At 70.2% G+C, this 110,657-nt stretch carries 108 protein-coding genes, 2 tRNA genes, 1 pseudogene and 1 riboswitch (1 of these 112 running past the window's edge); of the genes and pseudogenes, 65 read left to right on the top strand and 46 right to left on the bottom strand.

Annotated features, from left to right (window positions below; genetic code table 11):
- The 4 genes from ACFY0T_RS40425 to ACFY0T_RS40410 form a co-directional block, all read left to right on the top strand.
- Nucleotides 1-556, top strand: the 3' end of a protein-coding gene (locus ACFY0T_RS40425; RefSeq protein WP_388882979.1) for a UPF0182 family protein. Its footprint begins 2,363 nt before the window's first position; the window shows 556 of its 2,919 coding nt (coding positions 2,364-2,919); its start codon lies beyond the left edge, outside the window; the stop codon is at nt 554-556.
- A gap of 43 nt (nt 557-599) precedes the next feature.
- Nucleotides 600-673 (top strand) — tRNA-Met (locus tag ACFY0T_RS40420).
- Between the two features lie 229 nt (nt 674-902).
- Entirely contained in the window at nt 903-2,762 is a 1,860-nt protein-coding gene (locus ACFY0T_RS40415; RefSeq protein WP_388882867.1) for a sel1 repeat family protein, read from the top strand.
- A 236-nt stretch (nt 2,763-2,998) separates the two neighbouring features.
- Nucleotides 2,999-3,072, top strand: a tRNA-Met gene (locus tag ACFY0T_RS40410).
- Between the two features lie 132 nt (nt 3,073-3,204).
- On the opposite strand, the gene ACFY0T_RS40405 is transcribed toward ACFY0T_RS40410, so the two are convergent.
- Complete coding sequence (locus ACFY0T_RS40405) at nt 3,205-3,621, bottom strand: Fur family transcriptional regulator (protein WP_388882864.1); 417 nt, start codon at nt 3,619-3,621, stop codon at nt 3,205-3,207.
- 126 nt (nt 3,622-3,747) lie between these two features.
- Between ACFY0T_RS40405 and ACFY0T_RS40400 the strand changes: the two genes are divergently transcribed.
- Complete coding sequence (locus tag ACFY0T_RS40400; RefSeq protein ID WP_388882976.1) at nt 3,748-5,217, top strand: catalase; 1,470 nt, start codon at nt 3,748-3,750, stop codon at nt 5,215-5,217.
- A 68-nt stretch (nt 5,218-5,285) separates the two neighbouring features.
- Here ACFY0T_RS40400 and ACFY0T_RS40395 read toward each other — a convergent pair whose 3' ends face one another.
- From ACFY0T_RS40395 to ACFY0T_RS40385, 3 genes are all read right to left on the bottom strand, one after another.
- Nucleotides 5,286-5,678: a cyclic nucleotide-binding/CBS domain-containing protein gene (locus tag ACFY0T_RS40395; RefSeq protein WP_388882861.1), complete on the bottom strand. Its 393-nt coding sequence runs from the start codon at nt 5,676-5,678 to the stop codon at nt 5,286-5,288.
- Between the two features lie 357 nt (nt 5,679-6,035).
- Nucleotides 6,036-6,833 carry a hypothetical protein gene (locus ACFY0T_RS40390; RefSeq protein ID WP_388882858.1) on the bottom strand — a complete coding sequence of 266 codons (798 nt, stop codon included), beginning with the start codon at nt 6,831-6,833 and terminating at the stop codon, nt 6,036-6,038.
- Between the two features lie 255 nt (nt 6,834-7,088).
- On the bottom strand, nt 7,089-7,526 hold the full coding sequence (locus tag ACFY0T_RS40385) for an NUDIX hydrolase (protein WP_388882856.1): 438 nt from the start codon (nt 7,524-7,526) through the stop codon (nt 7,089-7,091).
- Between the two features lie 58 nt (nt 7,527-7,584).
- Between ACFY0T_RS40385 and ACFY0T_RS40380 the strand changes: the two genes are divergently transcribed.
- The 14 genes from ACFY0T_RS40380 (at nt 7,585) to ACFY0T_RS40315 (ending at nt 19,244) form a co-directional block, all read left to right on the top strand.
- Nucleotides 7,585-8,364, top strand: a complete 780-nt coding sequence (locus tag ACFY0T_RS40380) for a GntR family transcriptional regulator (RefSeq protein WP_388882853.1) — start codon at nt 7,585-7,587, stop codon at nt 8,362-8,364.
- A 488-nt stretch (nt 8,365-8,852) separates the two neighbouring features.
- Nucleotides 8,853-9,122 (top strand): DUF6284 family protein, encoded by a 270-nt coding sequence (locus ACFY0T_RS40375; RefSeq protein WP_388882851.1) that lies wholly within the window; start codon nt 8,853-8,855, stop codon nt 9,120-9,122.
- Nucleotides 9,119-9,979, top strand: a complete 861-nt coding sequence (locus tag ACFY0T_RS40370) for a protein spdB (protein WP_388882848.1) — start codon at nt 9,119-9,121, stop codon at nt 9,977-9,979. The genes ACFY0T_RS40375 and ACFY0T_RS40370 overlap by 4 nt, the downstream gene beginning before the upstream one ends.
- The gene (locus tag ACFY0T_RS40365) at nt 9,979-10,317 is read left to right on the top strand and encodes an RRQRL motif-containing zinc-binding protein (protein ID WP_388882973.1); all 339 of its coding nucleotides are present in this window, start codon (nt 9,979-9,981) and stop codon (nt 10,315-10,317) included. The genes ACFY0T_RS40370 and ACFY0T_RS40365 overlap by 1 nt, the downstream gene beginning before the upstream one ends.
- Nucleotides 10,318-10,346: 29 nt before the next feature.
- Complete coding sequence (locus ACFY0T_RS40360) at nt 10,347-10,565, top strand: hypothetical protein (RefSeq protein WP_388882846.1); 219 nt, start codon at nt 10,347-10,349, stop codon at nt 10,563-10,565.
- 15 nt (nt 10,566-10,580) lie between these two features.
- Nucleotides 10,581-10,898, top strand: a complete 318-nt coding sequence (locus ACFY0T_RS40355) for a hypothetical protein (RefSeq protein ID WP_388882843.1) — start codon at nt 10,581-10,583, stop codon at nt 10,896-10,898.
- Between the two features lie 2 nt (nt 10,899-10,900).
- Nucleotides 10,901-11,200, top strand: coding sequence for a hypothetical protein (locus tag ACFY0T_RS40350; protein ID WP_388882840.1), 300 nt, complete (start codon nt 10,901-10,903; stop codon nt 11,198-11,200).
- Between the two features lie 93 nt (nt 11,201-11,293).
- Complete coding sequence (locus ACFY0T_RS40345; protein WP_388882838.1) at nt 11,294-13,417, top strand: FtsK/SpoIIIE domain-containing protein; 2,124 nt, start codon at nt 11,294-11,296, stop codon at nt 13,415-13,417.
- A gap of 207 nt (nt 13,418-13,624) precedes the next feature.
- Complete coding sequence (locus tag ACFY0T_RS40340; RefSeq protein ID WP_388882835.1) at nt 13,625-14,089, top strand: hypothetical protein; 465 nt, start codon at nt 13,625-13,627, stop codon at nt 14,087-14,089.
- 86 nt (nt 14,090-14,175) lie between these two features.
- Entirely contained in the window at nt 14,176-14,928 is a 753-nt protein-coding gene (locus ACFY0T_RS40335) for a DNA methylase (protein WP_388882832.1), read from the top strand.
- A 5-nt stretch (nt 14,929-14,933) separates the two neighbouring features.
- Nucleotides 14,934-15,767, top strand: a complete 834-nt coding sequence (locus ACFY0T_RS40330) for a bifunctional DNA primase/polymerase (RefSeq protein WP_388882970.1) — start codon at nt 14,934-14,936, stop codon at nt 15,765-15,767.
- 2 nt (nt 15,768-15,769) lie between these two features.
- On the top strand, nt 15,770-17,245 hold the full coding sequence (locus ACFY0T_RS40325) for an ATP-binding protein (RefSeq protein ID WP_388882967.1): 1,476 nt from the start codon (nt 15,770-15,772) through the stop codon (nt 17,243-17,245).
- Between the two features lie 441 nt (nt 17,246-17,686).
- Nucleotides 17,687-17,929: a helix-turn-helix domain-containing protein gene (locus ACFY0T_RS40320; RefSeq protein WP_352045963.1), complete on the top strand. Its 243-nt coding sequence runs from the start codon at nt 17,687-17,689 to the stop codon at nt 17,927-17,929.
- Between the two features lie 79 nt (nt 17,930-18,008).
- Nucleotides 18,009-19,244 (top strand): tyrosine-type recombinase/integrase, encoded by a 1,236-nt coding sequence (locus ACFY0T_RS40315; protein ID WP_388882829.1) that lies wholly within the window; start codon nt 18,009-18,011, stop codon nt 19,242-19,244.
- A gap of 37 nt (nt 19,245-19,281) precedes the next feature.
- Here ACFY0T_RS40315 and hisN read toward each other — a convergent pair whose 3' ends face one another.
- Complete coding sequence (hisN, locus tag ACFY0T_RS40310; RefSeq protein ID WP_388882826.1) at nt 19,282-20,082, bottom strand: histidinol-phosphatase; 801 nt, start codon at nt 20,080-20,082, stop codon at nt 19,282-19,284.
- A 490-nt stretch (nt 20,083-20,572) separates the two neighbouring features.
- On the opposite strand from hisN, the gene ACFY0T_RS40305 reads away from it, so the two are divergent.
- Nucleotides 20,573-21,184 carry a TetR/AcrR family transcriptional regulator gene (locus tag ACFY0T_RS40305; protein WP_388882823.1) on the top strand — a complete coding sequence of 204 codons (612 nt, stop codon included), beginning with the start codon at nt 20,573-20,575 and terminating at the stop codon, nt 21,182-21,184.
- Between the two features lie 12 nt (nt 21,185-21,196).
- On the opposite strand, the gene ACFY0T_RS40300 is transcribed toward ACFY0T_RS40305, so the two are convergent.
- The 4 genes from ACFY0T_RS40300 to ACFY0T_RS40285 form a co-directional block, all read right to left on the bottom strand.
- A complete protein-coding gene (locus tag ACFY0T_RS40300) occupies nt 21,197-21,520 on the bottom strand; it encodes a DMT family transporter (RefSeq protein WP_388882820.1) in 324 nt (107 codons plus the stop codon).
- A gap of 112 nt (nt 21,521-21,632) precedes the next feature.
- Entirely contained in the window at nt 21,633-22,643 is a 1,011-nt protein-coding gene (rsgA, locus tag ACFY0T_RS40295) for a ribosome small subunit-dependent GTPase A (RefSeq protein ID WP_388882817.1), read from the bottom strand.
- A gap of 16 nt (nt 22,644-22,659) precedes the next feature.
- Nucleotides 22,660-24,000 carry a 3-phosphoshikimate 1-carboxyvinyltransferase gene (gene aroA, locus ACFY0T_RS40290; RefSeq protein ID WP_388882814.1) on the bottom strand — a complete coding sequence of 447 codons (1,341 nt, stop codon included), beginning with the start codon at nt 23,998-24,000 and terminating at the stop codon, nt 22,660-22,662.
- Nucleotides 24,001-24,141: 141 nt separating this feature from the next.
- A complete protein-coding gene (locus tag ACFY0T_RS40285) occupies nt 24,142-24,864 on the bottom strand; it encodes a M50 family metallopeptidase (protein WP_388882811.1) in 723 nt (240 codons plus the stop codon).
- A 50-nt stretch (nt 24,865-24,914) separates the two neighbouring features.
- Between ACFY0T_RS40285 and ACFY0T_RS40280 the strand changes: the two genes are divergently transcribed.
- The 10 genes from ACFY0T_RS40280 to ACFY0T_RS40235 all read left to right on the top strand — a co-directional run bounded on the left by ACFY0T_RS40280 (nt 24,915) and on the right by ACFY0T_RS40235 (nt 35,393).
- Nucleotides 24,915-25,754, top strand: a complete 840-nt coding sequence (locus ACFY0T_RS40280; protein ID WP_388882808.1) for an SOS response-associated peptidase — start codon at nt 24,915-24,917, stop codon at nt 25,752-25,754.
- A gap of 225 nt (nt 25,755-25,979) precedes the next feature.
- Nucleotides 25,980-26,612, top strand: coding sequence for an alpha/beta family hydrolase (locus ACFY0T_RS40275; RefSeq protein ID WP_388882805.1), 633 nt, complete (start codon nt 25,980-25,982; stop codon nt 26,610-26,612).
- A gap of 255 nt (nt 26,613-26,867) precedes the next feature.
- The gene (gene sigR / locus ACFY0T_RS40270) at nt 26,868-27,551 is read left to right on the top strand and encodes an RNA polymerase sigma factor SigR (RefSeq protein ID WP_189189352.1); all 684 of its coding nucleotides are present in this window, start codon (nt 26,868-26,870) and stop codon (nt 27,549-27,551) included.
- Complete coding sequence (gene rsrA, locus ACFY0T_RS40265; protein WP_369249077.1) at nt 27,548-27,850, top strand: mycothiol system anti-sigma-R factor; 303 nt, start codon at nt 27,548-27,550, stop codon at nt 27,848-27,850. Before sigR ends, rsrA begins: the two co-directional genes overlap by 4 nt.
- Before the next feature lie 139 nt (nt 27,851-27,989).
- Nucleotides 27,990-29,381, top strand: coding sequence for an HD-GYP domain-containing protein (locus tag ACFY0T_RS40260; RefSeq protein ID WP_388882801.1), 1,392 nt, complete (start codon nt 27,990-27,992; stop codon nt 29,379-29,381).
- On the top strand, nt 29,378-30,664 hold the full coding sequence (locus ACFY0T_RS40255) for an HD-GYP domain-containing protein (RefSeq protein ID WP_388882798.1): 1,287 nt from the start codon (nt 29,378-29,380) through the stop codon (nt 30,662-30,664). The genes ACFY0T_RS40260 and ACFY0T_RS40255 overlap by 4 nt, the downstream gene beginning before the upstream one ends.
- A gap of 205 nt (nt 30,665-30,869) precedes the next feature.
- Entirely contained in the window at nt 30,870-31,850 is a 981-nt protein-coding gene (locus ACFY0T_RS40250) for a tetratricopeptide repeat protein (protein ID WP_388882795.1), read from the top strand.
- Between the two features lie 111 nt (nt 31,851-31,961).
- Nucleotides 31,962-32,612 (top strand): peptide deformylase, encoded by a 651-nt coding sequence (gene def / locus ACFY0T_RS40245; RefSeq protein ID WP_388882792.1) that lies wholly within the window; start codon nt 31,962-31,964, stop codon nt 32,610-32,612.
- Between the two features lie 319 nt (nt 32,613-32,931).
- Entirely contained in the window at nt 32,932-34,017 is a 1,086-nt protein-coding gene (gene cyc1 / locus ACFY0T_RS40240) for an epi-isozizaene synthase (protein WP_388882789.1), read from the top strand.
- On the top strand, nt 34,014-35,393 hold the full coding sequence (locus ACFY0T_RS40235; RefSeq protein WP_388882786.1) for a cytochrome P450: 1,380 nt from the start codon (nt 34,014-34,016) through the stop codon (nt 35,391-35,393). The genes cyc1 and ACFY0T_RS40235 overlap by 4 nt, the downstream gene beginning before the upstream one ends.
- A gap of 69 nt (nt 35,394-35,462) precedes the next feature.
- Here the strand turns inward: ACFY0T_RS40235 and ACFY0T_RS40230 are convergent, their stop codons facing one another.
- Entirely contained in the window at nt 35,463-36,428 is a 966-nt protein-coding gene (locus tag ACFY0T_RS40230) for a GlxA family transcriptional regulator (protein ID WP_388882783.1), read from the bottom strand.
- A 94-nt stretch (nt 36,429-36,522) separates the two neighbouring features.
- Here ACFY0T_RS40230 and ACFY0T_RS40225 point away from each other — a divergent pair, with 94 nt between their 5' ends.
- The gene (locus ACFY0T_RS40225) at nt 36,523-36,726 is read left to right on the top strand and encodes a hypothetical protein (RefSeq protein WP_388882780.1); all 204 of its coding nucleotides are present in this window, start codon (nt 36,523-36,525) and stop codon (nt 36,724-36,726) included.
- On the opposite strand, the gene ACFY0T_RS40220 is transcribed toward ACFY0T_RS40225, so the two are convergent.
- The 10 genes from ACFY0T_RS40220 to ACFY0T_RS40175 all read right to left on the bottom strand — a co-directional run bounded on the left by ACFY0T_RS40220 (nt 36,687) and on the right by ACFY0T_RS40175 (nt 49,753).
- Nucleotides 36,687-37,160, bottom strand: a complete 474-nt coding sequence (locus ACFY0T_RS40220) for a hypothetical protein (protein ID WP_388882777.1) — start codon at nt 37,158-37,160, stop codon at nt 36,687-36,689. The two genes, ACFY0T_RS40225 and ACFY0T_RS40220, sit on opposite strands and share 40 nt — an antisense overlap.
- A gap of 101 nt (nt 37,161-37,261) precedes the next feature.
- Nucleotides 37,262-39,328, bottom strand: a complete 2,067-nt coding sequence (locus ACFY0T_RS40215; protein WP_388882774.1) for a putative Ig domain-containing protein — start codon at nt 39,326-39,328, stop codon at nt 37,262-37,264.
- A 381-nt stretch (nt 39,329-39,709) separates the two neighbouring features.
- Entirely contained in the window at nt 39,710-40,666 is a 957-nt protein-coding gene (locus tag ACFY0T_RS40210; protein WP_388882964.1) for a ribonucleotide-diphosphate reductase subunit beta, read from the bottom strand.
- 122 nt (nt 40,667-40,788) lie between these two features.
- Nucleotides 40,789-43,164, bottom strand: coding sequence for a ribonucleoside-diphosphate reductase subunit alpha (locus tag ACFY0T_RS40205; RefSeq protein ID WP_388882771.1), 2,376 nt, complete (start codon nt 43,162-43,164; stop codon nt 40,789-40,791).
- 105 nt (nt 43,165-43,269) lie between these two features.
- Nucleotides 43,270-43,442, bottom strand: a riboswitch (cobalamin riboswitch).
- A gap of 65 nt (nt 43,443-43,507) precedes the next feature.
- Nucleotides 43,508-44,026: a GNAT family N-acetyltransferase gene (locus ACFY0T_RS40200; RefSeq protein WP_388882768.1), complete on the bottom strand. Its 519-nt coding sequence runs from the start codon at nt 44,024-44,026 to the stop codon at nt 43,508-43,510.
- Between the two features lie 374 nt (nt 44,027-44,400).
- Entirely contained in the window at nt 44,401-46,011 is a 1,611-nt protein-coding gene (mctP, locus tag ACFY0T_RS40195) for a monocarboxylate uptake permease MctP (RefSeq protein WP_388882765.1), read from the bottom strand.
- Nucleotides 46,008-46,271, bottom strand: a complete 264-nt coding sequence (locus ACFY0T_RS40190; RefSeq protein WP_388882762.1) for a DUF3311 domain-containing protein — start codon at nt 46,269-46,271, stop codon at nt 46,008-46,010. Before ACFY0T_RS40190 ends, mctP begins: the two co-directional genes overlap by 4 nt.
- A 108-nt stretch (nt 46,272-46,379) precedes the next feature.
- Nucleotides 46,380-46,592, bottom strand: a complete 213-nt coding sequence (locus ACFY0T_RS40185) for a YbdD/YjiX family protein (RefSeq protein WP_388882759.1) — start codon at nt 46,590-46,592, stop codon at nt 46,380-46,382.
- Nucleotides 46,564-48,732, bottom strand: a complete 2,169-nt coding sequence (locus ACFY0T_RS40180; RefSeq protein WP_388882756.1) for a carbon starvation CstA family protein — start codon at nt 48,730-48,732, stop codon at nt 46,564-46,566. Before ACFY0T_RS40180 ends, ACFY0T_RS40185 begins: the two co-directional genes overlap by 29 nt.
- A 256-nt stretch (nt 48,733-48,988) precedes the next feature.
- Entirely contained in the window at nt 48,989-49,753 is a 765-nt protein-coding gene (locus tag ACFY0T_RS40175; RefSeq protein WP_388882753.1) for a GntR family transcriptional regulator, read from the bottom strand.
- Between the two features lie 415 nt (nt 49,754-50,168).
- Between ACFY0T_RS40175 and ACFY0T_RS40170 the strand changes: the two genes are divergently transcribed.
- The 4 genes from ACFY0T_RS40170 to ACFY0T_RS40155 all read left to right on the top strand — a co-directional run bounded on the left by ACFY0T_RS40170 (nt 50,169) and on the right by ACFY0T_RS40155 (nt 55,055).
- A complete protein-coding gene (locus ACFY0T_RS40170) occupies nt 50,169-51,452 on the top strand; it encodes an extracellular solute-binding protein (RefSeq protein WP_388882750.1) in 1,284 nt (427 codons plus the stop codon).
- Nucleotides 51,453-51,618: 166 nt separating this feature from the next.
- A complete protein-coding gene (locus ACFY0T_RS40165) occupies nt 51,619-52,605 on the top strand; it encodes a carbohydrate ABC transporter permease (RefSeq protein WP_388882747.1) in 987 nt (328 codons plus the stop codon).
- Complete coding sequence (locus ACFY0T_RS40160) at nt 52,602-53,444, top strand: carbohydrate ABC transporter permease (protein ID WP_388882744.1); 843 nt, start codon at nt 52,602-52,604, stop codon at nt 53,442-53,444. Before ACFY0T_RS40165 ends, ACFY0T_RS40160 begins: the two co-directional genes overlap by 4 nt.
- Before the next feature lie 9 nt (nt 53,445-53,453).
- Complete coding sequence (locus tag ACFY0T_RS40155; RefSeq protein ID WP_388882741.1) at nt 53,454-55,055, top strand: glycoside hydrolase family 3 protein; 1,602 nt, start codon at nt 53,454-53,456, stop codon at nt 55,053-55,055.
- A gap of 243 nt (nt 55,056-55,298) precedes the next feature.
- Here ACFY0T_RS40155 and nagB read toward each other — a convergent pair whose 3' ends face one another.
- Nucleotides 55,299-56,084: a glucosamine-6-phosphate deaminase gene (gene nagB / locus ACFY0T_RS40150; protein WP_388882738.1), complete on the bottom strand. Its 786-nt coding sequence runs from the start codon at nt 56,082-56,084 to the stop codon at nt 55,299-55,301.
- A gap of 380 nt (nt 56,085-56,464) precedes the next feature.
- Here nagB and ACFY0T_RS40145 point away from each other — a divergent pair, with 380 nt between their 5' ends.
- The gene (locus ACFY0T_RS40145; RefSeq protein ID WP_388882961.1) at nt 56,465-57,487 is read left to right on the top strand and encodes an SIS domain-containing protein; all 1,023 of its coding nucleotides are present in this window, start codon (nt 56,465-56,467) and stop codon (nt 57,485-57,487) included.
- 22 nt (nt 57,488-57,509) lie between these two features.
- Here the strand turns inward: ACFY0T_RS40145 and ACFY0T_RS40140 are convergent, their stop codons facing one another.
- A complete protein-coding gene (locus ACFY0T_RS40140; protein ID WP_388882735.1) occupies nt 57,510-58,262 on the bottom strand; it encodes an SDR family oxidoreductase in 753 nt (250 codons plus the stop codon).
- A 96-nt stretch (nt 58,263-58,358) separates the two neighbouring features.
- Between ACFY0T_RS40140 and ACFY0T_RS40135 the strand changes: the two genes are divergently transcribed.
- Together ACFY0T_RS40135 and ACFY0T_RS40130 are read left to right on the top strand one after the other, a co-directional pair.
- A complete protein-coding gene (locus ACFY0T_RS40135) occupies nt 58,359-59,036 on the top strand; it encodes a TetR/AcrR family transcriptional regulator (protein ID WP_388882732.1) in 678 nt (225 codons plus the stop codon).
- Between the two features lie 476 nt (nt 59,037-59,512).
- Nucleotides 59,513-60,979 carry a sensor histidine kinase gene (locus tag ACFY0T_RS40130; RefSeq protein ID WP_388882958.1) on the top strand — a complete coding sequence of 489 codons (1,467 nt, stop codon included), beginning with the start codon at nt 59,513-59,515 and terminating at the stop codon, nt 60,977-60,979.
- A gap of 180 nt (nt 60,980-61,159) precedes the next feature.
- Here the strand turns inward: ACFY0T_RS40130 and ACFY0T_RS40125 are convergent, their stop codons facing one another.
- Nucleotides 61,160-61,417 carry a WhiB family transcriptional regulator gene (locus ACFY0T_RS40125; protein WP_006380970.1) on the bottom strand — a complete coding sequence of 86 codons (258 nt, stop codon included), beginning with the start codon at nt 61,415-61,417 and terminating at the stop codon, nt 61,160-61,162.
- 318 nt (nt 61,418-61,735) lie between these two features.
- On the bottom strand, nt 61,736-62,704 hold the full coding sequence (locus tag ACFY0T_RS40120) for a diacylglycerol/lipid kinase family protein (protein WP_388882729.1): 969 nt from the start codon (nt 62,702-62,704) through the stop codon (nt 61,736-61,738).
- 142 nt (nt 62,705-62,846) lie between these two features.
- Between ACFY0T_RS40120 and ACFY0T_RS40115 the strand changes: the two genes are divergently transcribed.
- Nucleotides 62,847-63,299 carry a hypothetical protein gene (locus ACFY0T_RS40115; protein WP_388882726.1) on the top strand — a complete coding sequence of 151 codons (453 nt, stop codon included), beginning with the start codon at nt 62,847-62,849 and terminating at the stop codon, nt 63,297-63,299.
- 6 nt (nt 63,300-63,305) lie between these two features.
- Here ACFY0T_RS40115 and ACFY0T_RS40110 read toward each other — a convergent pair whose 3' ends face one another.
- The 3 genes from ACFY0T_RS40110 to ACFY0T_RS40100 form a co-directional block, all read right to left on the bottom strand.
- Nucleotides 63,306-64,442: an RNA polymerase sigma factor SigF gene (locus ACFY0T_RS40110; protein ID WP_388882723.1), complete on the bottom strand. Its 1,137-nt coding sequence runs from the start codon at nt 64,440-64,442 to the stop codon at nt 63,306-63,308.
- Nucleotides 64,439-64,852 carry an anti-sigma regulatory factor gene (locus ACFY0T_RS40105; RefSeq protein ID WP_054228129.1) on the bottom strand — a complete coding sequence of 138 codons (414 nt, stop codon included), beginning with the start codon at nt 64,850-64,852 and terminating at the stop codon, nt 64,439-64,441. Before ACFY0T_RS40105 ends, ACFY0T_RS40110 begins: the two co-directional genes overlap by 4 nt.
- Nucleotides 64,853-65,164: 312 nt before the next feature.
- Nucleotides 65,165-65,425, bottom strand: a complete 261-nt coding sequence (locus ACFY0T_RS40100; protein ID WP_388882720.1) for a UBP-type zinc finger domain-containing protein — start codon at nt 65,423-65,425, stop codon at nt 65,165-65,167.
- 61 nt (nt 65,426-65,486) lie between these two features.
- Between ACFY0T_RS40100 and ACFY0T_RS40095 the strand changes: the two genes are divergently transcribed.
- On the top strand, nt 65,487-67,082 hold the full coding sequence (locus ACFY0T_RS40095; RefSeq protein ID WP_388882717.1) for a Na+/H+ antiporter: 1,596 nt from the start codon (nt 65,487-65,489) through the stop codon (nt 67,080-67,082).
- Nucleotides 67,083-67,232: 150 nt separating this feature from the next.
- Here the strand turns inward: ACFY0T_RS40095 and ACFY0T_RS40090 are convergent, their stop codons facing one another.
- The 3 genes from ACFY0T_RS40090 to ACFY0T_RS40080 all read right to left on the bottom strand — a co-directional run bounded on the left by ACFY0T_RS40090 (nt 67,233) and on the right by ACFY0T_RS40080 (nt 69,241).
- Complete coding sequence (locus ACFY0T_RS40090) at nt 67,233-68,210, bottom strand: 1-aminocyclopropane-1-carboxylate deaminase/D-cysteine desulfhydrase (RefSeq protein ID WP_388882714.1); 978 nt, start codon at nt 68,208-68,210, stop codon at nt 67,233-67,235.
- Between the two features lie 71 nt (nt 68,211-68,281).
- The gene (locus ACFY0T_RS40085) at nt 68,282-68,872 is read right to left on the bottom strand and encodes an N-acetylmuramoyl-L-alanine amidase (protein WP_388882711.1); all 591 of its coding nucleotides are present in this window, start codon (nt 68,870-68,872) and stop codon (nt 68,282-68,284) included.
- A gap of 135 nt (nt 68,873-69,007) precedes the next feature.
- Nucleotides 69,008-69,241 (bottom strand): hypothetical protein, encoded by a 234-nt coding sequence (locus ACFY0T_RS40080; RefSeq protein WP_388882707.1) that lies wholly within the window; start codon nt 69,239-69,241, stop codon nt 69,008-69,010.
- 187 nt (nt 69,242-69,428) lie between these two features.
- Between ACFY0T_RS40080 and ACFY0T_RS40075 the strand changes: the two genes are divergently transcribed.
- The 3 genes from ACFY0T_RS40075 (at nt 69,429) to ACFY0T_RS40065 (ending at nt 73,015) form a co-directional block, all read left to right on the top strand.
- Nucleotides 69,429-70,835: a family 2B encapsulin nanocompartment shell protein gene (locus ACFY0T_RS40075; protein ID WP_388882704.1), complete on the top strand. Its 1,407-nt coding sequence runs from the start codon at nt 69,429-69,431 to the stop codon at nt 70,833-70,835.
- Between the two features lie 187 nt (nt 70,836-71,022).
- Nucleotides 71,023-72,132, top strand: a complete 1,110-nt coding sequence (locus tag ACFY0T_RS40070) for a family 2 encapsulin nanocompartment cargo protein polyprenyl transferase (protein WP_388882701.1) — start codon at nt 71,023-71,025, stop codon at nt 72,130-72,132.
- Between the two features lie 280 nt (nt 72,133-72,412).
- Complete coding sequence (locus ACFY0T_RS40065) at nt 72,413-73,015, top strand: GNAT family N-acetyltransferase (protein ID WP_388882698.1); 603 nt, start codon at nt 72,413-72,415, stop codon at nt 73,013-73,015.
- Here ACFY0T_RS40065 and ACFY0T_RS40060 read toward each other — a convergent pair.
- Entirely contained in the window at nt 73,012-73,602 is a 591-nt protein-coding gene (locus ACFY0T_RS40060) for a TetR/AcrR family transcriptional regulator (protein WP_388882696.1), read from the bottom strand. The two genes, ACFY0T_RS40065 and ACFY0T_RS40060, sit on opposite strands and share 4 nt — an antisense overlap.
- Before the next feature lie 149 nt (nt 73,603-73,751).
- Between ACFY0T_RS40060 and ACFY0T_RS40055 the strand changes: the two genes are divergently transcribed.
- From ACFY0T_RS40055 to ACFY0T_RS40040, 4 genes are all read left to right on the top strand, one after another.
- Nucleotides 73,752-74,342, top strand: coding sequence for a dihydrofolate reductase family protein (locus tag ACFY0T_RS40055; protein ID WP_388882693.1), 591 nt, complete (start codon nt 73,752-73,754; stop codon nt 74,340-74,342).
- A gap of 300 nt (nt 74,343-74,642) precedes the next feature.
- Entirely contained in the window at nt 74,643-74,849 is a 207-nt protein-coding gene (locus ACFY0T_RS40050) for a hypothetical protein (RefSeq protein ID WP_388882690.1), read from the top strand.
- Nucleotides 74,850-74,946: 97 nt separating this feature from the next.
- Nucleotides 74,947-75,360: a YciI family protein gene (locus ACFY0T_RS40045; protein ID WP_388882688.1), complete on the top strand. Its 414-nt coding sequence runs from the start codon at nt 74,947-74,949 to the stop codon at nt 75,358-75,360.
- Between the two features lie 5 nt (nt 75,361-75,365).
- Nucleotides 75,366-76,598, top strand: a complete 1,233-nt coding sequence (locus tag ACFY0T_RS40040) for an RNA polymerase sigma factor (RefSeq protein WP_388882685.1) — start codon at nt 75,366-75,368, stop codon at nt 76,596-76,598.
- A gap of 94 nt (nt 76,599-76,692) precedes the next feature.
- On the opposite strand, the gene ACFY0T_RS40035 is transcribed toward ACFY0T_RS40040, so the two are convergent.
- From ACFY0T_RS40035 to ACFY0T_RS40020, 4 genes are all read right to left on the bottom strand, one after another.
- Complete coding sequence (locus ACFY0T_RS40035; protein WP_388882682.1) at nt 76,693-77,448, bottom strand: VOC family protein; 756 nt, start codon at nt 77,446-77,448, stop codon at nt 76,693-76,695.
- Between the two features lie 22 nt (nt 77,449-77,470).
- Nucleotides 77,471-78,325, bottom strand: a complete 855-nt coding sequence (locus ACFY0T_RS40030) for a hypothetical protein (RefSeq protein ID WP_388882679.1) — start codon at nt 78,323-78,325, stop codon at nt 77,471-77,473.
- Between the two features lie 76 nt (nt 78,326-78,401).
- Nucleotides 78,402-78,818, bottom strand: a complete 417-nt coding sequence (locus tag ACFY0T_RS40025) for a VOC family protein (RefSeq protein ID WP_388882676.1) — start codon at nt 78,816-78,818, stop codon at nt 78,402-78,404.
- A gap of 10 nt (nt 78,819-78,828) precedes the next feature.
- On the bottom strand, nt 78,829-79,254 hold the full coding sequence (locus ACFY0T_RS40020) for a helix-turn-helix transcriptional regulator (RefSeq protein WP_388882672.1): 426 nt from the start codon (nt 79,252-79,254) through the stop codon (nt 78,829-78,831).
- Between the two features lie 101 nt (nt 79,255-79,355).
- Here ACFY0T_RS40020 and ACFY0T_RS40015 point away from each other — a divergent pair, with 101 nt between their 5' ends.
- Nucleotides 79,356-82,508, top strand: a complete 3,153-nt coding sequence (locus ACFY0T_RS40015; RefSeq protein WP_388882669.1) for an ATP-binding protein — start codon at nt 79,356-79,358, stop codon at nt 82,506-82,508.
- Nucleotides 82,509-82,712: 204 nt separating this feature from the next.
- Here the strand turns inward: ACFY0T_RS40015 and ACFY0T_RS40010 are convergent, their stop codons facing one another.
- Together ACFY0T_RS40010 and ACFY0T_RS40005 are read right to left on the bottom strand one after the other, a co-directional pair.
- Nucleotides 82,713-83,492, bottom strand: coding sequence for an ABC transporter permease (locus ACFY0T_RS40010; RefSeq protein WP_388882666.1), 780 nt, complete (start codon nt 83,490-83,492; stop codon nt 82,713-82,715).
- Nucleotides 83,489-84,607, bottom strand: coding sequence for an ATP-binding cassette domain-containing protein (locus ACFY0T_RS40005; RefSeq protein WP_388882663.1), 1,119 nt, complete (start codon nt 84,605-84,607; stop codon nt 83,489-83,491). Before ACFY0T_RS40005 ends, ACFY0T_RS40010 begins: the two co-directional genes overlap by 4 nt.
- 234 nt (nt 84,608-84,841) lie before the next feature.
- Here ACFY0T_RS40005 and ACFY0T_RS40000 point away from each other — a divergent pair.
- Nucleotides 84,842-85,153: pseudogene (locus ACFY0T_RS40000) on the top strand (hypothetical protein); the annotation flags it as partial.
- A gap of 36 nt (nt 85,154-85,189) precedes the next feature.
- Here ACFY0T_RS40000 and ACFY0T_RS39995 read toward each other — a convergent pair.
- On the bottom strand, nt 85,190-85,450 hold the full coding sequence (locus ACFY0T_RS39995) for a hypothetical protein (RefSeq protein ID WP_388882660.1): 261 nt from the start codon (nt 85,448-85,450) through the stop codon (nt 85,190-85,192).
- Between the two features lie 50 nt (nt 85,451-85,500).
- On the opposite strand from ACFY0T_RS39995, the gene ACFY0T_RS39990 reads away from it, so the two are divergent.
- Nucleotides 85,501-86,319 (top strand): class I SAM-dependent methyltransferase, encoded by an 819-nt coding sequence (locus tag ACFY0T_RS39990; protein WP_388882657.1) that lies wholly within the window; start codon nt 85,501-85,503, stop codon nt 86,317-86,319.
- Nucleotides 86,320-86,427: 108 nt separating this feature from the next.
- On the opposite strand, the gene sodN is transcribed toward ACFY0T_RS39990, so the two are convergent.
- Nucleotides 86,428-86,823: a superoxide dismutase, Ni gene (gene sodN, locus ACFY0T_RS39985; protein WP_023546844.1), complete on the bottom strand. Its 396-nt coding sequence runs from the start codon at nt 86,821-86,823 to the stop codon at nt 86,428-86,430.
- A gap of 145 nt (nt 86,824-86,968) precedes the next feature.
- On the opposite strand from sodN, the gene sodX reads away from it, so the two are divergent.
- Nucleotides 86,969-87,403, top strand: coding sequence for a nickel-type superoxide dismutase maturation protease (gene sodX, locus ACFY0T_RS39980; RefSeq protein ID WP_388882955.1), 435 nt, complete (start codon nt 86,969-86,971; stop codon nt 87,401-87,403).
- Here the strand turns inward: sodX and ACFY0T_RS39975 are convergent.
- The gene (locus ACFY0T_RS39975) at nt 87,307-87,936 is read right to left on the bottom strand and encodes a CGNR zinc finger domain-containing protein (protein ID WP_388882654.1); all 630 of its coding nucleotides are present in this window, start codon (nt 87,934-87,936) and stop codon (nt 87,307-87,309) included. The two genes, sodX and ACFY0T_RS39975, sit on opposite strands and share 97 nt — an antisense overlap.
- A gap of 103 nt (nt 87,937-88,039) precedes the next feature.
- On the opposite strand from ACFY0T_RS39975, the gene ACFY0T_RS39970 reads away from it, so the two are divergent.
- A complete protein-coding gene (locus ACFY0T_RS39970; protein WP_388882651.1) occupies nt 88,040-88,798 on the top strand; it encodes a class I SAM-dependent methyltransferase in 759 nt (252 codons plus the stop codon).
- A 157-nt stretch (nt 88,799-88,955) separates the two neighbouring features.
- On the opposite strand, the gene ACFY0T_RS39965 is transcribed toward ACFY0T_RS39970, so the two are convergent.
- From ACFY0T_RS39965 to ACFY0T_RS39955, 3 genes are read right to left on the bottom strand one after another with little or no spacing between them, the layout of a single operon-like run.
- Nucleotides 88,956-89,717, bottom strand: a complete 762-nt coding sequence (locus ACFY0T_RS39965) for an amino acid ABC transporter ATP-binding protein (RefSeq protein ID WP_388882648.1) — start codon at nt 89,715-89,717, stop codon at nt 88,956-88,958.
- Nucleotides 89,717-90,679 (bottom strand): amino acid ABC transporter permease, encoded by a 963-nt coding sequence (locus ACFY0T_RS39960; protein ID WP_388882645.1) that lies wholly within the window; start codon nt 90,677-90,679, stop codon nt 89,717-89,719. The genes ACFY0T_RS39965 and ACFY0T_RS39960 overlap by 1 nt, the downstream gene beginning before the upstream one ends.
- 28 nt (nt 90,680-90,707) lie before the next feature.
- Nucleotides 90,708-91,670 (bottom strand): ABC transporter substrate-binding protein, encoded by a 963-nt coding sequence (locus tag ACFY0T_RS39955; RefSeq protein ID WP_388882642.1) that lies wholly within the window; start codon nt 91,668-91,670, stop codon nt 90,708-90,710.
- A gap of 541 nt (nt 91,671-92,211) precedes the next feature.
- Here ACFY0T_RS39955 and ACFY0T_RS39950 point away from each other — a divergent pair.
- The 4 genes from ACFY0T_RS39950 to ACFY0T_RS39935 all read left to right on the top strand — a co-directional run bounded on the left by ACFY0T_RS39950 (nt 92,212) and on the right by ACFY0T_RS39935 (nt 95,575).
- Nucleotides 92,212-93,435 (top strand): NADP-dependent malic enzyme, encoded by a 1,224-nt coding sequence (locus ACFY0T_RS39950; RefSeq protein ID WP_388882639.1) that lies wholly within the window; start codon nt 92,212-92,214, stop codon nt 93,433-93,435.
- A 256-nt stretch (nt 93,436-93,691) separates the two neighbouring features.
- Nucleotides 93,692-94,657, top strand: coding sequence for a zinc-binding dehydrogenase (locus ACFY0T_RS39945; protein WP_388882636.1), 966 nt, complete (start codon nt 93,692-93,694; stop codon nt 94,655-94,657).
- Between the two features lie 130 nt (nt 94,658-94,787).
- Nucleotides 94,788-94,997, top strand: coding sequence for a helix-turn-helix domain-containing protein (locus ACFY0T_RS39940; protein ID WP_121405930.1), 210 nt, complete (start codon nt 94,788-94,790; stop codon nt 94,995-94,997).
- Complete coding sequence (locus ACFY0T_RS39935) at nt 94,997-95,575, top strand: Clp protease N-terminal domain-containing protein (protein ID WP_388882633.1); 579 nt, start codon at nt 94,997-94,999, stop codon at nt 95,573-95,575. The genes ACFY0T_RS39940 and ACFY0T_RS39935 overlap by 1 nt, the downstream gene beginning before the upstream one ends.
- A 179-nt stretch (nt 95,576-95,754) precedes the next feature.
- Here ACFY0T_RS39935 and ACFY0T_RS39930 read toward each other — a convergent pair whose 3' ends face one another.
- Nucleotides 95,755-96,846: a helix-turn-helix transcriptional regulator gene (locus ACFY0T_RS39930; protein ID WP_388882630.1), complete on the bottom strand. Its 1,092-nt coding sequence runs from the start codon at nt 96,844-96,846 to the stop codon at nt 95,755-95,757.
- A gap of 1 nt (nt 96,847) precedes the next feature.
- Nucleotides 96,848-97,834, bottom strand: a complete 987-nt coding sequence (locus ACFY0T_RS39925) for a DUF4097 family beta strand repeat-containing protein (RefSeq protein ID WP_388882628.1) — start codon at nt 97,832-97,834, stop codon at nt 96,848-96,850.
- Between the two features lie 164 nt (nt 97,835-97,998).
- Between ACFY0T_RS39925 and ACFY0T_RS39920 the strand changes: the two genes are divergently transcribed.
- The gene (locus tag ACFY0T_RS39920) at nt 97,999-98,826 is read left to right on the top strand and encodes a hypothetical protein (RefSeq protein ID WP_388882625.1); all 828 of its coding nucleotides are present in this window, start codon (nt 97,999-98,001) and stop codon (nt 98,824-98,826) included.
- A 140-nt stretch (nt 98,827-98,966) separates the two neighbouring features.
- Here the strand turns inward: ACFY0T_RS39920 and ACFY0T_RS39915 are convergent, their stop codons facing one another.
- Nucleotides 98,967-99,149 carry a DUF6104 family protein gene (locus ACFY0T_RS39915; protein ID WP_005312030.1) on the bottom strand — a complete coding sequence of 61 codons (183 nt, stop codon included), beginning with the start codon at nt 99,147-99,149 and terminating at the stop codon, nt 98,967-98,969.
- 154 nt (nt 99,150-99,303) lie between these two features.
- Between ACFY0T_RS39915 and ACFY0T_RS39910 the strand changes: the two genes are divergently transcribed.
- From ACFY0T_RS39910 to ACFY0T_RS39875, 8 genes are all read left to right on the top strand, one after another.
- The gene (locus ACFY0T_RS39910) at nt 99,304-99,801 is read left to right on the top strand and encodes a CU044_2847 family protein (RefSeq protein WP_388882622.1); all 498 of its coding nucleotides are present in this window, start codon (nt 99,304-99,306) and stop codon (nt 99,799-99,801) included.
- A gap of 68 nt (nt 99,802-99,869) precedes the next feature.
- Entirely contained in the window at nt 99,870-101,918 is a 2,049-nt protein-coding gene (locus tag ACFY0T_RS39905) for a trypsin-like peptidase domain-containing protein (RefSeq protein WP_388882619.1), read from the top strand.
- 159 nt (nt 101,919-102,077) lie between these two features.
- The gene (locus ACFY0T_RS39900; protein WP_388882616.1) at nt 102,078-103,106 is read left to right on the top strand and encodes an AAA family ATPase; all 1,029 of its coding nucleotides are present in this window, start codon (nt 102,078-102,080) and stop codon (nt 103,104-103,106) included.
- Between the two features lie 214 nt (nt 103,107-103,320).
- Nucleotides 103,321-106,611, top strand: a complete 3,291-nt coding sequence (locus ACFY0T_RS39895) for an SAV_2336 N-terminal domain-related protein (protein ID WP_388882613.1) — start codon at nt 103,321-103,323, stop codon at nt 106,609-106,611.
- 53 nt (nt 106,612-106,664) lie between these two features.
- The gene (gene fxsA, locus ACFY0T_RS39890; protein ID WP_388882610.1) at nt 106,665-106,853 is read left to right on the top strand and encodes an FxSxx-COOH cyclophane-containing RiPP peptide; all 189 of its coding nucleotides are present in this window, start codon (nt 106,665-106,667) and stop codon (nt 106,851-106,853) included.
- 209 nt (nt 106,854-107,062) lie between these two features.
- Complete coding sequence (locus ACFY0T_RS39885; RefSeq protein WP_388882952.1) at nt 107,063-108,253, top strand: FxsB family cyclophane-forming radical SAM/SPASM peptide maturase; 1,191 nt, start codon at nt 107,063-107,065, stop codon at nt 108,251-108,253.
- Nucleotides 108,250-109,851: an aKG-HExxH-type peptide beta-hydroxylase gene (locus tag ACFY0T_RS39880; protein ID WP_388882607.1), complete on the top strand. Its 1,602-nt coding sequence runs from the start codon at nt 108,250-108,252 to the stop codon at nt 109,849-109,851. The genes ACFY0T_RS39885 and ACFY0T_RS39880 overlap by 4 nt, the downstream gene beginning before the upstream one ends.
- Before the next feature lie 225 nt (nt 109,852-110,076).
- Nucleotides 110,077-110,657: toll/interleukin-1 receptor domain-containing protein (locus ACFY0T_RS39875; RefSeq protein WP_388882604.1), on the top strand; the 581-nt coding region annotated here is incomplete at its 3' end.

The raw sequence follows: 110,657 nt of genomic DNA, 5'->3' as shown, positions 1-110,657 counted from the left end.
CAAGACCATCGACGGACCGAAACGGGTGGCCAGCCAGTTCAACTCCGAGCCGTCCATCGCCGAGTCCATCAGCCTGCTCGAGCGTGGCGACTCCAAGGTCGAGTACGGCAACCTGCTGACGGTTCCGCTCGACGGCGGACTGCTCTACGTGGAGCCTGTCTACGTACGCGGTGGTGACCTCAAGTATCCGCTGCTGCGCAGGGTGTTGGTGACCTACGGAGGCAGTACCGCCTTCGAGCCCACGCTCGACAAGGCGCTCAACAAGGTCTTCGGAGTGGACGGTTCGACCACACCACCATCCGACGAAGGGACCACGAAACCGCCCACGTCGAGCAACCCAACGGTCCAGGAGGCGCTCAACGACGCCCAGAAGGCCTTCGATCAGGGTCAGGAAGCCTTGAAGAAGGGCGACTGGAAGGCGTACGGCGAGGCGCAGAAGAGTCTTGAGGATGCGCTGAAGCGGGCCGAGGACGCGCAGGCCCAGGCCGACAAGACCAGCGGCGGCAGCAGCAAGAACGGTGACAAGAGCAGCGACAAGAGCTCCGGCAGCGGCTGATCAGGAGCCCATCCCGCGCCGTGGTACGGTTGCAACACAACGGCGCGGGGTGGAGCAGCTCGGTAGCTCGCTGGGCTCATAACCCAGAGGTCGCAGGTTCAAATCCTGTCCCCGCTACTGAAGTCGAAGGCCCGGATCCTGATCATGGATCCGGGCCTTCGACGTGTGCCACGCCACGCCGGGCCGCCCGTGGTGACCTGGCGACTTGTGCGAAGTGCTGCCGCATGCGGGGGGAGTTGGGAAAACTGTGTTTGACTTGTCTCTCTGTGGGCATGTCGACAAAACGCTGAAGTGACCTCACTGGCTGCGGTATACCAGGTGTACCCAGGTTGCAGGTGGTGCGACGATGGACGTTATGGGGGACAAGGCAACTCTGTTGGATACAGGGCGGTTTGCGCAGCCTGCCGACTTTGTGCAGCCTGCGGAATTCACGCAGCCTTCCGACCGGGACGAAACCGGCGAGGCTGTCGAGGAAGCGCGCCAGCGGCTGGCCGCCGAAGCCGGCGACATCGAGGCGATGAGCGTCCTCGGAGCCATGCTGCTGCGCCGCGGTGACCTCGACGGAGCCGAGCCGCAGCTGCGCGCCGCCACCGCCGCCGGTGACCGCGCCGCCGCCAACAACCTGGGTGTCCTCCTGCACCAGCGCGGGTACGCCGACGAGGCCGCCGGATGGTGGCGGATCGCCGCCGTCGCGGGCTCTGCCGCCGCCGCGCACGCGCTCGGGCGGTACCACCGCGAGCACGGCGACGAGCCCGCCGCCGAGTACTGGCTGCGCCAGTCCGCCGAGCAGGGGCACGCCCTCGGCGCGTACGCGCTCGCCGATCTGCTGGAGCACCGCAGTGACGTCGGCGCCGAGCAGTGGATGCGGGCCGCCGCCGAGCGCGGGCACCGCGAGGCCGCCTACCGGTTGGCGCGGACGCTTGATCGCAAGGCCGCGGACGCGGGCGAGGCTGGTGCTGACAACGGTGTCATCGGTGTCCTGGGCGCGGCCGGTGAAGAGGCCGAGCAGTGGTACCGGCAGGCCGCCGCGCGCGGGCACCGGCGGGCCGCGCTGCATCTCGGGGCGATCCTGGAGAAGCGGGGCGACCTCAAGGAGGCCGGGCGCTGGTATCTGACGTCCGCCAAGGACGGCGAGGCACGGGCCGCTTGCGCGCTCGGGTTCCTGCTGCGGGACGCGGGGGACACGGAGAGCGCCGCCGTCTGGTGGCTGCGCGCCGCGCAGGACGGCGACGGGAACGCCGCGAACGCCCTCGGCGCGCTGCACGCCGAGCGCGGTGAGACGCAGACCGCCGAGCGGTGGTACCGGGCCGCGATGGACGCGGGCGATGTGAACGGGGCGTACAACCTCGGGCTGCTCTGCGCCGAGCAGGGGCGGACCGCGCAGGCCGAGCAGTGGTACCGGCGGGCCGCGTACGCCGGTCATCGCGAGGCCGCGAATGCCTTGGCGATCCTGTTGCTGCAGGTCGGCGACGCGGCAGGGGCCCAGCCGTGGTTCTCCAAGGCCGCGGAGGCCGGGAGTGTGGACGCCGCGTTCAATCTCGGGATTCTGCACGCCGGGCGGGGGACCGAGGACGACGACGCGGCCGCGCTGCGCTGGTACGAGCGTGCCGCCGCCGCCGGGCACACCGAGGCGGCGCTTCAGGTGGCCATCGCGCGGCTGCGGGAGGGCGACGAGCGGGCGGCTGAGCGGCATCTGCGGAGTGCGGCCGGGGGCGGTAGCGCGGAGGCCGCGTATCGGCTTGCCGCCGTGCTCGACGCGCGTCGGCCGCCGGCGCCCGCTCATGAGCTGGGGGAGCCCGCGCAGGAGAAGAGCGAGTGCGAGGAGTGGTACGAGCGGGCGGCGTCTCAGGGGCATCGGCGGGCGCAGGTGCGGGTCGGGATGCTGGCCGCCGCGCGGGGCGATGTGGTGGAGGCGGCTCGGTGGTACCGGGAGGCTGCCGAGGCCGGGTCTCGGAACGGGGCGTTCAATCTTGGGCTGCTGCTGGCCCGGGAGGGGAGCGAGCCGGAGGCTGCGCTGTGGTGGACCCGGGCGGCGGATGCGGGGCATGGACGGGCGGCGCTTCGGCTGGCGCTTGTCTATGCGCGTCGGGGGGAGTTGGCGGAGGGGCAGCGGTGGGCTGACCGGGCCGTTTCTCTTGGGCCGGCGGAGGTTTCTGAGCGGGCGGCTCGGTTGCGGGATGCCTTGCGGCAGGAGATGTCTGCCTGAGGGTGGGGGACGGGTGGGGCTGGGGTTTTCGCCCCCTCCGCCCCTACCCTCCCCCAAGCTCTCGGCTTCGCTCGAGCAGGGGGGACCCCCATCGTCCCTGGGGGGCTCCGCCCCCAGACCCCCCGTATCGCGCTCGTCCTCAAACGCCGGACGGGCTGAATTTTCCCGGGCAGGGGGGCGCTCGGTTAAGGGATTTGCGCTGGTCGACCCCGTTGACGTAATGTTCAGTTCACCGACGCGGGGTGGAGCAGCTCGGTAGCTCGCTGGGCTCATAACCCAGAGGTCGCAGGTTCAAATCCTGTCCCCGCTACTGAAGGCGAAGGCCCGGATCCATGATCATGGATCCGGGCCTTCGGCGTGTCCGGTGTTGATGGCGGAGGCGTGTGGCAGTGCAGTGAAAAGCCCCGGCGCCTTGGAGGTGCCGGGGCTTTCGTGGTCGCTCTTACGCCGCCGCGCAGTTCGGGCAGAGGCCGCGGTATGTCACCTCGACGTCCGAGACCGTGAAGCCGAAGCGCTCCGAGTCCGGGAGGTCGGCGAGCGGGTTGCCGCTCGGGTGGACGTCGCGGATCGCGCCGCACTGGGCGCAGACCAGGTGGTGGTGCGGGCGGTGCGCGTTCGGGTCGTACCTCTTGGCGCGCTTGTCCGTCGCTACTTCCAGCACCTCACCGAGTGAGACCAGCTCACCCAGCGTGTTGTAGACGGTCGCCCGGGAGATTTCGGGCAGTTTGGCGACGGCTCGCGCATGCACCTCGTCGGCCGTCATGTGGACATGATCGCCGTCGAGGACCTCGGCGACGACACGCCGCTGCGCGGTCATTCGCCATCCGCGTCCGCGCAGCCGTTCCAACAGGTCACTCATACAGAACAGCTTAACAGCATGCGGACCAGATCCCGAACAGGTGTGAATTTGGAAGCAGACTTGACTTAGACATTGTCTAGCATAGGATCAGGATCAGCTTTGGCCAAGGGACAGGACTGGCCGGGAATGACGCAGGAGGCGCACGTGACGCAGGGACCGCTTACGACGGAGGCCGGCGCGCCGGTGGCCGACAACCAGAACAGCGAGACCGCGGGTGTCGGCGGGCCCGTCCTCGTTCAGGACCAGCTGCTGCTGGAGAAGCTCGCGCACTTCAACCGTGAGCGCATCCCGGAGCGTGTCGTGCACGCGCGTGGTGCGGGCGCCTACGGCACCTTCACAGTCACCGCCGATGTCACGCAGTACACGCGTGCCGCGTTCCTCTCCGAGGTCGGCAAGCAGACCGAGACCTTCCTGCGCTTCTCGACCGTGGCAGGCAACCTCGGTGCCGCGGACGCCGTTCGTGACCCGCGCGGCTGGGCGCTGAAGTTCTACACCGAGGAGGGCAACTACGACCTCGTCGGCAACAACACCCCGGTGTTCTTCATCAAGGACGCCATCAAGTTCCCCGACTTCATCCACACGCAGAAACGCGACCCGTACACGGGCTCGCAGGAAGCCGACAACGTGTGGGACTTCTGGGGGCTGTCCCCCGAGTCCACCCACCAGGTGACCTGGCTGTTCGGCGACCGCGGCATCCCCGCTTCGTACCGCCACATGAACGGCTACGGCTCGCACACCTACCAGTGGAACAACGAGGCCGGCGAGGTCTTCTGGGTCAAGTACCACTTCAAGACCGACCAGGGCATCAAGAACCTCACCCAGGCCGAGGCCAACAAGCTCGCCGGTGAGGACCCCGACTCCCACCAGCGCGATCTGCGCGAGGCCATCGAGCGCGGTGAGTTCCCGACCTGGACCGTGCAGGTGCAGATCATGCCGGCGGCCGAGGCGGCGACGTACCGCTTCAACCCGTTCGACCTCACCAAGGTGTGGCCGCACGAGGACTACCCGCCGATCGAGATCGGCAAGCTGGAGCTCAACCGCAACCCGGAGAACATCTTCGCCGAGGTCGAGCAGTCGATCTTCAGCCCCGCGCACTTCGTGCCGGGCATCGGTCCCTCGCCGGACAAGATGCTCCAGGGGCGTCTGTTCGCGTACGGCGACGCGCACCGCTACCGCGTCGGCATCAACGCCGACCACCTGCCGGTGAACCGTCCGCACGCCACCGAGGCGCGGACGAACTCCCGTGACGGCTTCCTGTACGACGGCCGTCACAAGGGTGCGAAGAACTACGAGCCGAACAGCTTCGGCGGCCCGTTCCAGACGGACAGGCCGCTGTGGCAGCCGATCGCCGTGAACGGACACACCGGTGACACGGCGGCCCCGGTCCACGCCGAGGACAACGACTTCGTGCAGGCGGGCGACCTCTACCGCCTGATGTCCGAGGACGAGAAGGGACGCCTGATCGAGAACCTGGCGGGCTTCATCGCCAAGGTCTCCCGTGACGACATCGCCGAGCGTGCGATCGACAACTTCCGCCAGGCGGACGGCGACTTCGGCAAGCGGCTGGCAGCCGCGGTCCAGGCCCTGCGCGGCTAGCCGGCAACTGGAACGCTTGTCGTGGGTGGCGGGCCGGAATCCCTCGGGATTCCGGCCCGCTCGCATGCTCAGGCCGGTACGTGCTGCCGCGTCGGTGCCCAGCAGCGGATGATGTCGCGGACCGAGACGATGCCGACCGGGCCGTTGGAGTCGAGCACGATCAGGTGGCGGAAGCCGCCGTGCGACATCGCAGCCGCGGCCTCCTCCAGGGTCCAGGCGGGGGCGGCGAAGACGACGTCGGTGGTGGTGTGGGTGCCTGCGGTCTCGGTGTCCGGGTTCTGACCGAGGGCCAGCGAGTTGAGGATGTCACGCTCGGTGATGATGCCGAGGCCGGAAGAGTCCTCGTCGTGGACGACGGCCGCGCCGACGCGGCGTGCGGACATCAGGCGGGCTGCCTGACGGAGGGTGTGTGCCGGGCCGATGGTGAGGACCACCGTGCTCATGGCGTCGCGGACGAGCATGGACGGAGCCACCTCCTAAGAATCCGCCGAGCTGAGCTTGCGAGCGGATTCACAAATTCACAAGTGGGGGGACTCTCAGAGTCGCAGTTAAAGGGAGGGTCAACAAGGGGGCGCGTGCCGTGAGTTCGGGGGCGCCCGAGGCTGACTCAGAAGCCCCAGTTCAGCCGGGGTTGCTCACGGGGTTCGTTCAGTAGCGCTGGTACTGAACCGCCCTTCCGGCGGGGTGCAGCGTCGCCCCGCACTCCGCCGGAGAGCTGCGGGTTGTGGTCCTCATCGGTCGTTGTCGGTCGTCGCTGGCCGTCCTCGGACGGCCCACAGACGGCCCGGGGCGCACGACTCCGGAGACCATGAAACGGCCTATCCGGCGAGCAGCTCGCCGTCGGTTGCCCTGTGCTCGGTGGCGGCATTGGTGCCCGTCAGGACGTACTGGCCCTTGTCAGGGATGCGGGTGGTGTGGTCCTTGCCGTCCACATTCCAGTGCACGGTCAGACTCCAGTCGCACTGGTGCGAGGAGGCGCTGACAGTGATGCTGAAGTACTCCGGCTGCCCGGATCGTTTCACCGTGAACTGGGGGGCGTCGATCTTGTTGTCGTTCTCGTCATAGAAGACAACTTCGGGGGATTCAGCATCGGCCTGCACGCGTGCCGACCTCTGGGGGAGCATGTACACATACACGTCACCGCGGACGTGTACTCCCACCGTGCTGCGGCGGCAGACCGTCTGGACTTTCAGCCGCTCGATGGTCACGACGTTGTCGGACTTGGCGCGAAGATTGAGAGCGAGCGTCTGGGTCACCGGTGTGCCCCCGTTCTTCCTCGCCCACCGGTCCAGCGCGTCGCCCATTCGTGCCGGCGGCGGTGCAAGGTCAGCGAACGTCTTTCCCTGGAAGACCCATCCGCTCTGACTGCTGGCGGCTGGCTCGTCGTAGTCGATGATGAGCCCGTGTTCTTCTCTGCCGGTAAGACTCTGAATCAGGTGGACCAGGGACGGCCCTAGCCATTCGGTCACGGCGAACACCGTGATCCCGCCGATTACTGAGAAGACCAGGCCTTTGACACCTGCTGACTGACGCTGCCACCACAGCCTGGCCTTTGCACGGAGGCCAGCGCGGCGCGGAGAGTCCGAGGGCGTCTCGGCGGGATCCTCCTGTGTCATGAGGTCACGCTAGAGCTCGGCCCCCGGGCGGCCGACGCCCGACACAGCAGCCCACCCGCATGGCAGCCCCACTCGTCTGTCCGTACCCTCTCGCGGCAGAAGCCGCTGGAGTCCGGCATCTCGTCTGGTTCGCGTGTGATCCGAAAGAAACGCCCTGGCTGGGCAGATGCACCGCGAGGTGCGGCAGTCTGCCGCGCCAGTCAGCCGTTCTGTGGCAGCGATCCGGCATCGCGCCGTTGTGCACAGCTGTTGATGTCAGGCGCTGATGTCAGATTCGAGCAGGTGGCACCCATCATGGGCGCGCACGTGAGGCGTGGTATCGGCATCCAGAGCGTCTAGCACGCGCACCGCGTAGACCTCGCCCATCCACTTCCCGACTTCTTCGGGAGTCAGCCACTCGACGGCCGTCGACTCAGTCGACGTGCGCTCGACACCGTCGACCGGTCGACACAGAAAGACCAGGGCCACGATGTTGCGGCTCATGTTCTTGTAGACGCCCGTCAAGCGCTCCACCGAGACGCGGATACCCGTCTCTTCCAGTACTTCACGTATGGCGCCGTCCTCCGGGCGTTCGTCCAGTTCGAGGACGCCGCCGGGAGGCTCCCACGTGCCGTTGTCCGCGCGTCGGATCGCGAGGACACGGCCGTCATCGCGCACAACCACGCCAGCGACCGAGACCGAGTGAAGCGGCATAGACGCGCCCTCCGGGTAGCGTTGCTTATGTACAGGAGCTTAGGAGGAACAGAAGGACATGGGGCCCACACCTTCCCGGGACTCCGGGAAACCACGGTACCTACAGATCGCCGATGACCTCGTTCAGCAGATCGAACAGAACGTTCTTCCCCCTGGGGAGCAGGTGCCCAGCGAATCGGATCTTATGAAGAGGTACGGCGCATCGCAGGGCACGGTTCGCAAGGCGATTGCTGAAGTGCGCGCAACGGGCCTGGTCGACACGCGTCACGGCAAGGGGTCGTACGTGAAGCGCCGCCCTCCGGTGAGCAGGAAGTCGTCAGACCGGTTCCGTCGGTCGCACCGGATGGCGGGCAAAGCGGCGTACCTGGCTGAGGCGGAGCAGGCAGGAAGCAAGCCCAGCGTGAGCGTGCTTTACGTCGGGCCGGTCGACGCGCCGGCGGAGATCGCTGAGAGGCTGTCGGTTCCGGCCGGTGAAAAGGTGCTCGCGCGGCGCCGCCTCTACTTCAGCGATGGCATCCCGACGGAGGAAGCCACCTCGTATCTACCGTGGGACATCGCCAAGGACATCCCCGAGCTGTTCGAGGAGAACCCCGGTGGTGGCGGCATTTACGCCCGGCTGGAGGAACACGGCCACACGCTGAAGGAACTGTCAGAGACGGTGCGCGTTCGCCTGGCCACCAAGCAGGAGATCGCAGCACTGAGCCTGAGCCCGGGCGCACCCATCATCCACCTGACGCGAAATGCCGAATCTGAGGCGGGCCGAGTGGTCGAGGTCTGTGACACCTTCATGGCCGCTGACCAGTTCGTTTTGGAGTACCGCATACCTGCGGGTGACTGAACAGCCCAACTCCTGAGCCCCGGCCCGTCGCGAATTTCGCGCGACGGGTTGACTCATGTACATGAGTTGGGCACTCTCTTACATGGCACTCATACACATAAGTACACGAGTGCAGGTGTTGCCGTTTGCGTAATGCCGCACTGAAAGCGCCCGGCGGGTCCCGCGGAGACGGGAGCCCCTCTGACTAGGGGTTACCGCGCTCGCCAGCAGCGACTGCTCCTTGAGAACTCAACAGCGTGCCTGAGGGAGACCGCCCCACCTCTGCAAGCAAGAGGGCGGCGTACGCGGGTTCTGATCCCGCGCACGAGTACAGCGCGATTCGACCTCTCTGCAGCGCGCCTGCTGCGGCCGGTTGCCTCCGCTGCTCGTCTCGTACGAGCAGCGCTGAGGGGAGCCGGAAGGTCTGTCTCCAACGGCGCGCGGCTCCCGGGGTGCCACCCGGGAGCCGCTGTTCGGGCCGTTCCACCTGCAAGGGAGAACACGACCCAATGAACCCCATCGTCACTGTTCAGGACGCTGTTACCGCGTTCGCCGACTTCATGGAGCCGACGGACGCGGAGCTGGACGCGATCGAGCAGGAGATGCCCGTCATCACGGCGGACATCGACCTGTTGGACGCGCAGATCATCACCCTTGACCGCACCCCGACCGAGCTGGACGCACGGCGTATCCGCCGGGCCCACCGTCGGGTGCTTGCCGCCCGCCGGGAGCTGGCCAACCGGTCCGCTGCCGCGAACACGGCGGGTGGTGCCGCGTGAAGGCCAAGACCGTTCTTCCCGCCGTCGCGATGACGGCGGTGTCCATGGTTCTCACCCTGGCCGTGGTCGTGATGTGGCTTGGTACGGCAATGCCGTGGCCGGTCGCTTTGGTCGTCGGTCTCGGGATCGACGGCGGATGGCTGGCCATCCTCGCCTACGAACGCCGCCTCGCCGCACAGGGCGACCACAGTCGCGCGGTGACCGGTGTCGGATGGTCCTTCGGCCTGATCGCGGCTGGCGTCCTCGTGGCGCACGCCCTCACCGCTGAGGGGTCCACCGGCGCGTGGCTGGCCGTGGCCTGGCTGCCCATCGCGGCCAAGGCGCTGTGGCTGGTGCACGGCCTGTGGGAGCGGACCGCGCTCACCCCGAACGCCCTCGGAGCGATCCGAGGCATCCAGCAAGAGGCCCGCGACGAAGCGGCGGTGGCCCGCGCCCGCCTCCGGGCCGAAGCGGTCACCGAGGAGACCCGGTTGACGGCCGTGACGCAGGCCGGCGCCCGCGTCGCACGCGTCCAGGCCAGGACCGCACAGACCCTCTCGCGGGCGTGGTCGACGCTGGAGACGGCACGGGAGGGCGAGGACACCGGACGGGCATTGACCAGCGTGACGAGTCGCGTCACGCCCGACGTCGCACCCCGGTGGCAACTGCCCGTCTGGGGCCCCACCGCGCCCGTCTCAGCGTTCACCCTGGACGCGGCACCCGCGCTCACCGACAACGTGCTTGACGCACTCGTCGACGAGATCCGGCACAGCGAAACCCCCGCTCTGTCCTACCGCGAGATGGCCATCCGCTTCCGCGCGGCCGGCCACTCCGCCTCCGAGGTCCGGCTGCGGGCCGCATGGAAGCGCGTGGCGTGATGGGAGCGCTGCCGGTGTTCCGGTGGCGCCTCGCCCCGGGCGGCTACGCCACCCGCCGACAGCTCCGGGCGCGCGGTCTGCGCCCCGGCGGTCAACAGGTGGCCGCTCAACTCGAACGGCCGCGCCGCCGCCGTGGGCCGCTGGTCGCCTACCTCTACCGGGTCGACCTCGCCAAGCCCGTGCGGCCCATGACGGCCGCGAAGTGGGCGGCGCTGGCCAAGGCCAACGCCGCCCGCCGCACCTGCCCGTCCTGCCGCCGCGATGCGGGATACGTCATCCCGGCCTCGCTCGGATCGTGCGTTCCGTGCGCCTTCCCCGACGACCAGCGCGCCGCATGAACACCCCGACATCTCCGAGGAGTTCCGCTGTGACCAGCACGAATGAAGCTCCCCGCACCATCAGCTACGCGTGGCACGCCTGGGTGACCGTGCCCGGCCAGGGCCGCGCGTTCGCCCACGGCACCATCACCGTCCCGCTCGACTACTGCTGGAACCGCGTCCAGCGAGAGGTTGGCGCCTGGCTCGGTACGCAGGGCGTCACCGGCCGGCTCGCCGACATCTCCCTGATCCTCGCCCCGCAGGCCTGACAGGAGGGATTGACCATGGGCAAGCCCGACACCCGCCGGCTGGACCGCCGGATCCGTGAGACGAACCGCAAGCTCGAAGCGGTCCGGGAGCGTGAGATGTGGCCGCTCAGCGGTCCCGAGAGGCGGGCGATCGTCCGCGCCCTGGCCGGAGGCACGATCAAGGTCGCCCGGGGCAACAGCACCGCACGCGCCGACCAGAGGCTGGAGTCGGCGTGGAGTGCGGCCGAGACCCGGCTGATCGCGGAGATCACCGCGCTCCAGGTGGAACGGCAGCGGGTCGTGAACGAGGCCGCCGCCGCCAAGGCCGCCCAGAAGTCCTCAAGGTGGTGGTGAGCATGGACCGCCGCTGTCCCGCCGCCCACCCCGAGGACCCGACCCCCTGTAGCGGCCCGGTGGCGGTGACCGTGCTGGATGCCTTCAATGCCGGGGCCGACGGGTGCGAGCACCACGCCGCCCGGCTGCTGGCCTCGCTCGACGGCGGTCGCGTCTATGCCCTGCCCGACGCCCCGGCCGGCGCCGCCATCCGCACCTTCACCGCTGCCGACGGCACCCGCCCGTTCTGCTGGGGCGACGGCCCGCGCACGGAGCCGTCCCAGCTCAGCCACGCGGAGAACCGCGCCCGCAACAGCCACTGATCAGCGCGACCCTTCGCCCGCACCGCTGCCGGGCGTGGGGCCTCCCCTCTCACCTTCACCCCGGACACGGGGCAGTCAGGAGTGTCCTCAACCATGAGCGAGAACATCGTTCACCTGCACAAGAACAACGAACCGGCTCCCGAGCCGGCCACCGTCACCACACTCACCGTGGTCCCCGACCCGGCACCCGCCGCACCCGTGCCGCTGTGGGTGCGCTCCGGACGTGCCGTCAAGACCGTGGTCACGCACGAGACCACGAAGACGACCGCCCGCGCCGTTGCCCGCCACACCCTCTACGTCGCCGGCGGCGCCCGGATTGCGGCCAAGCGGACGTGGGACGGACGCACGGCGTCCCGGTACGAGCGGATGTTCCGCGCGGCGGAAGCCGCCGGGAACTATGAGGTGGCCGCGGAGTGGGAGGAGCGCGGGCAGCACTTCCGCGAGGCACGCCACCGCCGCCGCATGGACCTCCTGCACTCCCCGGTCGACGCCGCCAAGGGAGTCGCGGTCAGCACCGGCATGGGCATCGGGTCCCTGGTCGCCCTCGGAGTCGTCATGGCCATCGCGACGAAGGACGTCACCGACGTCGTCACCCCGCTGATGGCCGTGGTCGACTTCATCAACCTGCTCATCACCATCGTTCAGGTGGTGTGGGGTCCGGCCCTCACGATCGGCCCGTTCGTCGCCCTGCTCGCCCTGTGGGCCGTCGGCAAGCACCAGCAAGCAGCACCCCACTGGGCGCTCCCCGCCAACGTCCGATCCAGCGAGGGCGAGCCCATCACACCCTCGATCGTGGTCAAGGCACTGCGCGACCTGGGAGTGCCCACGCTGCGGAACGCGATCAAGGAGATGGGGGACGCCGGCGCGTCGATGCTCGGTCCGATCCGGATCGCCGGATGCGGCGTGGAAGTCGACGTCACCTTGCCCTCGGGTGTGGCGACGAACGAGGTGCAGGGCAAGCGGCGCAAGCTTGCCGAGAACCTCACGCGGCACGAGCACGAGGTGTTCATCACCATCCCTGAGGCGGCCCGCACGGTCCGCCTGTGGATCGCGGACTCCGGGGCGCTGGACGAGCCGATCGGACCGTCTCCGCTGGTCACGGACGACACGATGACCGCGAACTATAAGACGGGGAAGGCCCCGTGGGGTCAGGACCTGCGCGGGGACGCAGCAGAGCTGAGCGTCTATCAGCGCCACCTGCTCATCACCGGCCGGTCGAACCAGGGCAAGACCGCCGCCCTGCGGGCCCTCGCCCTGTGGCTCGCGCTGGATCGGTCGGTTCAGTTCTGGATCGCCGACCTCAAGGGCGTTGGCGACTGGAGCATGTTCAACGGCATCGCCGACGTGCTGATCGAGGGCCCGTCTGATGGCCACGTGATCCAGGCGACCGAGATGGTCGAGGACGCGGTACGCGAGATGAACCGCCGCATCGAGGCGCGTCTCGCCGACCCGCGCGCGACGTTCCCGCCCCTGATCGTTCTGGTGGACGAAGCGCAGAAGGCGTTCATGTGCCCTGCGGTCGACGACGACCGGCGGCCCTACGGCGGCTCCAAGGCCACCTCCCGGTACTTCATGGCCACCCGCACGATCCACAACCAGGGACGCGCTGTCGACGTGCTGCTGTGGCAGGGCACCCAGGACCCCACCGACCAGAACCTCCCCAAGCTCGTCCGCGAGGGCGCCCACACCCGCGCCTCCCTCGTGCTGGGCTCCGAGTCGCAGGCCAAGATGGCACTCGGGGACAAGGCAGTTGAGGACGGCGCCGCTCCGCACCTGCTGCGCCAGGGCTTGGACAAGGGAACCCTCGTGCTGGCCTCCGACGGCATCGACATGCCCAAGGGACAGTCGTCCATCACGGTCCGCACCCACTTCATCGACGACGACCCCGCCGCCGAAATCGCCGACCGTGCCCGGGCTGTGCGCGACGGAGTCACCACCCTGCACGCCATCGAGCGGGGCGAGGAACGTGACGCGCTCGCCGACATCGCCGCCGCCATCGGTGACGCCTCCCGCCTGCCGACGACCGATGTCCTCAAGCGGCTCGCGATGCTCAACCAGGACGCCTACGGCGCCTGGACCAACGGTGACCTCAAGCGCGTGCTGGAAGCCGAGGGCGAGGAGCCGAAGAAGTCCCACGGCCGCATGGTCGTCCACCGAGATCACGTCCTGCGCGCCCTCGCCAACCGCGACGCGAACGGTTCCGCTTCCGCCTCCTGACAACGGGGAGACGCACCCTCCCGGTCCGGGGAGACGGGGAGAACTCCCCAACCGCCTCCCCGGACCGCCTCCCCCACGTTGATCAGCGAAAACACCGCTTCGGGGAGGCGGGGAGGCCCGCAGGTCAGACCCCCGAAACCCCCCTCCACAGCCACCCCCCAAGGGGGTGGTCCCGCCTCCCCGACCGAATACCGGAAGGGATTCCGCATGTACCCCGAGACGCCCCGCCACGCGCCCGCCGAACGGGCCCTGGAGGTCCACCACCCGACCCCGATCACGCCCGCTGTCGTGACGCCGGCGCCGTTCGTGCCCATGCAGCCGGGCAGCGTCCCGGCCGTGGCGAGCGTCGTCCTGCCCGACGGACGGGTCGTCACCGGCTACGCCATCAACCCCGCCCAGCCCGAACCCATCGCGGCCAAGCCGCCCGTCTCTCGCGCGGCCGTGAACATCGCCCTCGGGGGCATCGGGTTCGGCGCGGTGTGCGGCGGCCTGCTGCTGCTCACCACGTTCATCGCCGCACTCACCGCACTCATCACACAACTGATCACGCTCGCCGCCGTCTGCTTCGGCGGATACGTCGGCGTCCAGATCTTCAAGGGCAGCGACCACAAGAGCGGGACCACGGTCAACATCCGCAAGGCCGTGATCAAGCGCAGCCACTTCCACGGCTAGCTACGCCAAGGGCGGTCCCCGTCTCGCCAAAGTCCGGGACCGCCCTTGCCAGCCAGCACCCACCAAAGGAACTGGAGACATCCAGCATGACGCAACCCACCGACATCCGGCGAGCACTCGCCTTACGGCTCCGTCTCGGGGACGTGATCCGGGTGCTGGACGCCTACTCCTGCATCGGCGGTGCCACCGACGGCTACCGGGCCGCGTTCGGAGCCAACTGCCACGTCACCGGCGTGGACATCGAGCCCCAACCCGACTACCGGGGCGACGCCTTCCACCAGGGCGACGCCATCGAGTACATCCGTGCCCACGGCCACGAGTACGACTTCATCCACGCCTCCCCGCCGTGCCAGGGCGAGGGCGCCCCGACCAAGGGCACCAACGCGGCCCGCAACGCGGCGATCGGCCGTACGTATCCCCGCCTCATCGCCCCCACCCGCGCCGCGTTGGAGGCGACGGGGCGGCCGTACGTGATCGAGAACGTGGCCGGCTCCGAGGTCCGCAAGGACATCCGCCTGTGCGGCGAGATGTTCGGCCTCGCCGTCCTCATGCACCGCTACTTCGAACTCGGAGGGTGGACCGCCGTCCAGCCGGCCCACCCCCAACACCGGGGCTACGTACGCGGATGGCGCCACGGCCAATGGCACGAGGGCCCGTACGTGGCCGCGTACGGCAAGGGAGGGGGTAAGGCGACCGTTGCGGAGATCCGCGCCGCGAAACGCATCGACTGGTCCACCGATCACCTTCGGCTCCGCGAGGCCCTCCCGCCCGCCTACACCGAATGGATCGGCCGCGCCTACCTCGCCGCCTCCGCCCCCTCTCCGGGGGTGGCCGCGTGAACGCGCTGCCCGATCACCTGCGGACCGCACTGGCTCTTGCGGCGTCCGGTGTTCCGCCGCTGCCCCTGCGAGCGGGGAAGGTGCCGTTCGGGAACTGCCGCACCTGCGCCAAGAACGCTTGCGGTGGCCGGCCGAACATGAAGACCCCCGGCCCCTGCACCTGCCCGAACCCGTGCCACGGCTGGGCCGCCGCGACCACCGACCCCGTTGTCATCAACTCGCCGACGTGGGCGTGGGCGTGGCGGGAAGCGGCGGCGGTGGCCTATCACCCCGGCGGCGCCGGCCTCACCGTCGTGGATCTCGACAGCCCGGAAGCCATCGCGTGGGCCCGTAAGAGCCTGCCTGCGACACGGACCGTGCCGACGACCCGGGGTGAGCACTGGCTCTACCAGGGCGCCATGCCGTCCGCCAACGCCGTCCGGCCTGGCGTCGACATCAAGTCGTCTATGCAGTACGCGCGATGGCTCGGTCCCGGCACCGGCACCATCACGGTCCTGCCGGACGTCGTGCGTGCGCTGATCGTGAAGGAGCCCTCCACGGTCCGACCGGCGGCCGTCACTGTGCCCGCGCTGGTCGGGGGCGGGGAGTGCCCTCACCGCACGCCCACCTACTTGGACCGTGGCATCACCATGGCGGAACAGCGCATCACCGAGGCCCGTGAGGCGGTACACGCAACCGTCTACCGGACGTTCCTCGCGGTGCTGTCCACGCACGGTCGGTGCGGCTGCCTCACCGAGGCGCACACCGCGCGGCTGTTCACCGCCGCGCAGGCCAAGGGCGAGTCCCCCCGGCACTGCACCGACGCGTGGACCAACGCCCTGACCACGTTGGGACTGTGACCATGTCTGAGGACGAGAAGAACCCCGCCCGCGAAGTCATCGCGGACTACGCACAGGCCCACTTCCGGTACTTCCGCACTGCCGACGGGACTGTGTACGCGCAGCGGAAGGGCCACCCCGTGGCCCGGCCGATGCGCTCCCAGGGCACGACAGGCAGCCATCGCCAAGAACTCATCGTCGGCATGTACAGGGACGGGGTCGGCGTGTTCAACGGGACCGCGCTCAAGGAGGCATTGGACTTGATCGAAGCGCTCGCGCTGTACGAGGACACGCACGCCGTGAACATCCGCGTGGCCCCCGGGTTCGACGGGGCGACGTGGCTGGACCTGGGCCGCGATGACGGGCAGTCCGTCCGCATCCATCCTTCGGGCTGGGAGATTCTCACCCCTGACCCGCGTGAGGTGTGCTGGCGGCGGACTCAGCTCACCGGGGAACTGCCCCTGCCGGCCAAGGACACCGACGGCAAGGGCATCGACCTGTTGATGCGGCTGTGCAACTTCGCCAACGCGGAGACCGAATGCCTGGCCATCGCCTGGCTGATCGGCTGCCTCGGGCCGTCCGTGCCCGTCCCGGCGCCGTTCCTCACCGGGCCGCAGGGCGCGGGCAAGTCCACCGGGGGCCGGATGCTCACCAGGATCATTGAGGGGATGAGCGGTGACCTGCGGCGGGCGCCGAAGGATGAGGAAAGCCTGATCGCGGCAGTGGCGGCGGGGTGGGTCACCGCGCTGGACAACCTCTCCCACGTGACGCCGGATCTGTCGGACGCGATGTGCTGCATCGTGACCGGAGCTGAGAGCGTCAAGCGGGCTCTGTTCACCGACGGGGACGTGTTCCGCGTCGGCTACCGCCGCCCCCTGCTCCTGACCGGTATCGACGTCGGTGTCATTCGGCCTGACCTCGCGGACCGGCTCCTACCGCTGCGGTTGGAGCGGCCCAGCGTCCGTCGCACCGAGGCGGAACTGTGGGCGGAGTACGCGGAGGTTCTGCCGGTCGTTCTTGGCTCGCTTCTGGACCTCACGGTCAAGGTCCGGGCCGTGGAGGCGGAGACCCCCACGGACCTGCGGATGGCGGACTTCGCGCACCTGTGCGCGCAGTTCGACGCGGCAACCGGGCTGGGAGCTCTCACCGCCTACCGGGCGAGTCTGGACGACCTGAACGACGACGTGATCGAGGGTGACCTCCTCGCGCAGACCGTCCTCAGGCACGCCGAGACCATCGAGCCGGGCGCGGCGCAGCGGATGACGTCCACGGAGTGGCTGTCCTGCCTCAGCCGCCTCTACAGCGGCGACGACTGCCGCCCCCTTCCCAAAGGGTGGCCCACCACCGGCAAAGTCCTCTCCGACCGGCTCAAGCGCCTGCAACCGACGCTGGCCGCCCGGCGCGTCCTTGTCGACTCGGGCCGCACCAGCGCGGGCCGCTACCTCGAAATGACCCGCACGCTCCCCCCGGCCCCGCACGAGCAAGCACGGGCGTTCTGACCCGCGATCCGCACGCACAAGCGAACAGCAAGAAGAGCACGTGCTCCTCTTGCTGTTCGGCGGAACGCCGCCCCAAGGTCGCGCCGCGCAGCGGCCCCTTCTTTGCTCTGTGAGGGGCACCGAACTACAACAGGCAGGCCCTTCTTTGTCCTAAGAAGGAAGACGCTGCGTCATGTGCGTCATGCGGGCCGGAAAACGGCACCTGACCTGTACCAACAGGCATGACGCAGACGGCTTGCTCTGCGTCATCCTGCGTCATCTGCGTCATCCGATGACGCACCCCATGACACGGCGATGACGTACGCCCTAACTGCTGCGTCAAGCAAAACCGCAGGTCAGAGCTCCGAATGACGCTACCGACGCAATGACGCAGAAATCCACGCCTCGGACACACGCGCACTCCCTACGCATGACCCTTCGCCTGCGCACGGAAGACACGCCATGAGCACCGCACGTGAACAGTCAGACCCGCGCGCCACGCTCCGCGCCGGATTGCCGGACCGCTACCTCACCCCCGACGACATCGCCGAGATCTTCGAGGTGCCCAAAGAGACCGTCTACCAGTGGCGCAAGAAGCGCATCGGCCCGCCCGGATTCCGCATCGGCAAGTACATCCGTTACGACCCCGCCGACGTGCTCGCCCACGTAGCCGAACGCAAGAGCACCGACCAAGACGCCGCCTAGCCCAACACCCACCACAGACAGCAGGGAGAGCCGCTAACCAGCGGCTCTCCCTGCTGCGTGTTGAGAGGACCACCGCCACATGGCAGGCCACATCCAAGACCGCTGGTTCAAGACCGAGACCAACTCCGACGGCAAGACCGTACGCATCAAGAGCGACCGCCACGGAAGCGGCCTGCGCTACAGGGCCCGGTACATCGGCCCCGACGGCACCGAGAAGTCCAAGAGCTTCCCCGATGGACAGAAGCGCCTCGCCGAGAAATGGCTGTCCGGGATCGAAGCGGACATGACGCGAGGGCAGTACATCGACCCGCGGGCTGGTCGCCTCACCGTGCGGCAGCACGCCGAACGGTGGTTGGCCTCCCTCACCATGGACCCCAGCACGTTCGTGAGCACCGAGACGCGCATCCGCCTGCACGTCCTGCCGTATCTGGGCAGCCGATCGCTCGACTCGCTGAGGCCGATCCACGTCCGTGAGTGGCTGCGGAAGCTCGAAGACGGGGGATTGGCCCCCGCCTATCAGCGGGTCATCTTCGCGAACCTCAACGCGATGTTGGCGGCTGCTGTCGACGATCGCCTGATCCCGCACAACCCGTGTCGCTCGACGTCTGTGAAGGCGCCCAAGCCGGAACCTCGCCGGATCGTGCCGTGGGGGCCTGAGCGCGTGCTGGCGGTGCGCTCGGCACTGCCGGAGCGGTACCGGGCCGTGGTGGACTTGGCCGGCGGGTGTGGCATGCGGCAGGGCGAAGTGCTCGGCCTGGCCGTCGACGATGTGGACTTCGTCGAAGGAGTCGTTCACATCGTCCGCCAGGTCAAACTCATCGCCGGGAAGCAGGTGTTCGCGCTTCCCAAGGGCGGCAAGACGCGTACGGTGCCCCTGCCGGAGAGCGTCGCTCGCGCTCTTGAGGCCCATATCGCGCAGTACCCGCCCTCGGCCGTGACGCTGCCGTGGCGGTCGGTCGACGGCTCACCGGTCACGCCGCCCGTCCTCTTCCGCAACGCCGAGGGGCGCGCGGTGAACCGCGTCGTCTTCAACCTCAAGGCGTGGCGGCCCGCTCTCGACAAGGCGGGTATCCCGCGTGGCAGGGAGAACGGCATGCACGCGCTGAGGCACTTCTACGCGTCCGTTCTGCTGGACGCGGGGGAGAGCATCAAGGCGTTGTCGGAGTACCTGGGACACCACGACCCCGGCTTCACGCTGCGGACGTACACGCACCTGATGCCGAGCAGCGAGAAGCGCACGCGAGAGGCGGTGAACCGCGCGTTCAAGGACGGCCCGAAGGCCGATGACGGCCCCACGACGGCCCAGGGGGGCTGAGGATGGAGGAAATGCGCAGGTCAAGCCGCGAGTGGCTTCAGTAGCGCTGGTTCAGATATCCCAGCAGCTCGTCGTGGAGGATGCCGTTCGACGCGGCCGCGTTGCCGCTGTGCGGGCCCGGGCGGCCGTCCAGGCCGGTGAAGGAGCCGCCCGCCTCGGTCACCACGATCGCGTTCGCCGCCATGTCCCAGAGCGACAGCTCGGGCTCCGCGCAGATGTCGACCGAGCCCTCGGCGACCATCATGTACGGCCAGAAGTCGCCGTATCCGCGGGTGCGCCAGACTGCCTTCGTGAGGTCCAGGAAGCCGTCGAGGCGGCCCTGGTCCTCCCAGCCGCTCAGCGACGAGTACGCGAACGAGGCGTCGGCCATGCGGGAGACGCGGGAGACGTGGAGCCGGGATGCGGAGGACAGGCTGCGCCCGGTGAACGCGCCGTGACCCTTCGCGGCCCACCAGCGGCGGCCGAGCGCGGGTGCGGAGACGACGCCGACGACGGGCTGGTAGCCGCCCTCGCCCGCCTCCATCAGGGAGATCAGCGTGGCCCAGACGGGGACGCCGCGTACGTAGTTCTTGGTGCCGTCGATCGGGTCGATGACCCAGCGGCGTGGGCCCGTGCCCTCGATGCCGTACTCCTCGCCGAGGATCGCGTCGCGCGGGCGGGCGCGCTGGAGCTGGCCGCGGATGAGTTCCTCGGCGGCCTTGTCCGCCTCGCTCACCGGCGTCATGTCCGGCTTGGTCTCGACCTTGAGGTCGAGGGCCTTGAACCGGTCCATCGTCGCGGCGTCGGCGGCGTCCGCGAGGACGTGGGCGAGACGCAGGTCATCGAGATAGTCGGGCATGACCGAACCGTATCTGCCCGTGTCGGGGCGGGGCTACACGGGACGGGGATCACTAGGGGGCTCCGGGGGCGAGCGGGTGCCCGGGGCCGGCTGCCGGCCGGTGGTGGGGCCAGGAGGCGGCCGCCGGGTTGTCGTCCGGCGACCCGGAGTCGTGTTCGCCTGCCGCCTGTGGTGGGGCGGGGCCGTGCCCGAGCATCCGTCCTCGGTCTGGCGCGGAATCGGTCGGGTTCGAAGGGGCCCGGCGGTGACGCGCCATCCGCTGCGGGCGGACGTTCCGACACGTCCCCTTCCGTGCGTGGGCGGCTGACGGTCGTCTGGGGCTCGGGTTCGGTGGCTTACGTCGGCCGGGACGCCCACCGGCGGGGGGCTTACGTCCCCGTGCGGGTGCGTGCGGTCGGTCGCGTACGCCCCTCTGGGCCGCCGCGAACCCTTGACAGTGCTCCTGTGCGCGTCAAATCTGAGCTGCAGAGTCGCTCGCCCCAGGGAGGCGATGATGCCTGCAGCGCGGGAATCCCTCTTGGATGCCGCCTATACGGCACTCGCGCGTCGTGCGTGGTCTGCGGTGCGGATGGTCGATGTGGCCGCCGTGGCCGGAGTGTCACGTCAGACGCTGTACAACGAGTTCGGGAGTAAAGAGGGGCTCGCGCGTGCCCTGGTGCGGCGGGAGGCCGATGCCTATCTCGCGGGGGTCGAGCGGGCGCTGGCCGTGCATGCGGATGCGCGGGAGCGGCTGGTCGCGACCGCCGAGTGGACCGCGTCGGCCGCGCGGAGCAATGCGCTGGTGCGGGCGATGCTCACGGGGTGCTGGAGTGAGCGGCTGCCCTCGCCGACGTTGTCGGCGGTGCCCTCGTCGTCCGCGGTGCCGGCGCAGCGGCGGGCCGACGGGCCCTTGCCCTCGCCCGCCGACTTCGTGGCGCTGGTGCGGGATCGTGCGGTCGCCACGCTTGCCACCTCCAAGGCGGACACGGCGGAGTTGGCGCGCTCCTGTGAGCTTGTCGTCCGGCTCGCTCTGTCCTGTGTGGCGGCGCCGCCCGGCGAGGGCGGGGTCACGGATCTGGTGAAGGCCGCTTTGGCCCCGTCCCAGCGCCTCGGGGTCCAGTGAGTCGCGGCAGCGTCACTGGGAGGAGCCCGACAGCTGGAGGCCGATGATGCCGATGATCACGAGGCTGATCGAGACGATCTTGAGCGTCGAGACCACGTCGCCGAGGAAGATCATGCCGTAGATCGCGGTGCCCGACGCGCCGATACCGGTCCACACGGCGTACGCCGGGCCGACGTCGAGCTTCTTCAGGGACAGGGTCAGCAGGCCGAAGCTGCCGAGCGCGAAGATGCAGAACGCGACCGTGGGCCAGAGTCTGGTGAAGCCGTGCGAGAGCTTCAGACAGACGGCGAAACCGGTTTCGAGCAGTCCCGCTACAACGACCAGCAGCCACGCCATGTGTTGTCCTCCCGTGTCCCGCACGTCGACTGCTTCGTCTGGCCAGGGTGCGATTATGCATTTACCGGCCAACCGCGCACGCAAACAACGCGGAGGTCAGGTCACACCGGGATCAGTCGCCTTCCTTGCGCTCGCGTGTCGCCAGCAGCCGGCGCAGGGAGTAGAGCCGCTGCGGGTCCGCGTGGCCGTCCGCCACCCACTGGTCCAGCGCGCAGTCCGGCTCGTCGTGGCTGCACGCGCGCGGGCAGCCCTCGGTGCCGGGTTCCAGGTCGGGGAAGGCATGGATGACCCGGGACGGATCGACGTGGTGGAGGCCGAAGGACCGTACGCCCGGGGTGTCGATGACCCAGCCGGCCTCGCCGGGCAGCGGAATCGCACGCGCCGACGTGGTGGTGTGCCGACCGCGGCCGGTCACGGCGTTGACAACCCCGGTGCTGCGCCGCCGCTCCAGCGACACCAGCGCGTTGACCAGGGTCGTCTTGCCCACGCCCGAGTGGCCGACGAACGCCGTGATCTTGCCGTCGAGTTGCTTGCGTACGCGCTCCACCGCCTCGCCGCTCTCCAGTTCCTCGCGGCTGGTCACGACGTAGGGGACGCCCAACGCCCCGTACAGCTCCAGGAGTTCGTCGGGCGAGGCCAGGTCGGACTTGGTGAGGACGAGCAGCGGGGTGAGGCCGCCGTCGTACGCCGCGACCAGGCAGCGGTCGATCAGACGGGGGCGCGGCTCGGGGTCGGCGAGGGCGGTGACGATGGCGAGCTGGTCGGCGTTGGCGACGACCACGCGCTCGTACGGGTCGTCGTCGTCGGCCGTGCGGCGCAGCACGGAGGTGCGCGGCTCGATGCGGACGATGCGGGCGAGGGTGTCCTTGTCGCCGGACAGGTCGCCGACGATGGCGACGCGGTCGCCGACCACTGCTGCCTTGCGGCCCAGTTCGCGGGCCTTCATGGCCATCACGACACGGTCCTCGACCAGGCAGGTCAGACGGCCCCGGTCGACGGTGAGGATCAGGCCCTCGACCGCCTCCTCGTGCTTGGGGCGGATGTTCGTACGCGGACGGTTGCCCTTGCGGTTGGGGCGCTGGCGGATGTCGTCCTCGTCGGTGTGCTTGCCGTAACGGCGCATGATCCCGGTCCGCCCGTCAGTTCCCGAGCATTCCGGTCCACAGGTCCGGGAAGTCCGGCAGGGTCTTCGCCGTCGTCGCCACGTTCTCGATCTGCACGCCCTCCACCGCCAGGCCGATGATCGCGCCGGCGGTGGCCATGCGGTGGTCGTCGTAGGTGTGGAAGACGCCGCCGTGCAGTCGGCGCGGGCGGATGTGCAGGCCGTCGGCGGTCTCGGTGACGTCGCCGCCGAGCTCGTTGATCTCCTTGGTGAGCGCGGCCAGCCGGTCCGTCTCGTGCAGCCGGAGGTGGGCCACGCCCCGCAGGGTCGAGGGGGAGTCGGCGAGGGCCGCGACCGCCGCGATGCCCGGGGTCAGCTCGCCCACCTCGCCCAGGTCCACGTCGATACCGTGGATCGCACCCGAACCGGTGAACTCCAGGCCTGTGTCGGTCAGTTCGCAGGAACCGCCCATCTCGGTGAAGATCTCCCGCAGCTTGTCACCGGGCTGGGTGGTGCGCGCCGGCCAGTCGGGGACGACGACCGTGCCGCCGGTCACCAGAGCCGCCGCCAGGAACGGCTGGGCGTTCGAGAGGTCCGGCTCGATGATCAGGTCGCGGCCGAGCAGCGCGCCCGGGGTGACCCGCCAGACGTTGGGCTCGCCACCCGACTCCGGGGTGTCCACCTGCGCACCGACCGCGCGCAGCATGTCCACCGTCATCCGGATGTGCGGCATGGAGGGCAGCGTCGAGCCGATGTGCCGGACCTCGACGCCCTGGTTGAAGCGCGGGCCGGACAGGAGGAGGGCACTCACGAACTGCGACGACGAGGACGCGTCGATCTCGACCGGGCCGCCGTCCAGGGCGCCGCTGCCGTGCACCGTCAGCGGCAGTGCGCCGCGGCCGTCGTCGTCGATACGGGCGCCGAGCAGACGCAGCGCGTCGATCACGCCGGTCAGCGGACGCTCGTACGAACGCGGGTCGCCGTCGAAACGGATGGGACCGTCGGCGAGGGCGGCGACCGGGGGCAGGAAGCGCATCACGGTGCCGGCGTTGCCGACGTCGACCGTGGCCGGGCCCTGCAGGCCCGAGGGGATGACCCGCCAGGCCTCGCCGGAGGCGTCGGGTCCTGCGGCGACCGTGGAGCTGGACGCCACCGTCTCCTCGATGCCGACGCCCATCGCACGCAGGGCGCCCGCCATCAGCAGGGTGTCGCGGGAGCGCAGCGGGCGGCGCAGCCAGCCCGGCTCGGAGGCCAGCGCGGCCAGCACGAGAGCGCGGTTGGTGACCGACTTCGACCCCGGCACGTGGACCGTCGCGTCGACGGCTCCGCTCGCGTGCGGGGCGGGCCAGAGGGCGGTGTGGGCGGGGTTAACGGTCATGCGCTCCACTTTAGTGGGGGTTCGCTCCGCCGGGTTTGGCCGGGGAACGCGGGTCGTTTCCTGGCCGCGGGCCCGTTGTGGCTGGTCGCGCCCGGGCGGCGGAGCTGCACAGGTCGTGGTCCCGCGCCCCTTCTGGGCGCGTCAGACCTCCAGCAGCCAGCGGCCGCCGCCCATGAGTGAGCACAGTGATACTGCGTGGAATAGGAACAGCCACATGGCGGCCGGTACGTGGGTGAGGCGGGACAGCTGGTCCGCGTCCGAGTCGCCCGCGCGGCCGCGGCTGCGCTTGGCCTGGAGTTCGAAGGCGGGCCGGACGCCGCCGAGCAGCAGGAACCACACCACGGCGTACGCGAACGCCGCCTGCACCTGAGGCCCGGCGAGCCAGGACACCAGCAGGAACATGCCGCCGGTGAGGATCACGGTGAGCGCGCCGTACGCGTTGCGGATCATCACCAGCATGGCGACGAGCAGGGCCGTGGCCAGCCACAGCAGCGCGGTGATGTGGCCCGCGGCGAGCAGCGCGGCGCCGCCCAGGCCGAGCAGCGGGGGAGCCGTGTAGCCGGCGGCGGCGGTGAGGATCATGCCGAGGCCGGTGGGCTTGCCGCGGCTGACGGTGAGGCCGCTGGTGTCGGAGTGCAGCCGGATGCCGCTGAGGCTGCGTCCGGTGAGCAGCGCGACCAGGCCGTGGCCGCCCTCGTGAGCGATGGTGATGGCGTTGCGGGAGAGGCGCCAGACGCCTTGCGGGACGATCACCGCCAGCGCGGCGACCATGGTGGCTATCACCACCCACAGGTCGGGGTCCGGCTGGCTGCCGAAGACCTGGTCCCAGAGGCTCGCCAACGAGGTGGATGCGGTGCTGTCCATTGTCTGCGGTGGCTCCCTCTGATGTCGCGGAATCTGGCAGTGTGGCACGTATGTGCGGACGGTATGCAGCGAGTCGTAGGCCCGAGGATCTCGCAGGAATCTTTGAGGTCGAGAAGTGGGAGCCCGAGGAGACCTTGGAGCCCGACTACAACGTGGCGCCGACCAAGGAGGTCTACGCCGTCCTCGACCGTCCCCTTAAGGACGCGGACGCTGCATCCACTAGTTCCTCCGTCACGGGGAAGCCGGTTCGCCAGCTGCGCAAGCTCAAGTGGGGGCTCGTCCCGTCCTGGGCCAAGACGCCCGAGGGCGGCGCCCGGATGATCAACGCGCGCGCGGAGACGGTGCACGAGAAGCCCTCGTACCGCCGTGCCTTCGCCGCCCGGCGCTGCATCCTGCCCGCCGACGGCTACTACGAGTGGGTCACCGCTGCCGCCGAGCGGGATCTGGAGGTCGAGGGGAAGAAGAAGCGGCCGCGCAAGCAGCCGTACTTCGTGACACCGGCGGACGGTTCGGTCTTCGCGATGGCGGGGCTGTACGAGTTCTGGCGCGACAAGACGCTTCCCGATGAGCACCCGCTGGCGTGGTGGGTGACGTGTTCGGTGATCACGACCGAGGCGGAGACCTCGCCGCTGGCGGTCGCGCCCGCCGAGGGGCCGCGGGCGCTGGCCGACATCCACCCCCGGATGCCGCTGATGCTCACGGCCGACCGCTGGGACGCGTGGCTGGATCCGGCGCGGACCGATGTCGACGACCTGCGGTCGCTGCTGGAGCCGCCGCCGGCGGGGTTGATGCGCGCGTACCCCGTGTCCACGGCGGTGAGCAATGTGCGCAACAACGGGCCCGAGCTGTTGAAGGAGCTGGAGGGACCGGAGGAGGGGACTCTCTTCTGACGGGGCGCCCGGGGCGCGGATGGCGTCGGGGTGGGTGCGCTTGCCAGCGCTTGCAGGGTGCCTCCCCCAAGCTCTTCGAGCAGGGGGTACCCCCAGTGCCCACCCGTGCCGCCTGGGGGTCCCCCCACGCCGTTAAGGCAGTGGGGGAGGCACGATTGCCCACAGCCATGGCGGCTGCCGCGGCACGTCTGCCCGCAGCTGGGACGGCTGCGACATGATGGTCTTGTGACGCGCAGTGAGACAGTCGAGACGGACGCGGGTGTCGCCCGCGTCACCTGGTACCCGGCCCAGAAGGCGCGGCTCGTGCTCGCCGTCAGCCATGGGGCCGGCGGTGGCATCGAGACGCGGGACCTCCAGGCGTTGGCGGCGGTGCTGCCCGGGCACGGGGTGAGTGTCGCGCTTGTCGAGCAGCCCTGGCGGGTGGCAGGGAAGAAGGTGGCGCCCGCGCCGAAGACGCTGGACGTGGGGTGGCGGGGGCTGTGGCCCGCGCTCGCGCGACCCGGGCTTCCCGTGGTCGCGGGCGGGCGCAGCGCCGGGGCTCGCGTCGCCTGCCGTACGGCCGTCGAGCTCGGAGCCCACGCCGTCCTCGCGCTCGGCTTTCCGCTGCACCCGCCGGGCAAGCCCGAGAAGTCCCGCGCCGAGGAACTACTCGGCTCCGGGGTGCCCACGCTGGTCGTCCAGGGCGGCAACGACCCGTTCGGGAAGCCGGAGGAGTTCCCGAAGGGCTCGTACGAACTGATCGAGGTGCCGTACGGCGATCACGGCTTCGCCGTGCCGAAGAGGGCGCCGATCGAGCAGGACGAGGCCGTGACGATCATCACCGACGGTGTCGTGAAGTGGACCGCGTCACTCGGGTGACACCCGGGAATGCTGGGCGGCGGACCTCTGTTGTGGGGAGCAGACAGCACGGACCGTGCTGACCCGTTCGTACGAGAGGAAGTCCGCCGCATGGGTTCGACCATCTGCCCGGCCCGCCGCAGCAGTGCTGACCTGGACTGGACGGTGCTGCACGCGGGAAAGACCGCCCCTGTTCGGGCGGCGGGCGGACCTGATGTTCGTCTATCCTCCGATTCCAGTGGGACCGGTCTCGGTTTCACGACATCGCTGGAGGAGGTGGGTCCGGTCACTGGGACCGACGCAGGGACCGAACACGGCCAGGCGGAGCAGCCCGAGGGCCAGGGCACGAGCACGGAGTCGTCCGCCGAGCGCACCGCGCGCTTCGAGCGGGACGCGCTCGAATTCCTCGACCAGATGTACTCGGCCGCCCTGCGCATGACGCGCAACCCGGCCGACGCCGAGGACCTGGTGCAGGAGACGTACGCCAAGGCGTACGCGTCCTTCCACCAGTTCCGCGAGGGCACCAACCTCAAGGCGTGGCTGTACCGCATTCTCACCAACACCTTCATCAACTCGTACCGCAAGAAGCAGCGCGAACCCCAGCGCAGCGCGGCCGAGGAGATCGAGGACTGGCAGCTCGCGCGTGCCGAGTCGCACATGTCGACGGGTCTGCGCTCCGCCGAGTCGCAGGCGCTCGACCACCTGCCCGACTCGGACGTCAAGGAAGCGCTGCAGGCGATCCCCGAGGAATTCCGCATCGCCGTCTATCTCGCGGACGTAGAGGGCTTTGCGTACAAGGAGATCGCGGACATCATGGGGACACCCATCGGTACGGTGATGTCCCGGCTGCACCGGGGCCGCCGTCAACTGCGCGGCATGCTCGAGGACTACGCGCGTGACCGCGGGCTGGTCCCGGCCGGCGCCGGGGAGTCGAACGAAGCGAAAGGCTCGGGCTCATGAGCTGCGGAGAGCCGCACGAGACGGATTGCAGTGAGGTACTCGACCATCTCTACGAGTTCCTCGACCATGAGATGCCGGACGCGGACTGCACCAAGTTCGAGGTGCACTTCGAGGAGTGCTCCCCGTGCCTCGAGAAGTACGGCCTCGAACAGGCCGTGAAGAAGCTCGTCAAGCGGTGCTGCGGCCATGACGACGTGCCGACCGATCTGCGCGCCAAGGTCATGGGGCGCATCGATCTGATCCGCTCCGGCCAGGTCGTGCCCGAGCACGACGTGACGGCGACACCTCAGGAGTCCTGAACTCCTCACCGGAAACCGTCCGTTTATCACCCGAACGTGCTAATCCGCGGGCTCTGAGCCCGCGGATTCGGCCATAGCTGTCCCCGTACCGCCCCCGCCGCTCTAGGCTCCGAGCCCTGAACTCGGGGAGGGGACGAGGATGGGGTCGGTTCCGGCGTGGGCCCGTGTGTACGTGGCCTGTGTCGTCCTCGGGGCCCTGGCCTGCCTGGCTCCCCTGCCGCACCTCCACGCTCCGTGGTGGGTCGTCGCGCTGCTCGCCGTGCTGTACGCGGGGTGCGAGCGGATCCCGCTGCCGCGCGGACCGAGGGGCGCGGGTGCGCCCGGCGGTGACGCCCCCAAAAAAATGGGCACCTTCCTCCCCGTGCTGCTGGCCGGGGCCTTTCTGCTGCCGCCCCCGGCCGCCGCGCTCGTCGCGCTGCCCGGGGCCCTGCTCGCCCGGGTCGAACAGCGGCCGCGGTGGCTGCGCCGGGTCTGGCGCGCGGCCCAGCTCGCCGTCGCGATCTGGGCGGCCTCCCGGGTGCACTGGGCGCTGGGCGGCCGGGACGCGGTGGTCGCACCCCACTTCCCGTACGCGCTCGCGCCCGCCGGGGCCGCGGTGCTGACGTTCTGCCTCGTGCTGACCGTCCTCGACGTCGGGATCCTGGCGCTCGCCGAGCGGATGCCGGTGCGCGGCGCCTGGCGCGGGCTCTTCGCGCGCTCCCTCGCACCCGTCGCCGTGCACGGGCTCGCCGGGCTGATGATGGCGGTGCTGTGGCGCAGTCCGTACGGGCCGGTCGCCGCGTTGCTCGTGCTCCTGCCGATGTACGTGTCCTGCTGGGTGTTCGCGCAGTACCACCGGGAACGGGCCGCCCACCAGGCCACGATTCGCGCGCTGGTGCAGGCCGTCGACATCAAGGACGGGTACACCCGCGGGCACAGCGAGCGCGTCGGGCAGGCGTCCATGATGATCGCGCGGGAGCTCGGCATGGACGACGAGCGCATCGAAGTGCTGCGGTTCGCCGGGATTCTGCACGACGTGGGCAAACTCGGCGTTCCTACCCGGCTGTTGCGCAAGGACGGGCCGCTCACCCCCGAGGAGCGGCGGGTCATCGAGCTGCATCCCGAGTACGGGCACGAGATGGTGCGCGGGATCGGGTTCCTCGGGGAGGCCCGGTCGGCGATCCTGCATCACCATGAGCGGCTGGACGGCAGCGGGTATCCGTACGGGCTCATGGGGGGCCAGATTCCGGAGTTCGCGCGGGTGGTGGCCGTGGCCGACGCGTTCGACGCGATGACGTCCACTCGGTCCTATCGGCGGGCCCGGCCGGTGCCGGCGGCGCTGGAGGAGTTGGAGCGGTGTGCGGGGGCGCAGTTCGATCCCGGGATGGTACGGGCGCTGGCGCGGGCCCTTTCCCGGCAGGGGTGGCATCCCGCCGTCACGGCCGACAACACCACGCCGCTTCGGGGCGATGTCTGCCCACCCGCTCCGCCAACCACTTCCAGCCGGACGGAAGGGAACGCGACAGACATCGTCGGCCGGAGCAGCCCATGAGTGATGTCTCCCGGCTTCCGGTCGGCCTCGCCCTCGTCTCACGCCGTACCGGCTCCTTCACCACCCTCGCGCACGGCGCCGCCGCCCTGCTCAGCCTCGTCGCGCTCGGCTCCGCCCTCTGGGCAGGGCTCGACGAACGCGGTATCGCGCTCGCCTTCGGTCTTCTCATCGCGCTCGGCGAGCTCACCCGCTGGAGTGGTGCCAAGGAGCGGGAGTCGGCTCCGCTCGGGGCCGCGGGGGCCTTGTCGTACGCGCTGCTCGGTGAGCAGGCCGGGCAACCCACCCACCACGGGGTTCTCCAAGTCGTCGCGGTCGTCGCCGCGGCCGCACTGCTGGGATGCGTGCCCCATGTGGCCCGCGGACAGGGCCCCACCGCCGATCACCTCACCCGGCGCATCCTGACCGTCGGATTCGCCGCCGTGTGCTTTCAACCTCTCTACAACCAGGGGAGGTTGCACGAGTGGGGCGGTCCGGCGTACGCGGTGCTGCTGGTCGCGCTGCTGGTGCTCACCGCGCTGTGCGACGCCGTGCTCGCGGCGGCGATGGCGCACTCCCGTACCCGGTGGCCGTTCGGGCCGCTGCTGCGGGACGAGCTGCGGGCCATGCTCGGCATCGGGTCGGCCGTGTGTGCGACCGGGGCCGTGATGTCGCTGGCGGTCGCCGTGGTCGGGCTCTGGGCCCTGCCCGTCTTCTCGCTGCCCCTGCTGCTCACCCAGCTGTCCTTCCGGCGGTACGCGGCCGTGCGGGTCACCTATCGGCAGACCATCGCCTCCCTCGCTCGGGCGACCGAGATCGCCGGGTACACCCCGGCCGGGCATGCCCGGCGGGTGGCCGCGCTCAGCGCCGCGGTCGGGCGGGAGCTGGGGCTCTCCGAGCCCGAGCTGACCGTCCTGGAGTCCGCGGCGCTCATGCACGACATCGGGCAGCTGAGCCTTGTCGACCCCGTCCCCGCCGGGGCCACCTCCGTGCTCTCGGCCGACGAGCAGCGGCGGATAGCGCTCCTCGGCGGTGCCGTCGTACGCCAGACCGGGGTGGACGCCGAGGTCGCCGTGGTGGTGGAGCGGCAGGCGGACCCGTACCAGGAGCAGCCGGTCACCGCGCGGATCGTCCGGGCGGTGAACGCATACGAGGAGATGGCCCGGGAAGCAGGGCCGGGAGGGCCCCTGACGGCGCTGGAGAAGCTTCGTCTGGGCACTGCCCGCGACTATCAGCCAGAGGTCGTGGAGTCGCTGGCCAGGGTGCTGTCAAGAATGGGAGGGGCGGCGCGTGAGCGCCTCGGTTGAGGGTGGTGGTGGGAGACGGGTGGGCGGTCTTACGCTGCCCCTGGCTGGGTAACCCATGGGTAATGAGCGCCCGTCCGACGGTCCGTGGTTGGATGCGAGGGAGAGGGTGTTCGGGGGCACGGGCCAGCCCGGGGCTGCGCTGTCTTCAAGGGACTCTTCGAGGGACCGGCAGGCGGGAAACGCAAGGAACTGGCAGGCGGGAATCGTGAGGATCTTCGGCAAGGGACGGCATCGGCCCTCCGCCTCATGGCGGCAGGCCACCGACCGTGCGTTCACGCTGATCGGCGACGGCCGGTACGAGGACGCGGGAGCGCTGCTGACACGCGCCGCGGACCTGGAGCCGTGGCTGTCCGAGTCCTGGTTCAACCTGGCCCTGCTGCACAAGTTCCGGCACGACTGGGAGCAGGCCCGGGCGGCCGGCCTCAGGGCCGTCGCCCTGCTCGACCGGGAGACCGGGGCGCCCGACTGGTGGAACGTGGGCATCGCGGCCACCGCCCTGCAGGACTGGCCGCTGGCCCGGCGCGCCTGGCAGGCGTACGGGCTGCGGGTGCCCGGCGGCGCCGCCGTCTCCGGGGAACCGGTGGGCATGGACCTCGGCAGCGCGGCCGTACGGCTGTCACCCGAGGGTGAGGCCGAGGTCGTGTGGGGGCGCAGGCTCGATCCCGCCCGCATCGAGGTGCTGTCCATTCCGCTGCCGTCCTCCGGGCGGCGCTGGGGCGAGGTCGTGCTGCACGACGGCGTGCCGCATGGGGAGCGGACCACCGCTGCCGGGCACGCCTATCCGGTCTTCGACGAAATCGAGCTGTGGGCGCCTTCGCCCGTCCCCACCTGGGTGGTCCTGCTGGAGGCGGCCACCGAGGACGACCGGGACGCGCTGGAGCAGCTCGCCGCCGACGCCGGTTTCGCCGCCGAGGACTGGTCGTCCTCCGTACGGCTGCTCTGCCGGATGTGCTCCGAGTCCCGGATGCCGTCCGACGAGGGCGACGGCGAGCACCTGGACCCGCACGACCACAGCGAGCCCGGCCACCCGGGGCCGCTCGGCCACCGCACCGACGGGCAGCTGTGGGTGCCGGAGCGGGAGTGTGGGCTCGCGGCGCCCGCCGCGCTGGTGCGCGGCCTGCTCGACGGCTGGGTCGCGGACAGCCCGGACTCCCGGGACTGGCGGGATCTGGAAGAGGTCTGCTGAGTCCTGCACGTAGGCTATGCAGCGGAATTCTCCGGCCCACCAAAAGTTTTCTGCCGGGGGTCCGGGGGTTGTCCCCCGGAAAGACACAGCGCAGGAAGGCGTACGTCGGTCATGGCGCAGCAGGACACCGATCAGCAGCACGCGGGCGTGCTCCCCGTGGACGACGAGGGCTTCGTCATCGACACCGAGGACTGCGAGGAGCGTGAGGCGGCCTACCGCGAGCGCGGCACCTCGCGGCCCATCACGGTCGTCGGGAACCCGGTGCTGCACAAGGAGTGCAAGGACGTCTCCGACTTCGGGGACGAGCTGGACCAGCTGGTCGCCGACATGTTCGCCAGCCAGCGCACCGCCGAGGGCGTGGGCCTGGCCGCCAACCAGATCGGCGTCGACCTGAAGGTCTTCGTCTACGACTGCATGGACGACGAGGGCAAGCGGCACGTCGGTGTCGTCTGCAACCCCGTGCTCGTCGAGCTGCCCGCCGAGCAGCGCCGGCTGGACGACAGCAACGAGGGCTGTCTCTCGGTGCCGACCGCGTACGCGCCGCTGGCCCGCCCCGACTACGCCGAGGTCACCGGGCAGGACGAGAAGGGCAACCCGATCAAGGTGCGCGGCACCGGCTACTTCGCCCGCTGCCTGCAGCACGAGACGGACCACCTGTACGGCTACCTGTACATCGACCGGCTCTCCAAGCGCGAGCGCAAGGACGCGCTGCGGCAGATGGCCGAGAACGAGCCCCGCTACCCGATCGTGGCGAACGACTGAGACAGAAAATGACAGGTGGGGCTCGCGATCTCTCGTGAGTCTCCCTCTTTGATCTCCTTGCACGGCGTCTGGCCAGGTATCTCCTGACCAGGCGCCGTTCGTGTGTACGTCGCACGTTCGATCCCTTGTGCTCCTTCAGTGATCCATATTCAGTCACACAAGGGGAGATTCTCGGCACCATGGGGTAGTGAGTGGAGCAAATCCGTTCCCAGAATGGTCAGTTGTGGTGCTGAATGGGAAGTGCGGGGATACGCAACGGCGCACGCCCGGCACAGCGGGAGGGGCGCAGCGTCAACAGGCGGCTGAGAGGGGTTTGTTCGTGCATGCTTTCTCACAGAGCACTTCATCGACGTCAACAGCGGTCGCGGTTCCACCGGCGCTCTCTCTCCCGGTGATCGAGGCTGCGTTTCCCCGACAACTGCACCCGTATTGGCCCAGGCTCCAGGAGAAGACCAGGACCTGGCTCCTCGAAAAACGGCTGATGCCGGCGGACAAGGTCGAGGAATATGCCGACGGCTTGTGCTACACGGACCTCATGGCGGGCTACTACATAGGCGCCCCCGACGAGGTCATGCAGGCGATAGCCGACTACAGCGCGTGGTTCTTCGTCTGGGACGACCGCCACGACCGCGACGTCATCCACGGCCGCACGGACGCCTGGCGGAGGCTCAGGTTCCAGCTGCACGCGGCCCTCGACTCCCCCAGGGACCATCTGCACCACCAGGATCCCCTGGTCGCGGGGTTCGCCGACAGCATGGTGCGGCTGTACTCGTTCCTCAGCAAGAAGTGGAACGAGCGGTTCGCGCTCCATTTCCATGCGGTGATCGAGGCATACGACCGGGAGTTCCGGAATCGCGCCTCGGGCACCGTCCCCACGGTCGAGGAGTATCTCGAACTCCGCCGGCTGACGTTCGCGCACTGGATCTGGACCGACCTCCTGGAACCCAGCGCGGGGTACGAACTCCCCGCCGCCGTGCGGAATCACCCCGCATATCGGAGGGCGGCCCTGCTCAGCCAGGAATTCGCCGCCTGGTACAACGACCTCTGCTCGCTCCCCAAGGAAATAGCGGGCGACGAAGTCCACAATCTCGGAATCAGTCTCATTCACCATGAGGGACTGACCCTCGAAGGGGCCGTCACGGAAGTGCGGCGCCGGGTCGAGGAATCCATCAATGAATTCCTTGTCGCCGAAAAGGACGTATTACGGCTCGCCGACACTCTCGCGGACGGGACCGTGCAGGGCAAGGAATGCAGCGTCGCCGTGAAGGCATGCCTCGGCAATATGCGGAACTGGTTCAGCTCCGTGTACTGGTTCCACCACGAGTCGGGCCGGTACATGGTCGACAGCTGGGACGACCGCTCCACACCCCCGTACGTCAACAATGAAGCGGCAGGTGAGAAATGACCGTCGAGTCTGTGCGACCTGAGGTACCTGAGGTACCTGAGGTGCTGGAGCTGTCCACCCCGCCCCTCGCGGGAGGAGGCGTGCCAGGTCTCGGCCACGGCTGGAAACTGGTCCGCGACCCGCTGGGCTTCCTGGCCCAACTGCGCGACCACGGCGACGTCGTCCGGCTCAAGCTGGGCCCCAAGACGGTGTACGCCGTCACCACCCCCGATCTCACCGGGGCACTGGCGCTCAACCCCGACTACGAGATCGGCGGCCCCCTGTGGGAGTCCCTCGAAGGGCTGCTCGGCAAGAAGGGGGTCGCCACCGCCAACGGGCCACAGCACCGGCGCCAGCGGCGGACGATCCAGCCCGCGTTCCGGGCCGACATCATCCACGAGTACGGGCCGATCATGGAGGAGGAGGCACGCGCGTTCGCGGAGCGCATGGTGCCGGGGAAGACGATCGACTGCACCTCGGAGTCGTTCCGCGTCGCCGTCCGCATCGCGGCCCGCTGTCTGCTGCGCGGCCAGTTCATGGACGAGCGGGCCGAGCGGCTGAGCATCGCGCTCGGCGCCGTGTTCCGCGGTATGTACCGGCGCATGGTGATCCCGGCGGGACCGCTTTATCGGCTGCCGCTTCCCTCGCACCGTCAATTCGACCGCGCATTGGCCGATTTGCATGACCTCGTCGACGAGATCATCGACGAGCGGCGGGCATCTGGTCAAAAGCCGGACGATTTGCTGACGGCATTGCTCGAAGCGAAGGACGACAACGGCGACCCCATCGACGAGCAGGAGATCCACGACCAAGTCGTAGCCATACTCACCCCCGGCAGCGAAACCATCGCGTCCACGATCATGTGGCTCCTGCAAGTCCTCACCGAACACCCAGAACAGGCGGACAAGGTGAGCAAGGAGGTCGAATCCGTCGCGGGCGGCCGGCCCGTCGGATTCGACGACGTCCGCAAGCTGTCGCACACGAACAATGTCGTCGTCGAGACGTTGCGTTTGCGCCCCGCCGTATGGATATTGACGCGGCGCGCGGTGACCGAAACCGAGCTGGGCGGCTATCGCATTCCGGCCGGTGCCGACATCGTCTACAGCCCGTACGCGATCCAGCGCGATCCCCGGTCGTACCAGGAGCACCTGGATTTCGACCCCGACCGCTGGCTTCCGGAACGGTCCAAGGACATACCGAAGTACGCGATGCGCCCGTTCAGTGTGGGCAACCGGAAGTGCCCGAGTGACCACTTCTCGATGGCCCAGCTCAGTCTGATCACGGCGACCGTGGCGTCCCGGTGGCGCTTCGAACAGGTGCCGGGCTCCAAGGACGCGACCCGCGTCGGCATCACCCTGCGGCCGCACAAGCTGCTGCTGAAGGCCGAGCCGCGCTGAGCGACCCCGGGGACCCGTCCGGCATGCTCCTCGGACAGGCTCCGGCCCCTCGTGCCTGCTGGTGCGCGTTCAGGCAGCCCGCGGGCCCCTGAACGTGCGCCGGTACGCCTGCGGGGTCGTCCCCAGACTCCGTACGAACTGATGGCGCAGCGCGGCCGCGTTGCCGAACCCGGCGCGGCCCGCGATCGTGTCCATCGTCTCGTCGGTGGCCTCCAGCAACTCCTGTGCCAGCAATACCCGTTGGCGCAGGATCCAGCGGTAGGGAGTCGTCCCCGTCTCCTGCTGGAAGCGGCGCGCGAAGGTGCGCGGCGACATGTGGGCGCGGGCCGCGAGCTGCTCGACGGTCACCTCCTCGTCGAGGTGCTGCTGCATCCACACCAGCACCTCGCCTACCGTGTCGCAGCGGGAGCGGGGCAGTGGCCGCTCGATGTACTGGGCCTGGCCGCCGTCGCGGTGCGGCGGGACGACCATGCGGCGGGCGATGGCGTTGGCGACCTCCGGGCCGTGCTCCTTGCGCACGAGGTGGAGGCAGGCGTCGATGCCGGCGGCGGTGCCGGCCGAGGTGATCACCGGGCCCTCGTCGACGTACAGCACGTCCGGCTCGACGATCGCCCGCGGATACTGCCGGGCGAGCTCCTCCGCGTGATGCCAGTGCACCGCGCAGCGCCGCCCGTCAAGGAGGCCGGCCGCGCCCAGCACGAAAGCACCCGAGCAGACGCTGAGCACCCGGGCGCCCCGCGCGACGGCCCGGCGCAGCGCGTCGAGCAGCTCAGGCGGATAGTCGCGTACGGCGTAGGTGTCCCCGGCCGGTACGACGACCAGGTCGGCGTCGTCGAGCCGGTCGAGGCCGTGCGGGGTGGAGACCGTGAAGCCGGAGACATGGGTGCCGAGCGTGGGGCCCTCGGCCGAGGCGACGGCGAAGTCGTAGACGGGCAGCCCCTCGTCGCTGCGGTCGAGGCCGAACACCTCGCAGACGACGCCGAGTTCGAAGGGATGTACACCGTTGAGCAGGACGGCGGCCACGTTCTTGAGCATGTTCTCCAGTGTGCCTCGGAAGTGGCAGTAATTCGAGGGTGTGCGGCAGTCCTGCCACTGACGGTAAGGAGTCATCGGCGCGACAGTGGTGTCCATGAACACACTCATGGACAACCTCGTCGGCATCCTGACCGTCCTTGGGATCTTCGCGGTCGTGGCTCTCCCCTCACTGATCGGGCTCGCCCACGAGCGGCGCATCGACCGTCAGCTCAAGGCGGCCCGGCCCGCCCGCCCGGAAGGCGACCGCCCCTCCCGCCCTCACGGCTTCGTCACCACCACCGTGACCGTCCACTCCTGAAGCCCCTTGCACGAGATCCGCGCCGGGTCGCTGGGGCACAGCGGGCGGGACGAGGTGAGCTGTGCCGTCCCCGCCGAGACCGCCTTGAAGGCGGAGGACGCGTCGCCCGCCTGCAGGACGATGCCGCTGTTGGTGGCCTCCAGGCCGCTGCCGCTGACCTTGACCGGCGCCCAGGGCCGGCTGGTGGTGCCGTCCAGGCTGATGCGGAGCACATCGCCCGTCGTCAGGCAGAACGTGTGGCCGGTGTCGGCGGCACTGAGCTGCGCCTTGGCCTCCGTACAGCCCTTCCGGGATGTCGTGGGGGACGGCGACACGGTGCCGCTGCCGCCCGCGTCGCCTCCGTTCTGCGTGCCGCAGCCCGCGGCGAGGAGAAGCGTCAGTGCCGCGAGGGCGAGGGTCCGGCGGTGGATCGTACGGTGCATGGGACGGTGCATGGGGTGGCCTCCTTGCACCTTGGACGTGCCATCCGCGGATCAGGATCCATGTCGGGGCGTGGAAAAGCCCTGGCCGCGACGGCGGCCAGGGCTTTTCTGCGTCAGCTGGTCGTCAGGGCGGTGTCGTCCACGACGAAGCTGGTCTGGAGCGAGGAGTCCTCGACGCCGCTGAACTTCAGCGTGACGGTGGAGCCGGCGAAGGAGGACAGGTCGAAGGTCTTCTGGGCGTAGCCGGAAGCCTTGTTGAGGTTGGAGTAGGTCGCCAGCGTGGTGGAGCCGGCGGTGACGGTGAGCTTGTCGTAGGCCGTGCTGGTGCTGGTCTCGGCCGTGTCGACGTGCAGGTAGAAGGTGAGCGTGGCCTTGCAGCCGGACGGGATCGTCACGGACTGGGACAGCGTGTCGGTGTGGGTGGAGCCGTAGCCGTCCATCCAGGCGTAGTACGAGCCGCCGTGCGCCGCCTCACTGCTGGAGTTGGTGATGACACCGCTGCTCGCGCTCCACGTGGTGTTGCCCGACTCGAAGCCCTGGTTGCCGAGCAGCTGCGCCGAGGTGCAGGTGCCGCCGCCGGAGGTGCTGACGGTCCAGGTGAAGGACACCGAGCCGGAGGCGCCCGTGCTGTCGGACGCGGTGACGGTGACCCTGTACGTGCCCGCCGTGCTCGCCGTGCCGGATATCAGCCCGGTCGAGCTGTTGATCGACAGACCGGTGGGCAGGCCGCTCGCGCTGTAGCTCAACGTGGCCCCCGCGCTGTCGGAGGCCGAGATCTGCAGGCTGGCCGAGCCGCCGGTCGCGGTGGACTGGCTGCCCGGGTTGGTGACAGTCACGGTGTTGCCGCTGCTGCTGCCGGACGCGAAGGCGGTGGCGCCGTTGGGGGTGCCCCAGCCGGTCGGGCCGTCGTAGCCAGTGGTCGCGGTGCAGAAGTACGAGGTCGAGCAGGAGCCGTTGTTGCCGCTGGTGACGTCGTACAGATTCGCGGTGTGGGAGTACGGGTACTTCGCCGGGTAGTCGCTGGAGCCCGGGGTGCCGGCCAGCGCGTACACGCCCGCGATGATCGGCGCGGAGGCGCTCGTACCGCCGTAGACCGCCCAGCCGGAGCCGCCGTAGGTGTCGTAGACGGCCACGCCGGTCGCGGGGTCGGCGACGGCGGAGACGTCGGCCTCCATGCGCTTGCCGCAGCCGGTGTCGGTCTGCCAGCTCGGCTTCGGGTCGTACGCGGAGCAGCCCGAGCCGGTGCCCTCGGTGCTGCTGGTCTTCCACACGGACTCGGTCCAGCCGCGGGAGTTGGAGGACGTGGACAGCGCGGTGCCGCCGACGGCCGTCACGTACTGGGAGGTCGCCGGGTACTCGGCGCCGTAGGCGGAGTCACCGGAGGAGACGGTGATGGCGACGCCCGGGTGCTTGAAGTACGAGGTGTCCTCGCTGGTCTGAGAGGACGACTCGTCGCCGCCCCAGCTGTTGGACACGAACTTGGCGCCCAGCGCCACGGCCTCGTTCTCGGCGGTGCCGAGGTCGGAGTCGGTCGCGGAGTTGGCCTCGACCAGGATGATGTTGCAGTTGGGGCAGACCGCGCTGACCATGTCGATGTCGAGCGCTTCCTCGCCCGCCCAGCCGGTGTCGTTCGACGGCAGCGAGGTGGTCGAGCCGGTCTGGCTGACCTGCTTGAAGCAGCCGTTGGCCTTGGTGCAGGCCGACAGACCGTATGTCGAGCGGTAAGTGGCCAGGTCCGCCTCGGCGTTGGGGTCGTTGTAGGCGTCGACCACCGCGACCGTCAGGCCCGAGCCGCCGGTCGACGGGAGGGCGTACGCGCTGTGCAGATTGGCCGGGCTCAGACCGGAGGGCGCGGCGGCCAGCGCCGAAGCGAGCCGCTGCCGGACGTCGGTGCGCCGCTGGGCGAAGCAGGCGGCGTGACCGGGGGTCGGGGTGCCGCACAGGTGCTGGGTGGGCACCTTCTGGCCGGCCTTGCCCGTGGAGTGGACGGCCTGGGCGGCGGGTGACGTCAGGGCCTTCGCGTTCTGGGCGGCCCGGGAGACGTGCGCGGTGGGTGTCGGCTGCGCATCGGCGGGCGGGGCCGCGGCGAACCCGGCGACGCCGAGGGCGAGGGCGGGGAGGGCGGCGGTCAGGAGTCTTCGCAGTCTCCGGACGGGTCTGGCGGAGCGTATCTCACGCATGGGGGTGGTGCCTCCATCGGTTCGAGGCCGGTGCCGCGCGGGCCGGGGTAGGGCCGTGCGCGGCTCCACAGCCGGGAGTGGGGTTCTCGGCGTTGCGTGGCAGGCCCGTGACGCGCGTAGCACGAAGGCTGGGAAGTGTCGTGGGCATGCCAAATAGACCCCTGTCATGCCGCTGTGCGCGACTTGTCAGGACGGCCCGAACGTAGCCGGGGCCGAAGGCGTGGGAACAGCTGTGCCAGAAGGACTTTGCCGACCCATAGGTGGTCCATGGACGGCCCATGGACGCTCCATGGGTGAGACGCGATGATGCCGGGCCGCGCGCTCGCGGCCCGGCATCATCCGTACGTCATGGGTGACGCGGCGTCAGAAGTGCTCGAACTCCTAGAAGTCCTCGTCGAGATCGACCGTGCCCTCGACCGCGACCTGGTACGCGGACGGGCGCCGTTCGAAGAAGTTGGTCAGCTCCTGGACACCCTGGAGCTCCATGAAGGAGAAGGGGTTCTCGGAGCCGTACACCGGCGCGAAGCCCAGCCGCTGGAGGCGCTGGTCGGCGACGCACTCCAGGTACTGCCGCATCGAGTCGGTGTTCATGCCCGGCAGACCGTCACCGCACAGGTCGCGCGCGAACTGCAGCTCGGCCTCGACGGCCTCCCGCAGCATGTCCGTCACCTGCTGCTGCAGCTGGTCGTCGAAGAGCTCCGGCTCCTCCTTGCGGACCGTGTCGACGACCTCGAACGCGAAGGACATGTGCATCGTCTCGTCGCGGAACACCCAGTTGGTACCGGTCGCCAGGCCGTGCAGCAGACCCCGGCTGCGGAACCAGTAGACGTACGCGAAGGCCCCGTAGAAGAAGAGCCCCTCGATGCACGCGGCGAAGCAGATGAGGTTGAGCAGGAAGCGGCGGCGGTCGGCCTGGCTCTCCAGGCGGTCCAGCTTCTCCACCGAGTCCATCCACTTGAAGCAGAACCCGGCCTTCTCGCGGATGGAGGGGATGTTCTCGACGGCGGCGAACGCGGCGGCGCGGTCCTCCGGGTCGGGGAGGTAGGTGTCCAGCAGGGTGAGGTAGAACTGGACGTGCACAGCCTCCTCGAAGAGCTGGCGGGAGAGATACAGCCGCGCCTCGGGGGAGTTGATGTGCTTGTACAGCGTCAGCACCAGGTTGTTCGCCACGATCGAGTCGCCCGTCGCGAAGAACGCGACCAGACGGCCGATCAGGTGCTGCTCGGCGGGCGTCAGCTTCGCGAGGTCGGCGACGTCCGAGTGGAGGTCGACCTCCTCGACGGTCCAGGTGTTCTTGATGGCGTCCCGGTAGCGCTCGTAGAAGTCCGGGTAGCGCATGGGGCGGAGGGTGAGTTCGAAGCCCGGGTCGAGAAGGTTCTTCTCGGTCTTCTCCGAGGAGGAGGTGTCGGCGCGCAGCGCCGTCGTTGAGGGGTGGTGGTCGGGCGACGGGTGGGCGGTCATTACTGGCAGGCCTCGCAGGACTCGGGGTTCTCAAGGGAGCAGGCGACGGCGTCTTCGTCGGGAGTCGCCTGTACGGGGATGGGGGTCTGCGCCTGGGCCGCGCGGGCGATGCGGGTCGCCGGGCGGGAGCGCAGGTAGTACGTCGTCTTCAGGCCCGACTTCCAGGCGTACGCGTACATCGAGGAGAGCTTGCCGATGGTCGGCGTCTCCAGGAAGAGGTTCAGGGACTGGGCCTGGTCCAGGAACGGGGTGCGGGCGGCTGCCATGTCGATGAGGCCGCGCTGCGGGATCTCCCACGCCGTGCGGTACAACGCCCGTACGTCCTCGGGGATCCAGGCGAAGTTCTGCACCGAGCCGTTCGAGTCGCGCAGCGCCTCGCGGGTACGGGCGTCCCAGACGCCCAGCTCCTTCAGCTCGTTCACCAGGTACGAGTTGACCTGGAGGAACTCGCCGGAGAGCGTCTCGCGCTTGAAGAGGTTCGACACCTGCGGCTCGATGCACTCGTACACGCCCGCGATGGAGGCGATGGTGGCGGTGGGCGCGATCGCGAGGAGGAGCGAGTTGCGCATGCCCACCGCGGCGATACGCTCCCGCAGGGCCGCCCAGCGCTCCGGCCAGGTCAGCTCGACGTCGAAGTGGTCGGGGTGCAGCACGCCCCGGGCCGTACGGGTCTTCTCCCAGGCCGGCAGCGGGCCGCCCCGCTCGGCGAGGTCGGCGGAGGCCTCGTACGCGGCGAGCATGATGCGCTCGGCGATACGGGTGGACAAGGCCTTGGCCTCGGCCGAGTCGAAGGGCAGGCGGAGCTTGAAGAAGACGTCCTGGAGGCCCATCGCGCCGAGGCCCACCGGGCGCCACTTGGCGTTCGAGCGGCCCGCCTGCTCGGTCGGGTAGAAGTTGATGTCGACGACGCGGTCGAGGAAGGTGACGGCCGTGCGGACCGTCTCGTCCAGCCGCTCCCAGTCGATGTCGTCGCCGATGACGAATGCGCCGAGGTTCACCGACCCCAGGTTGCAGACCGCCGTCTCCCCGTCGTCCGTGACCTCCAGGATCTCGGTGCACAGGTTCGAGGAGTGCACCACATGGCCCGGCTCGGCCGTCTGGTTGGCGGTGCGGTTGGCGGCGTCCTTGAACGTCATCCAGCCGTTGCCGGTCTGCGCGAGGGTGCGCATCATGCGGCCGTACAGGTCGCGGGCCGGGATGGTCTTCTTGGCGAGACGCGCCTCCTCCGCCTTGCGGTACGCGGCGTCGAACTCCTCGCCCCACAGGTCGACCAGCTCGGGTACGTCGGAGGGGGAGAAGAGGGACCAGACGCCGTCCGCGTTCACCCGGCGCATGAACTCGTCCGGGATCCAGTGCGCGAGGTTCAGGTTGTGCGTACGGCGGGCGTCCTCACCGGTGTTGTCGCGCAGCTCCAGGAACTCCTCGATGTCGGAGTGCCAGGTCTCCAGGTAGACGGCGGCCGCGCCCTTGCGCCGGCCGCCCTGGTTCACGGCCGCGACCGAGGCGTCGAGGGTCTTCAGGAACGGGACGATGCCGTTGGAGTGCCCGTTCGTGCCGCGGATCAGCGAGCCGCGCGAGCGGATACGGGAGTACGACAGGCCGATGCCGCCCGCGTGCTTCGACAGGCGCGCCACCTGGTGGTAGCGGTCGTAGAGGGAGTCCAGCTCGTCCAGTGGGGAGTCGAGGAGGTAGCAGGACGACATCTGCGGGTGCCGCGTACCGGAGTTGAAGAGCGTGGGGGAGGAGGGGAGGTAGTCGAGGCGGCTCATGAGCCGGTAGAGCGCGGCCACTTCGTCTACGGAACGGGTCGTGTCGTCCTCGGCGAGACCGGACGCCACCCGCAGCATGAAGTGCTGGGGGGTCTCGATGACCTTGCGGGTGATCGGGTGCCGGAGCAGATAGCGGCTGTGCAGGGTGCGCAGGCCGAAGTAGCCGAAGCGGTCGTCCGCGGCGACGTCGATGAGGTCGTTCAGGCGGGCCGTGTGCAGGCGTACGAACTCGGCCGTGCGGTCGGCGATGAGGCCCTCGCGGTGGCCGACGGCGATGGACTCGGAGAAGGACGTGACGCCCTGCGAGGCGGCCTCCGCCGCGATACTGATCGTCAGCAGCCGGGCGGCCAGCCGCGAGTACGCCGGGTCCTCGGAGATGAGGCCCGCTGCCGCCTCCGTGGCCAGCTCGCGCAGCTCCGTCTCGTCCGCGCGGGCGGACCGGCCGCGCAGCGCGGCGGCGGCGACCCGGCCGGGGTCGGCGTCGGGGAGGTCGGCGGTGAGGTCGGTCAGGGTCCGCAGCAGCGCGGTACCGGGACCGTCCGTCTCCACCGGGGCCTGCTGCACGGAAGCGGAAGCTGTCGCCGGATCGGCTGGCGCGATGGTCACGTGGGGCTCTCCCTCGCTCGGCACGGGGCCTTGAGGAGGGCAGCGGGGCGCGCGGACACCGGTTGCGGGTACGCGTGCGTCCACCGGCCCATTCCACGAGGCCCGGACGTCGTCGGCGCCCGGGCCGGGTGGCCGGGCGCGCTGTCGACAGGTCCTCGGACTGAAACGAGTACGTGCAGGCGGGTACGCGAACACGCACAAGTACACCGTTGCGGGACAGTTCCGGATTCGCACCGGATTCCCCTGCGGCGACAGCGAGCATGAGCATACATCTTGTGTCGGGTTGCGGGAGCGCCCCCACATGTTGTGTCGTGTGGGCGTTGGGGGTGCCTATGGAGTCTGCTTACGCAGTGTGTCGGAGCGTCAACTCGTAGGTGAGCAGCAGGATGTCGTCGATGTCCGGGATGGGGTTCCAGTCGCGGTCGGGGGTGCGGGTGAAGCCGAGGCGTTCGTAGATGCGGTGGGCTGCGTGCATGGTGCGCTGGGTGGAGAGGACGATGCGGACGCAGCCGTCCGTGGCGCGTGCGCGGTCCACGCAGGCGCGGACCAGGGCTTCGCCTGCGCCTCTGCCGCGGGCCTCGAGTGAGACCGCGAGCATGCGGATCTCGGCCTCGCCGGGGCGGGCTATGTCGGCCATGGAGCCGCCTTGCGGTACGAAGGTGACGCCGCCGAGTACGCGGTCCTGGGCCACCGCGACGAGTACGTCGGCCGAGGCGGCCCGCTTGGCCACGTCCCGCAGCTCTCCCAGGTACTCGTCGCTCTCGCCGAAGTCGAGCAGGCCGTCTCCGAGGTAGGCCTGTGCGGTGATCTCGCCGACGGTGTCGTACTCTGCGGGCTGCGCCCGCCTGATTGCGATGTCCATGCGGGGGAGTGTGCCTGACGGGCACGGCGACGGGCCGCCGGATATTTGTCCGGGGACCCCGTCTTGTGGCGTCCGCGCGTGCGGCCCGGTGGTGGGTCGGGGCCGTGCCGGAGCATCCGTCCTCGGTCTGGCGCGGAATCGGTCGGGTTGGAAGGGGCCCGGCGGTGACGCGCCATCCGCTGCGGGCGGACGTTCCGGCACGTCCCCTTACGCCGGTGAGCGGCCGCGGGTGCGTCCGTTCTTCAGCCCGTCCGGCGTTTGAGGACGAGGCCGTTCAAGCCGATACGGGGGTCTGGGGGCGGAGCCCCCAGATACGGGACGGGTAGGGGCGGAGGGGGCGAAAAACCCACCCGCCCCTACCCGGCGCCGGGTGCCTAGTGAGCCGCGCCGGCCGTGGCCGGCGGAAGCTCCACCTCGACCCCCGGGTCGCCCGCGTCGGCCGTGTAGTCCGCCGGGGACGTCTCGTCGACGCCGTCGGGGGCCTTGAACGCCCGGAGGGCGAAGGTGAGGACGACGGTCACCGCCAGGTTCAGCACGAACGCCGTCAGGCCGATGTAGCCGATCTCCCCGATCCCGGGGATCTCCTTCGCGCTGCCGCCGAAGTGCTTCTGCGTCGGGGAGGCGACCCCGTACGCGGCGAACGTGCCGTAGAGCATGCCGACGGCCCAGCCCGCGAGGAGCGCCCAGCGGTGGAACCAGCGGGTGAACAGGCCGCCGACCAGGGCCGGGAAGGTCTGGAGGATCCAGATGCCGCCGAGGAGCTGGAAGTTGATCGCGACTGTTTTGTCCATGGTGAGGACGAAGACCAGCGCGCCCACCTTCACCAGGAGCGAGACCAGCTTGGAGACCTTGGTCTCCTGCTGCGGGGTCGCGTCGGGCTTGATGAAGTCCTTGTAGATGTTGCGCGTGAAGAGGTTCGCCGCCGCGATGGACATGATGGCGGCGGGGACGAGTGCTCCGATGCCGATGGCCGCGAAGGCCACGCCCGCGAACCAGTCCGGGAACATGGTCTCGAAGAGCTGCGGGATCGCGAGTTGGCCGTTCGTGACCTTCACGCCGGCCGCGATCGCCATGAAGCCGAGCAGGGCGAGCAGGCCCAGCATCAGGGAGTACAGGGGAAGGATCGTGGTGTTGCGGCGGATGACGTCGCGGCTGCGGCTCGACAGCGTCGCCGTGATCGAGTGCGGGTACATGAAGAGTGCCAGCGCTGAGCCGAGTGCCAGGGTGGCGTACGTCCACTGGCCTGCTTCGGCGGGGACGATTCCGCCGGCGCCTGCTGCCGTGTACTTGTCGCTCGCCGCCTTGAAGATCTCGTCGAAACCGCCCAGCTTGATCGGGATGTAGATGATGGCCACCGCGATCACGATGTAGATCAGGGTGTCCTTCACGAACGCGATCAGGGCCGGGGCGCGCAGGCCCGAGGAGTAGGTGTACGCGGCCAGTACGCCGAAGGCGATGAGGAGGGGGAGGTCCTTCACGAACCAGTTCGTGTTCTCGCCGCCGCCTACGCCCATGACGTCCAACACGGCCTGGATGCCGACCAGTTGGAGTGCGATGTACGGCATGGTCGCCAGGATGCCGGTGACGGCCACGGCGAGGGACAGGCCCTTCGAGCCGAAGCGGCCGCGTACGAAGTCCGACGTCGTCACGTATCCGTGCTTGTGGGAGACCGACCACAGGCGGGGCAGGAAGGTGAAGATCAGCGGGTAGACCAGGATCGTGTACGGCACGGCGAAGAAGCCGGCCGCGCCCGCCGCGTAGATGGCGGCCGGTACGGCGACGAAGGTGTACGCCGTGTAGAGGTCGCCGCCGAGCAGGAACCAGGTGATCCAGGTGCCGAACGACCGCCCGCCCAGGCCCCATTCGTCGAGGCTGTGCTCGTCGTCGGCCCTGCGCCAGCGCGCGGCCAGGAAGCCCATGACCGTGACGGCCAGGAAGAAGAAGATGAAGACGGCGAGTGCTACGCCGTTCACGCCGTCCTTCATGCCTCGACACCGCCCTTCGCGGTAGCGCGGGCGCGCTGGTCACGCTGCCACAGCTTGTACGCGATCATCGTGAGCGCCGTGGAGATGAGCACCCAGAGCATCTGGTACCAGTAGAAGAACGGGATGCCTATGAAGGCAGGGTCCGTCTTCGCGTACGAGCCGACCCACAGCATCGCCACGAACGGGGCGAGCAGACAGAGGGCGATCACGACACGGACCGGCGTCACCGCCGGTGGCTTCACTTCGGGCACATCTGACATACGGCGGTTCCGTCCCCTCACTGATCACCTGTGTAACGCGCAGGCAATCTAGGCGACGGTTCCCTGAAAGCGGAACCCCCCGTCCGCCTTTCGGTCCTCAAGAGCAACTCAACAGCAACGGAAGCCCTGTCGGGGGTCCGCCTCCTGACGGTCCGTGCGCGCCCGCTCGAACTCACGGCGGGAGGGTATTGGTGCGTCCGGATGGTCTTTCCGTATATGTGCGACATAGCGGTCATATGCGGATTCATCCGTCAGCTCCCGTACGTACCAGCGAATGCTCCTTCCCGCGCGGCTAACCGCTCGCTTCAGCGCCGATCGCATCTGGCTCCTCCGCCTTCTCCTCCTTGGTCGGGATCAGCCCGGCCGGGGCGACGATCTTCGATTCCACGTACGGCGCCTCGCTGAGAGTGGAGAGGGCCGGGCGGCGTATGTGCCGGACGCACACCCGGGCCGCGTCCGCGATCACTACGACGATGAGGACGGCCAGGACCGCTGAAAGGACGCCGTCCACCGTGGAGTTGGTGACCACCGTGTGCATGTCGTCCATGGTTTTGGCCGGTGGCAGGACCTTTCCGGCGTCTATGCCGTCCTGGTAGACGCTGCGCTGCTTGAAGAAGCCCACGCGTGGATCGCTGGAGAACACCTTCTGGTAGCTGGCCGTGAGCGTCACCGTGGCATCCCAGACGAGGGGAATGCCGGTGATCCAGGCCCACTTGAGGCGTCCGGACTTCACGAGCAGGGTGGTGCAGACGGCGAGGGCGACCGCGGCGAGCAGCTGGTTCGAGATGCCGAAGATGGGGAACAGCTGGTTGATGCCGCCGAGGGGTTCGTGGACGCCGACCCAGAGGAAGTAGCCCCACAGGCCCGTCACGATCGCGCTGGTGATGACCAGTCCCGGCTTCCAACTCACGTTCTTGAAGGGCCGGTAGACGTTGCCCAGCATGTCCTGGAGCATGAACCGGCCCACGCGCGTGCCCGCGTCCAGCGCGGTCAGGATGAACAGCGCCTCGAACATGATCGCGAAGTGGTACCAGAAGGCGCGCAGGCTCCCGCCGGTGACCTTCGAGAAGATCTCCGAGACGCCGATGGCGAGCGTGGGCGCGCCGCCGGTGCGGGAGAGCAGGGTCTGCTCCTCGACCCGGTGTGCGGCCCGGGCCAGGTCGTCGGGGGAGATCACGTACCCCATGTGCCCGACCGCCTCCGAGGCGGACTGCACGGTGGTGCCGATGACGCCCGCCGGCGCGTTCATCGCGAAGTACAGGCCCGGGTCGATGATGCACGCGGCGACGAGGGCCATGATCGCGACCGACGACTCCATCAGCATGGAGCCGTATCCGATCATCCGGACCTGGGTCTCCTTCTGGATCATCTTGGGCGTCGTGCCGGACGAGATGAGCGAGTGGAAACCGGACAGGGCACCGCAGGCGATCGTGATGAAGACGAACGGGAAGAGTGAGCCGGCGAAGACCGGGCCGTCGCCGCGCTTGGCGAACTCCGTGACCGCGTCCATCTTCAGCGTCGGCAGCGCGATGACGACGCCGAGCGCGAGCAGCGCGATCGTGCCGATCTTCATGAAGGTGGAGAGGTAGTCGCGGGGGGCCAGCAGCATCCACACCGGCAGGATCGAGGCGATGAAGCCGTACGCCACCAGCCAGATGACCAGGGTGGAGGGGGCGAGGGTGAAGGTGTCGGCCCAGGAGGACTCGGCGACCCAGCGGCCCGCGACGAGGGCGAGCAGTAGCAGCGCGACGCCGATCAGGGAGACCTCGGTGACCCGCCCGGGCCGCAGTACCCGCAGGTAGAAGCCCATCAGCAGGGCGATCGGGATGGTCATCCCGATGGAGAAGGTGCCCCAGGGGGAGGCGGCGAGCGCGTTGACGACGACCAGTGCCAGCACGCCGAGCAGGATGATCATGATGGCGAAGGCGGCGAGCAGTGCGGCGGCGCCGCCGAACGGGCCGATCTCCTCGCGGGCCATCTGGCCGAGCGACCGCCCGTCCCGCCGGGTCGAGAAGAACAGGACCACCATGTCCTGGACCGCGCCCGCGAAGATCACGCCGACGATGATCCAGATGGTGCCGGGCAAGTAGCCCATCTGCGCCGCCAGGACCGGCCCGACCAGCGGGCCCGCGCCCGCGATCGCCGCGAAGTGGTGGCCGAGCAGCACGCGCCGGTCCGTCGGATGGAAGTCGATGCCGTTGTTCAGCCGTTCCGCCGGGGTGGCCCGGGTCCTGTCGACCTTGAGCACCTTGTACGCGATGAACTTCGCGTAGAAGCGATAGGCGATGGCGTACGAGCCGAGCGCGGCGGCGACCATCCAGGCCGCCGACACGTTCTCGCCCCGTGCGAGTGCGAGCACGGACCAGCCGGCCGCGCCGATCAGCGCGACGAGGGTCCAGAGGGCGATGGTGCGGGGAGTTGCCTTGCGAGGGGATGCCGTTTCGGGGCTTTCGGTGCGCATGGGTCGTCCTCCCGTCCATGGGTGACGGGAGGACCGTAGAGCAACCAGCGGAGCCGCACTACCCCAAGTGGCCTATTCCTGCGGGCGCTTCAGCCTCGCCACGGCTGCGTTCTTTCGGGGGGCAACCCCCGTACCCCCGGCCGGTCCCGCAGCTCGCCTCCGCTCTACTCTGCGGGCCGCTTCAGCCTCGCCACGGCTGCGTTCTTTCGGGGGGCAACCCCCGTACCCCCGGCCGGTCCCGCAGCTCGCCCTCGCTCTACTCTGCGGGCCGCTTCAGCCTCGCCACGAACTTGTAGCGGTCCCCGCGGTACACCGACCGCACCCACTCCACCGGCTCGCCCTGCTTGTCGAGCGAGTGCCGGGAGAGCATCAGCATGGGCAGGCCGACGTCGGTGCCGAGCAGTCCGGCCTCGCGCGGGGTGGCCAGCGAGGTCTCGATGGTCTCCTCGGCCTCGGCGAGATGGACGTCGTACACCTCGGCGAGCGCGGTGTAGAGGGAGGTGTACTTGACGAGCGACCTGCGCAGCGCCGGGAAGCGCTTCGCGGACAGGTGGGTCGTCTCGATCGCCATCGGCTCACCGCTCGCCAGACGCAGCCGCTCGATGCGCAGCACCCGCCCGCCCGCCGAGATGTCGAGCAGCCCGGCGAGGGTCTCGTCGGCGGTGATGTAGCCGATGTCCAGCAGCTGCGAGGTGGGCTCGAGGCCCTGGGCGCGCATGTCCTCGGTGTACGAGGTGAGTTGGAGGGCTTGGGAGACCTTGGGCTTGGCGACGAATGTGCCCTTGCCCTGGATGCGCTCCAGGCGGCCCTCGACCACCAGCTCCTGAAGGGCCTGCCGCACGGTGGTGCGCGAGGTGTCGAACTCGGCGGCGAGGGTGCGCTCGGGCGGCACCGGCGTGCCGGGCGGCAGTGTCTCCGTCATGTCGAGCAGGTGCTTCTTCAAGCGGTAGTACTTGGGCACGCGCGCGGTACGGATGGGGGCCCCACCCTCGTTCTCCGCACTGCTGACGTCGGTGCTCATGCTCTGCCTTCCCGGCTCCGGATGCCGAAGCGACCGACATCCCCATCGGCCACGGCTCACATCGTGGCACGGCTTCATGTGCGAGTGCCCCCGCGGTCCACGTGCGAGTGTTCCCGCACGTTCATGGCGGCGTTCCCCGCACGCTCCGTGATCCCCCCTATATACCGTCGGTGTTCGCCTTGGTCTAGTCCACCGCGCTGAAGTGGTCCAGTCGGGCGCGCGTGAACTGGCCTGCCCGTTCTGCCGCTTACCTACTTAAAGGTCCCTGCATATGTAGGTCCCATAACGGACGGCCGGAGGGCACTCGAACTCCTTGACACCCCACTAGGTCTAGGCCAAGCTCCCCGTACTGGTCTACACCATTGAGGACTGGGTCCCGGCCAGGGGGGTTTCTGGCATCCCTGAGGAGGGTGGCGTGAAGCGCAAGCTGATAGCCGCGATCGGTATCGCGGGCATGATGGTCTCCATCGCGGCGTGCGGGGACAGTGACAAGTCCGGGGGGTCGGACAAGGGCGCGGATGCCAAGGAGCTGACCGTCTGGCTCACCGTCGACGCGCAGAACAACTGGCCGGAGCTGGTCAAGGCCGCCGACGCGGCCGTGCAGGCGAAGCACCCCGGCATCAAGATCAACCACGAGTACTACGGCTGGCCGGACAAGAACACCAAGCTCGACGCCGTCCTCGCCACCGACAAGGCCCCCGACGTGGTCGAGATGGGCAACACCGAGATGCTCGGCTACATGGTCAAGGGCGCCTTCGCTCCCCTCGACGCGTCGAAGTTCGAGAACTCGGACGCCTGGCTGGACGGCCTCAAGGCCTCCGTCACCTACGACGGCAAGACCTACGGCGTGCCGTACTACGCCGGCGGCCGCGTCGGCAACTGGCGCAAGGACCTCGCCGCTTCGGTCGGCGTCAAGTCCACGCCGAAGACGTACAAGGAGCTCACCTCCGCCCTGGACAAGATCCAGAAGAAGGAGGGCAACAAGTTCAGCGCCTGGTACCAGCCCACCCGCGACTGGTACGCGGCCACGTCCTTCGTCTACGACGCCGGCGGCTCCATCGCCAAGGAGGAGGGCGGCCAGTGGAAGGCCAACCTCTCCTCGCCCGAGTCGATCAAGGGCCTCAAGGAGTTCAAGAACGTCGTCGACACGTACATGCACGGCGACAAGACCAAGGACGAGTCCGACCGTTACATCGTCTACGGTCAGGGCAAGTCCGGCATGATCTTCGGCGCCGCCTGGGAGGGCGCGACCTCCGAGGACCCGAAGAACGACAAGACCGGCAAGCTCAAGGGCAACCTCGAGAACTTCGTGATGCCCGGCCCGTCCGGCAAGAACCTCCCGGTCTTCCTCGGCGGTTCCGACCTCGCCGTACCGGTGAAGTCGGACGCGCAGGCCGTCGCCGCCGAGTGGATCAACGCCTTCACGGGCGCCAAGGGCCAGAAGGGCCTGATGGGCAAGGGCAACCTGCCCAACAACAAGACCGACCTCGCCACCCTGAAGAACGACCCGGCGACGGCGGTCCCGGCCACCGCGGCCGAGTCCAACTGGTTCGTCCCGATGGCACCGGGCTGGGGCCAGGTCGAGAAGGCCCAGGTCCTGCAGACCATGCTGCAGAACATCGGCACCGGCAAGAAGTCGGTCGAGGCCGCCGCGAAGGACGCGGACGCCGCGATCGACAAGGTCATCAACACCAAGTGACCTGAGCGCAGGGCCCTGTTGACCCCGGGGGGTATGCGGGGGCGGGGCCCTGCTTCTCGTACGACCGTGCGCGGTTCGGCCTGCGTGCGGCCGTGCGGGGTTCGCTTCGTACGCCCGTGCGGGGCTTCGCCTCCGTACGACCAGAGGGACCGCTGAGGAGCGCGCGATGAGTGCCGCAGACACGACCACCCCTGCCAAGGTGCCGCCGCCGCGGCAGGCGCCGCCACCGGACGTCCCGGACGCGCCCCGCAGAACGCGGACATCGGGCGGGGCCTCGACCCCGTGGCTGCTGCTCGCGCCCTGTCTGCTGATCCTCGCCCTGGTCATGGGCTACCCGCTGGTCCGGCTGGTCACCCTGTCCTTCCAGAAGTTCGGCCAGTCCCAGCTCTGGGGCTTCCAGCCGGCCGAGTCGGTCGGCTTCGACAACTTCAGCAAGATCCTCGGGGACAGCGAGTTCTGGACGGTGGTCGTCCGCACGATCGTCTTCGCGGGCGGCGCCGTCGTCTTCACGATGGTCGTCGGCATGCTGATCGCGCTGCTCCTCCAGCGGGTCTCGGGCTGGGTGAAGACGCTCATCAACATCGTGCTGGTGGCCAGCTGGGGCATGCCCATCATCGTGGCCACCACGGTCTTCAAGTGGCTCTTCGACTCCGACTACGGCGTCTTCAACGCGCTGCTCAGCAAGTTGCCGGGCGTCGACATGATCGGTCACAACTGGTTCGCGAGCGGGCCGCAGGGCCTGGCCGTGATCATGCTCCTGGTGGTGTGGGGCGCGGTGCCGTTCGTCGTCATCGCGCTCAGCGCGGGACTCACACAGGTGCCCAAGGAGCTGGAGGAGGCGGCCCGCCTCGACGGCGCGGGCGCCTGGGGCGTCTTCCGTTACGTCACGCTGCCGATCCTCAAGCCCATCGTCGTGATGCTCACGACCCTCTCGGTGATCTGGGACATGGGCGTCTTCCCCCAGGTCTTCGTGATGCGCAACGGCCATCCGGAGGCGGAGTTCCAGGTGCTCAACACCTACTCGTACGACCGCGCGTTCGTGGTCAACGACTACGCGCAGGGCTCGGCGATCGCCCTGCTGACCGTGCTGCTGCTCCTTGGCGTGGTCGCCGTCTACATGCGCCAGATGCTGAAGATCGGAGAGGTCGAATGAGCACGCTTGCTCCTGGGGCGCGCCGCAGGTCGAGGCTCGGCTGGAACCTCGTCGGCCTTCTCGTCTTCGTCACCGCCGGCTTCCCCCTCTACTGGATGCTCAACACGGCCTTCAAGCCGGCGAAGGACGCGATCGACCCGGATCCGAGCCTCTTCCCGACCGGGGTGACGCTCGACAACTTCCGCCGGGCGCTGGACATCGCCGACTTCTGGGGGCCGGTGGGCCGCAGCCTCGTCGTGTCCCTGGCGGTGGTCGTGATCGGCGTGGTCGTCGGACTGCTCGCCGCGCTGGCCATCTCCCGCTTCGCCTTCCGCGGCCGGAAGATCGTGATCGTCGGCATCCTGGCGGTCCAGATGGTCCCGCTGGTCGCCATGATCATCCCGGTCTTCCTGCTGCTGAACGACCTCGATCAGTACGACAAGCTCTCGGGCCTGATCATCACGTATCTGACCTTCATCCTCCCCTTCACGGTGTGGACGCTGCGCGGCTTCATCGTCAACATCCCGAAGGAGCTGGAGGAGGCGGCGATGGTCGACGGCTGCAGCCGCACGGGCGCCTTCATCCGCGTGGTCTTCCCGCTCCTCGCCCCCGGTATGGTCGCCACCTCCGTCTACGGCTTCATCCAGGCGTGGAACGAATACCTCTACGCCCTCATGCTGCTCAGCCAGAAGAACCAGACCGCCACCGTCTGGCTCGGCAATTTCACCACCAAGCACGGCACCGAGTACGCCCCGATGATGGCCGGTGCCACGATGATGGCCGTGCCGATCGTCGTCCTGTTCCTCATCGTCCAGCGCAAGATGGCCGCGGGGCTGACCGCGGGCGCCGTGAAGGGATAACGCCACCCGATGACGACATTCGCCAGTGGGACAGACACCCTCACGCGCGACGCGCTCACCGTCCTTCAGCCCGGCTTCACGGGAACCTCGGCCCCGGACTGGCTGCTCCGCCGCCTCGGCGAAGGCCTCGCCTCGGTCGGCCTGTTCGGCCGCAACATCGCCTCGCCCGGGCAACTGGCCGCCCTGACCGCCCAGTTGCGCGCCGAACGCGACGATGTCCTGGTCGCGATCGACGAGGAGGGCGGCGACGTCACCCGCCTGGAGGTGCGTACGGGGTCTTCGTTCCCCGGGAACCACGCGCTGGGGGCCGTGGACGACGTCTCGTTGACGAGAGAGGTGGCCGCCGAACTGGGCCGCCGCCTCGCCGCCTGCGGCGTCAACCTCAACTGGGCGCCGTCCGCCGACGTGAACTCCAACCCGGGGAACCCGGTCATCGGCGTACGGTCCTTCGGCGCCGACACCGACCTGGTGGCCCGGCACACGGCCGCCTACGTCACCGGACTCCAGTCGGCCGGCGTCGCCGCCTGCACCAAGCACTTCCCGGGCCACGGCGACACGGCGGTCGACTCGCACCACGCGCTGCCGCGCATCGACGCGGAGCTGTCGGTGCTGGAAGGCCGCGAGCTCGCCCCGTTCCGGGCCGCCATCGCCGCGGGCACCCGCGCCGTGATGAGCGCGCACATCCTCGTCCCGGCCCTGGACCCCGACCGCCCGGCGACCCTGTCCCGGCGGATCCTCACGGGCCTGCTCCGCGAGGACCTCGGCTACGACGGTCTCATCGTCACCGATGGCATGGAGATGCAGGCCATCGCCGCGACCTACGGCATCGAACGCGGCAGCGTCCTCGCCATCGCCGCCGGCGCCGACGCGATCTGCGTGGGCGGGGGACTGGCGGACGACGACACGGTACGCCGCCTCCGCGACGCCCTCGTCTCCGCCGTCCGCGCCGGCGAACTCCCCGAGGAGCGCCTGGCGGACGCGGCGAACCGGGTACGTGAGCTGGCGGGGTGGACGGCTGCGGCTGCGGCGGCTTCCGGAACCGGGGGCTCGGGGGGAGCGGGGGGTGCCGGCACGGCCGGTGGTGCGAACGGCGCGAGCGGCGCGAGCGGTGTTGGCGGTGTTGGCGGTGTGAACAGTGCGAATGGTGTGGGGGGTGCGAACGGCGCGACGGGCATCGGTCTGGTCGCCGCCCGTCGCGCGCTCACGGTGACCCACTCCGACTCGTACGCCCCGCTCACCGAGGCCCCGTACGTCGCCGCGCTCACCCCGGTCGCGAACATCGCGGTCGGTGACGAGACCCCCTGGGGCGTGGCGGCGGAACTGGCCCGCCTGCTCCCCGGCACGGAGACCGGCAGCTTCACCGGCGAGAACGCGGGCGCCTCGGCCCTCGCCGCCGCGGGCTCCCGCCGTATCGTCGCCGTCGTCCGCGACGAACACCGCCACCCCTGGATGGCGGCCGCCCTCGACACCCTCCTCGCCTCCCGCCCCGACACCGTCGTGGTCGAGATGGGCGTCCCCCAGTCCCCACCCCGCGGCGCCCTCCACATCGCCACACACGGCGCGGCCAGAGTCTGCGGCCGAGCGGCAGCGGAGATCATCGCGGGCGCCTGACAGCTGGGCTGGTGGCGTGGCGTGCGCTGGCCGAGGGTGCCGTGTGGGCGTGCCGTGGAGTGTGGGCAGGCGTTCCGCAGGGCGATGGGGGTCCCCCTGTTCGCGCGGAGCCGAGAACTTGGGGGAGGGCGGGCACACACCACCCACCGGGCCGCACTCGCGCAGCACCCCAGCCCCTGGATATGCGAAGGCGCCGGGCACCCAGGAAAGGGTGCCCGGCGCCTTCGTGCAACACCAACCGGCCTATATCCCCTGCCAGCCCGGCTTGTTGGCAAACGTGTGCCGGAAGTAATCCGCAAGCTTCAGCTTGGAAGCCGCCGCCTCGTCCACAACCACCGTGGCGTGCGGGTGGAGTTGAAGGGCCGACGCCGGGCACACGGCAGCCACCGGCCCCTCCACGGTCGCGGCAACGGCGTCCGCCTTGCCCTCCCCCGTCGCGAGCAGCACCAGATGCCGCGCCTCCAGAATCGTGCCGATGCCCTGGGTGATGACATGGTGCGGCACCTGCTCGATCTCGCCCTCGAAGAACCGCGCGTTGTCGACCCGGGTCTGTTCGGTCAGCGTCTTGATCCGGGTCCGCGAGGCGAGCGAGGAGCACGGCTCGTTGAACCCGATGTGCCCGTCCGTCCCGATCCCGAGCAGCTGCAGATCGACCCCACCGGCCTCCGCCAGCGCCTTGTCGTACGCCTCGCACGCGGCCTGCACGTCCTCCGCGGTGCCGTCCGGCCCCATGAACGCGGCCATGCCGAGGCCCAGCGGCTCGAGCACCTCCCGCCGCAGCACGGAACGGTACGACTCGGGATGCTCGGCCGGCAGCCCCACGTACTCGTCGAGCTGCGCGATCCGCGCACTCGAGGCGTCCACGGCACCGGAGCTCACCTTGGCCGCCAGCGCCTCGTAGATGGGCAGCGGAGTCGAGCCGGTCGCCACGCCGAGCAGGGCGTCGGGCTTGCGCCGGAGCAGATCCGCCATGGCCTCGGCGATCAGCTCGCCGCCTGCCTCGGCGTCCGGGACGATGACAACTTCCACGCTGGGCCTGCCGATCTGGAGAGGGGACTCAGGGGGACTCAACTGAAACCCGAAGGGGACACATGTGGTATAGACCAATCTAGCAGAGTGTCACCCCAACGTCGCCCCGAAGGCCCCAGCCGGACGCGCGAGCCCCAGCTCTGGGGAGTGCAATGGAAACCGCACGCCGAAAGCGAAAGCGAAAGCGAAAGCCGAAGGTCGAAGGTCGAAGGTCGAAGGTCGAAGGTCGAAAGCCAAAGCCAAAGCCGCGAGCGGCGAGCCGAAAGCCGATGCACGAGGTACACGAGGAGGCACCGATGACCCCCACGCCGCAGGACTTCCAGGGCACATCCCAAGGCGCATCCCAGGGCGCATCCCAGGGCGACCGCCCCGGGCGGATCATGGCCCGGGAGATGGCCGAGCAGCCCGACGTGCTGCGGCGGATCCTCGACACGGGCGCGCCCCGGATCCAGGACGTGGCACGGCAGGTCGCGTCCCGCAAGCCGCGCTTCGTCCTGCTCACCGCCCGCGGCACCTCCGACAACGCCGCCCTGTACGCGAAGTACCTCCTGGAGGTCCGCCAGGGCCTGCCCTGCGGGCTCACCTCGATGTCGACGACCACGGCGTACGGCGCGCACCCCGATCTCGCCGACGTCTTGGTGATCACCGTCAGTCAGTCCGGCGGCTCCCCGGACCTGGTCGCCTCGACGCAGGCCGCCCGCGAGGCCGGCGCCATCACCCTCGCGGTGACCAACAACCCGGACTCACCGCTGGCCGCCGTCTCCGAGTACCACATCGACATCATGGCCGGACCGGAGAAGGCGCTCCCCGCCACCAAGACCTATACGGCCTCCCTTCTCGCTCTCTACCTCTTCGTCGAGGGTCTGCGCGGCGGTGACGGTGCCCCCGCGAAGGTGCTGCCCGACCTCGCCGCCGGACTCCTCGCCCGCCAGGACGAGGTCAGGGCCCTCGCCTCGCGCTATCGCTTCGCCGAGCGCATGGTGATCACCTCGCGCGGCTATGGCTACCCCACCGCCAAGGAAGCCGCCCTGAAGCTGATGGAGACCAGCTACATCCCCGCTCTCGCCTACTCGGGCGCCGACCTGCTGCACGGCCCCCTCGCCATGGTCGACAACATCTCGCCGGTCATCGCGGTCGTCACCGACGGCAAGGGCGGCGAGGCGCTCCAGCCCGTGCTCGACCGGCTGCGCGGCCGCGGCGCCGACCTCGTCGTGATCGGTCCCCGGGCCCAGGTCGAACAGGCCTCGGCCGGTTTCGTCCTGCCCACCGCAGGCGTCGCCGAAGAGGTCCAGCCGATCCTGGAGATCCTCCCGCTCCAGCTCCTGGCCTACGAGGTCACCATCGCCCGCGGCCAGGACCCGGACGCGCCGCGCGCCCTGGCGAAGGTGACGGAGACGCACTGACCGGCGCGTCCCCGGGGCAGGCCTACGTCAGCGATCCACCCGTCGCGTCCAGCCAGGCCCCGGTGATCCAGCGCCCCGCGTCCGACGCCAGGAACGCCACCACGTCCGCCACATCCGCCGGCGCCCCCACCCGGCCCAGCGCCGATATCGCCGCGGCCTTCGCCCATGCGTCGTCGCTCGCGTGCAACAACTCGGCGGTGTTGTCGGTGTCGATGATGCCGGGCGCCACCGAGTTCACGGTGATCCCCCGAGGGCCCAGCACCTTGGACAGGTCCCGGGTGAAGACGTCCAGGGCGCCCTTGGTCATGGCGTACGCCATCTTGTCCGGCATCACGGCGGTCCGCGCGAGGCCCGAGGAGATGTTGATGACCCGCCCGCCGTCCCGCAGGCGGTCGAGGCCGTGCTGGACGATGAAGTGCGGCGCCTTCACGTTCACCGCGAAGACCCTGTCGTACTCCTCCTCGTCGATCTCCTCGAGCGCCCGCGACGTACCGATCCCCGCGTTGTTCACCAGGATGTCCAGCCCGTCCGCATGCCGGTCGAACGCTTCCCACAGGGCCTCCGCGTCGCCCGGCAGCCCCAGCTCCACGCCGATCGCGAACGCCGATCCCCCCGCCGCCTCGATCGCGGCGACCGTCTCCTTCGCCGCCGCCTCATTGCTGCCGTAGTGCACGGCCACCCGCGCGCCGTCCCCTCCCAGCCGCTCGGCGATGCCCCGCCCGATGCCCCTTCCGCCACCCGTGACGAGTGCCGTCCTGCCTGCGAGCACACCCATGCCGATGCCCCCTTCGCATTTCACTAATGGTCGCTACAGAAAAAATGTACAACAGGGCACGGACAGTTCTCTAGCACTCGCTATAAAATCCACCCCATGGTGAGCAGGCAGCAGACCGAGCCGGGAACCGCCGTACATAAGGACGCCGAGGACGCCGAGGGCGCAGATAACGTCAAGGTCGTGACCAAGCAGCGCGGTCGCCCCCGGTCCTTCGACCGTGAGACCGCGCTGGAGAAGGCGATCCTCGCGTTCTGGGAGCACGGGTACGAGGCGACCTCCGTCTCCGACCTCACGCGCGTCATGGGCATCGGCGCCCCGAGCCTGTACGCGGCGTTCGGCGACAAGCGGTCCCTCTTCGACGAGGTCGTTCGCGAGTACGGCGCGAAGTACGGCTCGTTCGGCGAGCGCGCGCTGGCCGAGGAGCCGACGGCCCGCGCCGCGGTCGAGCGGATGCTGCGCGAGGCCGCGGCCGAGTACACCGACCCGGGCCACCCGCACGGCTGCCTGGTGATCCACGCGGCCATCAACTGCACGTCACCCGAGGTGGAGGAGTCCCTGCGCGAGCGGCGCAACGCCAGCCTCGCCGCCTTCGAGAGTCGTATAAAGGCGGGGATCGCCGCGGGTGAGCTGTCTGCCGACACCGATGCGGCGGCCCTCGCCCGGCACACCGGAGCGATCATCCAGGGCATGTCCCAGCAGGCCCGCGACGGCGCCACCAAGGAGGAACTGGAGGCCCTTGCCGAACTCGCCATGGCGATCTGGCCCCGGCCCTGAGCCGAATCGGCCGCCGTCATGTGTCGATCAGACCCGGCTCATCCGTCAATCCGGCCCGTTCATGAACCGAAGCGGGTTAGTCTGCGTGATGGATGCTGTTGGATGTTGGATAAACAGACAACAACAAACATCCGCCGACGCATGGACAGAAGGCGCGTGGACACAGGAGCATGGACGCAGCAGCATGGTCTAGTCCACAATGCTTCGCAAGTGAAGGCAACTGAACAAGCCTCCGTCTTCCCCGCACAGGAAGGCGGACCGAGGAACCGGCGCTCTCTGCCCTGACTGCTCCGGCTCCTCTCTTCGGCCGACCGGGACCGCACACCCCGCGGCCGTTGTTGCTCCGGGCTGCGGTGCCGGGAGGGTTGAGGGTCCCTCCCAGGCGCCGCGGCCCGCGGGTGTTTCCGGGGCCCCCACCAGCGGCTGAGGTTCGAGGCCTGTCGTATCCGCCGGGTACGCTCGCAGACGTGCCCTCCATGAACGACCTCGTACGCCAGCACACCGCCCTCGGTGACTCCGATCTCGAGTGGCTGCATCTGCTGGTCTCGGAGTGGCAGCTGCTCTCCGACCTCTCCTTCGCCGACCTCGTCCTGTGGGTTCCCACGCGCGACGGCACCCGCTATGTCTCCGTAGCCCAGATGCGGCCCAACACCGGCCCCACCTCGTACCAGGACGACATGGTCGGCCACCTCGTCCCGCGCGGCCGCCGCCCCATGCTGGACGCCGCGCTCGACGAGGGCAGGATCGTGCGCGAGGGCGACCCGGAGTGGCGTGAAGAGGTTCCGGTGCGGGTCGAGTCCATTCCCGTACGACGTGAGGGCCGCGTCCTCGGAGTCATCGCCCGCAACACCAACCTCCTCACCGTGCGCACCCCGAGCCGGCTGGAGTTGACGTATCTCCAGAGCGCCTCCGACCTCGCCCAGATGATCGCGGCGGGTTCGTTCCCGTTCCCGAACCAGCAGGTCGACATGGACGCCTCGCCGCGGGTGGGCGACGGCCTGATCCGCCTCGACGCGGACGGCATCGTCCAGTACGCCTCTCCGAACGCGCTGTCGGCATACCACCGCCTCGGCCTGGCCGCCGACCTGGTCGGCCACAACCTCGGCGTGACCACCGCCGAACTCGCGCCCTCCCGCGGCCCGGTGGACGAGGCGCTGTCCAAGGTCGCCAGCGGCTGGGCGCCCCGCGAGTTCGAGATCGAGAGCAACGACGGCGTGATCCAGCTGCGCGCGATCCCGCTCAAGCCCAAGGGCACCCGCGTCGGTTCACTCGTCCTGCTCCGCGACGTCACCGAACTGCGCCGCCGCGAGCGCGAGTTGATCACCAAGGACGCGACCATCCGGGAGATTCATCACCGGGTGAAGAACAACCTCCAGACGGTGGCGGCCCTGCTGCGGCTCCAGGCCCGGCGCATCGACTCGGACAGGGGCCGGGAAGCCCTGGAAGAAGCCGTCCGCCGGGTCGGTTCGATCGCGATCGTGCACGAGACGCTCTCCCAGAACCTGGACGAGCGCGTGGAGTTCGACGAGATCGCCGACCGGGTGCTCGCCATGGTCGCCGAGATCTCGCCCGGCAAGGTCACCGGCCGGCGCACCGGCCGCTTCGGCATCCTGGACGCCGAGGTCGCGACCCCGCTCTCCATGGTCCTCACCGAAATCCTCCAGAACGCGCTGGAGCACGGCTTCCGCGAGGGCGACCGGGGCACCGTCGAGGTCTCCGCGGTGCGCGGCGGCACCAGCAAGGAGGCCCGCCTCCTGGTCACCGTCCAGGACGACGGCGTCGGTCTCCCCGAGGGCTTCGACCCGCACCGCTCGGGCAACCTCGGCCTGCAGATCGTACGGACGCTGGTCGAGGGCGAGTTGGGCGGCACCTTCGACATGGTGGCGGCCCCGGAGCGCGGCACGCAGGTGATCCTGGACGTCCCGGTGCGGGCTCAGAAGTGACCAGGGCTCAGTAGCAATCCCTGCGGCCGCAAACAGCAATGAGCCCCGGACCATTCACTGGTCCGGGGCTCACGCTCACGTTGCTATGCGCATCGGGGGTACTGCGCGCTGCGGCTCGGGGGCGGGAGATGCGTACTCGCTGTACGCGCCGCCAAGCTCAGGCTCGTGCGGGGTGGGGTGTCAGGCGGTGGCCTGACGGGCCCGGTTGCGGGCGGCGCGGCGCTTCATGGCGCGGCGCTCGTCCTCGCTGAGGCCACCCCAGACGCCGGAGTCCTGGCCGGACTCGAGCGCCCACTGCAGGCACTGCTCCATGACGGGGCAGCGGCGGCAGACGGCCTTGGCTTCCTCGATCTGCAGCAGCGCAGGACCGGTGTTGCCGATGGGGAAGAAGAGCTCGGGGTCTTCCTCGCGGCAAACGGCGTTGTGACGCCAGTCCATGGCTGCTACCTCTCCTTGGTATTACATGCAGGTTGCTTGTGAATGTGAACGCTTTCACGAATCCCTCAACAAGTGAAGGGCCGACTGCCAGGTAACCTGACGTGGTCCTGTGATTTGAGGAGGGGTTCTGGCTCTCTGTGGGGCCGATGTTGCGGGCCGTCCCGATCGCCACGTAGAGACTCGCAAACCTCAGCGGCGGATACAACCCCTTCTGGAAAGTTTTTTTTGATTCCTCGGTGTCGACTAGGTCACAGCCGTACTTCCATGGGGTGGATCCTGGTCTAAACGTTCGAGTGAAAGGACTTTGGGCCCTTCCACTCACACAATCACACGCAGTGCACGGCGTACGCCTGTGAACGTCACGCTAGTGCGCAGCCCGAGGTGGTCACCGTCCATCTGAAGGGGCAGCGGCACCTTCGAATGCAAGGTGAAGTCCGTCAAGTCGTGCAGGGACACGGCGTGCTTGCCATGGGGTCCGCGCTCGGGGGACGAAGTGAGCAACTGGGTGGCATACCGGGCAACCGCGGCCGTCGACATGCGGCTGAGACCGAGTACGTCGAGTCCGGTATCGAACGACGCCTTAGGTGACGCGTACACCGGACGATTGCCGAGAAACGTCCACGGCGCGGTGTTGCAGATGATGGACAGGACAAGATCGGTGACCGGGTCCGCGCCGGGGCGCTCCAGTGTGATCATCCCGCGTCTGCGGTGAGGTTCGTCCAAAAACGTGCGTGCCGCTTGGCGGAGATACAGCGCATGGGTGGAGCGCCTGCCGCGCTCGCGCTGCTGCTCGACCCGGCCGATCACACCCGCGTCGAAGCCGAGGCCGGCGCAGAACGTGAACCAGCGGGAGGGCACGGCCTCGTCCTCTGTGCCGGGAGTGCCGGCGGCGAGGCCCAGGCCGATTATGCGCTCGCGCTCCTCGCGCAGCGCGTCCAGCAGGGCGCCGGTGGCCTCCACGGCGTCGTTGGGCAGGCCGAGGGCGCGGGCGAAGACGTTGGTGGAGCCGCCGGGGACCACGGCGAGGCGGGGCAGGCGCTCCGGATCGGGGCCGTGGTGGAGCAGGCCGTTCACGACCTCGTTGACCGTGCCGTCGCCGCCGAGGGCCACGACCAGATCGATGTCCTTGCTCTCCGCGGCCTGCCGGCCGAGGTCCCGGGCGTGCCCGCGGTACTCGGTGGTGACCGCCTCCAGCTTCATCTCGCTGGCCAGCGCGTGGATCAGTACGTCACGCGTGCGCGCACTTGTGGTGGTTGCTGCCGGATTGACCACGAGAAGTGCACGCATGCGATGCAGCGTACCTACTCGGTGGTACTCGTCCCAGACCGAGGTAGGGATCAGGTAAGAGATCAGGGTGTGGGGCTGGGCACAGTGCGGGGGCGGCACGGGCACCCAGGGCCGTCGGTGCGGCCACGGCTACTCTTCAGGGGTGAGCGCTGAGCAGAATGCGACCCCCGACGCCCCCACCGCAGAACCCCGCCCCGGGCGGCTGACCGCCGCGGCGGCGCTGGCCGCGCTGGAGGGGCTCGCCCTCGTCGTGGGCGGCGTCTACATCCTCGTCCTGGGCCTCACGGGCGACCCCGACGACCGGCAGCAGGCCGTCACCGGCGGTGTCACGCTGATCGTGCTCGCCCTGCTGCCGCTGCTGGCCGCGCGCGGACTGCTGTTGCGCCGCGGCTGGAGCCGGGGCCCGGCCGTCATCACCCAGATCATGGCGCTGCCCGTGGCCTACAACCTGCTCCAGGCCGACAGCATCGCGATCCCCGGCGGCATCGCACTCGCGGTCGTCGCGGTCGCGGCCCTGGTACTGCTCGTGAACCCGGCGACGACGCGGGCCCTCGGAATCCGAGGGCCCGGAAACAACGTACAAGGCCAGAAGTAACCGGTCTCACTCCTCCACGAGGAGCTTCTCCCTCAGCTGCGCCAGCGTGCGGGCCAGCAGGCGCGAGACGTGCATCTGGGAGATGCCGACCTCCTGCGCGATCTGCGACTGCGTCATGTTGCCGAAGAAGCGCAGCAGCAGGATGCGCTTCTCGCGCGGGGGGAGGTCTTCCAGCAGCGGCTTCAGTGATTCCCGGTACTCGACGCCCTCCAGGGCCTCGTCCTCGGCGCCGAGGGTGTCAGCGACGGCCGGGGACTCGTCGTCCGTGTCGGGGACGTCCAGGGACAGCGTGGAGTACGCGTTGGCGGACTCCAGGCCCTCCAGGACCTCCTCCTCCGAGATGGCCAGCTTCTCGGCCAGCTCATGGACCGTGGGGGAGCGGCCGTGCAGTTGCGAGAGCTCCGCGGTCGCCGTGGTGAGCGCGAGCCGCAGCTCCTGCAGCCGGCGCGGCACCCGCACCGCCCAGCCCTTGTCGCGGAAGTGCCGCTTGATCTCGCCGACGACCGTCGGGGTCGCGTACGTCGAGAACTCGACGCCGCGCTCCGGGTCGAAGCGGTCGACCGACTTGATCAGACCGATGGTGGCGACCTGGGTGAGGTCGTCCAACGGCTCCCCGCGGTTGCGGAAGCGGCGCGCGAGATGCTCGACGAGCGGGAGGTGCATGCGGACCAGCTGGTTGCGCAGCTCCGCGTACTCGGCGCTGCCCTCCTTGAGCTTGCGCAGCTCGATGAACATCGCCCGTGCCCCGCTGCGGTCCTGGGGGTCGTGCTGGATGTGCTGGGCGCTCGGCCCGTGCTGCGCGCCCTGCACGCTCTGCGCTCCCAGCTTGTCGTGTCGCTCGTGCTCGCTCATAGTCCCGCCCGTCACCAGCCGTCGCCCCTCCGAGGACGTGCTCCGCGCGGCACCCTCCGGATCCCGTTGCCCGTCGTCCTGGCCGGGGAGGTGCTCCCGTTCGTCCTCGTCGATCAGCCCTTCGGACACGGCCGAGGAGGCGCCGTCCTCCGGGTGCGGCCGGGCCTGCTCGGGGATGCCGTCGACGCCGTCCGCCGTGCGCCGCGGCCCGCCGAGGCCGTCGACACGCTCGGCGGGAAGCTCCCGTGTGCCGCGCTCTTCGTCCCGCACCGGCCCGTCCCCGTTCCTCACGCCGGCCCGGGTCCCGCGCCGCGCTGTTTGTAGAGGCTGATCGAAACGGTCTTGTCCTCGGCGACGGTCGAGTCGACCTTGCCGGCGAGGGCCGAGAGGACGGTCCACGCGAAGGTGTCCCGGGAGGGGGCGTGACCGTCCGTGGTCGGGGCCGAGACCGTGACCTCCAATGAGTCGTCGATGAGCCGGAAGACACAGCTGAGCACCGAGCCGGGGACGGCCTGCTGCAACAGGATCGCGCAGGCCTCGTCCACCGCGATGCGCAGGTCCTCGATCTCGTCGAGGGTGAAGTCCAAACGGGCCGCGAGCCCGGCCGTGGCCGTGCGCAGCACCGACAGGTAGGCACCCGCGGCCGGCAGCCGGACTTCCACGAAGTCCTTGGTCGCGGGCTCGCCTGCGATCTGGGACACCCTCACCTCCATGGTGGTACAAGCTCTTCGAGCTCTTTCGGGGCCGAGGGTCGCCCCCCGGGGTAACGCGCTACGTGGTTCTGCGGTGACGCTACCGCGCTCCCAAGTTTCCTGTCCTGGGGACCCCGCCCCCTGCTGTCACTCATAGTAAGCCCACGAGTACGGACAGTGGCTAGGGGTCTGCGGGCCCAAATAGGAAGAGCGCGCGCCGGGTTGACGTACCCAGGCGTCAGACGGTCGAACCGTCCGGATCGCGAGTCACACGCGTACGTGATCCACGAGTCCTCTCAAGTCCAGTATGCCGTCCACGCGTCATGCGAGGACGTGGTCGACGAAGCACCAACGCCAGCTCTCCCCGGGCTCGAACGTGCGCATGATCGGATGTCCGGTGTCCTTGTGGTGCTCTGTCGCGTGCCGCAGCGGTGAGGAGTCGCAGCAACCGAGGTGCCCGCACTCCAGACATAGGCGAAGCTGCACCGGGTGCGTGCCGGCGGCCAGGCACTCCAGGCAGGTCTCGCTGAGGGGCTCGGGTTCGGGGTGCGGCAGCGCGTCGGCGTGCGTGCACTGTTTCATGATTGCCAGGTTACGTCGGGTGTGCGGGAAGCCGCGCGGAAACGAGGGCGGGCGGAAGTCGATGCACATTTTGCCACTGCTGTTGCTGGTCGCGGGAAGTGCGGCGGTCGCCGGGGCCGCCCGCCGCACCCCGGTCCCCGCGCCGCTGCTGCTCGTCGCGGCGGGCCTGGTCCTCTCGTACGTCCCCGGGGTGCCCGCGTACGAGCTCGACCCCGAGGTCGTGCTCCCGCTGGTGCTGCCCCCGCTGCTGTACACGGCGGCCACCGACAGCTCGTACCTCGATCTGCGGGCGCAACTGCGGCCCGTCGCGCTGTTGTCCGTCGGGTACGTCCTCTTCGCGACCCTCGTGGTCGGCTGGGCCGCGTATCTGATCGTGCCGAGCCTGCCGCTGACCGCCGCGCTGGTCCTGGGGGCGGTGGTGGCGCCGCCGGACGCGGTCGCCGCGACCGCTGTGGCGCGCCGGGTGGGGCTGCCGTCGCGGATCACCACGATCCTCCAGGGCGAGTCCCTGGTGAACGACGCGACCGCGATCACCGCCTACAAGGTGGCCCTCGCCGCCGCGGTCGGTGAGGGCGCGACCTGGGCGGGTGGCGTCCGCGAGTTTCTGCTCGCGGCGGTCGGCGGCGTGCTCGTCGGGCTCGTCCTGATGATCCCGATCCACTGGCTGCGCACCCACCTGAAGGAGGCCCTTCTCCAGAACACCCTCTCCTTGTTGATCCCCTTCGTCGCGTACGGGATCGCCGAGCAGCTGAACGCCTCCGGGGTACTCGCGGTGGTCGTCGTCGCGCTCTACCTCGGACACCGTTCCTGGGAGGTGGATTTCGCGACGCGGCTCCAGGAGGAGGCGGTCTGGAAGATGGTCGCGTTCGTCCTGGAGTCGGCGGTTTTCGCACTGATCGGACTGCAACTGCCGGTCGTCCTCAGGGGGCTCGGGCAGTACGAGGGCACGAGCGCAGCCTGGTACGCGGTGGCCCTCTTCCTCGTCGTGGTCGCGGCCCGGTTCGTGTGGGTGTATCCGGCGACGTTCCTGCCGCGGTTGGTGTCGGCGCGGATCCGGGAGCGCGAGGACAACCCCACCTGGAAAGGGCCGTTCATCATCAGCTGGGCCGGCATGCGTGGCGTGGTCTCGCTCGCCATCGCCTTCTCCATCCCGCTCACCGTGCACGGCGGCGCGGCCTTTCCCGATCGCAATCTGATCCTCTTCCTGACCTTCACGACGGTCATCGGGACCCTGGTCGTGCAGGGGCTGACTCTGCCCCCGCTGATCCGCCTCCTGAAGCTGCCGGGGCGCGACCAGCAGGCCGAGACCCTCGCCGAGGCCAATGCCCAGGCCCAGGCCTCCCGGGTGGCCGAACAGCGCCTCGACGAACTCCTCAACGATGAGCGCAACGCCCTGCCCCCGCCCCTCGCCGACCGCCTGCGCGCCGTCCTGGAGCGGCGCCGCAACGCCGTCTGGGAGCGCCTCGGCGCGGTCAACCCGGTGACCGGCGAGACCGTCGACGACACCTACCGGCGACTGTCCCGCGAGATGATCGGCGCCGAGCGCGAGGTCTTCGTGAAGCTTCGCGACCACCGCTACATCGACGACGAGATGCTCCGCACCCTGCTGCGCCGACTGGACCTGGAGGAGGCGGCGGCCTATCGGGAGGCGGCGTGAGGCCTTCCGCGGAGCGCGGCCACCTCCCGGACCTCTCCCAGGGGGCCGACCTCACGCCCGCCCTCGCCGCCACCAGCCCACAGGCGCTCGTCGCATCGACTACGTGCTCTTCCGTGGCGGCGTCGCGGCTCTGGCGGGTACCTCCGGGGCTCACCCGGTGCTGTCCTCCTGAGGTGGCTGGAACGGTGCTCCCGTGATCACTGCCGCCACCGTGGTTCCCCGTGTGAACGCGCCCTCCTCCGCCAGGGCGACAAGTCCGTACAGCATCTTGGCGACATAGAGACGTTCGACGGGCAGGCCGTGGCGCTGCTCGAAGTCCTCGGCGAAGGTGTCGAGTTCGGGGGTGGTGCGGGCGTATCCGCCGAAGTGGAAGCGGTCGTCGAGGGACCAGCTGCCGCGGCGGGCGCCGAAGGCGGTTTGCTGGAGGGCCTGTATGTCGGCGCTCAGGAAGCCGCCCTTGAGGACCGGGAAGCCGAGGGCACGCTGGTCGGGGGTGAGTCCGGCGGCCAGGCCCGCCAGGGTGCCGCCAGTTCCGCAGGCGAGGGCGATGACGTCAGCATGGCCGCGCAGCTCCGCGCCGAGTTCCTGACAGCCGCGTACGGCAAGGGAGTTGCTGCCGCCCTCGGGCACGACGTACGCGTCCTCGGCGCCCATCGCGCGCAGGATCCCGCTCAGCGTCTCCGGTTCCGCTTTGCGGCGGTACGTCGATCTGTCGACGAAGTGCAGCCGCATGCCGTCGGCCACGCAGCGGGCGAGCGAGGGGTTGAGGGGGCGGTCGGCCAGCTCCTGGCCGCGGATCACGCCGAGGGTCGGCAGGCTCAGGAGGCGGCCGGCGGCGGCCGTGGCGCGCAGATGGTTCGAGTACGCCCCGCCGAAGGTGACCACCGTGCGGCCCGCCGCCGCCTCCAAGTTCGGGGTCAGCTTGCGCCACTTGTTGCCGATCAGCTCCGGGTGGATCAGATCGTCCCGCTTGAGCAGCAGCCGGACGCCGTGGCGCGCGAAGCGCCCGTCCGCGGCCTCCCGCAGCGGCGACGGGAGTCGCGGCCGCAGGCCGGTCGGGCCGAGCGCTTCGGGGACGTCGGGCACGTCCGGGACGTCAGGGCTGGTCACCCCGCCATTGTCGGACATGTGTCCGGGGGGTGGGTCGCCTCCCCGCGCCCGCTCGTCACTTCAGACGGTCACGGATGCGCTCCCGCTCGTCACTTCAGGCGGTCGCGGATGCGCTCCCGCATGGCGGCCATCGTGAATCCTCTCGGGTCCACCTTTCCCGGCTGCCACTCCAGGTGGCCGATGACCGAGCGCTCCGTCCAGCCGTGGTGGCGGCAGATCGCGGCGGAGACCTTCTCGATGGTCTTCAGCTGGGCCTCGGGCCAGGGGTCCTTTCCATCGCCGAGGTTCTCGCACTCGAAGCCGTAGAAGTGGCGGTTGCCGTCGGTGTTCGCCTCGTTGTCGTGCGGAAGCGCCTTCTCCGCGATCACGGCGCGCAGGACGTCGTCGTCTCCGAGGCCGGCGTGATTGGCCCTGCCGTAGCCGACGAGGTGGAGGACGCCGTCCTTGGTGATCACGCCGTGGCACAGGGGGCCGGGCAGCTTCGGGGAGCCCTCGCGGCAGATCTCGACGGTGCGCTCGCTGCCCGAGGTCACCGTGTGGTGGATCATCACGCCGTACACCGGACCCCACGGGCCCTTGTGATTGCGGTTGTGATGCTCCCAGTCGCCGACCTCGACGACGGTGACGCCTTCCTCTCTGAGCCGGTCCAGGAAACGGGCCGCGGACATGGGTGGGGCCATGACCGCCTCCTTCGCGCTGCACGCCGGCCACCCGTCGCGGCCGTCTCGTACCGCAGCTTGTACCCGCAACCGGGCGGCCGGGCCTACTCGTTCGCACAGCGTGCGAGCCGATTCGGTCAGCGGCGGAGGAACCGGTCAGGACCGGAGGAACGCGTCCCCGTGCGTGGCTATGTGGCTCTCCAGGGCCTGAAGGGCCTGTTGTGTCGCCTCGGGGGAGCCGCTGCCACGCCGCTCCGCGTAGTACGCGGCACCGAGTTTCTTGAGGAGGTCGCCGCCGGCGCGCTGCGCCTGCACGTCGTCGAGTTTCTGCTTGCCCTGCGTGAGGCCGCGCTGCGCCTGTTCTTTGGCACGGTCCAGGAAGCCTGCCACTGCTGTCTCCTGTCGTTGTCCGTCTAAGGGGCAAACGGTTGGCCGGATCTTGGAGTTCCCTGGACAGAATCCCGTCCTGTGCCCACTCCCGGATGATCCATTCCCGCTCATTTGTGTAATAGCACCGGCACGCTCCGTGATGGAAGGCTGGTTTCCGCAGATCAGTGCAATCGGGAGGGCAAATTTCATGTCGGTAGGCGAAGAGGTCCGCGCGGAGCAGGACAGGCCGCAGCAGAGTCTCGGCACATCCGCCGCGCGGAACCTGGCCACCACCACCAAGTCCGTGCCCCAGATGCAGGAGATCAGCTCACGGTGGCTGCTGCGCATGCTCCCGTGGGTGAACGTGCAGGGTGGCACGTACCGCGTGAACCGGCGGCTCAGCTACTCCGTGGGCGACGGCCGCGTGACCTTCGTGAAGACCGGTGACCGCGTCCAGGTCATCCCCGCGGAGCTCGGCGAACTGTCCGTACTGCGGTCGTACGAGGACCAGGAGGTGCTCGGCGAGCTCGCCCAGCGCTGCCGGCAGCGGGAGTTCGCACCGGGAGACGTGCTCGCCGAGTTCGGCAGCCCGGCCGACGAGGTGTTCCTGCTCGCGCACGGCAAGGTCGAGAAGATCGGCACGGGCCCCTACGGGGACGACGCGGTGCTCGGCACCCTCGCCGACGGCGCGTACTTCGGGGAGCAGGCGCTCATCGACGCGGAGGCCATCTGGGAGTACACGGCCCGCGCGGTCACCGCGTGCACCGTGCTCGTGCTGCTCCGCCAGGACCTCGAGCAGGTCGCGGAGCGCGCCGAGTCCCTGCGCACTCACCTCCAGGAGCTCCGCTCGATTCCGGAGCAGCGCACCAACAAGTACGGCGAGAAGGAGATCGACCTCTCGGCCGGCCACACCGGAGAGCCGGACATCCCCGGCACCTTCGTGGACTACGAGGCCGCGCCGCGCGAGTACGAACTGAGCATCGCGCAGACCGTACTGCGCCTGCACACGCGCGTGGCCGACCTCTACAACCAGCCCATGAACCAGACCGAGCAGCAACTGCGGCTCACCGTCGAGGCGTTGAAGGAGCGCCAGGAGCACGAGCTCATCAACAACCGGGAGTTCGGGCTGCTCAACAACTGCGAGTACGACCAGCGGCTGCAGCCGCACGACGGCGTCCCCAGCCCCGACGACCTCGACGAACTGCTCAGCCGCAGGCGCGGCACCAAGCTGTTCCTCGCCCACCCGCGCGCGATCTCCGCGTTCGGCCGAGAGCTCAACAAGCGCGGACTCGTCCCGGAGACCATCGAGATCGCGGGCAACCGCATTCCGACCTGGCGGGGAGTCCCGATCTACCCGTGCAACAAGATCCCGGTGAGCGACACGCGTACGACCTCGATCATCGCCATGCGTACCGGCGAGGCCGAGCAGGGCGTGATCGGGCTCCAGCAGGCGGGCATTCCGGACGAGATCGAGCCGAGCCTGTCGGTGCGCTTCATGGGCATCAACGAGCAGGCGATCATCTCCTACCTGGTCACGGCGTACTACTCGGCCGCGGTGCTCGTGCCGGACGCCCTCGGCATTTTGGAGAACGTCGAGATCGGTCGCTGGCGGTGACCTTCCGCGCGCCGACGGTCGCCGTGTTCCCGCTCTCCGGGGCGGGTACATCGAGGGGGTACGCGCCCAGCGGCCGCGGAAGCGCCACCGTCCGCACACTCTCCGAGGCGATTCCATGGGTGAGATCACGGTTCAGTGCACGGGTGAGGTCACGGTTCAGCGCAGGGGTGAGACCACGGGTGGGTTCATGACGGAGACCACGCAGAGCCCGACCGAGATCCTGGACAGGCGGAGCCCCATCGGGAGGCCCACGGACAGGCAGGGCCCACCGAGCCCGCCCGACGGGCAGGAAGCGGCGGGCATCCTGGAGCGCGCCCGGGCGTCCGTCGACCCCGAGCTGCGCAGGGCCATCGACTCGCTGCCCGGCTCGATGCGCCGGATCGCGCTCTACCACTTCGGCTGGGAGCACGCGGACGGCACTCCGGCGGCGGGCAACGCGGGCAAGGCGATCCGGCCGGCGCTCGTCCTGACCGCGGTGAGGGCACTCGGCGGACAGCACACGACGGCCATACAGGCGGCCGCCGCCGTGGAGTTGATCCACAACTTCACCCTGCTGCACGACGACGTCATGGACCGGGACACCACCCGCAGGCACCGCCCCACCGCGTGGAGCGTGTTCGGCGACGCCGACGCGATCCTCGCCGGGGACGCCCTGCTGGCGCTGGCCCAGCGGCTGCTCGCCGAGGACCCGCACCCGGCGTCCTCGGCCGCCGCCGCCCGGCTCGCGGCCTGCGTCGTCGAACTGTGCGCGGGACAGCACACGGACACGGCCATGGAGAAGCGCGGCCCCGACGAGGTCAGCCTCGACGAGTGTCTCGCCATGGCCGAGGCGAAGACGGGCGCGCTGCTCGGCTGCGCCTGTGCGCTCGGGGCGCTGTACGCGGGGGCGGACGACGAGGACGTCGACGCGTTGGACGCGTTCGGCCGGGAGGCGGGGCTCGCGTTCCAGCTGATCGACGACGTGATCGGGATCTGGGGGGACCCGAGCCGTACCGGCAAGCCGGCCGGGGCGGATCTCATCGCCCGCAAGAAGTCCCTGCCCGTGGTCGCGGCGCTCGCCTCCGGCACGCCGGCGGCGACTGAGCTCGCCGAGCTGTACGGAGTTCCGTATGGGGAAGGGGAGTTGGAGCGTACGGTCCTCGCCGTCGAGCGGGCGGGCGGTCGTGACTGGGCGCAGGTCCAGGCGGCCGATCGGATGTCCAGGGCGATGCATGAGCTGTCCCGGGCGGTGCCCGATCCGGAGGCGGCGGGTGGGCTCCTCGCGCTGGCGGAGTTCGTGACGCGGCGCAGCAACTGACCGGGGCGGTATGCCCGTCGAAGACCCCGGAGCCGCCGGTTCCGTACGGCACCTGACCTCCGTATGGCGCCGGGCTCCGGCCGGGCGGGTCCCGCACATCCCCACGATGTGCGGGGCCCGTCTTCTTTCGCCCGCTCCGCCCCTGCCCGTCCCGTTCTCGGGGGCTCCGCCCGCAGACTCCCGTATCGCGCTGACGCGCTCGTCCTCAAACACCGGACGGGCTGAGGTATCCGTCTCAATGGCCATATGATCAACGTCAGTTGGGGCGAAGGAGCGGACCATGGGCGTGGCGATCCGTACGGCGGGCGAGGGCGATCGGGAGCTGGTCGTTCGGCTGCTCGATGTGGCCTTTCAGGACGATCCGGTGAGTGGGTGGGTCTTTCCGGATGAGGGGTACCGTCGGGCGACGCATCACAAGTTGATGGCCGCGTTCGCCGATGTCGTGCTCGCCGAGGGGCGGGTTGATGTGGCCGAGGACGGGGTGGCTTGCGCGCTGTGGCTGTCCGTTCCCGCCGAGGAGCATGTCGATGAGGACGGGCCCGTGCAGTTGCGCGAGGCCGTCGATCCGGGGAACGAGCGTGTTGAGCTGATCGGGCGGCTGACCGCGGATGTGCATCCCGGGGGCCGTGCCCACGAGTACCTGTGGATGATCGCCGTGACGCCGGAGCGGCAGGGCGAGGGGCTGGGTACCGCGCTCATCCAGTCGGTCCTCGACCGCTGTGACGACGAGGGCCTGCCCGCGTATCTGGAGGCGAGCAACGCCCGCAGCCGCAAGCTGTACGAGCGTCTCGGCTTCGACCTCGTCGGGCGTCCCCTCGATCTGCCGGACGGCCCGCAGATGTGGCCCATGTGGCGCGAGCCGCGGCCCGGGCGGGAGGGCTAACCCTCCGGGACGATCGTCGTCACGATCCGTTCGAGCAGCTCGTCCGGGACGGCGACGCCCGGAAGGACGCCGTCCAGGACACCGGGCAGCGTCAGATGCTCCAGGAGCAGCCCGAGCACGGCGAGATAGAGCACCGTCACCGTCTCGTCGCCGCCGGGCAGCCCGGCGTCCCGGTGGAACTCCATGCCCTGCTCCAGGTCGCCGCGCACCGACTTGGTGTACGAGGCGCGCAGGGCGGGGCGCCGGGTGGCCTCGAGGCGCATCTCGAAGAGGGCCAGATACCCCGTGCGGTCGCGGGTCGCGCGGGCCAGCAGGTCGCGCATGAACTCCAGGACCAGGGAGCGGTTCTTCGGCCCTTCGAGCAGTTTGGCGAGCTTGGCCGGGTCGGGGGCCAGCCGGTGGTGGAGGTGGGCGTCCACCTGGGTCAGCAGGTCGTCGCGGTCGGAGAAGTAGTTCGACGCGGTGCCCACCGGCACGGCCGCCTCGGCGTCCACCGCGCGGAACGTCAGCCCGCGCGCCCCCTCGCGCGCCAGTACCCCCACGGCCGCGTCGACGAGGGCCGCTCTGCGCTCCGGGTTCCTTGCCATCGCGCCACCTCCGCAATTCTCTTGCAACCACTACAGGTGAAGCACTATAACTGAAGTGGTTCGGCGGAAGCCGTCCAAGGCCAGGCCATCCATGGCCACCCATGATCCCTGGCCATCCATGAACGCGCTGCCTACGAAAAGAGACCCGCTTGCGCAAGCTCACGTACTTCATCGCCTGCTCGATCGACGGTTTCATCGGAGCCCCGGACGGCGACGGGCAGTTCTTCATGCCGTTCGTCGACGAGGAGTTCTTCGAGGACTTCCTCAAGGCGGAGTACCCGGAGACCCTGCCGACCCACGGCCGCCGCCCGCTGGGCATCGACGACCTGGAGAACCGGCACTTCGACACGATCATCCAGGGCCGCGCCAGTTACGACCTGGCGCTGGACGCCGGCGTCACCAGCCCGTACGCCCATCTGCGCGAGTACGTCGCCTCGCGCAGCCTCGAGGAGTCGCCCGACCCGCACGTGGAGATCGTCGCGGACGACGTCCTCGGCAAGGTCCGCGAACTCAAGGCCGAGGAGGGCGAGTTCGGTATCTATCTGTGCGGTGGCTCGCAGCTCGCGGGCGCGTTGATCGACGAGGTGGACGAGCTCGTCATCAAGACGTACCCGGTGGTGCTGGGCTCCGGCATGCCGATGTTCGGTTCCGGGTTCGACGTCGCCGAGTTCGCGCTCGACGGGGTGCGGGTGTTCAAGAACGGGGTGCTCGTGCGGACGTACAGCCGAAAGCCTCGGTGACGTACGGCAGGGAGCGCGCCGACGACGTACGGCAGGGAGCGCGCCGACGACGTATGGCAGGGAGCGCGCCGACGACGTATGGCAGGGAAGCGCGCCGACGACGTACGGCAGGGAAGCGCGCCGACGACGTACGGCAGGGAAGCGCGCCGACGACGTACGGCAGGGAAGCGCACCGACGACGTGCCGCAGGAATGCGCGCCGGTGGGGTACGCCAGGGGAACGCGTCGGTGGCGTACGGTCCGCAGACAGCCGACGTGCCGCAGGGAAGCGCTGAGCCGCGTACCGCAATACGCTGAAGGCATGGGCACAGACGAGCATGTCTGTCCGTCGTGCGGACAGCCGGTCGCCACGGTCGTACGGCGTCACAAGACGCTGGGCGCGTGGGTACCCGTATGGGGCCCCGGCCCGTGTCGGAACCCGAAGTGCGAGGCGTCCGTCGACGAGTCGCCGCAGGAGCCCCGGGACAAGCCCGAGCCGCCCGGGGAACCCGACGCGAAGAAAGACTGACGGATCGCGTGCGGCCGTGTAGAGAACCGGGGGCCGGCTCCGACGTCTCCCGTGAGAGCCGCCCACCGTGGGCGGCGGGAGCCGAAGGAGCGAACTCATGAAGTACCTCGTGATGGTGCAGGGCACGCAGGCCGACTACGAGGGCATGCGTGGCAAGGCGTCCTCGCACGCCCCGGCCTGGAGCGAGCAGGAGCTGCAGGCCATGTACGCCTACATGGGCGCGATCAACAACGACCTGTCCGAGACCGGTGAGCTGATCGACGGGCAGGGGCTCGCCGAGCCCGCGCAGACCCGGCTGGTCGCCCTGGGCAAGGACGGCAAGGCGGTCATCACCGACGGGCCGTACAGCGAGACCAAGGAGCTGCTGGCCGGCTACTGGGTCCTCGAGTGCGAGAGCCTGGAGCGGGTCACCGAGATCGCCGAGCGCGTCACCCGGTGCCCCAACCCCGCCGGCGCCACGAACTACCCGGTGGTCATCCGGCCCATCATGGACGGCGCCGGAGACATCTGAGCCCCGTGGGAGGCACGACCGAGGTCGAGGACCTGCTGCGCCTGCACGCGCCGCAGGTCCTCGGCGCGCTCGTCCGCCGGTACGGGCATTTCGACGCCGCCGAGGACGCCGTACAGGAGGCGCTGCTCGCGGCGGCCGGGCAGTGGGTCGGCAGCGGAGTGCCCGACAATCCGCGCGGCTGGCTGATCAAGGTCGCCTCGCGGCGGCTGACGGACGCCCTGCGCAGTGAGGAGGCGCGGCGGCTGCGGGAGGAGCGGGCGGCGGCGCTGACTCCCCGGGACGCGTTCACGGCGCCGCCGCCGGGGGCGGACCGGGCGCCGAGCGAGGACGACACGCTCTCGCTCCTCTTCCTCTGCTGCCACCCCGATCTGACCCCGGCCGCGCAGATCGCGCTCACCCTGCGGGCCGTCGGCGGGCTGACCACCGCGGAGATCGCCCGGGCGTATCTCGTGCCCGAGGCGACGATGGCTCAGCGGATCAGCAGGGCCAAGCAGCGGGTGAAGGGGGTCCGTTTCGGGCGCCCGGACCAGTGGGAGGAGCGGCTGCCCGCCGTCCTCCACACCCTGTATCTGATCTTCAACGAGGGCTATACGGCGACGTCCGGAGCGGTGCTCCAGCGGGCCGAACTCGCGGGCGAGGCCATCCGGTTGACGCGTACGGTCCACCGGCTGCTGCCCGAGGGCCACGAGGTGACGGGCCTGCTGGCGCTGATGCTGCTGACCGACGCCCGCCGCGCCGCGCGGACGGGCCCGCACGGCGAGCTGGTGCCGCTTGACGAGCAGGACCGTGGCCGCTGGGACAAGGCGGCCATCGAGGAGGGGGTGGCGCTGGTGACGCAGGCGTTGTCGCTCTCCCGGGAGCGGGCGGGGCCGTATCAGCTCCGGGCCGCCATCGCCGCGGTGCACGACGAGGCGGCGTCCCCGGAGGCGACGGACTGGCGGGAGATCCTCGGCCTGTACGACGTACTGGTCCGCCGGGTGCCGGGTCCCGTCGAGCGCCTCAACCGGGCGGTGGCGGTGGCCATGGTGCGCGGGCCGCGTGCCGGACTGGCCGAACTCGACGCACTGGAGGACGAGTTGACCGCCGGGCACCGGTTGGACGCGGTCCGCGGGCACCTGCTGGAGCGCGCGGGCGATACGGCGGCGGCCCGCACCGCGTACGAGGCGGCGGCCCGCAAGACCCTCAGCCTCCCCGAACAGCGCTACTTGCGGGCGCGGGCCGCACGCCTGAAGCCGTAGAGTTCGTACGCTCCTGAAGCCGTCGCGTTCGCGTGTGCCTGAAGCCGTCGCGTTCGTGTGTGCCTGAAGCCGTGGCGGAGAGCGACGAGGCCGGTCAGCCGGGCAGGCTGCCCGTGCCGGGATCGCGGGGCGTCAGGCAGTATGTGCCGCCGACCGGGTCCCGCATCACCGCCCAGCGGGCGCCGCGGCTGATCAGCGTGGCGCCCAGCTCTTCGTGCCGGGCCCGGACCGCCTCGATGTCCGAGCAGGCGATGTCGAGATGGGCGGAGGCGGGGCGGTCGGTGCCGAGGCGTTGCAGGAGGATGCGGAAGGGGAGCGCGGCGGGGGGCTTGACCAGGTGGAACTCCGGGAGCGCGCCGGGGCGGGAGTTCCAGCCGGTGAGTGCGCTCCAGAAGGCGATCTCGGTGTCGTACGCGGACGGCGGCACGTCGACGCACACCTGGTCGAGGCGGCTGGTCGCGCCGCCGTGTCCCTCGACCACGGCCGGACGCACCGACTCGCCGTGCCAGGGCACCGCGCAGAACAGCTGACCGGCGGGGGAACGCAGTACGGCCCACCCCCCGTGGTCGGCGACGAGCTCGGCGCCGAGCCGCAGCGCCGACTCCACCAGCGCCGGTACGTCCTCGACGGCGAGGTCGAGATGCGCGCCGCCGTCGCCCGCCTCGACGCCCTGCGCCTTCACGCACGCGTCGGCGGCGTCGGGCAGCAGGGTCACGAACTCGCCCTGGTCGCCGCGGGGTTCGGACAGCCGCGTTCCCGTGACCGCGGTCCAGAAGTCGGTGGCCGGCCCGAACTCCTTCATGGGCCGGTCGACGAAGGCGTAGGTCCACCGGATCGGTTGTGCGGTCATCGGGGCGCTCCCTGTCGGACGGTCAGACGGCCGGTACGGCTCGTACCGTCTCCTGGCCGATCAGGCCGCGCAACGAGGTTTTCACACGCTCGACGAAGGCGTCCCGCGCGGCGGGGGAGAGGGCGTCCAGGGACAGATACGGGTTGAGGTCCTCCAGCTCGACGAGGAGCAGCTCACCGCCGGGGGCCCGGCAGGCGTCCACGCGCTGGATGCCGTACGCGATGTCGTTCCAGTCGACGAAGCGCTGCGCGAACTCCAGGTCCTCCTCGGTCGGTTCGTACGGCTCCAGGGCCCACCGCCGGTCCGGGTGGGGCGCGTACAGGGCGTACTGGAAGGTGCGGTCGACGAAGTAGAAGGACACCTCGTAGCGGAAGTCGATGCGCGGCTGGACGAGGACGTTGCCGTACGCGACGTCGGTGAGCCGTGCGCGCGGCACGAACTCCAGGCCTATGGAGTCGGCCCCCAGCTTCGGCTTCACCACGTACGTGTCGACGTCGGGCAGCCGCCCCAGGTCCTCCGCGCGGTCGACGGTGGGGATGACCGGATACCCGGCGGCGGTCAGCTCCAGCAGATACCCCTTCCCCGCCATGTCGCCCTTCCCCGACAACTGGTTGTACACGTGCACACCGTCCGCGACCGCCCGCTTCCGGAACGCGTCGTACTCCGCCTGGTAGTTCAGCACCGGCCCGCTGTTCCGCACGACCACCCCGTCGAAGCCGTCCATCAACGCCGCCGCGTCCAGCGGATGACACACGGCGACGTCGAACTCCTCGCGCAGCCGCGAGGCAAGAAAGATGTCCTCGTCGCAGTACCGGCGCCCCTTGGCCGGATAGCCCAGGTCACTGACGTACAGGACACGGGGGCGTACGGACGGCATGGGTGGCTCCCGGTGGTCGTGATCAGCCGATGGTACGTCTGGTTCACCGGGGGCCCGGTCGCCGTCCGCCCCTCTGTTACGCGGCGGGGCGTTCGGTGAAGCGGAGGAGGTTGCCGGCTGGGTCGCGGAAGGCGCAGTCGCGGAGGCCATAGGGCTGGTCCATCGGTTCCTGGAGGACTTCGGCGCCGGAGGCGCGGACGCGTTCGAAGAGGGCGTCGCAGTCGGCGGTGGAGAAGATGACACCGCGCAGGACGCCCTTGGCCAGCAGCTCGGCCATCGCCTGCTTGTCCGCGGGGGAGGTGTCCGGGCTCGCCGCGGGCGGCTCCAGGACGATCTCCACGTCCGGCTGGAGCGGCGAGCCGACCGTGACCCAGCGCATGCCCTCGAAGCCGACGTCGTTGCGGACCTCCAGGCCGAGCACGTCGCGGTAGAACGCGAGCGCCTTGTCGTGGTCGTCCACGGCGATGAAGCACTGGGAGAGTTTCAGGTCCATGGATCCTACGCTAGAGGCGCGTCCCCGGTTCCGCTTCCGGGTTGCGGTGGCGGGCCGGGCGGGTCAGGTGCCGGGTCACGCACGACGGGATGGGGGCGCCGTGGTCGTGCGGGCGGGCCCGGTACGCGCTCGGGGTCTCGCCGACCAACTCCGTGAAGCGGGAGCTGAAGGAGCCGAGCGAGGTGCAGCCCACGGCGAAGCAGACCTCCGTGACCGTCATGTCGCCCCGGCGCAGGAGGGCCTTGGCACGCTCGATCCTGCGGGTCATGAGGTAGGTGTACGGGGTCTCGCCGAAGGCCGCGCGGAAGCTGCGCTGGAAGTGGCCGGGCGACATCAGCGCGGTGCGCGCGAGCGTGGCCATGTCCAGCGGCTCCGCGTACTCACGGTCCATACGGTCGCGGGCCCGGCGCAGCCGGACCAGGTCCTCCACACTCACCCCACAAGGATGGCACGGGCCACTGACATCGAGGGCGCCCACGTCTCGTGCGGCACAGCGGCCCTCGTACGACCCGCCCCGGCGCTCGCTAACCTACTCGGATGACCGCCGAGCTGACCTTCCTCTCGCGGGTGTCCTATCGCGACCGGGAGGTCGCCGGACCCCGGCTGCGTGGGCTGCTCGCCCTGCTCGCGGACGATCTGCGCACCGGGTGCAGCACCGCCCGGCTCGTCGACGGGCTGTGGCCCGAGGAGCAGCCGGAGAACCCGACGAAGGCACTCCAGGTCCTGGTCTCGCGGGCCCGTTCCCAGCTCGGCGCCGAGCTGATCGCCAGCACCGCCACGGGCTACCGCCTCACCCTGGGCGAGGAACAGGTCGACAGCTCCGCCGTCCTGCTCGCCGCCGCCGCGAGCGCGCGGGCGGCCCGGGACGGCGACCACACCACCGCGCTGGCGCACGCCGAGGCGGGGCTCGCGCTGTGGGACGGAAGCGCCGACGACCTGGCGGCCGACCCCGTCTCCGCGCTGCGCGCGGCGCGCGTCCCGGCGTACACGACCCTGGTGCGCGCCCGCGCGCTCGCCCTGGCCCGCCTCGGCCGCCGCGCCGAGGCGGCCGAGGCGCTCACAGGCCTCGTACAGGAGCATCCCCGCGACGAGGAGGTGCTCGCGGAGCTGCTGCGCTGCGAAGCCGCCACGCTCGGCCCCGCCGCCGCCCTCGCCCGCTACGACGCCTACCGCCGCACCCTGCGCGACGACCTCGGCACCGACCCCGGCCCCGCGCTCCGCGCCGTGCACCAGGAGCTGCTGCAGGGGGAGGCCCCGGCCGTCCGCCGCGGCGTCCCGCACGAGCCGAACCCGCTGCTCGGCCGCGCCGACGACATCGCGGCAGTCACGGATCTGCTGCGCACCTCCCGGGTCACCTCGATCGTCGGCGCGGGCGGCCTCGGCAAGACCCGCCTCGCGCACGTGGTGAGCCGCACGGCCGAGCAGAAGTCCGTGCACTTCATACCGCTCGCCGGCGTCACCTCCGACGCCGACGTGGCCGACGAGGTCGCCTCCGCGCTCGGTGTCGCCGGCCGGTCCCAAGGACGCGGCGGCCACCCGGGCATCCCGACCGACGTCCTCACCGGCATGGCCGGCGCCCTCGGCCCCGGCGCCCTGCTGGTCCTGGACAACTGCGAGCACGTCGTACGCGGCGCCGCCGACCTCGTCCAGGCCCTCGTGTCCACCACCCGGGACCTGCGCGTCCTCACCACCAGCCGGGCCCCGCTCGGACTCTCCTCCGAATCGGTGTACCTGCTCCCGGAGTTGAGCCTCGCGACCACCGTCGAACTCTTCGGGCAGCGGGCGCGGGCCGCGCGTCCCGGCGTCGAGCTGCCCGCGGGCCCGGTCGAGGAACTCTGCCGCCACCTGGACGGCCTGCCGCTGGCGACGGAACTGGCGGCGGCCCGCGTCCGCGTCCTGTCGGTCGCCGAGATCGCCCGCCGCCTGGACGACCGCTTCGCCCTGCTCAAGGGCGGTGCGCGCGACGCGCCGGAGCGGCATCGCACCCTGCTCGCCGTCGTCGACTGGAGCTGGAACCTGCTCGACACCGAGGGCCGCTCGGCGCTGCGCGCGCTGTCGGCCTTCCCGGACGGCTTCACGGCGGAGGCGGCACAGCGTCTGCTGAGCGAGGACGCCATGGACGTACTCGACGTCCTGGAGCATCTCGTCGACCAGTCGCTGCTCAAGGTCACGGACACCGCCTCGGGCGTCCGCTTCCGGATGCTGGAGACCGTACGGGAGTTCAGTGCCGTCCGTCGGGAGGCGGCGGGGGAGACGGACCGGGTGACCGGTCAACTCCTGGCGTGGGCAGGCGACTTCGGGCGGGCGCACCACGAGGCGGTGCTGGCGGTCGAATCCCTCGCCGACCTGGACCGGATCCGCGCCGAGCAGGACAACCTCGTCCACGCGCTACGTCTCGCGCAGGCCCGCGCCGACGGGCCCACGGTCGCCGCCATCGCCGCGGTGCTCTCCGGCATATGGAACCTGGACTCCAACTACACGCGCGTGGTCACGCTGATCGAGGAGACCGGCCCGCTGCTGGCGAGCCTGCGGCCTGGGCCAGAGGATCTGGAGGTCACCCGGACGGCGGCCGTGCTGTTCACCGCGAACCTGTTCATGCTGCACGGGCCGCGGGCCCCCGCGCTGCGCTCCCTGGCCGCCCTGCGCAGGCTGCCGCCGGCCCCGCCGGACAGCCTCGTCCGGGCCGCGGCGACGGTACTGGACGCCCTGCCGCGGGCCTCGTCCGAGTTGCCCGCCCTGTGCGGCAGCGCCGAACCGCTGGTGGCCGGTGTCGCCAACGCCGCCGCGAGCTTCGTGGCGGAGAACGAGAACGACCTGGAGCGGGCTCTCGCGGCGGCCCGGCGGTCGCTCGCCGCGCTGGAGGGGCGGGGCAGCCCGTGGATGCTGACCCAGGCGCATGCCCGGATCGGTGAACTCTGCCTTCAGTTGGAGCAGGGCGAGGAGGCCCGGCGCCACATCCTGGCGGCGCTGCGGCTCCAGGAACAGCTCCTGGGCCCCTGGTCCGACCCGATGGGCGTCCGCTGGGCCCTGGTGCTGGTCCACCTCCGGCTCGGCGCGGTTGACGAGGCGGAGCACTGGCTGGAGCAGACAGCCCTGAACCAGGCGGACGACCCGTTCGGCATGCTGATGTTCGGCCACGGGGTGCGGGCGGAGATCCTGCTCGCGCGCGGGCGGGCCGAGGAGGGCCTGCGCACCTGGCGGCAGGCCGCCGAACCGGGCCCCGGCCCCGAGGGGCCGCTCTTCCAGAGCGATCCGTCCGGCGTGGAGGCGTGGAACCTGGAGGCCCACGCCGTCGCCGTGATCGCCCACGCCCAGCACGGCCGCCTCGGCCTGGTGGAGCCGCTCGTCCGTGAACTGCCCGACAGACTCCGGGTGTTGCTGACCCGTCCGACCGTCACGCAACCCGCGTACGTCATCGACCTGCCGGTCTGCGGCACCTACCTGCTGGCGCTCGCCATGGTCGACCTGGACCGGGGCGCGCTCGATGCGGCGGCACGGCTCTTCGCCCTCGCCGAGCGCTTCCGCTGTCTGCGCGGCTTCCAGCCGACGATGTCCTCCGCCCGCGAACGGGAGGCGGCCGGACGCGCCGACCGGGCGGCCTACGACGACGCGGTGTCGACGTATGCCGCCCTGGGGCGAGCGGAGTTGCGGGGCGCGGCGCTGGATGTCCTGAGCGCACGGGGGCACTAGCGGCCGGCGGGTGCCGGGGTCCTGGCGGGCCGGCGGGTCAGCGAGTCCCGGGGGTCCTGGCGGGCCGGCGGGTGCTGGGGGCACGGGCGGACCGGCGGGTCAGCGGGTGCCGGGGGCACGGGTGGACCGGTGGGCTAGCGGGTGCCGGGGGCACGGGTGGACCGGTGGGCTAGCGGGTGCCGGGGGCACGGGTGGACCGGTGGGCTAGCGGGAGCGGTCGTACGCGGACCGGGACCAGAAGTAGCCCAGTACGGTCAGGCCGACGCACCAGGCGACCGCGATGAGGGCGCTGTTGCCGATCTCCGTGCCCATCAGCAGCCCGCGCAGCGTCTCGATGATCGGAGTGAAGGGCTGGTACTCGGCGAACCAGCGCACCCCCGTCGGCATCGAGTCGGTCGGGACGATCGCACTGCCGAGGAAGGGCAGGAAGGTCAGCGGGGTCGGCGCGTTGCTGGCCGCCTCGACCGTCTTCGCCCTCAGCCCGAGGGCCGCCGACACCCAGGTGAGCGCGAGGACGACCAGGGCGAGGACCCCGATCGTGGCGAGCCACTCGACGGGGGTGGCCGTGGGCCGGAAACCGGTGAGCAGCGCGACCCCGATGACCAGGACGGTGCAGGCCATCGTCTGGATCACGCCTCCCACGACGTGTCCGTTGAGTACGGCGGCCCGGGAGATGGACATGGTGCGGAACCGGTTGACGATGCCCTCGGTCATGTCGACGCAGACGGACACCGCGACCGAGATGGCTCCCGAGGTCGCGGCCATCAGGATGATGCCGGGCGCCACGTAGTCGACGTAGTCGCCGCTGCCCGAGGGGCCGATTCCGGTGCCGAGGGCGTTGCCGAAGACGTACACGAACAGCAGCAGCATGATGATCGGGATCGCCGCCGTGGTGAGCGTCATGGACGGATAGCGCAGCGCGTGCTTGAGGTTGCGGCGCAGCATGACAACCGAGTCACGCGTGGCGTACGTGAGGGAGCTCAACGGAGGTTCTCCTTAGGGAAGTTGATCTGGTCGGCGGGGCCGGTGCTCGGGCTGGTGCTCGCGCTGGGGTCGGTGCTCGGGCTGGTGCTCGCGCTGGGGTCGGTGCTCGGGCCGGCGCTCGGGCTGGGGTCGATGCTCGGGCTCGCGCTCGCGCCCGGGCCCGTCAGGGCGAAGAACACGTCGTCCAGGTCGGGCGTGTGCACGGTCAGGCTCTCGGCCTCGACCGACTCGGCGTCCAACCAGTCGAGCAGGGACCGCAGTTCACGGGTGCTGCCGTCGCTCGGCACGTGCAGGGCGAGCGCGGCGTCGTCGCGGGAGGCCTCGCGCAGGGCGGCCGCGGCCCGCTCATAGCCGGCCGGGTCGGCGAACCGGAGCCGCACATGCCCACCCGGGACGAGCCGCTTGAGCTCCTCCGGGGTCCCCTCGGCGACGATCCGCCCGCCGTTCAGCACGGCGATCCGATCGGCCAACTGGTCTGCCTCTTCGAGGTATTGGGTGGTGAGGAACACGGTGACGCCCCCCGCGACCAGCTCCCTCACGATCTGCCACATGGAGTGCCGGCTGCGCGGGTCGAGCCCGGTCGTCGGCTCGTCGAGGAAGAGCACCCGGGGGTCACCGACCAGCGTCATCGCGATGTCGAGCCGCCGCCGCATCCCGCCGGAGTAGGCCGCGGGCAGCTTCTTCGCCGCCCCGGTCAGCTCGAACCGTTCGAGCAACTCGGCGGTCCGCCGCCTGCCCTCCCGCCGGCCCAGATGATGCAGGTCGGCCATCAGCAGCAGGTTCTCCTCGCCGGTGAGCATGCCGTCCACGGCGGCGAACTGCCCGGTGACCCCGATCTGTGCCCGCACGGCGCCGGGCTCGCCGACAAGGTCGTACCCACCGATCCGGGCGTCCCCGCCGTCGGCGTCGAGGAGCGTCGAGAGGATCTGCACGGTCGTGGTCTTGCCGGCGCCGTTCGGCCCGAGCAGCGAGAAGACGGTCCCCTCGGCGACGGAGAGATCGATCCCGTCGAGCACGACCTGCTCGCCGTACGCCTTGCGCAGCCCGGTCGCGGTGATGGCGTACGGCGGTGAGGTCCTGGTCGGGCGGTGCGCGGTCGCGGTGTTCGTTGTCATGCGGCGAGCTTGGGGGACCGCGGATTTACCGCGGTTTCACGGCGGTTTCACGCGCACGGGGGACCCGGCACGGCGTGAAACCGGCCCGCTCGGGAGTGCCTAAGCGCCCGTTCGGGAACGCCTAAGTGCCCGTTGGGGGGAAAGCGGGCGTGCTCGTTAAGGAGAGCGCAAGTGCCCGTTGGGGAACGCCGAAGGGGCCCGGCCGATGATTTCGGCATGCCAGGACGCCACCCCCTCATCGGGCCGCTCCTCAGCCTGCCGCCCCTGCCGCATGTCGACCTCCCGCGTCCGCAGATCACTACGAGCCATCCCCATGGCTACCTGTGGAAACGCGATTACGTCGATATGTGGCTCGGCGGCGCCCCAGCGGCATGGATCGACGACGACTTCACCGCTCTGGACCATGAGTGGGCCGAGCGACGTACCAAGAGAGGGAGCCTCACGCTGCTCGTGCAGCCTGATCCTCGTGCAGGTCTGCACGCCGAACACCTGGACATGATTGTGGCTTGGGCCGGAAGGTACATGGCGGATGCTTCGGCGGCTTGAGCCCTGTCAGCAGGCGCTCCAGCCCTTGGGGATGGCTCAGTCGACGTGTCTCCGCGCCTCGGGCAGCGGCCCAAAGAGAAGGTCGAGGAGATGCCTGCGTTTGTCCTCCGTCCACGGTTCGGCTTCGGGATCCCGAAAGACCTCAGGTTCTGACGCCTGGCCATCACTCGAAGTCGTGATGGAGAAGCGCCAAGCGCCCTTGTCTGACTGGTCGCGCTGCGGTTCGCTCACGACGTTGCCCCGTTTCAAGAGTGAGGTGCCGCTCAGGCGGCACACCTGCGCGAAAGACTTCAGCACACGGCCGTCCTCGCGGCCTCATCCTCCGCCCACCCTCCGGAGCCGCCGACGTGACCGAACTGTCCGCCGCACATGACGCCGCCGTCACCGACCGGAACCGCCTCGCCGGGAGCGCCTACAACGGTGACCGGGACCTCGCCGCCCGCCAGGCGCTGTACCAGTGGCAGACGCCCCGTTACGACCTGCCCGGCATCGTCGCCGAGAAGCTGGGCGGCGTGCACGGACGCGTGGTCGATGTCGGCTGCGGCAACGGCAAGTTCACGCAGCGGCTCCGCGAGGACCGGCCCGATCTGGCCCTGCTGGCTCTCGACATCGCCCCCGGCATCCTGGCCGGCGTTCCCGGCCCGGTCGCCGTGGCGGATGCCCCCCGCCTGCCGTTGGCCACGGGGAGCGTCGACGCAGTCTTGGCGATGCACATGCTCTATCACGTCCCCGACATCGCCCATGCGCTCAGGGAGCTGTCCCGCGTCGTGACCCGTGACGGGTTGGCGCTCGCCTCCACCAACAGCGCCCGGGACAAGGCCGAACTCGACGACCTGTGGCAGCGGGCTGCGGGCGATGTCCTCGGCACCGGGCGCGGCCCGGCACGGATCTCGCTCAGCGCCCGCTTCTCGTTGGAGAAGGCTCCGGCCTTCCTGGGGGAGGAGTTCGGCCAGGTGGAGACGATCGAACTACCCGGCACTATCACGGTCCGCGATCCCGAGCCGGTCATCGCGCACATGGCCTCCTACCGGGCGTGGGCCGACCAGCATGACGTGCCCTTTGACGCGACCATCGAGCGGGCCCGCGTCATCCTCGGCGACCACATCGCGCGAAACGGGGCGTTCGAGATCAACTCCAAGGGTGGCATCCTCGTCTGTCGCCGATGAGGCCAGGACGCCGAAGGGGCCCGGCCGGAAACTCGGCCGGGCCCCTTCGGGATGCCCGATGACCTGCGATGGTGCACCGATCGCCGGTCCGCGGAGGCTGACGGAGTGTCAGGCCTTCTTGGTCTCCCAGAAGATTTTGTCGATCTGGGCGATGTAGTCCAGCGCCTTCTGGCCCGTCGCCGGGTCGGTGGACGCCTTGGCGGCCGAGAGGGCCTTCAGGGCGTCGTTGACCAGCTGGTGCAGCTCCGGGTACTTCTCGAAGTGCGGGGGCTTGAAGTAGTCGCTCCAGAGCACCGACACGTGGTGCTTGGCGAGCTCGGCGCGCTGCTCCTTGATGACGGTGGCGCGGGCCTGGAAGTGCGGGTCGTCGTTGCCGGCCATCTTTTCCTGGACGGCCTTCACCGACTCCGCCTCGATGCGGGCCTGGGCCGGGTCGTACACACCGCAGGGCAGGTCGCAGTGTGCGCTGACCTTGACCTTGGGGGCAAACAGGCGGGAGAGCATTGAGCTGTCCTTCCTCGTGATCGTCTTCTCAGGTGGGACATTACTCCGTAGGAGACGGGTTTTCGCGAGTGCCCCCATGGGCTTAGGACAAAAGTCCAGGGTGAAACTGGGACTGGTGGAGGATTGGACCGGGGAGGTGCCGGTGATGCCGGAGCTGTCGCAGGAGACCGAGCGTGGGAGGGCCGTGCTGCCGTTCGGGGCGGCCGAGGTGACGGGACCGTCCATGGTGCCCACGCTCCAGCACGGGGATCGGCTCGTCGTGCAGTGGGGGGCGCGGGTCAGGCCCGGTGACGTCGTCGTCCTGCGTCATCCGTTCCAGCAGGATCTGCTCGTCGTCAAGCGCATCGCGGAGCGGCGGGACGGCGGCTGGTGGGTGCTCGGGGACAACGCCTTCGCCGGGGGCGACAGCACTGACTACGGAACCGTGCCCGAGGAGCTCGTCCTCGGGAAGGTGCGGTTCCGGTACCGGCCCCTGAAGAGTGATCAGCGGTCGCCGGTCGCCGTCGTCCGGTGGGTGCTGGGGGCCGCCAGGCCCGTGCTGTCCGACCGGTCCGCCTCCAGGCGTTTGCGGGCGCGGTAGGCGGCCACATTGGCGCGGGTCGCGCAGCGGTCCGAGCAGTAGCGCCGGGAGCGGTTCGTCGAGGTGTCCAGGTAGGCGTTGCGGCAGGGCGACGCCTCGCACAGGCCCAGACGGTCGACGCCGTACTCGGTGAGGTGGAAGGCGAGGCCCATCGCCGCGATCGCCGCGTAGCCCGCCGTCGCGTTCGACGGGTGGTCCGCCAGGTGCATGTGCCACAGGGGGCGGCCGTCGTCGTCCCGGTAGTCGTGGCCGGAGATCTGCGGGCTCACCGGGAACTCCAGGAGGAGTGAGTTCAGCAGGTCCACGGCGAGGGTCTCGTTGCCGCCGTCGGCCGCCTCGAAGACCGCGCGCAGCCGGGCCCGTACGGAGCGGAAGCGGGTGACGTCGGCGTCCGTGGCGCGGCGGGCCGCCGAGGAGTTGCCCCCGAAGAGGTCGCGGACGGCCTCGACCGAGGTCAGCGAGTCCTTGCCCCGGGCCGGTTCCTCGCTGTTGACGAGACGGACGGCGTAATCCGAGTAATAGGCCAGTTCCACTTGTAGTCCTTACGGGGGCGCTCTATTGTCGTGGCTGCGGTCGGGTAACAGATGATCGTGCTTCCAGGGTATTACGCGGTGCGGCGAAGAAGGGGCTTCCCACATGACCATCACCACCGGAACCGACTGGCGCGCCTGGCAGGAGAGCTGGGACCGGCAGCAGGAGTGGTACATGCCGGACCGCGAGGAACGCTTCCGGGTGATGCTCGACATGGTCGAGGCCCTGGTCGGGCCCGAGCCGCGCGTCCTCGACCTCGCCTGTGGCACCGGCACCATCACGGCCCGGCTGCTCGCCCGCTTCCCGAAGGCCACCAGCACCGGCGTCGACCTCGACCCCGCGCTGCTGACCATCGCCGAGGGCACCTTCGAGGGCGACGACCGGGTCTCCTTCGTCACGGCCGACCTCAAGGACCCGCAGTGGACCACGCTGCTGCCGTACGACGCGTACGACGCCGTCCTGACCGCCACGGCCCTGCACTGGCTGCACAGCGAACCCCTCGCGGCCCTCTACGGTCAGGTCGCGGAGCTCGTCCGCGACGGCGGTGTCTTCATGAACGCCGACCACATGATCGACGACACGACGCCCAGGATCAACGCGGCCGACCGTGCCCAGCGGCACGCCCGTATGGATCAGGCCAAGAAGAACGGCGCCCTCGACTGGGCCGAATGGTGGGAGCTGGCCGCGGCGGACCCCGTCCTCGCCGCGCCCACCGCCCGCCGCTTCGAGATCTACGGCGAGCACGCCGACGGCGACACCCCGTCCGCCGACTGGCACGCGCGCGTGCTGCGCGAGAAGGGCTTCGGGGAGGCCCGTACGGTGTGGCGCTCGCCCTCGGACGCGCTGGTGCTCGCGGTCAAGTAGTGCGACACCGCACTCATGGTGCGGGCCGTTCAACGCGCCCAAGGCGTGCGACGAGGACTTCAACGAAGGCCCGAACAACTACAGAGGCGGCAGGGCGGTGAACGCCCTGCCGCCTCCGTCATTTATGTGTCACGCGTGCCGGTCCGGCCACGAACGGTCAGAGGACCTTCGAGAGGAACGATCGCGTGCGCTCGTGCTGCGGATCCGTCAGTACGTCACGGGGGTGGCCGGACTCGACCACCACACCGCCGTCCATGAAGACCAGCGAGTCGCCCACCTCGCGGGCGAAGCCCATCTCGTGCGTGACGACGACCATCGTCATACCGGACTCGGCGAGGTCGCGCATGACGTCGAGGACGTCACCGACCAGCTCCGGGTCGAGCGCCGAGGTCGGCTCGTCGAAGAGCATCAGCTTCGGGTCCATCGCCAGCGCGCGGGCGATGGCCACGCGCTGCTGCTGGCCTCCGGAGAGCTGCGAGGGGTAGTTCTTCGCCTTGTCGGCCAGGCCCACGCGCTCCAGGAGCTGGCCCGCGCGTTCCCGGGCCTGGGCCTTGCTGACACCCTTGACCTGGATCGGCGCCTCCATGACGTTCTCGAGCGCCGTCATGTGCGGGAACAGGTTGAAGCGCTGGAAGACCATGCCGATGTCCCGGCGCTTCAGTGCGACTTCGCTGTCCTTGAGCTCGTACAGCTTGTCGCCCTTCTGGCGATAGCCGACCAGCTCACCGTCGACGTACAGGCGACCGGCGTTGATCTTCTCCAGGTGGTTGATGCACCTGAGGAACGTCGACTTGCCGGAGCCGGACGGGCCGATGAGGCAGAACACCTCACCGGAGTTCACCTCCAGGTCGATGCCCTTGAGGACCTCGACCAGGCCGAAGGACTTGTGAACGCCCTCCGCCTTCACCATGGCGGTCATCAGGCCCTCCCCTCGCTACGCAGGGACAGCATGTTCGCCCTGATCTTCTGGAAGATGGTCGGCGGCAGGCTGCGGCTGGAACCGCGCGCGTAGTAGCGCTCCAGGTAGTACTGGAAGACGCTGAACACGCTGGTCATCACCAGGTACCAGATGGAGGCCACGAAGAGCATCTCCATCACGGCGTACGAGGTGGAGCCGATCGCCGACGTCGAGCGCAGCAGCTCGTTGTACGTGACCGCGTACACCAGGGACGAGGTCTTCAGCATGTTGATGAACTCGTTGCCGGTCGGCGGCACGATCACGCGCATGGCCTGCGGGATCACGATCCGGCGCAGCGTCTTGGCGTGAGTCATGCCCAGGGCGTGCGAGGCCTCCGTCTGGCCCTCGTCGACGGCCAGCAGACCGGCGCGGCAGATCTCGGCCATGTACGCGGCCTCGTTCAGGCCCAGGCCCAGCAGGGCGCACATGAACGGGGTCATCACGTCCGTCATCTCGTCCTTGTAGAGCGGACCGAGGTTCAGGACGGGGAAGATCAGCGCCAGGTTGAACCAGAGCAGCAGCTGGACGTAGACCGGGGTGCCGCGGAAGAACCAGATGTACAGCCAGGCGACGCTGCTGGTCACCGGGTTCTTCGAGAGGCGCATCACCGCGAGGACGATGCCCAGCACCACACCCATGATCATGGCCAGCACGCTGATCAGCAGCGTACGGCCGGCGCCCTTGACGACACTGGACTCGAAGAGCTGGTCGCCGACCGTGTGCCACTGGATGTTGCCCTGCGAGAACGCGTAGGCGAGCGCCGCGAGGAGCGCGAGGACGATGATGCCGCTGGCCCACCGGCCGTAGTGCCGGACGGGGATCGCCTTGATGGCCTCCGGGCCGCCCGCGGGGACCGACGTCTTGGAGAGCGTCGGGCCGGCGGGCGGAGTGTCCTCGGGAGACTTGTCGAGATTGTCAGTCACGTGACTGCCCTTCAGTGGTGCGCTCGGCTTACTTGCCGCCGTTGATCGCGGACTGCTCGATCGCGCCGGACTGGGCGCCCCACTTCTCCAGGACCTTCTGGTACGAACCGTCCTTGATGATCGCGTCGACGGCTTCCTTCAGCGCGTCACGAAGCTGGGTGTTCTTCTTGTTGAGGACGATGCCGAACGGGCCGGCGTCGTACTGCTCGCCGACGACCTCGAAGGCGTTGCCGCCGTCGGCCTTGCGGGACAGGTCAAGCGCGACCGGGTAGTCGTTGATGCCGGCCACGGCGCCGCCCGACTTCACGCGGGTCTGGGCCTCGGTGTCGTTCTCGAACGACTCGATGTCGATGGCCTTCTTGCCGGCGTCCTTGCACTTCTTGGACTGGTCCTGGAGGGCCTTCTCGTACGTGGTGCCCCGCTGCACGGCGGCCGTCTTGCCGCAGAGGTCCTCGATGCCCTTGACGCCCTCGGGGTTGCCCTTCTTGACATAGATGGCCGTACCGGCGACGAAGTAGTCGACGAAGTCGACGCCCTCGCCGAGCTTCTTGCCCTTGTCGTCCAGGCCCTCCTGGCGCTGCTTGTTGTCCGTGATGGAGGACATCGCGATGTCGTAGCGGCCCGAGTTGACCGCCGTGATCAGGCCGTCGAAGGAGCCGGAGGTGAACTGGAACTTCACGCCGAGCTGCTTGCTCAGCGCGTCGGCCAGGTCCGGGTCGACGCCGACGATCTTGCCGCCCTCGACGGACTCCATGGGGGCGTACTCGGCGTTCGTGCCGACCTTGATGACGCCCGCGTCCTGGATCTTCTTGGGCAGCTTGGAGAAGAGAGGGGCGCTGTTGGCCGAGGCGCTCTCCTTGGAGCCGCCACCGCTGTTGTTCGTCTGGTCACCGCAGCCGGTGAGGATCAGGGCGCCAGCGACCGCGATCGCGCCGACCGCTGCTGTCCGGGAGCGCGTGGCGGTCGTACGACGGGTGGAGCTTGCGGTCATGTTGGGTTCCTCCGGCGGATGAGGGAGTTGCCGATGGGTCGACGAGAACACACACCTTCGGGTGTCGCGACCTTGTGTGATGACGGCATCTTGCCATTCGGACCAGACGATTCAGGCGGCCAGCTATGTCAAAATCGGATAACGGGTGACCCCCGATCCACTACTGGTCGGTACATCAAGGCCGGACCTTCTGCGGAAATCACTCCTTCCGGCCGGAAGATCTTCGGCACATCCCAGGATGCGGGCGGCCGCTACTCCGCACTCGCGGCGGCATGGGGGCAAGTCGTGGACTTGTCCACATATTCGGTTATGAGTCATGTCACCGGCGTGTGACCTTCGCGTTATGGACTCGTCGGGGACACTGTCCGTCCGGTAAGAAGGTTCTTTACACCCCTCATCCGGGGCTCAGGGCGCGTGTGCGGCGCGCCCGTCGCGCAAACGCCCGTACGCAACCACGGCAGCTGGGCTTGCGCGGTGCCCGCCCACCCCTCAACCAGGAGTGGTCACCCTCAAACAATGAAGACTTAAGGGGTAAAACAAAGTGGCAGCGGAGATCGTCAATCCTCGCAGCGACAGCAGTACGGATCAGGAAGGCGGGGCGGAGCCCCTCGATTCCTTCGACCCGGCGTTTGCGCTGCACCGGGGCGGCAAAATGGCCGTGCAGGCCACGGTGCCCGTCCGTGACAAGGACGACCTGTCCCTGGCGTACACGCCCGGCGTCGCGAAGGTGTGCAGCGCGATCGCCGAGCAGCCCGAGCTCGTCCACGACTACACGTGGAAGTCGTCCGTCGTCGCGGTGGTGACGGACGGGACGGCGGTGCTCGGGCTCGGCGACATCGGCCCGGAGGCCTCGCTCCCCGTCATGGAGGGCAAGGCCATCCTGTTCAAGCAGTTCGGCGGGGTCGACGCGGTGCCGATCGCGCTCGACTGCACGGGCGTCGACGAGATCGTCGAGACCGTGGCACGGCTGGCGCCGTCCTTCGGTGGCGTCAACCTGGAGGACATCTCAGCGCCCCGGTGCTTCGAGATCGAGCGGAAGCTCCAGGAGCGGCTGGACATTCCCGTCTTCCATGACGACCAGCACGGGACCGCGGTCGTGACGCTGGCGGCGCTTCGGAACGCCGCGAAGCTGACCGGGCGGTCGCTGGGTGACCTGCGTGCGGTGATCTCGGGCGCCGGTGCGGCGGGTGTCGCCATCGCCAAGTTCCTGCTCGAGGCCGGGCTCGGGGACGTCGCCGTCGCGGACCGCAAGGGTGTCGTGTCCAAGGACCGTGACGATCTGACGGACGTCAAGCGTGAGCTGGCGGAGATCACCAACAAGGCGGGGCTCTCGGGGTCGCTCGAGTCGGCTCTGGCCGGCGCCGACGTCTTCATCGGGGTCTCCGGCGGTACGGTGCCGGAGCCTGCGGTGGCCTCGATGGCGGAGGGTGCCTTCGTCTTCGCGATGGCCAACCCGAACCCCGAGGTGCACCCCGACATCGCCCACAAGTACGCGGCCGTCGTCGCGACCGGGCGGTCGGACTTCCCGAACCAGATCAACAACGTGCTGGCGTTCCCCGGGATCTTCGCGGGCGCGCTGCAGGTGCGGGCGTCCCGGATCACCGAGGGGATGAAGATCGCGGCGGCGGAGGCGCTGGCGGCGGTCGTCGGGGACGATCTTGCCGCCGATTACGTCATTCCCTCGCCGTTTGACGAGCGGGTGGCTCCGGCGGTGACCGCGGCGGTGGCCGCGGCTGCCCGGGCCGAGGGTGTTGCTCGCCGCTGACGCGGTGTTTTTGTGGCCCCGCCGGGTTTCCGGCGGGGCCATTTTTTACGTGGGCGGTGGTCCGGGTGGGTGGTTTTTCGCCCCCTCCGCCCCTACCTGTCCCATCCCTGCGGGGCTCCGCCCCCAAGCCCCCCATATCGCGCTGCGCGCTCGTCCTCGAACGCCGGACGGGCTGAATGGGTGCGGGGAACGGCGGGATGCGTGTCACAGGGGGACGTGGTTCCCCCGGGCGAGGGCGGAGCCTATCGTCAAGGTCATGTTCGCTGCCTATGCCGCCCGAATCGACCGTGACGAGCCGCTGAACGGCCTGGAGTTGGGGGAGCGCCCGGCCCCCGAGAAGAGGCCGGGCTGGACGACCGTGAACGTACGGGCCGCCTCCCTCAACCACCACGACCTGTGGTCCCTCCGCGGAGTCGGCCTGGCCGAGGACAAGCTGCCGATGATCCTCGGCTGCGACGCCGCCGGCATCGACGAGGACGGCAACGAGGTGGTGCTGCACTCCGTCATCGGCCAGACCGGCCACGGGGTGGGCCCCAAGGAGCCCCGGTCCATCCTCACCGAGCGCTACCAGGGCACCTTCGCCGAGCAGGTCTCCGTACCGACCTGGAACGTGCTCCCCAAGCCCAAGGAGCTCTCCTTCGAAGAAGCCGCCTGTCTGCCCACCGCCTGGCTGACGGCCTATCGCATGCTGTTCACCAACGCCGGGGTGCGTCCCGGTGACTCCGTCCTCGTACAGGGCGCGGGCGGCGGCGTCGCCACCGCCGCGATCGTGCTCGGCAAGGCCGCCGGGCTGCGGATGTTCGCCACCAGCCGCGACGAGGCCAAGCGGAAGAGGGCTCTCGAACTGGGGGCCGTCGAGGCGCTCGAGTCCGGGGCGCGGCTGCCGCAGCGCGTGGACGCCGTCATCGAGACGGTCGGTGCCGCCACCTGGTCGCACTCCATCAAGTCCCTGCGCCCCGGCGGCACGCTGGTCATCTCGGGGGCGACCAGTGGTGACCGGCCCTCCCACGCCGAGCTGACCCGTATCTTCTTCCTCGAACTCAAGGTCGTCGGCTCCACGATGGGCACCAAGGACGAACTGGAGGACCTGCTGTCCTTCTGCGCCGCCACCGGCGTGCGCCCCGTCATTGATGAGGTACTGCCGCTCGACCGGGCCCGCGAAGGGTTCGAACGGCTCGAATCGGGCGATCAGTTCGGCAAGATCGTGCTGGCGAACGCCTGACGGATTCAGGCGCTTCTACCTCGTTCAAAGTCTTCTGGCTCGCGGCCGGTCCGGGTTTCCGGGCCGGCCGGCGTCGTCTCGCGCGTCAACTGTGGTTGACAAGTGTGGCCTGTCAACGTAGGTTGACATCATGACCGAAGCAACGGATCTTGCCGAGCGTGCGGGTGATCGCGATCCGCGGGTCGGGCTGCGGGCCGTCTCCGCGCTGCGGAGGCTGCTGGAGCAGTTGGAAGCGGTACAGGTGCGCAGTGCGCGCAATCAGGGCTGGTCGTGGCAGGAGATCGCCGCGGAACTCGGAGTGAGCAGGCAGGCCGTGCACAAGAAGTACGGGAGGCAGTGATGTTCGAGCGGTTCACGAAGGATGCGCGGGCTGTTGTCGAGGAGGCCGTGCTCCAGTCCGAGCGGGCGAGGGCCGACAGGGTGGAGGCGGAGCACATGCTGTTCGCCCTCCTCGACCGGGAGGGGAGCCGGGGATCGTTCGCCCTGGCGTCGCTCGGGTTGGCCGGTCGCCGGGACTCGGTGGAGCGGGACCTCGCCGAGGCGCGCCGCCGTGGTGGCCTCTCCCGTGCCGATGCGGAGGCCCTCTCCGGGCTCGGTATCGACCTGTCGGAGATTGTCTCCCGGGTCGAAGAGGTGCACGGGGAAGGGGCGTTGGGGTCGGGGAGGACGAGTGGGGGTGGTGGTCGGTGGGCTCGGCGCCGGCCCTTCGCCCAAGGAGCCAAGGATGTGCTGACCCAGTCCTTGCGGATCGCTCTCGCTCGTCGGGATCGGCATATCGGTGACGAGCATCTGCTTATGGCGCTCACAGCGCGGCCCGGGGTTCTCGCGGAGGTGCTTGCCGATCACGGGGTCACGTACGAGGCGGTGGCGCGGGTGCTGTACGGCGAGGGCGGGGGCGGTGTGGCCAAGGCGGGGTGAGGTCGGGGGGAGGGGGGTGGGGTGCGCGGGTGAGGGTGGGGTGCGGGTGAGGGGTGGGGCTCGCCACCGGGGTTTCGCCCCCTCCGCCCCTACCCGTCCCGAACCTGGGGGCTCCGCCCCCAGACCCCCGTATCGGCCTGAACGGCCTCGTCCTCAAACGCCGGACGGGCTAAAGATCTCTAGCTCCGGCGGCCGGAGCCGCGCAGCGCCGCTCCGATGTGTGCCGCCGCCGTTGACAAGTGGCGGCGGGCCTCGCGGAGTTGGTCTTCCGTCACGCCGTGGTCGCGGGCCGCGTCGCGGATGTCGTCGCGGAAGCGGTCCAGGAGGCGGTCGAGGTCGCGGGCGGGGTTGCCTGTGGAGTCCTCGTGGGCCCAGGAGGGTTCGTAGTCGGCGGGGAAGTCCTCGCGGGTGACCGTGTACTCGGGCTCCGTGGCCGAGTCGGCCGTCGTGTCCGTGCGGCCGAAGCCGAAGTCCTTGCCGAAGTCCTTGCCCAGGTCCTTTCCGAAGTTCTTGCCGAACTCGCCGAATTCCTTGGCCAGTTCGGTCAGGCCCTCGCGGACGCCGGTCGGCCAGTCGCCCCGTGCGAAGTGGTCCTGGACCTGGTCCTGGACCCGCTTGGCCATCCGCTGCATTTCCTCCTGGGCCTGGGCGCGGGCCCTCTCCTGGGCCTCCTTGGCCTGGCGGCGGGCACGCTGGGCCTCGTCGCGGGCGCGGCGGCTCTCGTCCTTGGCGCGGCGGGCCTGTTCCTTCCACTCCTGCCGGACACGCCGCATCTCCTCCTTCGCCGCCCGCCACGACTCCTTGTCCTGGTAGTCGCCGAGGCCCCCGAACTCGGCCGACTCCGCGTCGCGTTCCTTGGCGCCGGTGCCGCCCTTGCCGCCCCTTCGGGCCTCCGTGGCCGCCGCTCGCATCTCGCGGCGCAGATCGCCCGCCGCGCCCCGTACGTCGGCGCGGATCTCGGCCGCGAGCTCCGCGACGGACTCGCGGATCTCCAGCTCCAGATCGGCCAGTTCGCCGCTGCGGTCGGCCAGTTCGGCGCGGCCCGCGTCCGTGATCGCGTACACCTTGCGGCCGCCCTCGGTGGTGTGGGTGACGAGCCCCTCGGCCTCCAGCTTCGCCAGCCGGGGGTAGACGGTGCCCGCCGAGGGGGCGTACAGGCCCTGGAAGCGCTCTTCCAGGAGCCGGATCACTTCGTACCCGTGGCGCGGCGCCTCGTCCAGCAGCTTGAGGAGGTAGAGGCGAAGGCGGCCATGGGCGAAGACGGGGGGCATTTCAGAGCACCTTCTTGTCGGTCGGGCCCTCGGTCGAGGCGTTCGTCGGACCCTCGGTCGGCGTCTCCGTCGAGCCGTCGGTCGACGGGTTCGTCGGGTTGTTGGTCGACGGGTTCGTCGGGTCGTCGGTCGGGGCGGCGTTCTTGGGCTCCTCCGGGGCGTCGTCGTACGGCCCGTCCTCCGTCGGTGGCCTGCGGAGCAGGGCGATGGAGCCGGAGGCGGTCATCGCCTTCAGCTTGCCGTTGCCCGCGCCCAGTCGGCCGGTGATCTTCTTGGCGCCCCACTGCCCGCTGACCCGGAGGTCCTCGAAGGCGCTGGAGACGGAGCCGCTCGCGGTGTTGGCCTCCACCTCCGCGTCCGCCGGGTGCGGGAGCCGGATGGCGATCTCGCCCGAGACGTTCGTCAGTTGGACGTCGGTGGGGGTGCCCGTGGCGTCGAGGTCCACGATCATCGAGCCGCTCACCGAGTCGGCCCGCACGGAGGAGCCGGAGCCCTCGACGACGGTCAGGTCGCCGGAGACGGAGTTGAAGCGGAGGTCGCCGGTGACGGCCTGGGCCTCCAGGTTTCCGGACACCGTGTCCACCCGCGCGGGGCCGGCGATGCGGACGAGTGTCGTGTCGCCGGTGACGCCCTTGACCTCCACGCGCGCGTCCATCCCGGAGACCACGGCGGCCGCGCCGACCACGCCGACCTCGACCTGAGTCCCGGTGGGGACGGCCAGAGAGACCACCACGTCGCGACGCCAGCCCTTGCGGTCGAGCCACTTGAGGAAGCCCTTCCAGGGCAGGTCCTCGTACGCCACCGTCAGCGTGCCGTTCTTCTGGGTCACCTGGAGCGGAGGCCCCTCCAGCTCGGACACCTCCAGGCGGGCGGAACCCTCGTCGGTGCCCACGACGTTCACAGTTCCATTGACGACGCGTACGTGCAGCGCCGTCACCGGGTCGTCGAAGGTGAGCTTCCTCGGCTCTGCGACGGACCACTCGGACATGGTGCAGACCTCCTCGACCGGACCGGACCCCCGTCGAGTCCGGACTCGACGCGCCATATCGCGTCTTCCGCTATTCACGATATATCGCGGATACGGAAAGTCAAGACACTCGTTCTGGGGATCACGGGCGGGATGGGAGGGGCAAATCGGCCTAAAGTGTGACCATGTCAACTGCGTCCGGTGAGTCCTCGGTCACGGCCCCCGGCGCCCTGCTGTTGTGCCGGGCGCACCCCGAGTCCGTCGGTCCCGCCGCCCAGCTGCTGCGCGAGCGGATGCTGCTCACCTGGGCCGGTGCCGAGTGGAGCGTGCTGGTTCCCGAGGGCAAGCCCTGGCGGGACGGCGCCGAACCCGTGGACCGCGTGCTCACCGGCTGGGCAGGCGCCCTCGCCGTCGGCGCCCCCTGGCCCGTACTCGCCCTGTGGTGGGACGCCGACCACAGCGGCTACGCCCTCGCCTCCGGTTTCCGGCGCACCGTCGGCTACGAGTGGCTGGCGAACGGCACCCCGGTCGGCGAGGACGAGGCGATGCGCACCTTCGCCGCGCGGCTCGGTCTTGACCCCGTGCTGGACCTGCAGTCCCTGGAGCAGTTGACGAAGGCCGACCCCGGAGTGGACGCACGCGCGCGCCTGCGGGGGCTGCTCGCCGTCCTCACGCGCGCGGGAGTGGTGCTTCCGGCCGGGCTCAGTCCCGGCGAACCCGTCGACCGGCTCAGGGAGGTGGCCCGGATCCAGCCAGGCGCCGAGCAGATCGAGTGGTCGGGGTGGCGTGCCGCCGTCCGCGCGGAACTCGACGTCATGGAAGGCAGCAGCCTGGCCTCCTGGTTCCGTGGCTCGAAGGCCCGCACCCTCGCCACGGTCGAGGTGGCCGCCGGGCTCCCGCTCACCCTGTGGGGTGTACGGCGCCGCAGTGGCGGCTGGATCGCCGCCGGCGCGCTCCTGCTGACCCACGGTGCCCTCGGCCTGGCGTACGACCAGCTGCGCCCCTTCGACTGACGCGCGCGAACGTCCCTACAACAACGCGAAGCAAGAACCCGAAGCAAGAACCCGAAGCAAGAACCCGAAACACGAACGCGCAACACGAACGCGAACCTCTCTACAAGAAGGCGCCTACTCCGCGTCGTCCAAGAAGGCGCCTACTCCTCGTCGTCCTCGTCGTCCAGTCGTGCCAGCCACGTCGCCAGCCGCTCCACCGGCACCTCGAAGTCCGGGTTGAGGTCGACGAACGTCCTCAGCTGCTCGGCGAGCCACTCGAAGGTGACCTCTTCCTCGCCGCGCCGCTTCTCAAGTTCCTCGATGCCACGGTCGGTGAAATACATGGATGGTGCTCCGTCGGTGAAAGTGAAGTGGAACGCTGGGAAAAGGATAAGTGGGGGCGTGCGGCGCACGGAGGTCCTCTGTCGTGGGCGCCCCCCTGCGGCTAGCCTGCAAGGTCGGCGGTTACCACGGGGGCGTGGGGGAACGGGGGATGCCATGGGTGACGCAGTGACCCGGATCGCACGGATCGAGATGCCGGACGGGACGCCGGTATGGGCGCGGATCTCGGGGGCCGAGGAGCTGGAGGAACCGTCCGGCGGGCTGTCGTACACGGACACCGGGTTCGGTGAGCGGGTCGAGGCGCAGGTCGAGAGCCTGCAGTCGGTGATCACCAGTGTCGCGCGGTCACTGGCCGCGCCGCTGCGCGCGGTGCGGCCCGACGAGGTCAGCGTCGAGTTCGGGATCGAGCTGACGGCCAAGGCGGGCAAGGTGGTCGGCCTCCTCGCGGACGGCGAGGCCAAGGCCGGCATCACCGTGACGCTCACCTGGAACGGCGGCCCACCGGACCTCGACACCACCGAGGGCACCACCCGGCAGGCGGTGACCGACGGAAACACGCAGGCGAACCCACCGGCCGACCCGCACGCGGGCGCGTCCCCCGGCGCCCCGGCGCACGGCGGCTCCGGTGACGCCTCCGTCGGGGGCGGGGCATGACGGACGGGCACGCCCCCGGCGCACCGGGCAGCCCCGGGAACGCTCACCGTGCGCTGCGTGATCTCGTCATGGCCGCAACGGTGCGCATCCATCGCGCGGGCTCCGGGTATGCCCAGGACGAGCCCGGCACGTTCCTCGGAAGTGGCTTCTTCATCGCTCCGAACTGGGTTCTGACCTGTGCGCATGTGGCACGGAGCGGGGAGGGGGACGAGGTGACGGTGGTCTACGAGACGGGGCCCGGCCGCGGCACGTCCGCCATCGCGGGCGAGGTCGCGACGGCCCTTCCCGAGCAGGTCGGGCAGCGTCCCGTACGGGGCAACTGGCCGGCCCCCGACCTCGCGCTCGTGCGGCTGCGCAAGCCCGTCGACCACGACTGCGCCTATCTCACCGAGCGCCCGGCGGCGTACTACGGAGAGGCGGTCGTCTTCTACTCCGGCTGGTCCGTGGTCGGCGGGGAGCTGCGCCGGCTGAACGGGACCTGCACGGTGCAGGGCACCCTCGGCGGCTGGTCCGACGACGAGCAGATCCGGCTCGGCGGCGATGTGCTGCCGCCCGGTGTTTCGGGCGGGCCGGTGGTCGACCCCGTACGCGGAGAAGTCGTCGGCGTCCTGAAGTCGCAGGCGGACCGGGGGCTCGGCGGGACCTGTACGGGGGTGGAGCAGTTACGGTCCCTGCCGGTGCCGACGGGTGAGGTGCGGGCCGAGCACGACGACACGTACCAGGCCGTCTTCCACGCCCACGACCGCTACCACCGTGACCGGCAGCGCCATCCGGAATACGACGGCAGCACCTGGGCCGACGTGCAGGGCCAGCTCGGCGCGCGGCCCGGCCGTGCCTTCAGCCCCTTCGAGCGGACCAGGTTGCTCGGCAGGCTCGCCGACCTCCCGCCTCCGACCAGCACCCGCGAGCTGCTCGGCATCCTCGAATCCCTGCTGGGCAGCGAGGCCGCGATCCCGCACCCCGCGCCGCGCAGCTGGCGCGACGGGCTCGGGGCGCTGTACGAGAGCTCACGTCAGGATGGCGCGCTGGAGCTCGTCATCGACTACGTGGTGCGGGTCATGACCGCCCGGCGCCCCTTCGTCACCCGTGATACCCGCAGCGCGGAGCGTGCCTTGTGGGAGTGGGCGTGGCGGGCCGCGGAGGATCTTGGAGCCAGGTACCGACGCAACCTCGCGCAGCATCGGATCGAAGACGTCCAGTTGTCGCGCCGTGAGCTGTCCTCGGCCAAGGCGCGGGCGGCGCGCGCCTTGGCGCAAACCGCCGAACGTGCGCCCCGTCTCTTCGTCCTCCTCGAACTGGTGCAGCGGGGCTGGGAACCGGACCGCTGCGACTGGCAGGTTTCCGTGGGGCGTCCCACCGGAGGGGTGGTGCGCCTGCGTGACGCCGAGCGTGTCCCGCTGGCCGAACTCCCCGGCAGCCTTGCGGGGTCCTTCGCGGAGGCCTTCCGGCAGTGCGACGAACCCGGGCGGCCTGCCGTCCTCGAGGTCGCGCTGCCCCATCCGCTGCTCGGACTGGACGTCGACGCCTGGCAGTTCGGGCCGGACGAGCCACCGCTCGGCGCCCACCGGCCGGTCGTCGTGCGCTGCGCCGACCGGGAGCAGCTGCTCTCCGGAGACGATGCCGCTCTCGGCTGGAACGAGGACTCCGCCGACGAGGAGCACGTCGAACGCGAGGCACGATGGCGATGGGTCCAGACCTTGGGCGCGAAGGCCGAAGTCCTGGACTGCGACGACGGGTTGCGTGTGCCCGTACCACCCGGGGAGAGGCTGCGCGAGCTGCCGCACACCACGGTTCCGGTGCTCTGCCGCTACGGAGACCACCGCTTCGAGGACGATCCAGCGGCCCTCGTACGGATCGTGAACAGCGGCTTCGGCGTCGCGATGTGGCGGCGATGGCAGGGGCAACGGGACCCCCTCTGCGGAGAGTTCCACCGGCGGACGGGTGACATCGTCGCGGGCGCGGGCAGCGCGGAGCGGCTTCCCGGGCTCGTCCACGCGCTGAGGGTGGGGCTGCACGCGGGCTTGCCGGAGACCGACTGGGCCGACGGCATCGCCCTGCTCTACGACGATCCGCGCCGACCCCTGCCCGGCACCGGGGACCTGTTGGAGGCGCCATGACCGGACGACGCGGATCTCGGTCGTACGGCACCGGCACAAGGTCGTACCGAGCTCCAACTGCCGGACCGGACAGGGCCCTTACGAGGTTTCTCCAGGGTCGATACGGTGATGCACGATCGACGGCTGCCGTGGGGGACGAGTGACGACGAGGACTGGGCAATGACCGAATCCAGCGAGTGGCTCATCTACCGAGGCGCCGGTGAACCCCACGACGGGATAGACCGCCTCCCGGCCCCGCCCCCCTGGCGCGACTTCGCGAGCCGGGACGCGGCCGGGAGGAACGGCGACGGCTCCGAGGACCGCAGGCTGGGCGCGCACCGGCATCTCGCCGAGCTGCACCGGCCGGGCGCCGAGGAACTCGAAATGATCAACGCGGCGCTCTATCTGCGCCGGCCCCTGCTGGTCACCGGCAGCCCGGGCGCGGGCAAGAGCACGCTCGCACACTCGGTGGCGTACGAACTGGGGCTGGGCAATGTGCTGCGCTGGCCCATCGTCAGCCGGTCCACGCTGCAGGACGGGCTGTACCACTACGATGCGATCGCCCGGCTCCAGGACGTGCAGATCGCCGCGCCCCAGGGCACCGATCCGGCCACTCCGGGGGCTCCTGGCTCGGTCGAGGGCATCGGCAGCTACATCCGGCTCGGCCCGCTCGGCACCGCGCTGCTGCCGTCCGACACCCCGCGCGTGCTGCTCATCGACGAGCTGGACAAAAGCGATATCGACCTGCCCAACGACTTGTTGAACGTGCTGGAGGAGGGCGAGTTCGCCATCCCGGAGCTGGAGCGCGTCGCCGACCGGCTGCCGGTCGGCGAGGCCGAGGTGCTCACCGCCGACGGCACCAAGGCGCGGGTGCGCGACGGCCGGGTGCGCTGCCGCGCGTTCCCCTTCGTGGTGCTCACCAGCAACGGCGAGCGCGACTTCCCCGCCCCGCTGATGCGCCGTTGCATCCACCTCGAACTGGGGCGCCCGGACCACAAACGGCTCGCCACCTTCGTACGCGCCCACCTCGGCGACGAGGCCGCGCGGGCCGGGGACGACCTCATCACCCACTTCCTGGAGCGCTCGCGCAGCGAACTCGTCGCCGCCGACCAGCTGTTGAACGCCATCTACCTCACCGACGCGGCCGCCCCGCCCAGTCGCGACCGTCTCGCGGACCTGCTCATCCAGCGACTCGACCGCCCGAGGTGACGCGCTGATGCCTGACGCCGCGGCGCGCCACGGGCCCGATCCCGCCGAACGATCCGGACCAGCCGGGCCGACCGGACCAGCCGGGCCGACCGGACCAGCCGGGCCGACCGGACCAGCCGGACCTACCGGGCCGCCCGGGCCGTCCGAACTGACGGGATCATCCGGACTGTCCGGGTCGTTCGGTGGCGACGCGATCGCCGAACTCATCGCCCTGATGCGGCAGATCGGGCTCGATCCCGACGCCGAGCAGCTGTGCGACAGTCTGTGGCTGGCCCGCTGGGCGCGCCCGACGGATGCCGCCGAGCCGGCGGAGGGCAGCGTCTCCACGCCCGGTGCCCTGCCCGGGGCAGGGCGCGACCCGATCCCGGAGCGTACGGACCCGCCCGACACCACTTCGGTCCCGCCCCGCGACCGGCCGGAGCCGCTGCCGCAGACCGGGGGAGCGGACCGGCGTGTCGCCCTCTACCCCGTGCCGCGGGACGGCGCGCCGCGGGGGTACGGGCAGGGCCGGGCGACCGTGCTGCCGATCGGGGTGCCCGCCGCGCCCGCGTTCCCCGCCCCGCTCGAACTCCAGCGCGCATTACGGCCGTTGCAGGGCTACCGGACGGCGGCGCCGCCCCTGCGCACGGTCCTCGACGAGACGGCGACCGCGGAGCTGAGCGCGCGGGCCGGCGGTCTGGTCCTGCCGGTGTTCCGCGGGGTGACCCGCGCCGACGCGGCGCTTCAGCTGGTGATGGACGCCTCCTCGTCGATGCGGGTGTGGGACCGGATGTTCGCCGAACTGGAGCAGGTCTTCGGCCAGTTGGGCGCCTTCTGGGACATCGAGGTCAGCCATCTGCACCAGGGCCCGGACGGCGAGCCCGCCGTCAGCCGCAGCCCCGAGCCGCACGTGGCCCCGCTGCACTCCGCCGACCGGCTGAGCGATCCCACCGGCCGCCGGATCACTCTCCTCGTCAGCGACTGCGCGGGCCCCCTGTGGCACAGCGGCCACGCCCACCGGCTGCTGCACCACCTGTCCCGGCTGGGCCCCGCCGCCGTACTCCAGCCGCTGCCGCAGCGCATGTGGAACCGCACCCGACTTCCCGTGTCGTACGGCGAGTTGATGCGCGGCGAGGCGCTCGCGGGCGCGGCCACGCTGAAGGTCCGGCTGCCGACCGGCACCCCGTCGGAGGCCCGCGCCGGTGCGCTTCCGGTACCCGTACTGCCTCCGGAGCCCGCCGCGCTCGGCGCCTGGGCACGGCTGCTGTCCGGGACCGGAGCCGGCCCCGTGGCCGGTGCGGTCGGCTGGGTGCGCCACCACCATCCGCCCGCCCAGGCCGCCCGGCCCGGGCGCCGGCTGTCCGCGCTCGAACTCGTCAGCCGGTTCCGCTCCAACGCCTCGAAGTCCGCCGGACGCCTGGCCGGCTATCTGGCGGCGGCGCCCCTCAGCCTCCCCGTGATGCAGCTCGTCCAGCGCACCATGCTGCCCGACTCCGGGCCGTCCGAACTGGCCGAGGTCCTGCTCAGCGGCCTGGTCTCACGCGCCAAGGCGGAGGACTACGGGGCGGACGGCGCCCAGTGGTACGAGTTCGCGCCCGGCGTGCAGGAGGCGCTGCTGTCGCCGCTGGGCCGCGACGAGGCCATGCTGGTGCTCAAGCACTGCTCGGAGTACATCGAATACCGCTTCGGCAAGGGCGGCCCCAACTTCCCGGCCCTGGCGCTCGCGCAGCTCGGCGAGGGCGGCTCCGGGCGGCCGTACGCACCGGGCGCCGGATATCCGGGCGAGAACGGCGACAACGGCGACAACGGCGCGGCCACGCTGGTGCCGCAGCCCTTCGCCGAGGTCGCCGCGCGGGTCCTGGAGCGCTTCATGCCGCTGCCGGAGCAGTTCGCGCTGTACGGCGGCCGGGGACGCGACGATCTGCCCGACGAGCGGCCCACCCACGCGGCGGTGATCCGGGCCCGCAACCTGGTCGGGCAGTTCGACACCGACGGCATGGTGCAGGACCTCATCGACGCCGTACAGCTGCTGCGCGGTGCCACTGAACACGAACTGCCCGCCGGCGCCGACCCGGAGCTGTGGGCCGAGTACGCCCAGTGCCTGCTGCGGCTGTGGGAGGTACAGGGCGGCGCGGAGCTGCTGCGGGAGGCGGAGACGGCGGCCGAGCGCGCCGTCGCGCACCCCCGGGCGCTGCGCGAACGGGCCGTGCTGGCCAAGGTGTTGCACGCCGCCGCCATCGACCGCAGGCGCCGCGGCGACCGGCGCGGCGCGCTCGACCTGCTGCAACGCGCCGACCGCGAGTACGCGGTGGCCTGCGCCGCGCCCGGCATGGAGGCGCGCGAGGCCTTGCGGCTCACGCTGGAGCGGGTGCGGGCACTGGAGGCCCAGTGGCGCCTCGGCGGCGACAGCGCGCTGCTCCAAGGGGCGGTCGGCATGCTGGAGGCGTTCGCCGACGCCTGGCCCGACCGGCGCCACCGCCCGCCCGAACTCCCGCTCGCCCACGGCCGCGTCCTGCTGCGTCTGTCGGGCGCGACGGCCGACCACGAACAGGCCCGGCTGTACGCGGAACAGGGCGCGCACTCGCTGCGCGCCGCCCTGGAAACCGGCCCCGAGGACGACACGGCGGCCGGGACCGACCCCGCGCGCGACCGCGTCCGCCTCCTCCTCGACCTCGTCGACGCGCTCCTGAAATCGGGCGGCGCGCTGGACGACGCCCAGGCGCACGTCGACGAGGCGCTGGGCCTCACCCGCGAACAGGGCCTGCGCGCCTCGCTGTTGGTGCGCGCCGGGCGCATCAAGGTGGCGCGGTACGCCGAGTCCGGCGACCCGCGCGAACTCCAGGACGCCGCCGAGCGGTTCGAGCAGGCCTCCCGCGGCGTGCCCCGGGACGCCCCCGCGCACGCCGACGTCCTCGCCGAATGGGGCGAAGTGCTGCTGCGCCGGGCGGTGCCGGCGGGCGGCCCTGGTACCCGCGAGTCGCTCTCCCAGGCCATCCGGGTGCTACGGGACTGCCGTACCGAAACCGCCGCGGGAAGCGGCGAGTTGGCCCACCGCCTGCTGCTGCTCGGCCGCGCCCTGATGCTGCGCTACCGCTCCCGCGGCGACCGGGTGGACCTCCGGGAGGCCGAGCACCTCTTCGGACTCGCCGCGCTGGAGGCCGGCGAACCGCTCACCGCCGCGCGCTGCTGGCTGGAGCTCGGGCAGGCGCAGTTCGAGGCGTACCAGAGCCTGGGCCGGCCCGCGCGGCTCGACGAGGCGGTCGACGCCTTCCGTGCCGCGGCGGAGTCGGCGCGCGAGGCCGAGGACGAGGCGGAGACGGACCGACGGCGCCAGGAGGCCGTGGAACTGGGTGCGCAGGCGCATCACTGGCGGGGTATGTCCTACGAGGCGGCGGCGCGCCCGCGTGCCGCACGCGAGGCCTACCGGGCCGCCCGGGCCGAGTGGTCCAGGCTGCCGGACGGCGCCGTGAGCACGGGCGAGCCGACGGCCCGGCAGACGGCGCAGCGGCTGGCCGAGCTGGAGTGAGGGAGCGCCCGCCGGCGGCCGCCGGGGCGGAGTGAGGGAAAAGGGGGAGGGACATGGGTGCACGGGACGACGACGCACTGGACTCAAGAGTCGCCGGGGAGCGGCTGCCGGATCTGCTGGAGCTGGACCTCGCGGACCTCAGGACGATTCAACACCCGGTGCTGGCAGAGGTGTTGGAGGAGCTGAAGGAGCGGGCCGGGCAGCCCAGCGAGATGCTCTGGGGGTTCAACAACTCCTTCTGAGTGACGAGATGGGTCAGAAAGCAGTCGATCTCCGTCCAGAAGACGTCAGTTCCGGTCGGCTCTGTTGTTGAACCGGACAAGTTCGATCGTGTCGCGTTTGTGTCCGGCCCCCGCCAGGGAATCCGCCCCTTACGGGCAGGGGGCCGTGACGCGGACCGTACCCGGGTTCGCGGGCCGTACAGCATGGGGGTGCCGGAGTGTCTGAAGAGGTGACCTCCGCGACCCCGGTGACAGCCGCCCGGACGCCCGAACCGCCGTTCCCCTTCCGGCAGTTCATCGTCAAGGCGCACGGCCGCTGCAACCTCGCCTGCCGCTACTGCTACCTCTACGAAGGCCCCGACCGCAGCTGGCGCACCCGCCCCGCCGCCGCCCCGCCCGACGTGCTGGCCCGGACCGCGCTGCGCATCGGTGAACACGCGCGCGCCCACGGCATGACGGCGCTCTCCCTCGTCCTGCACGGCGGCGAGCCGCTGCTCGCGGGCGCGGACACGCTCGCCCGCTTCACCGATCTCGTACGCGACCGGGTACCGGACTCCTGCACGGTCCACGCCACCGTCCAGACCAACGCGACCCTGCTCACCGAGCGGCGGCTCGCCGTGCTGGCCCGGCACGGCATCCGCGTCGGCATCAGCCTGGACGGCGGCCTGCCCGCGCACAACACGCTGCGCACCGACCGCGCGGGGCGCCCGTCCTGGCCCGCCGCCGCGCGCGGCGCCCGCCTGATCGCCGACCGTTTCCCCGAGGCGTACGCCGGGATCCTCACGGTCGTGGACCCCACGACGGACCCGGTCGAGCTGTACGAGTCCCTGCTCGCCCTGCGGCCACCGGCCCTCGACCTGCTGCTGCCGCACGGCAACTGGTCGGCCCCGCCGCCGGGTTGGAGTGGCTCCCTTGTCCCCTACGGGGACTGGTTGTGTGCCGTCTTCGACCGCTGGTGGAGTGCCGGGCGGCGGGAGACACGCGTACGGCTCTTCGAGGAGTGCGTAGCGCTGCTCTTCGGGCTGCCCGCCGCCACCGAGTCCCTGGGCCTCGCGCCCTTCGACGCCGTGGTCGTGGAGACCGACGGTTCGATCGAGCAGGTCGACTCCCTGAAGTCCTGTTACGAGGGCGCGGCGGAGACCGGCCTCGACGTCTTCCGGCACAGCTTCGACGAGGCCCTGCGGCACCCTGGTGTCACCGCCCGCCAGACCGGCGCCGCCGCGCTGGCCGCGCAGTGCCGGGCCTGCCCCCTGCTCTCCGTCTGCGGCGGCGGCCACTACGCCCACCGCTACCGGGCCGGACACGGCTTCGCCAACCCCTCCGTCTACTGCGCCGACCTCCAGCGCTTCATCCGCCATGTGGCGGAGAGCCTCGCCGGGGCCGCCGCCCTCCCAGCCTCTCTCGAAGGAGGCGCGCCGTGATCCTTCCGGCGGTCCCGGACCGGGCCCTGACCGAACTCGGCCGCACCGAAGGCGGCCCCGAAACCCTGGGGCTCCTCCTACGCGACCAGCACACACGGCGGCTGCTGCTGCTCCGCGCGGTCCTCGACGCCGTGGAGACGGCCGACACCGCCGTCTGCTCTACGGGCGCGCGGGCGCGGCTGGGGGAGGACTGGGGGTTGCTGGAGGAGGCGGACCGGGTGGAGCCACCTGTCCGGCCGGCGGCTTGGGCGTACGAGGGCGGTTCGGCGCCGACCCCGGAGGACGGCACCGATGCCGGTTCGGCGTCGGCCGCGTACGAGGGTGTGGAGGCTCCGACGCCGACGGACGGCGTCCCCGGCGGCCCGGCGTCCATGCCCGGCAGTGAGTCCGCTCTCGCCGGGCCCCCGCTCTCGCCCGTCCGCGCCCTCCTGCTGAATCCCTTCGTCGGTCCCTGGGCCCGGCACTGTCTGCGTGGGCTCGGAGCGGGAACCAGGCCGCGCACCGAGTGGGAAGCGCGAGAACTGGGGCGCGACCTCGCCTACTTCGGGGCGCTCGCCGCGGTGGCCGCCGCCCGCGCCGACGTGCCCTACGCCGTACGGCTGATTGCGCGCGACGGCGTACTGACCCTGCCCTCGCTCGGAGCGCTGCGCACGGCAGCGCCCGGGGACGCCCACGTCGACGTCGTGCACCGCCGACAGAGCCTGACACTACGTCAGCGCGGTGAGAAGGACATCGTGGTACGCCTGCAGAGCGGCGGTGTCGGCGCGTGGTCCGAGGCCGCCGCGTGGACCCCCGCGCATGCGCTGCCCGGTCTGCTGCCCGGCTCCGAGCCCGTACCCCTGGACGACCTCGACCCGTACCGCACCGTGCGCGGCGGACCCCGCCACCACGAGCTCAGCGGACCCGTCATTCTCGACGACGCCGAGCGCAAGCGCTGGCTCCAGTCCTGGTCGGGCACCGCGTCCGTGCTCCGGCTCGGCGGCGAGCAGCGCGTCACGGAGGCCGTCGCCCTGATGCGCTGTCTGGTCCCGCTGTCCGCGCCGTCCGGTTCGACGCCCGGCGGCCGGACGACCGGCAGCTGCAGCGGCACCCGGCGCGAGGCCTTCGGAGCTGTCCTCAGCAGCACCCCGCCCACCGCCACGACCTTCGCGGCCACCTTGGTGCACGAACTCCAGCACAGCAAACTGGCCGCACTCAGCGACATGCTGACGCTCCACCATGCCGGGCCACAGGCACGTTACTTCGCGCCATGGCGCCCCGATCCGCGTCCGTACGACGGCTTGCTGCAGGGCGCGTACTCCCACCTTGCGCTGGCGGACTTCTTCCAGCGCTGCGCGCTCGCCATCACGCACCCGGCCCGCCGGGACGCCGCCTGGGCCCAGCACGCGCGCTATCAGCAGCAGGTCGGTGCCGTACTGCCGACGCTCGTGGGATCGGGCGACCTCACCCCGCAGGGGCGCCGGTTCGTCGACCAGATGGTCGCCGTGTACGAACGGCTGGCCGAACACCCCGCGCCGCGCGGGCAGGCGGCGCGCGCGGAGGCGTACGTACGGGCGGCCCGCGCGCTGTGGACGCAGCGCCACGCGCCGGGTGAATGAGGCATGAGAGGCGCCCGCAGGGCGCGCCGCGCGCCCGCCGAACAAGCCAGGCCACCCGCTCGATTGAGCCATCCTCGCCGAAAGCCGCCGGTTCCGGGACGCGGGCCGATCAGTGCGCCAAGATCTTCGCTTGAAAAGGAACCGTGGAGCAAGCGACTGGTATCCGTCAGCGCCTATCGCCGAACCTCCCACCGGTTCTAAAATCACGTGCGGGGAGGCCGCTGCATGTCTGGAGCTCGTACGCCGGTCGGGCCAACCGAGAGGGGGGCCGCGAAGCAGACCGTCACGATCAGCTTCGCCGGTTTCAACCGGGCCTGGGCGGCCTGGATCGGGGACCGTCTGGAGCGACGTGGCCATCGCGTCGTGTACCAGCGCTGGGATTCCCCGGCCGAAGTACCGCTCGTGGACCTGCTGCGCGACCTGAAGCTCGCCCAGGGCCGGATCCTGATCATCGTCAGTGAGTGGTATTTCCAGCTGGGCCCGCGCACTCACGACGAGTGGAACGCCGCGCTGCGCGAGGTCGTCGCCCCCGACCCGACCCGCTTCGCGGCCGTCTCCGTCACCAACAGCCCGCTGCCGGCCGCCACCGTCGCGCTCGCCGCGGTCGAGCTGAACAACATGGGCGCCGAGGAGGCCGAGCGCCGTGTCCTGGACCGCCTGGACCTGCCCGCCGACCCCCTCCCGGACTCCGCCGACGGCGCCCGCCAGGGCCCCCGCTTCCCCGCGGCCATGCCGGAGGTGTGGGGTGGCGTGCCACGCCGCAACACGCGCTTCACCGGGCGTGAGCCCCTGCTGAACGACGCCTA

This window comes from Streptomyces sp. NPDC001530, from assembly GCF_042894545.1.
Classification (GTDB): Bacteria; Actinomycetota; Actinomycetes; order Streptomycetales; family Streptomycetaceae; genus Streptomyces.
The sequence above is the reverse complement of the archived record's forward strand: the minus strand, read 5'-3'. Positions and strand labels throughout refer to the sequence as shown.

Excerpts from the sequence above, each read along its gene's own strand:
- rsrA (WP_369249077.1), top strand. The coding sequence starts at position 27,548 with ATGAGCTGCGGAGAGCCGCACGAGACGGATTGCAGTGAGGTACTCGAC.
- ACFY0T_RS40365 (WP_388882973.1), top strand. The coding sequence starts at position 9,979 with ATGGGAGCGCTGCCGGTGTTCCGGTGGCGCCTCGCCCCGGGCGGCTAC.
- ACFY0T_RS40260 (WP_388882801.1), top strand. The coding sequence starts at position 27,990 with ATGGGGTCGGTTCCGGCGTGGGCCCGTGTGTACGTGGCCTGTGTCGTC.
- ACFY0T_RS40025 (WP_388882676.1), bottom strand. The coding sequence starts at position 78,818 with ATGGACCTGAAACTCTCCCAGTGCTTCATCGCCGTGGACGACCACGAC.
- ACFY0T_RS40180 (WP_388882756.1), bottom strand. The coding sequence starts at position 48,732 with ATGCGCACCGAAAGCCCCGAAACGGCATCCCCTCGCAAGGCAACTCCC.
- ACFY0T_RS40030 (WP_388882679.1), bottom strand. The coding sequence starts at position 78,325 with ATGCCGTCCGTACGCCCCCGTGTCCTGTACGTCAGTGACCTGGGCTAT.
- ACFY0T_RS40140 (WP_388882735.1), bottom strand. The coding sequence starts at position 58,262 with ATGGGTGTGCTCGCAGGCAGGACGGCACTCGTCACGGGTGGCGGAAGG.
- ACFY0T_RS39920 (WP_388882625.1), top strand. The coding sequence starts at position 97,999 with ATGTCAACTGCGTCCGGTGAGTCCTCGGTCACGGCCCCCGGCGCCCTG.
- ACFY0T_RS39935 (WP_388882633.1), top strand. The coding sequence starts at position 94,997 with ATGTTCGAGCGGTTCACGAAGGATGCGCGGGCTGTTGTCGAGGAGGCC.
- ACFY0T_RS40090 (WP_388882714.1), bottom strand. The coding sequence starts at position 68,210 with ATGTCCGACAATGGCGGGGTGACCAGCCCTGACGTCCCGGACGTGCCC.
- ACFY0T_RS40390 (WP_388882858.1), bottom strand. The coding sequence starts at position 6,833 with ATGACACAGGAGGATCCCGCCGAGACGCCCTCGGACTCTCCGCGCCGC.
- ACFY0T_RS40210 (WP_388882964.1), bottom strand. The coding sequence starts at position 40,666 with ATGCGCTACCCGGACTTCTACGAGCGCTACCGGGACGCCATCAAGAAC.
- ACFY0T_RS40280 (WP_388882808.1), top strand. The coding sequence starts at position 24,915 with ATGTGCGGACGGTATGCAGCGAGTCGTAGGCCCGAGGATCTCGCAGGA.
- ACFY0T_RS40335 (WP_388882832.1), top strand. The coding sequence starts at position 14,176 with ATGACGCAACCCACCGACATCCGGCGAGCACTCGCCTTACGGCTCCGT.
- ACFY0T_RS40300 (WP_388882820.1), bottom strand. The coding sequence starts at position 21,520 with ATGGCGTGGCTGCTGGTCGTTGTAGCGGGACTGCTCGAAACCGGTTTC.
- ACFY0T_RS40050 (WP_388882690.1), top strand. The coding sequence starts at position 74,643 with ATGGGCACAGACGAGCATGTCTGTCCGTCGTGCGGACAGCCGGTCGCC.
- ACFY0T_RS40200 (WP_388882768.1), bottom strand. The coding sequence starts at position 44,026 with ATGGACATCGCAATCAGGCGGGCGCAGCCCGCAGAGTACGACACCGTC.
- ACFY0T_RS40405 (WP_388882864.1), bottom strand. The coding sequence starts at position 3,621 with ATGAGTGACCTGTTGGAACGGCTGCGCGGACGCGGATGGCGAATGACC.
- ACFY0T_RS40235 (WP_388882786.1), top strand. The coding sequence starts at position 34,014 with ATGACCGTCGAGTCTGTGCGACCTGAGGTACCTGAGGTACCTGAGGTG.
- sodX (WP_388882955.1), top strand. The coding sequence starts at position 86,969 with ATGCCGGAGCTGTCGCAGGAGACCGAGCGTGGGAGGGCCGTGCTGCCG.
- ACFY0T_RS40350 (WP_388882840.1), top strand. The coding sequence starts at position 10,901 with ATGGACCGCCGCTGTCCCGCCGCCCACCCCGAGGACCCGACCCCCTGT.
- ACFY0T_RS40380 (WP_388882853.1), top strand. The coding sequence starts at position 7,585 with ATGGGGCCCACACCTTCCCGGGACTCCGGGAAACCACGGTACCTACAG.
- ACFY0T_RS40285 (WP_388882811.1), bottom strand. The coding sequence starts at position 24,864 with ATGGACAGCACCGCATCCACCTCGTTGGCGAGCCTCTGGGACCAGGTC.
- ACFY0T_RS39945 (WP_388882636.1), top strand. The coding sequence starts at position 93,692 with ATGTTCGCTGCCTATGCCGCCCGAATCGACCGTGACGAGCCGCTGAAC.
- ACFY0T_RS40135 (WP_388882732.1), top strand. The coding sequence starts at position 58,359 with ATGGTGAGCAGGCAGCAGACCGAGCCGGGAACCGCCGTACATAAGGAC.
- ACFY0T_RS40015 (WP_388882669.1), top strand. The coding sequence starts at position 79,356 with ATGACCGCCGAGCTGACCTTCCTCTCGCGGGTGTCCTATCGCGACCGG.
- ACFY0T_RS40160 (WP_388882744.1), top strand. The coding sequence starts at position 52,602 with ATGAGCACGCTTGCTCCTGGGGCGCGCCGCAGGTCGAGGCTCGGCTGG.
- mctP (WP_388882765.1), bottom strand. The coding sequence starts at position 46,011 with ATGAAGGACGGCGTGAACGGCGTAGCACTCGCCGTCTTCATCTTCTTC.
- ACFY0T_RS40155 (WP_388882741.1), top strand. The coding sequence starts at position 53,454 with ATGACGACATTCGCCAGTGGGACAGACACCCTCACGCGCGACGCGCTC.
- sodN (WP_023546844.1), bottom strand. The coding sequence starts at position 86,823 with ATGCTCTCCCGCCTGTTTGCCCCCAAGGTCAAGGTCAGCGCACACTGC.
- hisN (WP_388882826.1), bottom strand. The coding sequence starts at position 20,082 with ATGCCCGACTATCTCGATGACCTGCGTCTCGCCCACGTCCTCGCGGAC.
- ACFY0T_RS40005 (WP_388882663.1), bottom strand. The coding sequence starts at position 84,607 with ATGACAACGAACACCGCGACCGCGCACCGCCCGACCAGGACCTCACCG.
- ACFY0T_RS40125 (WP_006380970.1), bottom strand. The coding sequence starts at position 61,417 with ATGGACTGGCGTCACAACGCCGTTTGCCGCGAGGAAGACCCCGAGCTC.
- ACFY0T_RS40035 (WP_388882682.1), bottom strand. The coding sequence starts at position 77,448 with ATGACCGCACAACCGATCCGGTGGACCTACGCCTTCGTCGACCGGCCC.
- ACFY0T_RS40225 (WP_388882780.1), top strand. The coding sequence starts at position 36,523 with ATGAACACACTCATGGACAACCTCGTCGGCATCCTGACCGTCCTTGGG.
- ACFY0T_RS40345 (WP_388882838.1), top strand. The coding sequence starts at position 11,294 with ATGAGCGAGAACATCGTTCACCTGCACAAGAACAACGAACCGGCTCCC.
- ACFY0T_RS39895 (WP_388882613.1), top strand. The coding sequence starts at position 103,321 with ATGCGGCAGATCGGGCTCGATCCCGACGCCGAGCAGCTGTGCGACAGT.
- ACFY0T_RS40385 (WP_388882856.1), bottom strand. The coding sequence starts at position 7,526 with ATGCCGCTTCACTCGGTCTCGGTCGCTGGCGTGGTTGTGCGCGATGAC.
- ACFY0T_RS40255 (WP_388882798.1), top strand. The coding sequence starts at position 29,378 with ATGAGTGATGTCTCCCGGCTTCCGGTCGGCCTCGCCCTCGTCTCACGC.
- ACFY0T_RS40400 (WP_388882976.1), top strand. The coding sequence starts at position 3,748 with ATGACGCAGGAGGCGCACGTGACGCAGGGACCGCTTACGACGGAGGCC.
- ACFY0T_RS40145 (WP_388882961.1), top strand. The coding sequence starts at position 56,465 with ATGGCCCGGGAGATGGCCGAGCAGCCCGACGTGCTGCGGCGGATCCTC.
- ACFY0T_RS40340 (WP_388882835.1), top strand. The coding sequence starts at position 13,625 with ATGTACCCCGAGACGCCCCGCCACGCGCCCGCCGAACGGGCCCTGGAG.
- ACFY0T_RS40165 (WP_388882747.1), top strand. The coding sequence starts at position 51,619 with ATGAGTGCCGCAGACACGACCACCCCTGCCAAGGTGCCGCCGCCGCGG.
- ACFY0T_RS40070 (WP_388882701.1), top strand. The coding sequence starts at position 71,023 with ATGACGGAGACCACGCAGAGCCCGACCGAGATCCTGGACAGGCGGAGC.
- ACFY0T_RS40375 (WP_388882851.1), top strand. The coding sequence starts at position 8,853 with ATGAACCCCATCGTCACTGTTCAGGACGCTGTTACCGCGTTCGCCGAC.
- ACFY0T_RS40065 (WP_388882698.1), top strand. The coding sequence starts at position 72,413 with ATGGGCGTGGCGATCCGTACGGCGGGCGAGGGCGATCGGGAGCTGGTC.
- ACFY0T_RS40220 (WP_388882777.1), bottom strand. The coding sequence starts at position 37,160 with ATGCACCGTCCCATGCACCGTACGATCCACCGCCGGACCCTCGCCCTC.
- aroA (WP_388882814.1), bottom strand. The coding sequence starts at position 24,000 with ATGACCGTTAACCCCGCCCACACCGCCCTCTGGCCCGCCCCGCACGCG.
- ACFY0T_RS40185 (WP_388882759.1), bottom strand. The coding sequence starts at position 46,592 with ATGCGATCGGCGCTGAAGCGAGCGGTTAGCCGCGCGGGAAGGAGCATT.
- ACFY0T_RS40230 (WP_388882783.1), bottom strand. The coding sequence starts at position 36,428 with ATGCTCAAGAACGTGGCCGCCGTCCTGCTCAACGGTGTACATCCCTTC.
- ACFY0T_RS40175 (WP_388882753.1), bottom strand. The coding sequence starts at position 49,753 with ATGAGCACCGACGTCAGCAGTGCGGAGAACGAGGGTGGGGCCCCCATC.
- ACFY0T_RS39910 (WP_388882622.1), top strand. The coding sequence starts at position 99,304 with ATGGGTGACGCAGTGACCCGGATCGCACGGATCGAGATGCCGGACGGG.
- ACFY0T_RS40320 (WP_352045963.1), top strand. The coding sequence starts at position 17,687 with ATGAGCACCGCACGTGAACAGTCAGACCCGCGCGCCACGCTCCGCGCC.
- ACFY0T_RS39925 (WP_388882628.1), bottom strand. The coding sequence starts at position 97,834 with ATGTCCGAGTGGTCCGTCGCAGAGCCGAGGAAGCTCACCTTCGACGAC.
- ACFY0T_RS40355 (WP_388882843.1), top strand. The coding sequence starts at position 10,581 with ATGGGCAAGCCCGACACCCGCCGGCTGGACCGCCGGATCCGTGAGACG.
- ACFY0T_RS39900 (WP_388882616.1), top strand. The coding sequence starts at position 102,078 with ATGACCGAATCCAGCGAGTGGCTCATCTACCGAGGCGCCGGTGAACCC.
- ACFY0T_RS39970 (WP_388882651.1), top strand. The coding sequence starts at position 88,040 with ATGACCATCACCACCGGAACCGACTGGCGCGCCTGGCAGGAGAGCTGG.
- ACFY0T_RS40075 (WP_388882704.1), top strand. The coding sequence starts at position 69,429 with ATGTCGGTAGGCGAAGAGGTCCGCGCGGAGCAGGACAGGCCGCAGCAG.
- ACFY0T_RS40045 (WP_388882688.1), top strand. The coding sequence starts at position 74,947 with ATGAAGTACCTCGTGATGGTGCAGGGCACGCAGGCCGACTACGAGGGC.
- ACFY0T_RS40395 (WP_388882861.1), bottom strand. The coding sequence starts at position 5,678 with ATGCTCGTCCGCGACGCCATGAGCACGGTGGTCCTCACCATCGGCCCG.
- fxsA (WP_388882610.1), top strand. The coding sequence starts at position 106,665 with ATGGGTGCACGGGACGACGACGCACTGGACTCAAGAGTCGCCGGGGAG.
- ACFY0T_RS40130 (WP_388882958.1), top strand. The coding sequence starts at position 59,513 with ATGAACGACCTCGTACGCCAGCACACCGCCCTCGGTGACTCCGATCTC.
- def (WP_388882792.1), top strand. The coding sequence starts at position 31,962 with ATGGCGCAGCAGGACACCGATCAGCAGCACGCGGGCGTGCTCCCCGTG.
- ACFY0T_RS40315 (WP_388882829.1), top strand. The coding sequence starts at position 18,009 with ATGGCAGGCCACATCCAAGACCGCTGGTTCAAGACCGAGACCAACTCC.
- ACFY0T_RS39940 (WP_121405930.1), top strand. The coding sequence starts at position 94,788 with ATGACCGAAGCAACGGATCTTGCCGAGCGTGCGGGTGATCGCGATCCG.
- ACFY0T_RS40415 (WP_388882867.1), top strand. The coding sequence starts at position 903 with ATGGACGTTATGGGGGACAAGGCAACTCTGTTGGATACAGGGCGGTTT.
- ACFY0T_RS40215 (WP_388882774.1), bottom strand. The coding sequence starts at position 39,328 with ATGCGTGAGATACGCTCCGCCAGACCCGTCCGGAGACTGCGAAGACTC.
- ACFY0T_RS39955 (WP_388882642.1), bottom strand. The coding sequence starts at position 91,670 with ATGACCGCAAGCTCCACCCGTCGTACGACCGCCACGCGCTCCCGGACA.
- ACFY0T_RS40305 (WP_388882823.1), top strand. The coding sequence starts at position 20,573 with ATGATGCCTGCAGCGCGGGAATCCCTCTTGGATGCCGCCTATACGGCA.
- ACFY0T_RS40085 (WP_388882711.1), bottom strand. The coding sequence starts at position 68,872 with ATGGCCCCACCCATGTCCGCGGCCCGTTTCCTGGACCGGCTCAGAGAG.
- ACFY0T_RS40100 (WP_388882720.1), bottom strand. The coding sequence starts at position 65,425 with ATGAAACAGTGCACGCACGCCGACGCGCTGCCGCACCCCGAACCCGAG.
- ACFY0T_RS40190 (WP_388882762.1), bottom strand. The coding sequence starts at position 46,271 with ATGTCAGATGTGCCCGAAGTGAAGCCACCGGCGGTGACGCCGGTCCGT.
- ACFY0T_RS40325 (WP_388882967.1), top strand. The coding sequence starts at position 15,770 with ATGTCTGAGGACGAGAAGAACCCCGCCCGCGAAGTCATCGCGGACTAC.
- ACFY0T_RS39915 (WP_005312030.1), bottom strand. The coding sequence starts at position 99,149 with ATGTATTTCACCGACCGTGGCATCGAGGAACTTGAGAAGCGGCGCGGC.
- ACFY0T_RS40120 (WP_388882729.1), bottom strand. The coding sequence starts at position 62,704 with ATGCGTGCACTTCTCGTGGTCAATCCGGCAGCAACCACCACAAGTGCG.
- ACFY0T_RS40060 (WP_388882696.1), bottom strand. The coding sequence starts at position 73,602 with ATGGCAAGGAACCCGGAGCGCAGAGCGGCCCTCGTCGACGCGGCCGTG.
- rsgA (WP_388882817.1), bottom strand. The coding sequence starts at position 22,643 with ATGCGCCGTTACGGCAAGCACACCGACGAGGACGACATCCGCCAGCGC.
- ACFY0T_RS39905 (WP_388882619.1), top strand. The coding sequence starts at position 99,870 with ATGGCCGCAACGGTGCGCATCCATCGCGCGGGCTCCGGGTATGCCCAG.
- ACFY0T_RS39930 (WP_388882630.1), bottom strand. The coding sequence starts at position 96,846 with ATGCCCCCCGTCTTCGCCCATGGCCGCCTTCGCCTCTACCTCCTCAAG.
- ACFY0T_RS40095 (WP_388882717.1), top strand. The coding sequence starts at position 65,487 with ATGCACATTTTGCCACTGCTGTTGCTGGTCGCGGGAAGTGCGGCGGTC.
- ACFY0T_RS39965 (WP_388882648.1), bottom strand. The coding sequence starts at position 89,717 with ATGACCGCCATGGTGAAGGCGGAGGGCGTTCACAAGTCCTTCGGCCTG.